The following is an 82,942-nucleotide window of genomic DNA, read 5'->3' as shown; positions in this document are numbered from 1 at the left end:
TAACGGGTTCAGTTGACCGGTACTAATAGGCCGAGGACTTGACTACTAAGCTGCTACGCGTCCACTGTGCAACTCTGAACAAGCGAACACCCGTGTTATGTGCCCGGGTTTGTTTGATATGTTCATAGAGTTACGGCGGTCATGGCGGAGGGGAAACGCCCGGTCACATTCCGAACCCGGAAGCTAAGCCCTCCAGCGCCGATGGTACTGCACTCGTGAGGGTGTGGGAGAGTAGGACACCGCCGGACAATCTTCCAGATAGGGCCACCCCTGAAGAGGGGTGGCCCTATCTGCATGTGCATTTCCCCCACACCCCCACCTGCCCAACCCCATCCCCTGTTGATCATGAAGTTATTGCCACCGTTGTCGGCGTGTCGCCGCAATAACTTCATGATCAACCATGAGGTGGTGGGGGTGGGAGCGGTTGGGGATTCGTGGCCGCCGCCGCGGTGTCGGGGGCGAGGTCATGGGGCCGTTCGAGGAGATGTGGCATCCCGCGGCGACCCGGTACCGGACCGAGATCCGTGTGCAGGAGGAGCGAATGACGCCCAGGCCGTCAGCCGACGACACCGACGAGCGCGCTCAGGACAGCTTGGGACCGCAGACGTAGCGGGGCTCAGCGTCATAGCGCCAGGTGAACTTCTCCCGCCTGACCACCGCGCCGCCCTTCTTGATGACCCGGAAGGCGTCCTGGGTGAAGCCGTTGATGCCGTTGCTGGGTATGCACTTCGGACCGGGTTCGAGGTGGATGCGCTTCGGCGTGGTGGTGTTGCGGCGCTGACCGTACTCCGTCTTCACGCTGTCGTAGATTTTCGTGCTCCAGATGGCGACGGTCACCGAACTCGACGTGTACGACGAGTCGATGAGCAGGCCGTACTCGGTGTTGTTGCGGAACTTCAAGTCCAGGCTCGGCCAGAAGATGGTCGACTCGATGACGGCCGGGTACCTGTCGAACCAGTACGAGTGAGGCTTGTGCTCGACGTCCTCCAGGCCCGCGTAGTAGGCGGCGTTGAAGAGCGTCGTCGTGAACTGTGAGGTGCCGCCCCCGACGCCCGGCACCAGCTTGCCGTCCAGGATGACCGGCGCGTCCCGGTAGCCCTGCGCGTAGCCGCGCTCGCCGGTGTGCCCGTTCAACGAGAACGTCCTGCCCGGCAGCACGACCGTACCGTCCACCTTCTTGGCGACGGTGGCGATGTTCTGGCTGCGCGGTGACGCCATCCCGCCGGTGAACCGTGTGGTGAAGGTGGAGACCCGTTCCTTGATGCCCAGACCTGCCAGCTTCTCCGCGGTCACCTCCGGCGGCGTCGTCTTCAGCTCTCCGGCCACCTCTCGTCTGTCGGTCCTGGGCAGCACCGCCAACAGTTCGCGTTCCAGGGTGGCGGTGTCGAGCTGCTGGCCGGGCCGCCCGTCGACGACCCTGGGACGGCCGCCGGCGATGGTCATCGTCGCGTCCTTCGGCGGCACCTCGATCGCGTTCAGATCGTCACCGAGGACTGCCCGGAGCCGCTTGACGTCGACGGCCGGGGTGAGCTTGCCGGCCTTGTCGGCGTTGAACCGGAGGCTCTTCGCGATGGCGGCCGGCGGCACCTGCACCGAGCCCCGGTCGGTGCGCAGGGTCACCGGTGCGGACACGGCGGGCTTGGCCAGTTCGGCGACCAGTCGGTCCAGCTCTTCGACGGTGGTCGCCGGCTCGCTCACCACGAGTGGCAGGGTGACCGGAGTGCCGGCCAGCCAGCCGGTCCGGACGGCGTCGGCCGAACGCTCCGGGTCGAACGCGAGGCCCGGCTGGGGGCGTACCACCTTGGGGGTGGTGCCCATGTAGGTGATGGCCGGCATCGTCATCGGACGGACCTGGTCGCCGAGTACCGTGCGCAGCGCCGCGTCCAGACGGTCCGCGTCGATGGTGACCACCGGATCGACGGTGCGGGAGCCGACCAGCCGACTGACCGGATGCGCCTCGGCCTCGGCTGCTGCCGCCACGGTGGCCGCCACGTCGACCGCGAGCCCCACGTCGGCGGGTTTGATCTCGGCGGTGCGCTCCCCGACCGTGATCCGCAGGGGCGCGGCGAGGGCTGCCGCCCGCCGATCCAGCTCCGCTCGCAACTCCCGGTCGGCCGCGCTGCGGCTTCTGCCACCCAGCTCGGCGCCGAGTACGTTGGTGCCCCGGGGCACATCCCCGGCGTACGCCCAGGCGCCAGCGCCCGCCACGGCGGCGAGGACACCGCCGGTGATGCTCGCGCCGATCAGCATCCGTGCGCGGTGTGGACGGCGGCCGCCGTTGTCCGGCTCGCTCGTGGCCGTGGCCGGTGTGACCGCCTCCGGCTCGTCGTCCGGCCAGGTGACCGCCGTGACCTGCACGGTGGGTCGGTCGTCGGCGGGTGGACGTTTGTCGCCGTACAGCGTCACTGCAACCTCGATCGCCAGGTGCCGCGGGGGTCCCTACTCCCGAAGACACCACGGTAACCAATGCCCGGCCGTCAACCGGTCTGCGCTCGCCCGGTGTCGCCACCGCGTGTCGCCCGGCGAGTCAGGGGAGAGTGGGGTCGGTGCCGGCGCTGGGCGGCGAGCGTGGCACGGTGGCGGGGTGGACGCTGCGGAGCGGGTGTTGGCGTACGGCGGCGGTTCGTTGGACCGGGCGGCCGGGCTGCGTACCGACCCGGCCCGACTGGACGAGTTGCTGGCCGACCCGACGACGGTGGTGCTGCCGCTGTGGCGGGACCGCTGCCTCGTCGACGGCGACGGTCCGGTCCGGTTGACGGCCGACCGCGCGTCCCTGGTGCGTTCGGCCGCTGGCGAGACCGTCTTCCTGGGGCTCGACGGAGACGTCGCGGTGTTCGCCGTGGACCTGTCCGGGCTCGGTGAGCACACCGCCGTCGAGATGTCGGGGGCAGCGCGGGCCGTCGACGTGCGGGCGCTGGTCGGGCGACTCGACCCGGCCGGCGCGGCGATCCAGGCGTACGCGCGAGGGTTGTTGCACTGGCACCGGCAGCAGCGTTACTGCGGCACCTGCGGTGCGGCGGCCGTCGCCGGCGGTGGCGGCCACGTGCGGACGTGTTCCGGCGCGGAGTGTGGTCGCCTGCTGTTCCCCCGCATCGAACCGGCGATCATCGTGTTGGTCGAGGCGCCCGGATCGCCGGAGCGTTGCCTGCTGGCTCGGCACGCGGGCGCGGCCGAGGACTCGTACTCGACGTTGGCGGGCTTCGTCGAGGTCGGCGAGAGTCTGGAGGACGCGGTCCGGCGGGAGATGGCCGAGGAGGCCGGGATCACCGTCACCGACGTGGCCTACCAGGGGTCGCAGGCTTGGCCGTTCCCCGCCGGGATGATGGTGGGCTTCCGGGCCACCGCGACCTCCGACGAGGTACGCGTGGACGGCGTGGAGCTGCTGGAGGCGCGCTGGTTCACCCGCGAGGAACTGCGGGCGCGGGTCGCGGCAGGTCGCCGGCTCGGTCGGGTGGACTCGATAGATCACCGCCTGCTGGACGATTGGCTCGCCGAGGCGCGGTGACGTTGCCGGCTCAGCCGTACGGATGAGCAACGCATCATCTTCAGTGGCTTTTCAGCCCGGCGTTACGTAACTGTAACAACGCTGTGCCGCCACTACGTGCGGTGAAAATCTTGCGGGCATTCTTCCCAATTTCGGTGGCTTGTGGCCCGGGGCGGAGCGGTCCAGGTCTGACTGACGGTGACGTTCGACGATCTTGACGTGGAGCTGGAGTTACCGGCCAGTAGCAGCGCCCTTGTGAGGTACGTCGCTTCGCGAGAACATCCAATCCGCACACTGCGCGATCCGTCGACCATCCCCCGGAGCGGGCCGCAGCGGCCACGTGCTTTCCCGTAGTCCCGAATCGCGACTGCGATCGGTGACCCCCGGTTCGAGGAGGACCCGTGAAGGATTCGGAAACCCGTCAGGCGCAGGGTGGCACCCGCTGGCGTCGCTTCGCCGCCATGATGGTTCCCGCTGCGGTCGCTGCCGGCGGCATCGTCTTCGGTATGGCCAACGGCGCCATCGCCGCCAACATCACCGTCGCCGGCAAGCCGTTCAAGATCTCCGCCTCCGAGCTCGACGGGGACGGCTTCAAGCAGTACGGCGGCGTGGTGACCACCAAGGACGGCAAGATCGTCCCGGTGGCCATGTCGGAGATCGGCGAGGCTCACCTGACCAAGCTGTGCCAGTCGGTCGACGCCTCCGTGCCCGGTCTGCCCAAGATCGTGCTGACCATCAACGCCGGCGACGGCGGCCCCGGCAAGGAGGCCGTCGCCAAGAACCTGCTGATCGCGATGGAGTCGCTCGAGGGCGACGCCGAGTTCACCAACATCAACATCGGTAAGGACGCCAGTGACCTCGGCCCGGCTCCGGCCGGCTCCTTCGGTCAGGACGCCACGCACGTGAACATCAAGGGCCTTGAGCAGGTTGCCCGCTACACCACCGCCGGCACCTTCACGCTTACCGGCCTCAAGTTGAAGGTCAACGTCGGCGCCGAGGCCAAGGAATGCTTCTGAGCTGACGCCGCCGAGGCTCGCGAGGGGCGCCTCTCGCGAGCCTCGGTCCTGCCCACCCCTTTCACCCCAGGAGGACGTACGTGTCGACCGCCACTCATCGCGCGCAGCCCGGCCGTGTCGGTCAGGCCTGGCGCGGTTTCCGCCGCTGGCGGCGGTCCCGGCCATTCTGGGGCGGCCTCTTCACCATCCTGGCCGGAGTGGAGATCCTCGGCACCACCAAGGTCAGCCTGGCCGGGCTGACCCTGCAGATGGGACCGACCGGCTTCCTGTCCTGGTTGATCCCCACCATCCTGGTCACCTGCGGCGTCCTGATGTGGCTCAGCCCCGCGCAGCGGATCTTCTATGCCATCGTCGGCGCCGTGACTGCGGTCTACTCGCTGATCGGAGTCAACCTCGGCGGGTTCTTCATCGGCATGTTGCTGGGCATGGTCGGTAGCGCGCTCGGCTTCGCCTGGGTGCCGGTCAAGAAGTCCGCGGCGGCGCCCCCTGCCGCCGAGGAGCCGGACGACCAACTGGCGGGAGATGGCGAGACCGTCGACGAACCGCCGCTCGTCGACGAACTCCTGCCGCCCCGGCAGCGGGAGGACGAGGTCACCGGGCCACTCACCGACATCCTGCCGGAGCCGCGGGCAGTGTTGCGCGAGTCGGCTCCGCCCCGGCAGGCGAGCGCGAGCGACACAACGGAGATGCCGCCCGTCGTCGAGCCGGAGGCGTCGCAGACCAGGTCGACGGTCGCCCGCGATCCGAAGACGTACGTGGTGACGCTGCTGCTCATGAGCCTCGCCAGCGCAGGCCTGACGACTGTCGACGGGGCGTCGCCGGTGCGAGCGGCCGGGCTCCCCTGCCCGACGCCCACCTCGTCTGCCGGGCCCAGCACGCCCGCCACCTCGCCGGCCAGCCCGAGCCCGAGTCCGAGCCCCACCGCCACGACGGAGAAGTCGGACGGGAATCTGCTCACCACAATTGTCGACGGCATCGGCGACCTGCTCACCGGCGGCGACGACGAGTCGGAATCCGCCGCCCCGCCCGAGCCCACCAGCAGCGCCGCGCGAGTCGGCCAGTCGGCCAGCCCGAGCGCCGCTCCCACCCGTAGCGGCGGCGCCACTCCCGGCTCCACCCCGACCGCGAGACCCGACGCCCCCTGTGCCAGCCCGAAGCCCACCAAGCCGACCAAGCCGACGCCCGTCGAGCCCGGTAAGCCGCTGCCGAAGCTGGCGGCGGACCCGGACATGCCCAAGGTCGCCGCCACTCCGGCGAAGCTGACCGGCTCCAAGGTGGTGATGACGAACCTGCGGTTTCGCGGGGTCGAGCCGTTGCGTACCGCCAACGGCGAGATGCGGGCGCTGAAGTTCACCATGAGCAAGGCGGTGACCAGCGACTTCGCGTTGCTGGTCGCGGGGCCTTCGGGCGGCTCGTTGTTGAGCGAGACCGACCAGCTCACCATCGACGGTGACGTGACCTTCTACGCGACCCGGTTCGTCGGCCGGTTCCTGGGCATCAAGGTCACCCTGACCCCGGACCTGCCTCTCCCGGACGGCATCCCGGTCACCTCGCCGCTGCCGCTCACCTTCACCGATCCGCAGATCGACCTGGCCTTCATCTCCTGCGACACGTTGAGTGGCCGACCCAGCCTCAAGCAGACGCTGCAGTGATCGCACCGTGGGGCGACGTCCGGACCCGGACGCCGCCCACGGGCTGAATACCGACGCGACGCGTACCGGTCAGAGCCGGTCCAGCGCCTTGCGCAGCGGGTCGAGGCCCAGCGCGCCCAGGTCCAACGCCTGCCGGTGGAACTCCCGCAGGTCGAAGTCGGCACCCTTGCGCGCCATGGCGTCCTCGCGGGCCTGCAACCAGATCCGCTCACCGACCTTGTACGACGGTGCCTGCCCCGGCCAGCCCAGGTAGCGGTTCAGCTCGAAGCGCAGGTTCTCGTCCGGCACCCGGCAGTGCGCCCGCATGAACTCCCAGCCCAGCTCTGGCGTCCACCGCTCGCCCGGGTGGAAGCCGAACGGATTGTCCTTGGGGATCTGCAGCTCCAGGTGCATGCCGATGTCGACGATCACCCGTGCGGCGCGCATCGCCTGACCGTCGAGCATGCCCAGCTTGTCGCCCGGGTCCTGGAGGTAACCCAGCTCGTCCATCAGCCGCTCCGCGTAGAGGGCCCAGCCCTCGCCGTGCCCGGAGACCCAGCAGAGCAGCCGCTGCCAGCGGTTGAGCAGGTCGGCCCGGACGGCCGTCTGCGCCACCTGGAGGTGGTGACCCGGCACGCCCTCGTGGTAGACCGTCGTCACCTCCCGCCAGGTGGAGAAGTCGGTGATGCCCTGCGGCACCGCCCACCACATCCGACCCGGCCGCGAGAAGTCCTCGCTCGGCCCGGTGTAGTAGATGGCGCCGTCGCTGGTCGGCGCGAGGCAGCACTCGATCCGGCGGACCTGCTCCGGGATGTCGAAGTGGGTGCCGTGCAACTCGGCGATGGCCTTGTCGGCGAGCGCCTGCATCCAGTCGCGGAACGCCTCCTTGCCCTGGATGGTCCGCGCCGGGTCGGCGTCGAGCGTGGCCACCGCCTCGTCGACCGTCGCGCCCGAGCCCGCGATGCGCCCGGCCACGACCCGCATCTCCGACTCCAGGCGGGCCAGCTCCGCGAAACCCCAGGCGTACGTCTCGTCCAGGTCGATCTTCGCGCCAAGGAAGTACTGCGAGGCGAGTTCGTAGCGTTCCCGGCCGGCGGCCTGCTTGTCCCGCCCGTGCGGGGCCAACTCGGTCCGGAGGAACTGGCCGAACTCCGCGGTCGCCGCGGTCGCCGCCGACGCGCCCCGGCGCAGCTCGGCGCCGAGGGTTCCGTCCGCGCCCAGCCGCTCGACCAGGCCGTGGAAGAAGTTGTCCCCGGTCGGGTCGGTCCAGATGTCGCACTGCTTGGCCACCTCGACGAGCTGCACCTTCGAGCTGACCTGCCCGTCGGCGAGCGCCTCGCGCAACGTGGTCTTGTAGCCCTCCAGCGCGCCGGCCAGGCCGTTGAGTCGGGTGGCGATGTTGGCCTGCTCGTCGGCGGTCGCGGTCGGCATCAGGTCGAACACCATGCGGATCTCGTGCAGCCCGCTGGTTATCACGCTGACTTCGCTCGTCGTCTCGCCGGCCTCGTAGCGGGCCAGGTCCAGACCGAGCCGTTCCTGCATGGCCTCCTTGGCGGTGCGCTCCGCCTCGGTCTCCGACTTGGCCGCCTCCAGCTCGGTGAGCGTCCGGCGGGTCAGGTCGGCGCGCGCCTCGTACCCGGCGGGTGAGAGGTCGTCGAGCTGGTCATCGTGGCCGGCGATGCCGACGTAGGTAGCGCCGGTCGGGCTCAGCGGAGCCCACTCGGCCACGTAGCGGTTGGCGATTTCATCAATTCGTCCCACGCTGCGACACTACGTGACCACCCGGCCCGGATGTCGACGTCGTTTGTCGTGTCCAAGCAGCGAAAAGTCCCGCGACTTCGTCGCACCCCTCGGGCAGAGTGTCAGGGGTGACAACCGATATCGCTCCTGACAGGTCCCCGCTGCGTGCCTGGCTGCCGGGTTTCTTCGCCCTCGCCGCCATCTGGGGTTCCAGCTTCCTGTTCATCAAGGTCGGCGTGGCCGAGCTGCACCCCGTGCAGCTGACCCTCTACCGCGTCGCGGCCGGCGCGCTGACCCTGCTGGTCGTCCTCGCGGTGCTGCGCGACCGGCTGCCCCGCGAGCCTCGGGTGTGGGCGCACCTGGCCGTCGTCGCCGCGTTCGGCGTGGCCGTGCCGTTCACCCTCTTCGGTTACGGCGAGCAGCGGGTCGAGTCGATGCTCGCCGGCATCTGGAACGCCACGACGCCGTTGATCGTGCTGCCGCTCGCGGTGCTGGTGTTCCGGACCGAACGGTTGACCGTGCGCCGCGCGATCGGTCTCGGACTGGGATTCGTCGGGGTGCTCGTCGTGCTGGGTGTCTGGGAGGGCATCGGCGGAGCACACTTCGTCGGGCAGCTGATGTGTTTCGGCGCGGCCGCCTGCTACGGCGTCGCCATCCCGTACCAGAAGCGGTTCGTCGCGGGGAGCACGCACTCCGGCCTGTCCCTTTCCACCGCGCAGTTGCTGCTCGCGACCGCGCAGCTTGCCATCGTCACCCCGTTCGTCGCGGGCGCGCCGCCGCTGCCCACCGAGCTGTCGGCGAAGGTCGTGTTCAGCGTCCTGGCCCTCGGGGCGCTCGGCACCGGGCTCGCCTTCGTCATCAACATGCGCAACATCAGGTTGGCCGGCGCGAGCACCGCGTCCACCGTCACGTACCTGATTCCGATCTTCGCGGTCTTGATCGGCGCTGTGGTGCTCGACGAGCGGCTCAACTGGCACCAGCCGGTCGGCGCGCTGATCGTGCTGCTGGGCGTCGCTGTCGCACAGGGTGTGTTCGGCCGCCGGACGTCCCGTCCGGTCGTCGGTGTCGGCGCGCCCGCGGCACCGGCCGCCGAGCCCGTCCGTCACTGACCCGCCCCACGCCCCTGACCAGCCCGGGCCGTCGGTCAGGCTCGGTCGCGCGTCCACTCCAGCAGTTGCTCGGCCGACCAGGTGTTGACCACCCGGTCGGCCGGGACGCCGCAGAGCGCCGCCCGCTCGCAGCCGAACCGCTGCCAGTCGAGCTGGCCGGGGGCGTGCGCGTCCGTGTCGATCGCGAAGCGGCAACCCGCCTCCAGGGCGCGGCGGATCAGCCGCTTCGGCGGGTCCTGCCGCTCCGGCCGTGAGTTGATCTCGACGGCGGTGTCGTGCTCCGCGCAGGCGGCGAAGACGGCGTCCGCGTCGAAGTCGCTCTCCGCGCGGGTACGCGCCCGGTGCCCCTTGTCACCCGGGCCGGTCACCCCCGCCGGTCGGGACGACACCATCCGGCCGGTGACGTGGCCGAGGATGTCCAGGTGCGGGTTGGCGACCGCCGTGAGCATCCGACGGGTCATCTTCGCCCGCTCGTCCTTCAGGCCGCTGTGCACCGAGCCCACCACCACGTCCAACCGCGCCAGCAACTCCTCGTCCTGGTCGAGCGAGCCGTCGGCGAGGATGTCCACCTCGATGCCGGTGAGGATGCGGAAACCCTCCGGCAGTGCCGCGTTGACCTGTGCCACGTGGTCGAGCTGACGCCGCAGCCGCGCGGCGGTCAGCCCTCGGGCCACGGTCAGACGCGGCGAGTGGTCGGTCAGCACCATGTACTCGTGACCCAACTCCACCGCGGCCAACGCCATCTCCTCGATGGGCGACCCGCCGTCGGACCAGTCCGAGTGGGTGTGGCAGTCGCCCTTGAGGGCGGCGCGCAGCGCCGTGGCCTCGGCATCCAGATCGCTGCCCTCGGTCGCCACCAGCCGGCGCAGATAGACCGGTTCCTCACCGGAGAGGGACTCCGCCACGCAGCGGGCCGTCACGTCCCCCACGCCAGCGAGGTCGGTCAGCGTGCCGTTGCCAGCCCGTTCGGCCACCTCGGCCGCCGGTAGGCCCGCCAGCGCCTTGGCCGCCGAACGGAAGGCCCGCACCCGGTAGGTGGCCTCGTTCGCCCGCTCCAGCAGGAACGCGATCCGGCGCAGGTCGGCGATGGGGTCCCGGGCGCCCACGTCAGGGCGCCTTCGGGCAGCCGTGTTCGCGCTGCCACGTGGTCACCTCGGCGGCCGGTTCCCGGTTGCCGTCGCGCCGCCACGAGTCGAGATAGCGCGCCGGCCAGATCACCCCCCGCCGGATCCACCACCCGTCCTTGCCCGCGCACGGCGGCGAGATTCCGAAGTGCACGTGACAGACGTTGTTGGCGTTGCCGGTCCGGCCCACCTTGCCGAGCTGCTGGCCGGCACGAACCCGCACCCCCGCGTCGACCCCGGATGAGACGACGCTCAGGTGCGAGCCGTAGTAGCGCACCCCGTCGTCGCCGAGCAGCGACACCGACAGGCCGCCGTTGTCCGGGCCCTGCGGCCCGCTCTTGGAGTATCTGTCGACGCGACTCACCTCCAGCACCTTGCCGTCGGTCACCGCCACGAAGGGCTCACCGCAGTTGGCGAACACGTCCGTCGCCGGGTACGCCCCGTGCGTCGTGTGGTAGTCCACGTTGCCGGCGCGTACCGGGAAGACATGCCGGACCCCGGCGCGGGGCGCGCTCGACGACGGCTTGGCCGGCGACGGAGTCGGGCTTGCCGGGCGGGTCGTGGTCGGCGCGACCGTCGGGGCCGCCGGCTGCTCACCGGTCGCCCAGACCGCCGACGGCGACGGCGCGGCGACGCCGTCCGGCGGCACCCCGGGCCGGGTCGTCGCGCAGCCGGCGGCCAGCATCGGGGCGAGCAGCAACAGGATCGGGTACGCCGGACGCACGCGGCGGCCGATCGTCGGCGAGGGCATTCGGTCATCCTGACAGACCGGTACCGTGGGTACGAGCGACGCGCGTGAGGGAGGGCAGCCGGTGAGCATCGCCCAACCCGACCCCTTCCCGGAGCCGGGCGCCGCGCGGCCGGTGTCGCGTACCCCGTCGGGGCTCTTCCCGGCCGGACCACCGACCAGGCCCACCTACCGCGAACCGCACCCGATCACCGGCGGCGGTGTCGCCTCCGGCGGCGGAGCGGCGGCCGCCTGGCTCCTGCTGTTCGGACTCCTCGGCACCGACGTGGTCAGCTACGCGTGGTGGACGGCGGTGGCCGGCCTGCTGGCCTGGCTGACCGCACTGGTGCTGGTCCGTTACGGCGATCGTGGAGTGGCCACCGGAGTCGCCATCGTCACCGCCGGTGGCTGGAGCATCGCCGCCGCCGTGGTGGCGGTGCGCTGGGCGACGAGCGGCGACTGGCCGCTCTGGTGAGCGGGTTCCGATCGGCCCGGATCGGCCGCCGACGACTGCGCCGCGTGCCCGGTTGACTGCGTTGCGAACGCCGTCTTGACGTGGCCGCCGAGACTCGGCACTCTCGGCACTATGGCCTGGACCACCCCGCGGCAGGACCCGGATCGCAACCGCCGCCGCCTCCAGCTGCTCGCCGAGTTGGCGGGCGCGCGGGCGGTACGCCAGCGCAGCCGGCCGCAGCGACAGCGCACCGAGCGTCTACGCCAACTCATCGCCACCCGCCGTCGAGTGGTCGGCTGATTCGACTTTGTCATGTTTGGCCGGCGTCTCGGGGCGTTGGCCGGTCGCCTGCCGACCCGACCGGCTAACGTGCACCCTTGACGAGTCGGCGCTGTGCCGAGGGCTTTTGGGGGAACCGTGTCGTACTTCGCTGCGGCCGTGGTGCGTGACGACAGTGGCTGGACTGCCGCCGAGGTCAACCTGCGGGGCGCCACCGACATCGACGAGGTCGCCGACCGGCTGCGCGACGTGGACCAGGAAGCCGCGGTGTCGCTGCTGTTCGTCGAGGCCGACGACGCGTACCTGGTGATCCTGCGTCTCGACGAGGGTGAGGACCTGCGGGTCTTCGGGTCGGACTCGGCGTACGCCGAGGAGTCCCGGCTCGGGCAACTGCTGGTCGGTGACCTGAAGACGTCCGTGACCGGGCTCGATGGCGACGACGAGCCGCGCCCCGCCACGAGCGGCGACGAGGAGAGCGAGCAGCCGGCCGTCGACCCGGAGGCCGACCCGGTGGGCGATGCCGATCTGCTCGCCAACCTGGGCATCTCCGCGCAGAAGCTGCTGACGCTCTGCGGCCACGACGGAATGCTGCCGGCGGACGTCACCGCCGAGATCTGCGAGGTGCTCGGCTGCGTCGACGAGGTCGAGGAGTTGCGTGAGGTCTGAGCCCGCCGATGCCACCGACCCCGCGCTGGAGATGATCCGGCCGGGACAGCCGACGCCCGGAGCGGTGCGGCGTGCCGGACCGGGGGCCCACGAGGGCCTGGCCGACCCCGGCGAGATCGGGCGACGGCAACGGCACGAGCTGTGGATGCGCCGGGCCCTGGAGGTCGCCGTCACCGATCCGGCGATCCCCAGCGGCGGCGTCGACGACATTCCCGTGGGTGCGGTCCTCTACGGCCCGGACGGCACCGAGTTGGCGATCGGTCGCAACGAGCGGGAGCTGACCGGCGACCCCACAGCCCACGCCGAGGTGCTGGCCCTGCGTCGGGGGGCCGAGCGGACCGGCGAGTGGCGGCTGGACGGCTGCACCCTGGTGGTCACGCTGGAACCGTGCACGATGTGCGCGGGCGCGCTGGTGCTGGCCCGGGTCTCCACCGTCGTCTTCGGCGCGTGGGAACCCAAGACGGGCGCGGCCGGCTCGCTCCGGGACGTGCTGCGCGACCGCCGGCTCAACCACCGTCCCGAGGTGTACGGCGGTGTGCTGGAAACCGAGACCGCCGCCGTGCTGCGCGCCTTCTTCCGCTGACGCGGCGCGCGTGCCGTGGCCGGGCCGCTCGCGGCGTGGTCGTACCGCGGTCCGGCGGGGTCCGCACCCGAATGAGCGTGATGACTCTGGGGCATCTTGATGCCTGTGAGTCATCACGCTCTCCGCGGCGCGCGGCCCCCGGTCGCGTCAGGCGATGATCGTGTCGAGGGCGATCTCGACCATCTGGCTGAAGGTCTGCTCCCGCTCCTCCGACGTGGTCTTCTCGCCGGTCTTGATGTGGTCGCTGACGGTCAGCACGGTCAGCGCCCGTGCCTTGAACCGGGCCGCGATCGTGTAGAGCGCCGCCGACTCCATCTCCACCGCCAGCACCCCGTAGTCGGCGAGCCTGTCGTAGAGGTCCGGCCGGTCGGTGTAGAAGGCGTCCGCCGCCAGGATCGGTCCGACGTGCATCGTGATGCCGCGCCGCTCGGCCACCTCGACCGAGGTACGCAGCAGCCCGAAGTCGGCCACCGGTGCGTAGTCGATCAGCCCGTCGAAGCGCATCCGGTTCATGTTCGAATCGGTCGACGACCCGATCGCCGCGACCACGTCGCGCAGTTGCAGGTCGGTGCTGAGGGCACCGCAGGAACCGACCCGGATCAGCGTCTTAACGCCGTACTCGTTGATCAACTCGTGGGCGTAGATGGAGGCCGACGGCATGCCCATGCCGGAGCCCTGGACGGAGACCTCGACACCGTTCCAACGGCCGGTGAAGCCCAGCATGCCCCGAACCGTCGAGTAGCAGGTCGCGCCCTCGAGGTAGGTCTCCGCGATCCACTTGGCCCGCAGGGGGTCGCCCGGCATCAGGACCCGCTCGGCGATCTCGCCCGGCTTCGCGCCGATGTGCGTACTCATGGCAAAGATCCTGCCAGGCCGGCTCGGGCGATACCGGTTCGGCGTCCGAACCGGTGGTCCTGTACCCTCGTCGGCGGTGGCGTGTCCGAGTGGCCTAAGGAGCACGCCTCGAAAGCGTGTGAGGGTTAACGCCCTCCGAGGGTTCAAATCCCTCCGCCACCGCTCGTGAGATGCGAGAACGCCCGGTCGATCCTTGCGGATCGGCCGGGCGTTCCTGCGTCAGAGCTGCGTTTCGCCGCCGTCGACGAACATCTCGCTGCCGGTCATGAAGCTGCTCTGGTCGGACGCGAGGAAGAGCGCCGCGTTTGCGATCTCGTCCGGGTGGGCCAGCCGGCCCATGGGCACGGTGGACGCGATGGTCTCGAGCAGGGCGGACGACTCCGCGGCGCTGGGTGCCAGGCCCGCGAGCCCGGGAGTCTCGGTGGAGCCGGGAACGAGGGTGTTGACCCGGATTTTCCGGTCCATCAGCTCGACGGCCCAGGTGCGGCCGAACGAGCGGATGGCGGCCTTGGAGGCGGCGTAGACGCCGAAGGCCGGGATGCCGCTGACTGCCGCCGTCGAGCCGGTCAGCACGACCGAGGCACCCTCGTTGAGCAGGGGCAGCGCCTTCTGCACAGTGAAGATGGTGCCGTAGACGTTGGTGTCGAAGGTGTTGGCGACGTGCTCGACCGTGATCGAGTCGAGCGGACGGAACTCGCCGCCGCCGGCGTTGGCGAACACCACGTCCAGCCCTGCGCCGCGCTCCTCGATGGCCCGCATCACCCGGTCCAGGTCGTCGAGGTTGCCGACGTCGCTGACGATGCCTGTCGCGTTGGCGCCGATGCTGCTCACCGCCTCGTCCAGCGGGCCCTTGCGGCGACCGGTGACGAAGACGTACGCGCCTTCGGCCGCGAAGCGGCGGGCGGTGGCCAGGCCGATGCCCGTGGTGCCGCCGGTGACGAGAGCGGTCCTGCCGTCGAGCTGTCCCACGATCGATCTCCTTCGCAGATTGTGTACCGAGCGGTACGGATACGACCGTAGCAACGTCCTGACCTGCTCCGCAAATTTCTGTACCGATCGGTTGCGTCGGTGGGTAGGATGGCCGTCGGAGGTGGTGGACAGTGCCAGTGCGAGGGCGTCCACGCGGCTTCGACGTCGACGAGGCGCTGGAGCGCGCGCTTGAGGTGTTCTGGCGTCAGGGGTACGAGGGCGCCTCGATGAGCGACCTCACCGCCGCCATGGGCATCAACAAACCGAGCCTCTACGCCGCCTTCGGGAGCAAGGAGGAGCTGTTCCGCAAGGCCGTGGCCCGCTATGCCGAACAGGACATGGGGTACGCGCGGCACGCGATCGCCCAATCCACCGCCTACGACGTGGTCGCCACGCTCCTGCGCGAGAACGTGCTCGCCGTGACCCGCCCTGACCGTCCGGCCGGCTGCCTGTCGATCCAGGGCGGCACCGCCTGCTCCAGCGAGAACGCCCCGGTGGCCGAGTTCCTCGCCGCGAGCCGCCTGGCCGGCGAGCGGGCACTCGCCGACCGGTTCGCCCGTGCCGTCGTCGAAGGTGATCTGCAAGCCGACGCCGACCCGGCCGCGCTCGCCCGATTCGTCATGAGCGTCACCGAGGGACAGGCGATCCACGCCGCCGCCGGGGTCCCTCGGGAGGAGCTGCGGCAGACGGCGGAGATCGCGCTCACCGGGTTCGCGGCCGTCTCCGGGGCGCGGCGCTCCGCGACGGCGGACAACCCGGCCTGAGCGCTCACGGTCGGACGAGCGCCGCCACCCCGTCGAGGAGCCGTTGCAGCCCGAACTCGAAGAGGCTGTCGGCGTTGAGGTCGATTGCCGACCGGGAGAGCCGGGCCAGATGCGGGAACTCGCCGGCCGCGAGCAGCCGGCCCAGCACGTCGGCCTGGGCCACCATCCATTCGTCGTCGGTCAGGCCGGTGTCCTGTTCCGCCTCGGCGCCCTGCTGGAGGTTCACCGCCGTGCCCCGGACGTGGTTGGCCAGGGCGACCACCAGGTGTAGCTGGGTGTGCTGATCCAGGCCGCACCCGGCGAGGGCGCGCAGGGCGCATTCCGTGTGCGCGACGGCGTGTGGTGCCATCAGCGGGCGGGTCAACGAGATGACGTGGGTCAGCCAGGGGTGTCGACAGTAGATCGACCACTGCAGCCGGCAGAGTAGCTCCAGTTGGGCCCGCCACCCGGGCGGGAGCGTGCCGGGCGGCCGGTGCGCGGCGAAGGCGGCGTCCGCCATGAGTAAGAGCAGGTGCTCCTTGCCGCGGACCTGCCGGTACAGCGACATTGTCGGCACGTCCAGCTCGGTCGCGATGCGCCGCATGCTCAGTCCCGCGAGCCCTTCGGAGTCGGCGATCCCGATGGCTGTCCGCACCACCTGGTCTCGGGTCACCCCGTGGACCGGGCCGCGCCGCACCTCGGCTCGTCCGCTCCGACCCGGCGCCGCAGGCTCCGAGCCGGAGACCGTCATGCCGACGCCGGGCACCGCCCGGATCACGTTCTCCTGCCGCAGCGCGGTCAGGGCGCGGCTCGCGGTCGCCATCGCGACGCCCCATTCCCGGACGATCTGGCGGGTGGACGGCACCCGGTCACCGGGGCCCAGCTCACCTGACGCGATGCGCCGCCGTAGCTCCGCGACGATGCGCAGGTACGGGGGTGTGGACCCGTCGATCTCCGTCACGGTCGTCCTTCCGCCGGCCGAAGCCTAGCGCACTAGAGCACTGGAGCCCGTCTGTCGACGTTCCCCGAGGGCTGCTCGTGGGTGCACTAGAGCTACCTGGCCGACGCGTCGCCGAATCGACATGCTCGCGGCAAATGGCCTGTACGGCGTACCAGATTCGACGATTGGGGACTTGATGACCAGCATCCCGTACCGCCGGTGGGCCGGCGCGATGGGCGCGGCCGCGCTCCTGATGACGACAGCGACGGCGGTCGGCCCGGCTGCCGAGGCGGCCGATCGCCAGGGCGCGGCCGTGGTGCGGACCGACCAGGGCGCCCTCCGCGGGACCGTCGCGGCGGACCAGCTGACGTTCGAGGGCATCCCGTACGCGCGTCCGCCGCTGGGCGCGCTGCGCTGGGCCCAGCCGCAACCCGGACCACAGTGGACGGGCGTGCGCGACGCGACCCGGCCCGGCCCCGCCTGCGCGCAGTTGAAGGGGCTGCCGATGGACGACGCGTCGGTGTCCGAGGACTGTCTCTACCTCAACGTCACCACGCCGCGCACCTCTGCCCGGACGCCGTGACCGGTGCTGGTGTGGCTGCACGGCGGCGACTTCCGGTTCGGCCGAGGAGACACCTACGGCGGGGAGCGACTGGCCGCCGATGGTGACGTCATCGTCGTCACGGTGAACTACCGGCTCGGTGCGCTCGGCTTCCTGGCGCATCCGGCGCTGGCCGGGCCGGACGGATCCACCGGCAACTACGGGTTGCAGGACCAGCAGGCGGCGCTGCGCTGGGTGCGGCGCAACGCGACGGCCTTCGGCGGGGACCCGGGCAACGTCACCCTGGCCGGCCAGTCGGCCGGCGCGACAAGTGTCTGCGCCCACCTCGCCGCGCCCGGCTCCGCCGGCCTGTTCCACCGCGCGATCATGCAGAGCAACTCGTGCGCCAACCCCGTTCAGACCCGGGCGGAGGCGGTCGAGGCCGCGCGGGAGGTCGTCCGGCGGGTGGGTTGCACCGACCCCGCAACGCTCGCCGCCTGCCTGCGGGGGCGGGACTCCGCCACGCTTGTCGACGCAGTCGGCTATCCGGGCGCGGGCGTCGACCTGGGCCCGGTGGTCGACGGTGGCACTCTGCCGGTGGATCCGGCGGACGCGCTGGTCAGTGGCCGGTTACACCCGGTGCCCGTGTTGACCGGGACGAACCGCGACGAGTCCACGCTCCAGGTGTGGGGGATGGAACGCAGCGGGATGAACTGCCCCGAGCCGCCCGCGCCCGGGCAGGCGCCCGAATCGTGCCCGCTCAGCGACGACCAGTACCGCGAGCAGGTACGGACGATGTTCGGCGACCGGGCGGAGGAGATCCTGACCCGCTATCCGAGCGACGACACGCGCTCCGCCAGCGAGGCGTTGGGGGCCGTGTGGACCGATCAGGCGTACGCGGAACCGATCTACTCGGCCGCGCTGGCGTTCGCCCGGACGGTACCGACGTACGTGTACGAGTTCGCCGACGAGGATGCGCCGTTCTTCGCCGAGGGGCCGACGCCTACCTTCCCGACCGGCGCGTACCACTGCGCCGAACTGCCGTACCTGTTCGACGTCGACTACGCCGAGGCGCTCACGCCCACCCAGCGGCGGCTCTCCGGCGAGATGGTCCGCGCCTGGAGCGACTTCGCCCGGACGGGTCGGCCCGGGTGGCCCCGGTTGCGCGACCGTGCCGGGTACGTGCGGGTCCTGGCCGGCGATGGCGGGTCGGGCACCACGGACTTCGCGGCAGAGCACTCGTACGACTTCTGGCGGTCGCTGCGCGGCTGACATCTGACCGGGCGGTCGTTCCACGTGGACCGGCCGCCCGGTCAGGCCGAGGCGGGTCAGCAGGGGCCGGCGCCCTCGTTGAAGAGGCGGCGCGCCCAGTCGGCGTACCCCGCGATCGTTTTTCGGACCGTGCGCCCGTCGTGCAGGAACAGGTACGCGCGGTCGTCGCTGCGGGCAAGGAGCCCGTCGAGCCGATGGGTCCCCTGTGGAGCGGGCAGCCGGGTCACCGACGGGTAGCGGGCCCAGACGTCCTCGACGGGCGAGCCGACCGTTATCCCCTCCGGTGTCCGCATCGGGTCACCGACCCACAGCAGCACCAGTTTGTCCTCGACGAAGACGGGGCTGACCGTGTCGTGGCCGGCGAGCACCGGTCCGCAGGCGTCCAGGTCGGTACGCAGGATGCCCCGGCGGGTCAGCTCGGCCTCGGTGTCGCCGAACTCGATGTTGCGCAGACCGTTGAGGTCGATGACCTCGACGTTGCCGGCGGGCCGGTGCGCCGGCATCGGGCCGGCTGACGGCGCGCCGCTGCCCGCGATCGAGGCAGCAGTCAGCAGCATGGCAATAAACGCGAATTGTCGCAATTTCATGGAATCCCCCAGTCCCCAACGGAACGGGGCCGCTCAGGTTGCTGCCCGACGACGGATTACTGATTTTCCCACTGTTCGACCAGCTCGTCCCAGTAGTCGGCGCTGAGTCGACGCCGCCCGTGGGCCAGCCAGCCCTCGGTGTTGCGCTCCAGATGCAACCCGACCTCGGCGAACGGATCGATCCACGCGCCCCGCTCGACGCCGAGCTGAAGCAGCGCCTCGTTGATCGGCCACTTGGTGCGGGGCGCGTCGAGGACATCGTCGAATCGCGGACCCCAGGACAGCGTGCCGCCCAGCCACACCGCCGCCGCCTGGCGGCCGATGCCTGCGCCGAACTCCGCCTCCAGGTACGCCAGAGGCCCCGACCGCGACCAGTGTGCCAGCCTGTCGGCCAGCGGCGGCGACAACACCAGCCCGAACGGTTGCGCGGCGCTGGGATCGTCCGCCGCGAAGTCCGGCAGTGACCCGGTCAGTTCCACCACCAACTGCGGGGTGACCGGCAGTAGCGCGAAGTCCTGGCGCAGTTCGCCGAGGACCGCGTGGTCCAGCTCGGCGGTCTGCTCGCGGAGCAGGTCGGCATCCGCGACGACGGCGCTGAGCTGGTAACCCATCGGACCCTCCGCCGTCCACAACCTGTGGATAGGACATGTGTACGACGGTTCTGGCTGCGCCGACGTCGATCTTCGAAGCGTACCCGCCGGGCGGCCGACCCTTGACGAGAGATCGATACATGCGGAAGTATCGCTGGAACACGGGGATGTACTTATGGTACTGGCGCCCTTGCCGTCCGTATCCCCGTGCAGCTGCACCGATGTTTCGGGGGCGCTCCATGAGTGAAGCGGCGGTCTTAGGCGTTCGAATTCTGGTGGCAGCGCTCTTTCTGCACGCGGGCGGCGCCAAATTGTTTGCCCCGCAGCAGTTCTCACGTACGCTGCGCGCCACCCTTCGCATCGACGACAACCACAGTCTCTGGACGGACCACTCCGCCCGGGCGATTGCCTTCGGCGAGATCGTGACGGCCTTACTCCTCGTCGGTATGCCGGACGACGCGTACGGCCTGGTCCTCTCCGCGCTCCTCGGTGCCGGGATCGCCGCCTTCGCGCTGACGGCCCGCCTGCGCCGCGTCACCATGGCCTGCGGGTGCTTCGGCGGCAGTCAGGGTCGCCCGCTCGGGATACGGCAGTTGTTGTTCGGCACGGTGCTGCTCGCGGTATCGGCGCTGCTGGCGTACGGGCAGACCGACACCCGTGCCGACAACGCGGCCCTGATCGTGGCGGCCTGTATCGGTGCCCTGGTGGCGAACCTGATCCGCTGGCGGGCCAACCTCGTCCGGCCGCTGCGACGGCACCTTCAGCCCTTCCCCCAGTAGGAGAGCCGATGTTCGAGCTGATCTTGTCGATTGCCCTGTTCGTTCTCACCGTTGCGGTCGTCGGGCTGTTCGCGATGATGGGCGAGCTGTCCTCCAGGGTCCCGCAGGAAGACGTGGTCGACGTGGCCACACCCATCGACAACGCCGCTCTCGGCACGGCACCGCAGATCTGGCCGGACGACATCACCCATCTCGCCACCCGCGAATTCGCGGCGTTGGTCGTGCTGAGCACCAGTTGCAGCAGTTGCCGACGCATCGCCGCCGGCGCCACCGGACAACTCTCTCTTCCGCCCGATGTCGCGGTCATCGTCCCGGCACCGTCGTTGGCCGACGGGCAGCAGTTCGTCGCGGAGAGCTCGGTGATCAGCGAATTTCCGCATTCGATCGACGTGGGCGGCGAATGGCTGACCAAGAACCTCGCGGTCGACATCAGTCCCAGCGTTCTGGTCTTCAACCGCGGCGCGCTGGTCACCGCGCACACGTTCAGCTCCGCCGCCGCGTTGAACGAGCTTCTCGACCGTCCGGTCGAGCGAGACAGAGAGGATTCACATGCGTAAGCACAGTGGTCACGAACAGCACGATCCGAAACGGGCGAGCGGGCCCAGGAGGCGTTTCCTGGGCACCATCGGGGCCAGCGCTCTCGCCACCTCGGCGGTCCTCTTCGGCTCACCGGAGCGGGCAAGCGCCACCTACAACATCGGGTGTTGCCACCTGTCCTTCGTTCCGTCCGTCTCGTACAGCACCTGCATCAACAGCCCCCGGTACTACACGTGGTACTGCTCGACCTCGACCCGGACCTGCGGATGCTGCGAGGTCAAGAACTCCAGCGGCACCGCCAACGTCAAGTCGGCGTACTACTGCGACAGCTCCCGGTCGGCCTGAGGCCGGGATTCGACGATGGCCATCTGGGTGTTGCTCGCGGGGGCGGGTGCCCTGTTGCAACTGCTCAGCCCTTGAGGCCGTTCCATGGTTGGGGTCTCCAACCCGATGATGAACAGCGATCGGAGGAGTGGACGCAGGTTCCTCTGGGGTTTCGCGGTGGGGATGATCGCCTCCGCGGTGACTGTCGCTCTCGCTCTGGCGGCGCTGTCATTTCTCAGCCTCCTGTTGCCGGAGGCGGTTCGGCTGGTGGCGCTGCTCGTCCTGCTGGTGTTCTTCGGCGTCGCTGACTTCCTCAACCGGACTCCCCACGTCTGGCGGCAGGTGCCGCAGCGGTTCGCCGGTCAGTTGGGACCCTGGCAGTTGGGTCTCGTCTGGGCGTACGACCTGGGGTTGTACGTCACCACGCAGAAGACGACGTCCCTTATCTGGATCGGGCTGGCCGGAGTCGTCCTCACCCAGCCCCCGGCAGCGGTGGCGGTGGCGGTGCTCGTGACGAACGCCCTCTTCGGTATCGGCGTCGCCCTTCTGACGTTCCACCGCAGCGGACTGGTGCTGACCCATCCGCGGTTCTTCGATCGCATCAACGGCAACCTGATCCGGCCGGCGCGGTTCATGTCCGGCCTGGTCGCGGTCGGACTGGCCCTCTACCTGGCGATGGGGTGGCAGTGACTGATCGAATTCATGAAAGGTATCGCCCGCCGGAAAAGCCGGGCGGGGCTGTGGTCGTCACGGCCTTCGCCTGCCGCACCTTCCCCAACATGCTGCTGATCTGGAGGCTCCACCGCCAGTTGAAGCGCAACGTGTACGCCAAGGCCGACGGCTTTCTCGGCGTACACCTGATTCTCAACTGGTGTGATCGCGTAGTGCAGAGCATCTCTCTCTGGTCGGACCTGCACGCCTTGTACGACATGGGAGAGGTCAAGGAGCACGTCCGGGCGGTCCGGGTGCCGGGAACCCGAGGTATCCAAACCTCCTGCGGAGTCTTCGGCTTCGACGGCGACTGGCTCAGCGTGCTGTTCGGTTCGGCGAAGGGAAGGCCTTCGCCACTATCGGATTGGCAGGACGGGCAGCGTCCGGCTGCCAACGGTGACAAGGAGAAGCATCGTGTCCCAACCGCCCACTGATCGAGGCTATGTCAAGATCACAGACAGTCCTGCTGGCGGCAAGCGAGTGGAGATCTACGCTCGCATGTCCCGCTCCGGGCTCCCCACCCACCTCTTCGCCGTCCACGACAGCGCCGACGTCGTCGTGGATTCGAAGGCGGTGTTCGAGCGCGCGGGCGCGGACAGTCTCTCCGCCGAGCCCATGGAGGTCAGCGTGGACACGGACGGCAAGCTGTACGTCCGCGAGCCGCTGCGGATGGAGTCCCTGCCGCAGTTCGGCATGCAACGACGCTGATCCCCGTCTTCCGTCGCTTCCCCTGCCCCGGTAGGGGAAGCGACGAGGAGCGCCCGAGGGGACGGCAGTACAGCGACGTGTGTGCGCAGTGCGGTCAGGCGTGTCGGGCGAGCTGGGCCACGAACGCCCGCCAGGCCACCGGCGCGAAGGCGAGCGCCGGGCCGGTCGGGTCCTTCGAATCCCGTACGCCGACCACACCGGGCAGGTTGTCGGCGACCTCGACACAGTTGCCGCCGTTGCCGCTGCTGCGGGTGCTCTTGCGCCACCGCGCGCCAATCAGCTCCATGATTCCGCCACTACTTCCGTCATCAGCTCGACCGACTGCCGGTGCGACAGCGCCTCGCCGCGCACGTTTTCCCATGCCGCCATCATGGCCGCGATGTCGTCAGGGTCGCCAGATCACGATGTCGACATCGCGTGGCCGCTCGGCGAAGAGACCGTGCCGTGTCGCTGCCGACAACAGCTCGCGCAGGTCCGCCTCGAACGCCGGGAGTCGATCGCCGAACAGGTGCGGCGCTGAGCTGGACAGGGAGAACACCGCCGCGACGACCTCGTCCACCGACCGTTGCACGACCATGCCCTGCTTCACGGTGAGTCGGGCGGGACCGGAGAATCCCGCCGCGAGCATGATCTCCCCCTCGCCGCCGGGGGTGCCGGAGGGCAGTGATCCCTGGCCAGCCCGACGGACCGGCCCCAGATAGCGCGCGACCAGCTCGTCGATCCCCGCCCAGGGCGGCCGCGGGTATGGCAAATCGTCGTCGCCGGCCACGCCCTGGTGCGTGTTGGCGCCGACGTGGACCCACGCCCCGTCGGGCGCGAGCATGTCGCGGACCCGCCGGGCCACCAGCGGTCGGTCCATCCAGTGGTACGACTGGGCGAAGGTGACCACCCGGAACGTACCCAGGTCGGCCGGCAACTCCTCGGCCCGCAGGTGCCGCCACTCGACGTTCGTGACACCGACCTCGCCGGCCCGGCGCTGTGCCTCGGTGAGCATGTCCCGGTCGGCGTCGACCCCGACCGCCGTCTCGAACAGGGGCGCGAGCAGCAGCGTCAACGAGCCGGGGCCGCAGCCCACATCCAGGAGCCGGCCGGTGCCGTTCAGGTCGAGTGCGGTGCCGATGGCCTCTGCGGTTGCGGGTGGGTACGGCCACCGGCCGACGCTGTAGTGCCGGGCGCTGCCGGCGTACAAGGTCTCGTCCCACTGCCAGGTCGAATCAGCCACGGCATCGATGACACCACAACGACGACGCCCGGCCGACCTGTTATCGGTCTGCCGGGCGTCGATCATGCTCCACGAGCGGAGGATACGAGATTCGAACTCGTGAGGGTGTAAACCCAACACGCTTTCCAAGCGTGCGCCCTAGGCCTCTAGGCGAATCCTCCGCGAGCCAGGATACAGGCCCCCGCCGACCGGGACACCCCACCACCCCCTGAAGATCGACGGGCCGTCGGGTAGGGTTGGCGTCACCTCCCGTGCGGCGGTATCTCGTGAACCTCCCCAGGGCCGGAAGGCAGCAAGGATAAGCGAGCTCTGCCGGGTGCACGGGAGGCCTTTTTGTCTCCGGGCCTCGATCCACACCGACATCCGTGCTGTCGGGGCATCCCGGGCATGCGGACACCCCGATTTCCAGGAAGCCGAGTCGATCAAGCCCGTGGGCCCAGACGTCCCGGCGGGGTGGGTGGTCACCCGCGCCAGACCGGCGCAGAATGGCTCGGTCGAGAGGAGGCGGGACGCGTGACGCTGGCGCTCTACCGCAAGTACCGACCGCGCACCTTCGCCGAGATGATCGGCCAGGAGCAGGTCACCGAGCCGTTGTCGCAGGCCCTGCGTAGCGGGCGGCTCAACCACGCCTACCTCTTCTCCGGCCCACGCGGCTGCGGCAAGACCTCCAGCGCCCGCATCCTGGCCCGTTCGCTCAACTGCGAGCAGGGCCCCACTCCCGAGCCGTGCGGCAAGTGTGAGTCCTGCCGCTCGCTGACCACCGACGGTGCCGGCTCGATCGACGTCATCGAGATCGACGCAGCCAGCCACGGTGGTGTCGACGACGCCCGCGAGCTGCGCGAGAAGGCGTTCTTCGCGCCGGCCCGCAGCCGCTTCAAGATCTACATCATCGACGAGGCGCACATGGTCTCGACGCAGGGCTTCAACGCCCTGCTCAAGCTGGTCGAGGAGCCGCCGGAGTACGTCAAGTTCATCTTCGCCACCACCGAGCCGGAGAAGGTCCTCGGCACGATCCGCTCGCGGACCCACCACTACCCGTTCCGGTTGTTCCCACCGAAGGTGCTGCGCCCGTACCTCGAACAGCTCACCCAGGCCGAGGGCGTCACCATCGAGCCGGCGGTCTTCCCCCTGGTGGTGCGCGCCGGTGGCGGCAGCATGCGGGACAGCCTCTCGGTGCTCGACCAGCTCATCGCCGGCGCCGGGCAGGAGGGGGTCACCTACGCCCGGGCCGCCGCGCTGCTCGGCGTCACCGACGCCGCGCTGATCGACGAGATGTGCGACGCGCTGGCCGCCGGGGACGGCGCCGCCGCGTACGCCACCGTCGACCGGGTCGCCGAGGCCGGGCACGACCTGCGCCGGTTCGCCTCCGACCTGCTGGAACGGCTGCGCGACCTCATCGTGATCCAGCAGGTGCCGGACGCCGCCACGAAGGGCCTCATCGACGGCCCCGCCGACCAGATCGAGCGGATGGCCGCCCAGGCCGCCCAGCTCGGCCCGGGCACGCTCTCCCGCTGCGCCGACATCGTCCACGACGGCCTGGTGGAGATGCGCGGCACCACCGCGCCCCGGCTGCTGCTGGAGCTGATCTGCGCCCGGATGCTGCTCCCCGGCGTGGACGATTCCACCGGTGGCCTCCTCCAGCGCCTCGAACGGATGGAACGCCGGCTCACCCTGGGCGGCACCGACGCGCCGTCGGCCGCCGCGCCAGCGACAACCCCAGGGGTACGCCCACAGCACGCCCCTCCGGTCCCGGCTGCCGCACACCCCGCACCCGCCGATGCCCCGACCTCCGCACCGCCGTGGGATGTCGACCCGACGGTGTCCCCGGCCCCGCGAACCGCACGTACTCCAGGCTCGGCCGCCTCGGATGCTGCCGGTGTTGCCGGCTCGGCTGCTGTCGGCACGACCGCCTCCGGTGCTGCCGGCCCGGACGCTGCCGCCTCGGGCGTCCGAGGCTCGCACGCGCCCTCGGGTGCGGACTCCCCGATCCCGGCGTCGCCCGGCGCGTCGACGGCGGCCCCCACTTCCGCTGACCGGACCGCGCCCGTCTCGCCCGCCGGACCGGGCACCGGCTCGGCGACCCCGCGTCGGGTGGTACCGCCGTCGGCCGTGCTGCCCGACCCGGCGACCCCCGCGCCACCACGCCCGGATGCGCCAGCCCCTGCGCTGGACGCGGTCGCGGTGCGCCGGGTCTGGCCCGACGTGGTCGGCAAGGTCAACCGGACCAACAAGCGGATCGCCGCCCTGATGCGTGACGCGGTGGTCCGCGAACTCGACGGCGACATGCTGGTGTTGACCGTGAAGTCGTCCGTGCTGGCCAAGATGATGGCCGATCACTCGGCGGTGCTGACCGACGCGCTCTACGAGGAGTTGGGCGGGCGTTGGCAGATCCGCTGCGAGGTGGCCGGCGAGCGGGGCGGCACGTCGCTGTCCGGCCCGCCGCGCTCCCAGCCCACCGCACCGGCCCGACCCGCCACGCCGCCGGCTGCCGCCCCGACGAGCGCGCCGCCAACTGGGCCCAGCTCGAACGCGCCCAGCTCGAACGCCGCTCCCAGCTCGAACGGGCCTGGCTCGAACCCCGCTCCCAGCTCGAATGCGCCCAGCTCGAATGCGCTCAGCTCGAACGCGCCCAGCTCGACCGCTGCTCCCAGCTCGAACGGGCCTGGCTCGACCGCTGCTCCCAGCTCGAACGCGCCTGGCTCGAACGCCGAGTTCGGCTCTAATCCCGCGTCGCGCTCGAACCCCGCGCCAAGCTCGAATCCCGCAGACCTCAGCGCAGAATCGGGGCCTGGCTCGAACGCCGTCGCTCCGGGGGGTGCGGCGGCCAACGCCTCGACCGCTGCTGCCGGTCCGACGACCGCGCTGTCCACCGCGGTGAACCCGACCGGCGCGTCCGGCTCGGCTTCGCCCGGCGGTGTCGGCGCGGGCTCCGGTGGTCACGGAGCGGGTGGGCAGGGTGCAGCGTCGTCCGCCACGTCGGCGGACGACGACGGTGACTGGCCGGAAGCGGCCCGCCCCGGCGGTGCCGCCCCGGTCTCCGAGGCTACCGACGACGAGGACTGGCCGGAGGCCGCCCGCCCCGGCGGCGCGTTGGCCGGAACCGAGTCGAACTCCCACTCCGTGCCGCCCTCGACCGGCGCGAACGGCAGCGGCAACACCGGGAGCGGCACCAACGGCACCGGCCCGAACAGCAGGGGCACCACCGGGAGCGGCACCAACGGCGCCGGCCCGAACGGCAGCGTCGCGAACGGCGGTGTCAGCACCAACGGCGCTGGGGCGAACGGTGCCGGGCCAGGCGGTTCGGGCGGTCCCGCGGCGGCCGGCGGCGGTAAGCCGGGCGGACGGGGTAACTCGACACCTGCGACACGGCAGCCGGCGACAGCCGGTGGCGCCCCGGTGAGCAGCGCCATCGCCGCGGCTCGCGCGGCGGCGGCGGGGCGCGGTGCGCGTACCGGAGCGGCAACCCGGCCTGTCGCGGACGCCGAATGGGCCGGCGAGCCGCCCTACGACCCGGACTTCGACGGCCCGGCGCGGGCCGGCCGACCCGGCGGCGCTGCACCGGCCCCGGCCCTTGAGGGGTTCGACCCGGGCGACGAGCCGCTCGACGAGATCATCGATGAGAAGACCGCCCGGGAGTCGAGCGAGGAGCAGGCGGTACGCCTACTGCGCGAGACCTTCGGCGCCGAGAAGATCAACGAGATCGACGCCCGCTAGCCCCCCACTCTCCTCGATCTTGCAGTTTCGGTTGCCCTTCTGCGTGGAATGCCCCTTATGCAGGCGCAGAAAGTGCAAGATCGCGGGGGTGGGGGGTTTCGGCGAGGAGGACTCCGAGGCAGCAGGCCCAGAGGGGGAAGGGCAGCACGGCTACTCGTTCCATGCCGCCCACCCCGATGCCGGTGCCCTGCTGGGCGACGAACAGCACGGTCCCGACCAGCGCGGTGAGCCCGGCGGCGAGGGAGAGCCGTCGCCACCGGCCGAGCACCGTGGAGTTCGGCGCGAAGCCGGCGAGGAGTAGGCCGACGTTACCCGTGCTCATGATCAGGAAAGCGCCGAGGACGTGCCGGTTCTCGTCGACGTCGGCGGGATTGAGAGCCACCAGCGCATAACCGCCGGTGGCCAGCAGCAGGAGGATCTGCGCCGAGCGCACCATGCCGCCCCGGCCGAGGAGCCGCCAGGTCAGCAGCAGCCCGGCGGCGAGCAGGACGGCGGTGGCCAGCATCGCGGCGTTCATGAGTGGATGCCAGGGCGAGCAGACGAACCGGGGTCGGGTGGTGTCCCAGGTCCCGCAGTGGACGTTGCCGAGGTCGCTGATGTTGTGGGTGGCCCAGCTGTAGGTCGGCTCGCGCCACCGCAGTCCGGTGATCAGACTTGCCACGAGGAAGATCGGTGCGGCCGCCGCCCAGCAGAGCGCGGCGACGCGGCCACTACGGGTGAGGTTCATACCGTCGAGCAGACCAGTACGAGGGTGCCCGGCGCACTACCGGCAGACCGCCGGTTCGGGGTAGTGGTAGCCGTACCTCGAAGGCGGTTCGACGGGGTGGACGGTGTCCCCGTGCGCTGTCAGGATGTGCGCCGTGAAGATCATCTCGACTGCCGAGGAAGCAGCCGACGGCAGCCGGTTCGGCCGTGACCACGCGAAGGCGGCGGTGCTGGCGATCGCTGGCCTGATCCTGTTGATCTCGGCGCGGTCGATGTCGTGGGTGACGGTGCGTCCCAACGGGTTCGCCGTGGACCGGCTGTTCGGCCGAGCGCCCTCGACCGAGGCGCGGACGTTCGGGCTGACCGACCTCGCGGGCTACTGGCAACCGCTGTACGTCGGGTGGGCGTTGCTGCTGGTGCTGCTGGTGGCGGCGTGGGTACGGCCGCACTGGCGGTTCGGTGTGCGGTTGGCCGCGATTCTGCTCGGTGTGGTGCTGGGAGTCGGCACCCTTCTGCCGGCCACGGCCGCCATCGACGTCAGCGGTTTCCCGGCACACGATCATCCCGACGCCGACCTCCTTGGTGGCGTCTGGTCCGCGCTGTTCGGGGTGCTGTTGCTGGTACGCGCCGTCACGGCCCTGCCGGAGCCGGCGACGCCTACCGCACCGGAACCGGCGACGCCGACCGCTGCCGCCGTATTCGTGGATGAGCCTGCCGCGACGGATTCGACCCCCTTCGTCTGGCAGGGTTCCCGCCCGAACACCCGACCGGAGGCGCCCTGGTGGCGACGCCCCGCGCCGATCGCCGGCGTGCTGGCGGTCCTCGGCGTGGCAGTCCTCCTCGTCACGGTCAGCTTTCGGGCGATCGACTCGGCCGACGACCAGACCCCCGACCTCGGTGCGCTGGTGGTGGCGGCTCCCGCCGGTTGGGCCCCTGCCACGCCGGCCGTGGCGGAAGACCAGGTCGACCTGGGTCGGGTTCTGCCGCTCTCCGAGGCGCGAGCGCACCTGCTCGCCGAGCAGACGGGCGGCGACCTGGTTCACGCGGCCGCCTCGGCCTGGACCCGCCCGGACGCCACCCTCGTGTCGATCACCCTGCTCCAGTTCGGATCGGCGGGGTCGGCGGACCAGTTCCAGCGTTCCTACGGCGACCTGCGGGGGGGCGACCCCCGGCGAGGTGACGCCGCTCGCCGAGGTGCCGGGGTCTGCGGCCTTCGTGAATGCCGAGCGGACCGGGGTGTGGGCCGTCGCCGGCCGGCACGAGATCGTCCTGATCGTCAGCGCGGTCGGCGGCCCGCCGGGCAGCGTGCCGGTCGTCGAGTACCTGGTCCGCGAGCAGTACGACCGGCTCTGAGTCTCGGCGTCCCCGACCCGCGATGAAGGAGCCCCGGGCCTCGGCGTGGGCGGACGCACCGGGCACGGCGACGTCGGTCCCAGCGGATAGGCTGGTCGGCGGCCGAGCAGACGAGTGCGAGAAGGAGCCATCCGTGCGCCCAGGTGGACAGCCGAACATGCAGCAGATGCTGAAGCAGGCGCAGAAGATGCAGCAGCAGATCGCCGCCGCCCAGGCCGAGCTGGCCGAGGCCGAGCTGACCGGCACGGCCGGCGGAGGGCTGGTCACCGCGACCGTCTCCGGCGGCGGCGAGCTGAAGGCCATCAAGATCGACCCGAAGGCCGTCGACCCGGACGACGTGGAGACGCTGGAAGACCTGGTGGTGGCGGCCGTGCACAACGCCGCCGAGGCGGCTCGTGAGTTGACCGAGCGCAAGATGGGCCCGGTCGCCGGCGGCATGGGCGGCCTCGGCCTGCCCGGTTTCTGAGCCGGCAGATGTACGAAGGTGCCATCCAGGATCTGATCGACGAGCTGGGGCGACTGCCGGGCGTGGGCCCGAAGAGCGCCCAGCGGATCGCGTTCCACGTCCTCTCGGCCGATCCGGCCGACGTCAACCGGCTGGCCGGCGCGCTGCGCAAGGTCAAGGAGCTGGTGCGCTTCTGCACGACCTGTTACAACGTGGCGGAGTCCGAGCAGTGCCGGATCTGCCGCGATCCGCGCCGCACCGACGAGGTGCTGTGCGTGGTGGAGGAACCCAAGGACGTGGTGGCCGTCGAGCGGACCGGTGAGTTCCGGGGCCGCTACCACGTGCTCGGCGGCGCGATCAATCCGCTGGAAGGCATCGGCCCGGACAATCTGCGTATCCGGGAGTTGATGACCCGGTTGAGCAGCGGCACGGTGCGGGAGCTGATCCTGGCGACCGACCCCAACACCGAGGGCGAGGCGACAGCCACCTACCTGGCGCTGATGGTGAAGCCGATGGGCCTCGCGGTGACCCGGCTGGCCAGCGGCCTACCGGTCGGCGGCGACCTCGAGTACGCCGACGAGATCACCCTGGGCAGGGCCTTCGAGGGCCGCCGGGCGGTCTGAGTTTCCAGATTCGACGATGGCCGACACCCGCACGGGTGCCGGCCATCGTCGCGTACGTGCCCGGAAATGATCTGACACCTCGGCCCCTATCGGGCCTGTTCGACGTAACAGTTTGGCATCGCGGGTGCAGAATCCACGGTCGCGGCCCGCTTTCACCTTCGAATCTTCTGTCAAGCGGCGGTTGAGGCACGATCCGATACCAACAGTCCATCCCACGGTTTCCGGCTGGACGCCCCGAGAGCTATGGTCACCGCCATCGGTGACCCCTGTCACCACGTTGTCCGTACCCCCAAGGACGAGGTGAAGCACACATGCGTGCACCCAGGCCGAAGGTCGCCATCGCGGCCGTCGCGGTCGCGGCCCTCGCGGTAGCAGGCTGCGCCGAGAGCAACCGCGACGACAATTCCAGCGGTAGCAAGAAGGACACCCTCGTCTTCGGCGTCGCCGGAGACCCGAAGGTGCTCGACCCGAGCTTCGCCAGCGACGGTGAGTCGCTGCGCGTGGCGCGTCAGGTCTTCGAGACCCTGGTCCGGCCCGAGGAGGGTGGCACCAAGGTCACCCCCGGCCTGGCCGAGTCCTGGACCCCGGACGCCGCCGGCACCACCTGGACGTTCAAGCTGCGGTCCGGCGTGAAGTTCCACGACGGCACCGACTTCAACGCCGAGGCGGTCTGCGCCAACTTCGACCGCTGGTACAACGCCAAGGGCCTCATGCAGAGCCCGGACGTGACGGCGTACTGGCAGGACGTCATGGGCGGCTTCGCCAAGAACGAGAACGCGGACCTCCCGCCGAGTCTCTTCAAGTCCTGCTCCGCCAAGGACGCGACCACCGTCGACCTGGCGTTCACCCGGGTGTCCAGCAAGATCCCGGCCGCGCTGATGCTTCCCTCGTTCTCCATCCACAGCCCGAAGGCGCTCCAGGAGTTCGACGCCAGCAACGTGGGTGGCACGGCGGACGACATCAAGTACCCGGCGTACGCGACGGCGCACCCGACCGGCACCGGCCCGTTCAAGTTCAAGTCCTGGGACGTCGCGAACAAGACGCTGACCCTGGAGCGCAACGACGACTACGCGGGCGCCAAGGCCAAGCTGAAGACGCTCATCTTCAAGACGATCTCCGACGAGAACGCCCGTAAGCAGGCGCTGCGCTCCGGCGACATCCAGGGCTACGACCTGGTCGGCCCGGCGGACGTCGAGCCGCTGAAGGGCGAGGGCTTCAACGTCCTCACCCGTCCGGCGTTCAACGTGCTCTACCTGGCGATCAACCAGAAGGGCAACCCGAAGCTCGCCGACGTCCGCGTCCGGCAGGCCATCGCGTACGCGCTGAACCGCCAGCAGCTGGTCGACTCGAAGCTGCCCCCGGGCGCGAAGGTCGCCGACAACTTCATGCCGGACACGGTCGAGGGCTGGAACGGTGACGTCACCAAGTACACCTACGACCCGGCGAAGGCGAAGGCTCTGCTGGCCGAGGCCGGCGCGTCGAACCTGACCCTGCGGTTCCACTACCCGACCGAGGTCACCCGGCCGTACATGCCGAACCCGAAGGACATCTTCGAGCTGCTGTCGGCGGACCTGAAGGCGGTCGGCATCACCGTCGAGGCGATCCCGCTGAAGTGGAGCCCGGACTACCTGAACGCCACCACGTCCGGCAGCAAGCACGACATCCACTTCCTGGGCTGGACCGGCGACTACGGCGACGCCTACAACTTCATCGGCACCTTCTTCGACCGGCCGAAGGACGAGTGGGGCTTCAACAACAAGGCCCTGTTCGACCAGTTCAAGGACGCGGACACCACCGCCGACATCGCGGCCCGGACCGAGAAGTACAAGGCCCTGAACAAGTCCATCATGGACTTCCTGCCGGGTGTGCCGATCTCGCACTCCCCGCCGGCGATCGTGTTCGGCAAGGACGTGACCGGCGTCAAGGCGAGCCCGCTGACTGACGAGCGGTACGCAACCGCCGAATTCAAGTAGGTTCTGCACCAAGGCAAGGAACGCGGGCGGGCGCTGGCACACAGCGTCCGCCCGTAACCCTCCGCAACCCCTTCGAGGCCGCCGTGTTCCGGTTCATCGTCAGACGCCTGCTCCAGCTGATACCCACGCTGTTCGGGCTCTCCCTCCTGCTCTTCATCTGGCTCCGGCGACTGCCCGGAGGCCCCGAGACCGCCATCCTCGGTGAGCGCGGCACGCCCGAGATGCGTGCGGCCATCCGGCACAACATGGGCCTCGACGAGCCCATCCTGGTGCAGTACGGCCGGTTCGTGCGGCGGATGGTCCAGCTCGACCTGGGCACCTCGACCTCCACCAAGCGACCGGTCACCACCGAGTTCATCGAGCGCTTCCCCGGCACCGTCGAGCTGACGATCACCGCGATGGTGATCGCGATCGGCGTGGGTATCCCGCTGGGCTACCTGGCGGCCCGTCGCCGCGGCCGGTTCCTCGACCACGCCTCGGTGGGCGGGTCGCTGATCGGCATCTGCATCCCGGTCTTCTTCCTGGGCTACGTGCTCAAGGCGATCTTCTCGGAGAACCTGCACTGGTTCCCCTCCAGCGGCCGGCAGGACCCGACGCTCGGGGCCACCCGGATCACCAACTTCTTCGTCCTCGACGGGCTCATGACCCGCGAGTGGGACGCCGCGGCCGACGCTCTCTGGCATCTCGTGCTGCCCAGCATCGCGTTGGCCAGCATCCCGCTGGCGATCATCGTCCGGATCACCCGGGCGAGCGTGCTCGAAGTGCTCAACGAGGACTTCGTGCGTACCGCCGAGGCCAAGGGGCTCACCGAGCAGACCGTCCGGCGTCGGCACGTGCTGCGCAACGCGATGCTGCCGGTGGCCACCTCGATCGGTCTGCTCGCCGGCGGTCTGCTCTCCGGCGCCGTGCTGACCGAGACCGTCTTCGCCTTCAGTGGCATCGGAGCCTTCGTCGCCGAGGCCATCGGCCAGCGCGACTATCCGGTGCTGATGGGCTTCATCCTGATCATCGCGGTGGTGTACGTGCTGGTGAACCTCCTGGTCGACCTCTCCTACAGCTTCATCGACCCGAGGGTGAGGGTGCGATGACACTCAGCCCGGGCAAGAAGCGCGAAAAGATCGACCGGCTCTCCGAGCTGGCCGCCCGCGACGACGAGCGGGGCGTCAGCCTCTGGCAGGAGGCGTTCCGCCGCCTGCGCGGCAACCCGGCCGCGATCGTCGGTGCCGTCATCCTGGCGCTCTTCGTGCTGGTCGCGGTCATCGGACCGTTCCTCGTGCCGTACGCGCCGACCGACACGATCGGCATCCGGGAGGGGCTGATCAAGCCGGGTGTCATCCCGGGGCCCGACGGTGACCACTGGTTCGGCTATGACCACCAGGGCCGCGACGAGTTCAGCCGGATGATCGTCGGTGCTCGGCAGACCCTGCTGGTCGGCGTGGTCTCCACCCTGATCGGTCTGGCGATCGGCGCGTTGATCGGTGGTGTCTCCGGTGCCGCGGCGGGCCTCGGTGGCCGCTGGGGACGCTGGATCGACACCACCCTGATGCGGTTCGTCGACATGCTGTTGGCGATGCCGAGCCTGCTGCTGGCGGTGAGCATCGCCGCTCTGCTCGGGGCCAGCCTGACCACTGTGATGATCGCGGTCGGCGTCGTCTCGGTGCCGGTCTTCGCCCGGCTGCTGCGCGGCTCGATGATCTCCCAGTCCAACAGCGACTACGTCCTCGCGGCCACCTCGCTCGGCGTGAAGAAGTCGAAGATCGCGCTGACCCACGTGGTGCCGAACTCGCTCGCCCCGGTGATCGTGCAGGCCACGCTCACCCTGGCCACCGCGATCATCGAGGCCGCTGCGCTGTCCTTCCTCGGTCTCGGCAACCCGGACACCGCCGTGCCGGAGTGGGGGGTGATGCTCGCCGACGCGCAGCAGTACCTCGGAATCCGGCCGTCGCTGGCGATCTACCCGGCGATCGCGATCATCATCACCGCGCTCGGCTTCACCCTGCTCGGTGAGGCGATGCGCGAGGCCCTCGACCCGAAGCTGCGGAAGTAGGCCCGGTATGTGTGAAGCGCGAGGAGTGAGCTTGCGAGCCCCGCAGTCGCGAACGGAAGGCCAGTAATGGCACTGCTCGAAGTTGATGATCTCTCCGTCACGTTCGCGCGACGCGGCCAGCGTGCCGTGCACGCCGTCGACGGTGTCTCCTTCTCGGTCGACGCCGGTCAGGTGGTCGGCCTGGTCGGTGAGTCCGGCTGCGGCAAGAGCGTCACCTCGCTGGCGATCATGGGTCTGCTGCCGAAACAGCCGGGCCTGCGGGTGGGTGGCAAGGCTGTCTTCGACGGCACCGACCTGCTCCAGCTCGACGACCGGTCGCGGCGTGACATCCGTGGTCGGGACATCGCGATGATCTTCCAGGACCCGCTCTCGTCACTGAACCCGGTGATCCCCATCGGTCTACAGGTCACCGAGGTGCTGGCGCGGCACCGGGGGATGAAGGGCGAGGCCGCTGCCAAGGAGGCGGCGGCGCTGCTGGACCGGGTCGGCATCCCCGACCCGAAGCGCCGGCTCAAGGAGTACCCGCACCAGCTCTCCGGCGGCATGCGGCAGCGGGCACTGATCGCCATGGCGGTGGCCTGCCAACCCCGGCTGCTGATCGCCGACGAGCCGACCACCGCGCTGGACGTCACCATCCAGGCGCAGATCCTGGAGCTGCTCAAGGAGCTGGTCCGGGACTCCGGCACCGCACTGTTGATGATCACGCACGATCTCGGTGTGGTGGCCGGCATGGTCGACACCGTCAACGTGCTCTATGGCGGTCGGGTGGTGGAGACGGCCCGCCGTCGTCCGCTGTTCCGCGAGCCACGGCACCCGTACACCGTGGGTCTGCTGGGGTCGGTGCCCCGACTCGACGCCGGACGGGGCGAGAGGCTCAACCCGATCCCCGGATCGGTCCGCGACCTGCTGCCCTGGCCGGACGGCTGCGCGTTCGCCCCGCGCTGCGCGCGGCGGACCGACGAATGCGTGGGTCAGCCGCCGGAGTTGGTGCTCACCCACGACGGTCGGAGCTACCGGTGCGTCAATCCGGAGCCGGTTCCCGGCACGGTGCCCGCCCCGCGCGAGGAGGAACAGGCGTGAGTGACAACGACACGCTCGTCGAGGTACGCGATCTGAAGGTGCACTTCCCGATCAAGCGGGGGGTGCTGTTCGACCGGGTGGTCGGCCACGTGCAGGCCGTCGACGGTGTGGACCTGACCATCGCGCGTGGCAAGACGTACGGCCTGGTCGGCGAGTCCGGCTGCGGCAAGTCCACGCTCGGCCGGGCGCTGCTGCAGCTCACTCCGCCCACCTCCGGGGAGGTCACCTTCGACGGCGTCGAGCTGACCACGCTGGCGCCGGGCAAGCTGCGGTCGATGCGTCGCCGGATGCAAATGATCTTCCAGGACCCGATGTCCAGCCTCGACCCGCGGCAGAACGTCGAGTCGATCCTGACCGAGGGCATGCAGACCCACGGGATCGGCGCCGACCGCGCCGAACGCCGGCGGCTCATCGGCGAGACGCTGGACGCGGTGGGGTTGCCCCGCTGGGCGCTGTCGCGCTACCCGCACGAGTTCTCCGGCGGGCAGCGGCAGCGCATCGGCATCGCCCGCGCGCTGGTGCTCGGGCCGGAGCTGATCGTCGCCGACGAGCCGGTCTCGGCGCTCGACGTCTCGATCCAGGCCCAGGTCGTGAACCTGCTCGACGAGTTGCAGGACAGTCTGGGGCTGACCTACCTGGTGATCGCACACGACCTCGCGGTGGTCCGGCACATCTCCGACACCGTCGGCGTCATGTACCTGGGCGCGCTCGTCGAGGAGGCACCGAGCGACCGCCTCTACACCGAGCCCATGCACCCGTACACGCGGGCGTTGATGTCCGCCGTTCCGGTGCCCGACCCGGACGTGGAGGACCGGCGGGAGCGCATCCTGCTCGCCGGTGACCTGCCGTCGCCGGCCAACCCGCCGTCCGGCTGCCGATTCCACACCCGCTGCCCGTGGGCGCAGCCCACCCGCTGCTCCGATGAGCGGCCGGCGCTGCGGGAGATCGGCGGCAGCCGGGTGGCGTGCCACTTCGCCGAGCAGATCGCCAGCGGCGAACTGCGCCCGCACGGGGTCAGCGCACAGCTTGTCCGCCCCGAGGGCGAGGGGGAGACGCCGGGTGTGGTCTCCGCCCCCACCGAACCCGGCTCGTACGTCTGACCGCGTTCGCGCTCGCCCCGGTCCGGTGACACCGGGGCGAGCGCGGCGGTTCAGCCCTCCGGGCGGTTCAGCAGCCCGACGGCGACGCTGTGCACCGCGTCCAGCCCCGCCGGATCGGCCAGCGCGGCCGACCCGCCGGTCACCGCGTACCACTCGTCCGCGTCCTTGTACTGCACCCGCAGGGTGACCTTGCCGTCCGCGTACTCGGTGCGCAGGGTCAACTCACCGGTGACGACGCCGACCTCGTCGGTCATCACCCCGCCCGGACCGGGCACGATGTCGGCGGTGCGGCTCTGCGGGGCACTCGCGCCGGTCGAGTCGGCGACCATGCCGGCCCCCGGCACCGCGGCCGGCGTGTCGCCGGTGCCGTCGGCCGTCATCCCGGCGGCGGACGGGGCGCTGTCCGCGTCCGTCTCGGCGTCTGTCGCCGCTTCCTCGCTCATCAACAGCCCTCCAACATGTCGGTCAGGGCGGCCTTCTCGGCAGCGGTCACCGTCAGCTTCCAGTAGTGCTTCACCGTCACCCAGTCCTTGGCGTACTGGCACCAGTACGACCGGTTCGCCGGCTTCCACTGGGACGGGTCCTGGTCACCCTTTGCCCGATTTGAGGACGCGGAAACCGCGATGAGCTGCGGACGTGTCGTGTCGTTGGCGAAGTCGCCGCGCTTGGCGTTGTCCCACTCGTCGGCGCCCGAGCGCCACGCGTTGGCCAACGGCACGGTGTGGTCGATGTCCACGTCGGAGGGATCGGTCGCGCTGCGACCGTCGTACACGCTCTCCCAGCGACCACCGACCACGTTGCAGCCGGAGAGCTTCACGTCCTTGCCGTCGCGTTGCAGGATGCTGTCCCGCACGTCGCAGTTCTTGCCGGTGTCCCGCCAGTGCGGGAAGCGTTCCCGGCTGTAACCCTTCATCGAGCTGGCGTTGGCGACGGTCAGCTGGCCCAGCTGCTCGACGGCATTACCGCCGCCGCCACCCGGCGCCGGCGTGGTCTCCGCCTCGTCGGGCGGGACGCAACCGGCCATGCCGAGCGCCAGCGCCGCGACGAGCGCGGCCACCGATGCACGCGGTCCTGATCTGGTACGCACAGACGACACCTCTCCAGCTTGCGGGCTCCCGGCGATTGCGCACAGTACCCGGGGATGGTTTCGGCGTTTCGTGGCGTCTCCCACAATCTGCAAGGCAGATTGTGGGGATGACCATCTCCGTACCGTCGCCCGCACTGCGGATGGGCACCGCCGCCGGCCGAGGAACCCTGCTCGCGGCGGTGCTTGCCTCCGGCATGGTCTTCCTGGACACCACAGTCGTCAACGTGGCACTGCCGAAACTTGGTCAGGATCTCGGTGCCAACGTGGCAGATCTTCAGTGGACCGTCAACGGGTACCTGCTGACGCTGGCGGCGTTCGTCCTGCTCGGCGGATCCCTCGGAGACCGCTTCGGCCGGCGGCGGGTCTTCCTGATCGGGGTGTTCTGGTTCACCATCGCGTCGGTGCTGTGCGGCCTGGCCCAGGGCACCGGCACTCTCATCGCGGCCCGCATCGTCCAGGGCGCGGGCGGGGCGCTCCTCACGCCCGGTTCGCTCGCGGTGCTCCAGGCCAGTTTCCACCCCGACGACCGGGGTCGGGCAATCGGCGCGTGGGCCGGACTGTCCGGAGTGTCCACGGCGTTGGGACCGTTCATCGGCGGCTGGCTGATCGACGCGCTCTCCTGGCGGTGGATCTTCTTCCTCAACCTGCCGATCGCCGTACCGGTCGTGCTGGCAGCGCTGCGCTGGGTGCCGGAGAGCCGCGACGAGAACGCCTCCCGCACGCACGGTCCGGGCCGTACGCGACGCCGCTTCGACGTGGCCGGGGCACTGCTCGGCGCACTCGCGCTCGCCGGCGTCACGTACGCCCTGATCGACGCGCCCGCGCGTGGCTTCGCCTCCGCCCCGGTCCTGGTCGCCGCGCTGGTCGGTGTGGTGGCCGCGGTGGCCTTCGTGCTGCTGGAACGGCGGCGGGGGGACACCGCGATGCTGCCCACCGGGCTGTTCAGCAGCCGACTGTTCTCCGTCCTGAACCTCTTCACCGTGGTGGTCTACGCGGCGCTGAGCGGTTTCACCTTCTTCTTCGCCGTCTACCTCCAGAACGTCGTCGAGTGGTCGGCGCTGCGCACCGGCATTTCCCTGCTGCCGATGACCCTGCTGCTGTTGGTCGGATCGGCCCGGGCCGGTGCACTGTCGGCGCGGATCGGCCCTCGACTGCCGCTGGCCGTCGGGCCGGTCGTGGCCGCCGGCGGTCTGCTGCTGCTGCGCGGCGTCGGGCCGGGCGCGTCCTACTGGACCGACGTGCTGCCCGGGGTGCTGCTCTTCGGCCTCGGGCTGACCCTGGTCGTGGCGCCGCTGACGGCGTCGGTGCTCGCGGCGGTGCAGGACCGGTTCTCCGGCGTCGCCAGTGGCTTCAACAACGCCGCGTCCCGGGCCGGAGGCCTGCTCGCGGTGGCCGCGCTACCGCTGCTGGTCGGCCTCTCCGGCGGCGGGTACGAGCAGAAGGCCGAGCTGACGGACGCGTTCCGCGGGGCGCTGGCCTGGTGCGCGGGGCTGCTGCTGGTCGGCGCGGTGCTGGCGCTCGTGCTGGTGCACCGGCCGCCGCGTGCGGCACCGCCGTCGCAGCCCTGCCACTCGATGCCCGCCGCCACGCCCCCGAAGTAGAACCGCACCTCCGGGGGCGTGGCGTCCGCGTCAGCGGCGGGCGCGGTTGACGGCGCTGGTGACCGCCTTGATCGAGGCCGTCACGATGTTGGCGTCGGTACCGACACCCCAGACCGTCCGACCGTCCACCTCGCACTCCACGTACGCGGCCGCCTGCGCGTCACCGCCGGAGGACAGCGCGTGCTCGTGGTAGTCGAGCACCCGTACGCCCACGCCGACCGCCTGGAGCGCGTTGACGTACGCGTCGATGGGGCCGTTGCCGACCGCGGCGAGCGAGTGCCGCTCGCCGCCGACACCGACCTGGACCTCGATCTCGACCTTGCCGTCGGCGGTGCCGATCGTGTAGCCGGCCAACCGGACCGCAGGGTCCGGCTGGTGGTCCAGCAGGTAGTGCGTCGCGAAGATCTCCCACATGGCGGTCGGGTCGACCTCGCCGCCGTCGTGGTCGGTGACCTGCTGCACGACCCCGGAGAACTCGATCTGGAGCCGGCGCGGCAGGTCGAGCTGGTGCTCGCTCTTCATGATGTACGCGACGCCGCCCTTGCCGGACTGCGAGTTGACCCGGATGACCGCCTCGTAGGTGCGGCCCAGGTCCTTCGGGTCGATCGGCAGGTACGGCACCGCCCAGGTGTGCTCGTCGACCGGTACGCCCGCGGCCTTCGCGTCCGCGATCAGGGCGTCGAAGCCCTTCTTGATCGCGTCCTGGTGGGAGCCGGAGAAGGCGGTGTAGACCAGGTCGCCCGCGTACGGGTGGCGCTCGTGTACCGGGAGCTGGTTGCAGTACTCGACGGCCCGCCGGATCTCGTCGATGTTCGAGAAGTCGATCATCGGGTCGATGCCCTGGGAGAAGATGTTGAGCCCCAGCGTCACCAGGTCGACGTTTCCGGTGCGCTCACCGTTGCCGAACAGGCAGCCCTCGATGCGGTCCGCGCCGGCCAGCAGGCCCAGCTCGGCGGCGGCGACCCCGGTGCCCCGGTCGTTGTGCGGGTGCAGGCTCAGCACGACGCTGTCGCGGCGCGGCAGACGCCGGTGCATCCACTCGATCGAGTCGGCGTACACGTTCGGCGTGGCCATCTCGACGGTGGCCGGCAGATTGATGATCAGCGGGCGGTCGGGCGTCGGGTCGATCACGTCGATGACCCGGGAGCAGACCTCCAGCGCGTACTCCAGCTCGGTGCCCGTGTACGACTCCGGCGAGTACTCGTAGAAGATCTCGGTGTCCGGGGTGTGGATCTCCGCGTACTTCTGGCAGAGCCGCGCCCCGGAGGTGGCGATGTCGGCGATGCCGTCCCGGTCCAGGCCGAAGACCACCCGCCGCTGGAGCGTGGAGGTCGAGTTGTAGAAGTGGACGATGGCCCGCTTCGCGCCGCGCAGCGACTCGAACGTCCGGTCGATCAGGTGCTCCCGGCACTGCGTGAGCACCTGGATGGTGACGTCGTCCGGGATCATGTCGTCTTCGATGAGCTGCCGGACGAAGTCGAAGTCGGTCTGGCTGGCCGACGGGAAGCCGACCTCGATCTCCTTGTAGCCCATCTGCACCAGCAGCTGGAACATCCGCCGCTTGCGCTCGGGCGACATCGGGTCGATCAGCGCCTGGTTGCCGTCGCGCAGATCCACCGCGCACCAGCGCGGCGCGGCCTCGACCGTGCGGGTGGGCCAGGTGCGGTCCGGCAGGTCGACCCGGAACTGCTCCTGGTACGGCTGGTAGCGGTGGTACGGCATCCGGCTGGGGCGTTGCCGGGCGATCGGATCGGTCTCGGCGTCGGTGACAGGTTGAGCCATCTCGGAATGCTCCCTGGAACATGTGGCGTCAGCAGATCGGAAGGTGTCGGCGAGCTGCCGGGCGACGGTGCGCGGCGGTGCCGAGAGGAAGATCAGATGTGCTGGACGGCGCGATGCAACTCCGCGACGAGGTGCCGGCCGGTCAGGCCTCGTCGCGGCGGCTAAGGAGGAGAAGCGCCTGCCACATGACCAGGTCACCCTACGTGATGGGACGAAGGGTGCAAAGGCTGGTCCGGACTATGGGATCGATGTCATCGTCGGCTCCGGGGCCTGGGCACCGAGCCTCGGCGTCCGTCCGGTCCAGGCCACGGCGGGCACGATCGCCACTGCGAGCAGCACGAAGATCGCTGCCGTCGGTAACCACCCCCACCCGCCGGTGCTGACGCCGAGCGCGGTCAACCCCGCCGGAGCGATCAGGTACTGCACCTGCTCGCCGAGCCGCAGCGCCCCCACATACGCGCCGCGTTGGTCGTCCGGTGGAAGGGTGGCGGTGAACCCCCAGGCGCCCGCCGACTGGATCAGCTCGGCCAGGATCAGCAGCGTCGCGGCGGCCACCAGCACCACGACGGTGAGCGCGCCCCGGGTGACCCCGGAGATCGGCAGGACCAGGCAGGACACGGCGATCAGCAGGCCACCACGGCGGGAGGCTCGCGCCGCCCCCGCGGCGGTGTCGGCGCCCCGGCTGACGCGTACCTGGAGCAGCACGATCAGGACCGTGTTGAGCAGCACCAGAGCGGCGATCACCGTCTTCGGGGCGTCGGTGTGGGTGAGGATCCACAGCGGCATGACCGTCAGGTAGAGCACCCCGTGCGCGGTGAGCAGCCCGGACAGCAGGGACACCGCCATGAACGGCCGGTCCCGCAGCACGGCGAGCCGCCCCATCGGCTCCGCCGGCCTCCGTACCTGCGGCAACCGGGGCAGCCGCCGCACGAACAGGGCCGTCACCAGGATCACCGTCGCGATGAACCAGACCATCGCCCGGTACGCCTCGATCGTGTCCACGGCCAGCACCAGGCCGCTGATCACCGCCCCCAGACCGAAGCCGACGTTCAACGAGGAACGCTGGTACGCCATCGCGGTGACCCGCTCGGCCGGGGGGAGCGCGTTGATCGAGTAGACCTGGCGGGCCACGCCCGTCGACGCGTCCACCGCCGCAAGCGCCACCACCACGGCGAGGAAGCTCGCGAAGCCGCCCACGAACGGGTACGACGCGAAGAGCGCCGCGTCCAGCACCAACCCCACCACCCAGACCCGCTGCGGCCCGTACCGGTCGGTGAGCCCGCCCAGCGGCACGGTGCCCAGTAACGACACCCCCGCCGCGATGGACAGGCCCAGCCCGACCTGAGCGGCGCTGAGCCCCAGCGCCCGGGTGAAGAAGACGGCACTGCCGGCGTGGAACAGGCCGCTGCCGACGGCGTAGACCATGGCCTGCACGGCCAGCGCGCGAGTCAGACCGGCCGGCGGTACGACGTTCGCGACAGCGGTACGAATGGTGTCTCTGGTCCCCATGGCAGGGGAGTGAACCGTGCCCCCACGAGGACGGTCGAGCCTTTTAGGCTGGACCGAATCCTGCTCCCGGGAGGGCGCGTGTCCGAGTTGCGGTTCAGCCTGGCCGACGTGGCGGGCGTGCGGCTCGCCGTGTCGCCGGTCAACGAGACGGTCATGAGCATGTGGGCGCTGGCCAGCCCGGTCCGTCATGCGGTGCACCTGCCCTGGATCGACCGCGCCCGGGTGACCCTGCGTCGCCCCGAGGTGGCCGCCCGGGTCCGGCCGCTTGTGGAGCTGACCTGGCGAGGTTGCCCGTTGCCCGACTTCATCACCCCGGCGGCCCGGCCGAACGTGGAGATGGCCGACCAACTCGACCAGATCGCCGCGACACCGCCGGCCGTGGTGGTCCAGGACCTGCTGTCGACCACCGGGCGTCGGCCGCTGAGTCCGTTCGGGCAGGCGCTGCTCGCCGACCCCCGCGGGCTGCTGCCGCAGCTCGTCGACGCGATGCGGGTCTGGTACGACGAGGCGATCGCCCCGGACTGGTCGCGGATGCGGGCGCTGCTCGATGCCGACGTGGCGTACCGCGCCGCCCAGCTCGCCGAGAACGGCGCCGGTCGGTTCTTCGAACAGCTCCATCCGAGCCTGTGCTGGCTCGGCGACCGGGTGGTCAGCGACGACCCGTTCGAGCGGGACTTCGACCTCCGGGACCGTGGATTGGCGCTGAACCCGACGGTGTTCAGCCAGCGGCGAGTGCTGTGGAATCTGCTGGAGGACTCGCTGCCGGCCGCCGCGTATCCGGTCCGGGCGGTCGGGACGCTCTGGGAGACGGCCGCGCCGCCGCCGGGTGACCCGCTGGCACGGGTGATCGGCTCCGGCCGGGCCGCGCTACTGCACCTGCTCGACACCGCGACCACCACCACCGACCTGGCCCGACGCACCGGGATGTCCGCCGGGAACGTCTCGGCCCACCTGACCGCGCTGCACGCCGCCGGCCTGGTCGATCGCGCTCGGCAGGGTCGGCACGTCCTCTACCGCAACACCGACGCGGCAGCGGTGCTGCTCCGGGCGAGCCGGGGCGGCTGAGGTCAGGCGAGCAGCAGGTCGGCGACCGGGCGGCGGTGCCGCAGACCGGTCTCGCTGGCCCGCAGCTCGGCCGGCAGGGCGAACGGGTCACCGAGTCGCCCGACGGCGGCGACCACCAGCGGTCGGACACCGCCCGGGAGGTCGAATTCGGTGGCGAGGCCGGCCCGGTCGAAGCGGGTGAGCTGGCGGACGTGCAGACCGAGGGCGGTGGCCTGGAGAGTCAGGTGGGCGATCGCCTGGCCGAGGTCGTACGCGGCCCGCTCGGCGTCGCCGCCGGTGTGCGCGCCGACCACCAGGGTCGCGGCGTGCCGGGCCCAGCCCTGGTCGTCGTCCGGAAGGTTGATCAGGATGCGCTTGTGGTTCTCGTCGTCCCGGTGCCCGAGGGCGAACCGCCAGGGCTGCCTGTTGTCCGTCGACGGCGCCCACCGCGCGGCCTCCAGCAGCGAGGCCGCCTCCTCGGTGGTCAGCGTGGCGCTCGGGTCGAAGGCCCGAGGGCTCCAGCGGAAGGCGAGGAGTGGGGTCAGGTCAGCCATGCCATGAATCGTCCCCTATGGGCGATTAGTGCCCTGGGTCGGGTTATCCAGATGTGGGCAAGAGCACCCGTAACGGTACGAAGATCACGACGTTCCCGCGTTCGGGCTGAGTGACGGGTCGGGAGTCGGCGGGGCCGCGGTGTCCAGTGGTTCCGCGTCCACCACCGGCCCGGCCAACTGCACGGTGGCGGGTGCCGCGCCCGGCGGGGCGGCCAGCCGCAGCGTCCCGGCCTCGGTCCGGACACCGGTCGGCGTGCCGTCCGGGTCGTAGCAGTAGATGCCCACGTCCAGCGGCGCGTTGAGCGAGGCCGAGGTGGAGTCCACCGAGTAGCAGGCGCCGGTGAGGCCCTTGGGCGTGGCGGCCTGCGCCACCGCGAGCGGCGCCCGCCGGTCGGTCAGCACGTCCAGCCAGTCGGTGAGCGGATGCTGGACGCGGGGGTCCAGCCGGCGCGGGATGGCGTCGTCGCGTTCGCCGAGGCGTACGCAGCGCGCCGGCTCCGGGTGACCCGTCGAGGGCAGGGCGCACTGGAACAGCCCGTCGGAGGTGGCGGCCAGCGAGACGTCGGCGGTGCCGCCGAGCGCCCCACCCGGGACGTCGACCCGCCAACTGCCGTCGTTCGCGCTGGTGAACACGATGGTGCGGTCCGGTTGGCCGCCCCGGCTGAACACGTACTGCGCCACCAGGTGACGATCCTGCGCGGCGGCGGCCAGCGCCGCCAGCTCGTCGCGCGTGCCCTCCACCTCGACGGGACCGGGGTCGGCCGGCGGCGGGGGTGGGGGCTGCGCGCTGTCGCAGGCGACCAGGACTGCCGGCAGGGCGAGCACGAGCGGCCCGAGCACGCGGCCGGCCGAGCGGAGGAGGGCGGACACCGGCTCATTCTGGTGGGTACGGGCGACCTGTGGGCAACGGCGCACAGGCGGCGCCTCCCGGCGTGTCGTGGCAGCTTGTCCGCGTACCCCCGGCCCCTCGCGGACCTGGCCACCCGCGTCGGCCGGACGGCCGCGCGGGCCGGATGGTGGGATCACCCGACCCGTCGCCGTGACCCGCCGGATACCCTCAAGGGGTCTGACACGCGCCGCCGGCCCCGGTTCCGGCGGCGTCGGCACGCTCAGGGTCGCTGGGAGGGAGTGCACCGTCGTGGCACTCGTGGTGCAGAAGTACGGCGGGTCCTCCGTCGCCAACGCCGAGCGGATCAAGCGGGTGGCCGAGCGCATCGTCGCCGCCCGCAAGGCCGGCGACGACGTGGTGGTGGTGGTCTCCGCGATGGGTGACACCACCGACGAGCTGCTCGACCTGGCCAACCAGGTCAGCCCGCTGCCGCCGGGCCGTGAGCTGGACATGCTGCTCACCGCCGGAGAGCGGATCTCCATGGCCCTGCTGGCCATGGCCATCCACAACCTGGGGTACGAGGCCCGCTCGTTCACCGGTTCGCAGGCCGGCGTGATCACCACGTCGGTGCACGGCCGGGCGCGCATCATCGACGTCACCCCGGGGCGGCTCAAGGGCGCGCTCGACGAGGGCTCGGTGGTCATCGTGGCCGGTTTCCAGGGCGTCTCGCAGGACACCAAGGACGTCACCACGCTGGGTCGCGGTGGTTCGGACACCACCGCCGTGGCACTCGCCGCCGCCCTGCACGCCGACGTGTGCGAGATCTACACCGACGTGGACGGCGTCTTCACCGCCGACCCGCGGATCGTGCCCAACGCCCGGCACATAAGGGACATCACCTACGAGGAGATGTTGGAGCTGGCGGCCTGCGGCGCGAAGGTGCTGCACCTGCGTAGCGTGGAATACGCCCGCCGGGCGGGGTTGCCGATCCACGTCCGTTCGTCATACTCGACCAACACCGGCACGATGGTCACCGGATCGATGGAGGACCTTTCCGTGGAGCAGGCATTGATCACCGGGGTCGCGCACGACCGCAGCGAGGCCAAGATCACGATTGTCGGCGTGCCCGACGAGCCGGGTGCCGCCGCGCGGATCTTCGACACCGTCGCCGAGGCCGAGATCAACATCGACATGATCGTGCAGAACGTCTCCACCGAGGGCACCGGCCGCACGGACATCTCGTTCACCCTGCCCAAGGCCGACGGCCCGACCGCGATGGCCGCCCTCAGCAAGATCCAGGAACCGGTCAAGTTCAAGGGCCTGCTCTACGACGACCACGTCGGCAAGGTCTCGCTGATCGGCGCCGGCATGCGCTCGCACCCCGGCGTCGCCGCCGGCTTCTTCGCCGCGCTCGGCGCTGCCGGGGTCAACATCGAGATGATCTCCACCTCCGAGATCCGGGTCTCCGTCGTCTGCCGGGACACCGACCTCGACGCCGCCGTACGCGCCATCCACGACGCGTTCGAGTTGGGCGGCGACACCGAAGCCGTGGTCTACGCCGGGACGGGTAGGTAGCGCCGATGACGGCGCTGCCCACCCTCGCCGTGGTCGGAGCGACCGGTGCCGTCGGCACCGTGATGTGCGAGCTGCTCACCGGGCGTCGCAACGTCTGGGGTGAGATCCGGCTCCTCGCCTCCGAACGGTCGGTCGGCAAGCGGGTGCGCTGCCGGGGCGAGGAGATGGTCGTCCAGGCGCTGACCCCGGAGGCGTTCGACGGGGTCCACGTGGCGATGTTCGACGTGCCCGACGAGGTCTCCGCCGAATGGGCCCCGATCGCGGTCGAGCGAGGCGCGATCGCGGTGGACAACTCCGGCGCGTTCCGGATGGACCGGGACGTCCCGCTGGTCGTCCCGGAGATCAACCCCGAGCAGGTCCGCAACCGTCCCCGGGGCATCATCGCCAACGCCAACTGCACCACCCTCGCGATGATCATCGCGGTCGCGCCGCTGCACCACGAGTACGGCCTGCGGGAACTGGTGCTCGCCTCCTACCAGGCGGTCTCCGGCGCCGGTCAGGCCGGCGTGGACATCCTGCACGACCAACTCGCCAAGGTCGCCGGCGATCGGGCGCTCGGCTCACGCACCGGTGACGTCCGTCAGGCGGTCGGCGACGACCTCGGCCCGTTCCCGGCACCGCTGGCGCTCAACGTGGTGCCCTGGGCGGGCTCGTCGGCCGACGGCGGCTGGTCCTCCGAAGAAATGAAGATCCGCAACGAGTCGCGGAAGATCCTCGGCCTGCCCGACCTCAAGGTCAGCTCCACCTGCGTCCGGGTACCGGTGGTCACCGCCCACTCGGTGGCCGTGCACGCGGTCTTCGCCACCGAGGTCGACGCCGAGGGCGCCCGCGAGGCGCTGCGCAACGCACCCGGTGTGATCGTGGTCGACGACCCCGCCGCAGGTGAGTTCCCGATGCCGATCGACGCGGTCGGCACCGACCCGAGCTGGGTCGGCCGCATCCGCCGCGCCCTGGACGACCCCCGCGCCCTCGACTTCTTCGTCACCGGCGACAACCTCCGCAAGGGCGCAGCCCTCAACACGGCCCAGATAGCCGAACTCCTGGCCAAAGAACTCCGCACCCCGTAACAACCCCCGCGCCGCCGCGCCCCGCCCTGCCCCGCCCTGCCCTGCCCCGCCCCGCCGCGCCTCGTCGATCTTGCACTTTCTGTCGCGGCATAAGGCGTGAAGGTGGGCAAAACGGCAACCGAAAGTGCAAGATCGACGCGGGCGCGGGCGCGGGCGTGGGGGCGGGCGCGGGCGGGGTTAGGCTGCGGAGAGGTGTACGCCGTCTCGGCCTTGGCGTTTGACCGCGTAGAGGGCCTGGTCGGCTCTCTTCAGGGTGCGGTCGGGGGTTTCGCCCGGTCTCGGTAGCGCGACGCCGACGCTGATCGTGCGACCCGTTCGGCGCGCGGCTTCGGCCAACCGTTCGGCGATGCGGACCGCTTCCTCCGGGCGGCTCACCTCGATCACCGCGACGAACTCGTCACCGCCGATCCGGTACAGCTCGTCCCCGTGCCGCAGCGCGCCCTCCAGCGCCCGGGCCAGCCCGACCAGCACCTGGTCGCCCGCCTGGTGACCGTACGTGTCGTTGACGGTCTTGAAGCCGTCCACGTCGATTGCCAGCAGAGCCGTACGCCCCGGGGTGGCCGCCGCGATCCGCTGCCCGAAGGGGCCGGTGTGCCGCAGTCCGGTCAGCGGGTCCGAGCTGGCCTGTTCCCGGAGTCGGGCGAGCGTACGCAGTCGATCCAGGCTGGTCCACGCCTGTCCGGCGAGCAACTCCATCAGGCTGACCGTGGTCGGGTCCGGGTGCAGCGCGCGTTCGTCGGCGACCAGTAGCACGCCACCGGCGTCCGCCGGCCCGACCGGCACGGCGACCAGCGTGCGTACCCCGGCACGGGTCAGCGGCTGGTAGTCCTCGGTCGGAGGGTGTCCGGTCTCGCCCAACGTGTATCCGGCGCCGTACCGGTGTGCCCGGTCGACCATCCTCTCCAGGGCCGCCGGGCCTGCCCCGGTCAGCTCGGCGCGGATACGGGTTTCCAGGTCACCCGGCGTCCCCGGGGACGGGCCGGGTTGGCCGTCGATCATCAACACCGCGGTGGAGAGGGTGGACACCTCCCGGGCCGCGTCGGTCGCCGCGCTGATCACGGCCGCCTCGGTCGGGGCGGCGGACAGTGCCGCGGCGTGCCGGAGCAACGTCTCGCTGCGGCTCTCCGACGGAGGGCCACCCAACGTGGCGATTCGAGCGCCGAGGCGGGCGGCCAGCCGTTGCGCGGTCTCCCGCCACGGCCGCAGGTCGACCGGGTCACTCCACTGCAGGTCGAGTACGCCGATCACCCGGCCGGCGGGGTCGCGTACCGGCACGCACAGTTCGGACGTCACGTCAGGGCGTACCGGGAGGTAGTCCGGGTCGACGGTGACGTCCGGGACGGCGGCGGCGGTGCCGGAGGCGTAGACCCGGCCGACGATCCCGGTGCGCGCCGGTACGGTCGCGAAGACCTGCCATGCGCCGGTCGCCGCCACGCAGCGCAGCCGGTCGTGGGCCTCTAGCAGCACCGAAATGGTGGCCGGGGTGTGGTGGGACAGTGCGCCCACCGTCCACCGACAGGCTTCCGGCGCGCTCGACGCCATCAAGAGGCGCACGGTGACGTCACGGATGATTCGCTGATGATCCACTCGCACGTCGTTCCAGGTAGGGGAGGGGTTCGATCAAGCGTACTCACTCCTGCGGAGCGCTCTCGTTGCTTCGTACACATGTGCTATCCACAGGTTGTGGACAGGGGCTGTGGAGGAAGGAGCCGGGCGATAGCGTGAGGGTTCCCCGTCGAGGAGGCCGGTGCCCGCATGCTCATCGCACAGATCAGCGACCCGCACCTGACCACTGGTCTGCTCGCCGCCGAGCCCGCCGCCGGGCTGCACCGGGCGCTCGGCCGGGTGCTCGCCCTACGTCCTCGACCGGACTGCGTGGTCATCACCGGCGACCTGGTCGACCACGGCAGACCCGACGAGTACGCGGCGCTGCGCGAACTGATCGGGAAGTTCCCGCTTCCGGTCTACCTGACCACCGGCAACCACGACGACCGCGAGTCGCTGCTCGACGCGTTCGGCGGTACTCCCTGGCTCGGGGGTGGATTCTCCGCCTACTACCACGTCGACCACGAGGCGGCGACCATCGTGGTGCTCGACTCGCTCGTCCCCGGCAGCGACGCCGGGCGGTTGGGCGAGGAGCAGCTCGGCTGGCTCGACGGGGTCCTCGCGGGTCGGCCGGAGGTGCCCGCCATCCTCTGCCTGCACCACCCGCCGGTCGCGGTCGGCATCCCCGCGGCGGACTCCATCCGGCTCGCCGACGGGCCCGCGCTGGCCGAGGTGATCGGCCGGCACCGGCACGTCGTGCGGGTCGCCGCCGGGCACCTGCACCGCACGGTCACCACGGGGTACGCGGGCACGGTGCTCACCGTGGCGCCCAGCACCTGGAAGCAGAGCACCCTCACCATGGCCACGGACGAGATGATCGGCTGGGTCGCCGAGCCGACCGCCTTCCTCCTGCACCGCATCGATCCGGACGGCTGCGTGACCCACAGCGTGCAGGTCAGCCACTCGGCCGGCCAGACCTGCGGCTTCTGACGGCGTCGCGGTGCTCGTCTGGTACGTCGCGTACGGCTCGAACATGCACGCCGCCCGGCTGGCCTGGTACCTCAACGGCGGCTGTCCGCCGGGCGGTCGGCGGACGTACCCGGGCTGCCGTGACCCCCGCCCACCCAGCCGGTCGGCGCCGGTGTGGATGCCCGGTGGGATCTACTTCGCCGGCGAGTCCGGTGCGTGGACCGGCGGCATGGCGTTCTACGACCCGGCGCTGCCCGGCGAGGCCGCCGCGAGGGCCTACCTGGTGACCATCGAACAGTTCACCGACATCGCCGCCCAGGAGATGTACCGCCTGACGGGCGACACCGCCGATCTGCTCCCGGCGACCGGCGCGGCCGTCGACGCGGCCGTCGCGAACGGGCGGGCGACCCTCGGTCCGGGACGTTACGAGACCCTTGTCTGCCCTGGTCGGCGCGACGGCATCCCGATGCTCACCTGCACCGCCCCCGAACCGGCGTCGGCCGTGCCGCACCGGCCACCGGCACCGGCCTACCTGGGCATGATCGCTCGAGGGCTGCACGAGTCACACGGCTGGCCGGTCGAGCGGATCGTCGACTACCTGACGCGGCGTCCCGGGGTCGCGGGCGGCTGGCAGCCTGACGACGTCACGGCCCTGGTCGCCGAGGCGCTCACGAGGCCCGGGTGACATCGTCCTCTCCGGACGTGCGGCCGGGCGATGTTCCGCCACCGGTCATCGACTGTTCGTCCTGCCGACTCGCTATACGGGCGAGCATCTGCGCAGCTCCGACGGGCTGCCCCACGCGTCGGCACCGATCCGCTGCTCGACTCGACCGACCGGCGTCCGGATGAGAGGCTGTCGAGGCGGGCGGCAACCCCGAACCCCCGCCAACTGCGACCGACCCTTCTCGACAGCGTCGGTCGACGGCCCGGTCGACCCACAGGCCGGGCGGCGTAACGTCGATTCTCACGAGGAGTTCCATGTCCAGACCCGGGATGCGTCGGGCCGCTGTCGGCCTGACCGCGCTCGCGGTGGCAGCGCTCGGCGCGGTCGCCACCACCCCCGAGCAGGCCGACGCCCGACCGAAGCCGGTCGACGTCACCCTGCTGGCTCTCAACGACTTCCACGGCAACCTCGAACCGCCGAGCGGAAGCAATGGCACCATCGCCGGGCAGACCGCGGGCGGCGTCGAATACCTGGCGACCCACCTGGCCGAGATGCGTGCCGCCGCCAAGAAGAAGAACACCATCACCGTCGCCGCCGGCGACCTGATCGGGGCGTCCCCGCTGCTCTCCGCGGCGTTCCACGACGAGCCGACCATCGAGGCGCTGAGCATGGCCGGTCTCGACTACGCCAGCGTCGGCAACCACGAGTTCGACGAGGGCGCCGCCGAGCTGCTGCGCATCCAGAACGGCGGCTGCCACCCGGTGGACGGCTGCGCCGACGGCACCCCGTACCGGGGCGCGGGCTTCCAGTACCTGTCCGCGAACGCCTTCAAGACCGCCACCGGCAAGCCGCTCATGGCGCCGTACGCCATCCACAAGGTGCAGGGCGTCAAGGTCGGCTTCATCGGGATGACCCTGGAGGGCACCCCGGAGATCGTCAGCCAGCAGGGCGTCGCCGGCCTCACCTTCGCCGACGAGGCGGAGACCGCCAACCGGTACGCCCGTGAGCTGCGCCGCAAGGGCGTGCAGACGATCGTCGTGCTGCTGCACGAGGGCGGCACCCAGGCCGCGACCGGCGGCATCAACGACTGCGTCGGCATGACCGGGCCGATCGTGGACATCGCCAACCGGATGGACCCGTCGATCGACGTCGTGGTCAGCGGCCATACCCACCAGGCGTACAACTGCAACATCAACGGCAAGCTGGTCACCAGTGCCAGCTCGTTCGGTCGCCTGGTCACCGACATCGACCTGAAGATCGACCGCCGCTCCGGGGACGTGCTCTCGGCCTCCGCGAACAACGTCGTGGTCACCCGCGACGTCGCCAAGGACCCGAAGCAGACCGCCCTGATCGACAGGTACAAGACGGTGCTCGGTCCGGTCGCCGGCCGCCAGGTCGGCGAGACCACCACCGCGATCACGAAGACGCAGGAGAACCTGCTCGACACCTGCTCCGCAGCGGTGCCGGCCTCGTGCGGCGAGTCGCCGCTGGGCAACCTGATTGCCGACGCGCAGCTCGCCGCCACCGACGACGAGCAGAACGCGGTCGCCGCCTTCATGAACCCGGGCGGGGTACGCGCCAACCTGGACGCTGGCCCGGTCACCTACGAGGAGGCGTTCACGGTGCAGCCGTTCGCCAACAACCTCGTGACGCTGGATCTGACCGGCGCGCAGCTCTACTGCGTACTGGAGCAGCAGTTCGTGACCGGTCGGGTCCTCTACCCGTCGTCGACCGTGGGCTACGTGGTCGACCTCAACGGTGCCACCGCCCCTGCGGCGGACCCGTGCGCCGGCACCCGGGTGGTCCGGGGCAGCCTCACCATCGGCGGTGCCACCGTCGACACCGCCGCCACCTACCGGGTGACGGTGAACAACTTCCTCGCCGGGGGCGGCGACGGCTTCAGCGCCCTCACCGGCGGCACCAACCAGGTCACCGGTCAGATCGACCTGGACGCGTTCGTGGCGTACCTGACCGCGCAGTCGCCGGTCTCCGCCCCGACGCTCGACCGCATCCGCACCACCGCCGAGGTCCCCGCCGCCTGACGGACGACGACCCCGCCACGATCGGGCCCCGGAGCACCCGCTCCGGGGCCCGACCCGTCCCCGCAGCTGCTCGGGCTCCTGGCGCTGCCACTACATCCGGGATCGAGCACGATCAAGCGGCGAGTGAGGTGCGGCGCCATCGGCGACCAACGAGCAAGATCCGGCAACATCAGGGATGTTGCTGTCTCCGGCGCTGCTGAGGCAGCAATATCGGGGAAGTTGCGCGAGGTGCGACGCGAGCACCCGCGACGGCCGGGGTCCCAGCGGAGTGTGGCTTTCCGCGGCGTTGGCGTGCGAAGCCGCGGGCGGGCGCCGGAACGTGGGTTCGGCGGGGTATGGGGTCCGGCGGCCGAGGGTGTCGGCGGGTTTGCCGGGGCGGGGCTCAGGCGGGGGTGGGTGCCGGCGTCGGTGTCGGCGGGGCTACCGTCGCGCGGCCGTCCTGGTCGACGCTGAGCAGTCGGCGCAGTGAGAGCGCGATGAGCGAGGCGGCCAGGCAGCCGCCGACGACCACCGCCACCCAGACCATGCCGTTCGCCGTGCCGATCAGCGGGCCGGCGGTCACCGGGCCGATCACACCGCTGATGCCGAAGATCATCGAACTCATGGCGTTGTACCTGCCGCGCAGCTCGTCGGTGGCGAGAGCGTTGGTCAGCGCCGGCATCACCGGCGACAGCAGCGTCTCGCCGAAACCGAAGATCGCCGAGCAGGCCACCACGCACAGGGCGGCCACCAGGGCGCTGCCCGTGCTGACCACACCGGCGACGCCGAGGACCAGCCAGGCGGCGGCGAACACCGCCCCGACCACGGCGAGCGCGCCGGTACGGCTGCGCCCCTCGATCCGGCGGATGACCAGCAACTGGGCGAGCACGATCATCACCGTGTTGGCCGCGAGCGCCCAGGCGACCACCCGCGGACTCACCTCGGCGACTCGGACGGCGTACGCGGCGAAGCCGACCTCGACCTGGGCGTACCCGCAGGTGGTCAGAACCAGGCCGAAGATCACGAGCCGGCGGAACGGCCGGTCCCGCAGCACGGTCAGGTAGCCGCCGCTCGACCGGTCGGTATCGGCTGAGCGGTGGCCGAGCCGGTGACCGACCCCCGGCAGGGTCAGCAGGATCAGGGCCGGCATCAGGTAGCTGACCGCGTCCAGCAGGTAGATCGTCTGGAAGCTGGCGGGTCGCGTGGTGTCGACGATCGCCCCGGAGGTCATACCGCCGATGCCGATACCGAGGTTGAGCAGCGCGAAGTTCAGCCCGAAGACCCTCTGCCGCTCGTCGTCGTCAGTGAGCGACGCGAGGATCGTGTTCTGCCCGGACCAGATGGCAGAACTACCGACCGCGATCACCGTCATCACGAGCAGGGCCGAACCGGTCGAGTGGACGAGCGCCAGCGAACCCGTCCCGATCGCCTCGATCACCAGGCACGGCACCACCACCCAGCGTGCGCCGAACCGGTCGATGAGCGTCCCACCCAGCGGCGACAGCGCCAGGGTCACGACGCCGTACCAGCCGATCACCAGACCGGCGCGGGTGTCGGTGAGCCCCCGGACGTCGGTCAGGTAGATGAACAGGAACGGCAGGGTCAGGCCTCGCCCGATCGCCGACAGCACGGTGCCGGCGAGCATCCGGCGGGCTTCTGGACGGCGAGGTAGGGCGCGGCGCAGCATGTCCGGCATTCTGTGCGGTGGGTGTGACGTCGCGCGAACCGTTTTGCAGAGAGCCCGGGTGCCCGGTGACCAACGCCACGACGAGCGTCGGTGTCGGCCCGGTCTGCGATGCTGGCCCGATGACCGGCACCTGGCGACACCTGCCCGCTTCCGCCCGCGCCATCGCGGTGACCGCCACGGCAGCCGTCGCCGCCGCCCAGGCCCGCGACGGTCAGGCGTACGAGGAGGCGGTGGCCGACCTGGCGGTCGACGAGCGGTCCGGCCTGGTGCTCGGGACGGTGGTCCGTCTCCTGCTGGAGGAGAGCCACCCGGACGGGTTGGCCGGCGACGACATCCGCCAGGTGTTGGCACGCTGCGTGCAGGACGCGACGCGCTGGCGTCGTGATGTCGATCCGCACGTGGTGCTCGTACTGTTGGCCGGCGCTCTGGGGGTGTACGACCCCGAGGCGGACGACGCACCTCCGGACGCGTCCGCCCTGGCCCGGCACGCCCCGCTGCTCGTCGCCGACCTGCTGGCGGTGACCGGCGCGCCGCTGGACGACTACCTGGCCGCCGCGTTCGCCGAGATCGAGCGGACCGAGCGGCACGACTGACGGGGGCGGCCACACCGTTGTGTGGCCGCCCCGGTTTCAGCAGGTCAGGAGGCGGAAGTCGCCACCTCGAACGAGTACCAGTTGGGGTAGTCGCTGATCGTGCCGTCGACACGGACGGCGTAGACGGTCAGGTCCACGTACCCGCTCTCGGTCGGCGTCCAGGTGATCGTGGCCCGGCCGTTCGCGTCGGCCGCCACCTCGGTCGGCTCGGCGCCGTTGAAGCTGTACTGGTACGCCCTGGTGTCCGTCCAGCCCGGCGGCGGGGAGAAGGTGAAGGAGCCCTCGACCCCCACGCCGCCGACGGCCGAACCGTCCGGGGAGTAGTAGACGTCGGACTTCACCCCGGGGCCGGGATCGAAGTACGCCGACCACTGCCCCGCCGCCGAAACGAACCCGTTGTCGCTGTGGCTGCGGACCGTGACGTTGGGTCCGTCCGTGCTGGTGGCGATGAAGCTGAAGTAGCCGGTTCCGTCCTCCTGGGCGGCCCGCATCTGCGGTTCCCCTCCGTCCAGGGTGATCTCGTACTCGCGGACGCCGGTGACCCCGGCCGCCGGCACGAACTTCAGCACCACCTCCTGGCCCCACTCGGGAACACCGCTCTCCACCCGCACCGTTGGCTCACTCGGCGCTACCAAGGTGCTGTACGTCACGGTGTCGGAGACGTTGCCCGCGAGGTCGACCGAGCGGACGCTCAGGCGCTGCGGCCCAGAACGAGGCGGGTTGAGCGTCACGGTCGCCGAGCCGCCCGGGGTGTTCGCCCGCACCGATCCGGGCAAGTCGAGAGGGTGGTGGCACTCCCACTGGCCGTAGTCACCGCTTGCCGAGCAGCCGTGGACGCCGAGACCGTTCCAGGAGTATTCGAAACCCGCGATGTCCTTGTTGCCGTTGCCGGAGAAGGTGAAGATCCCCGACACGCCCGGAGGCCCCCACTCGCCGGTGGTGTCGGACGGATAGTTGGCCGAGGTGACGGTGGGCTCGTCGGGGCTGGTGCGGTCGTAGGTGAAGAAGCACTTCTGCGACCAGGGCGAGTAGTCGGCGCCGTCGGTGACCCGGGCCTGCCAGACGTACGTCTTGCCGTCCATGAGGAAGTCGTCGGGCAGGGTCACCTTGTTGGCCCGACCGGTGAGGCCATGCTCACCGGTGAACACCTGACGAGCGTCCGAGTCGGCCTTCGGCCAGATGGCGACCTCGGTCTTCACCGCGCGTTCGTCGTCCTCGTCGGCGTCGGTGCCGACCGCCTCCAGGATCTTGGCGAAGCCGCCGATGCGCGGGTAGGGCGCGAGTTGGGTGCAGGGGAGACCACCGTTGTACAGGTGGGCTTTGTCGATCTGCGGGACCGAGTTGAACTGGACGCTCAGATCGACACTGCGGTACGGGTGCAGCCCCCGACCGTAGGACGCGTCGCTCTCGTACTGCTCCGGCACCCGGACCTCGAACGTGATGTGACGCTGCCGGTGCGCGACCGCGTCCTGCACGGCCGCGCCCACGTCGAACGTGATGCTCGCTCCCGGGCAGAACTGCACCGGAGTGAGGACCTCGCCGAGCTTGGCGAGTGGTTCGGGCGCCCGGTTCCAGGTGGGCGTCGCGGTGACCGGCTTCGTACGCCAGATCTCCACGGCGCGCTTGCTGCAGTCGGCGACGGTGCGCTCCTCGACGAACACCTTGCCGCCGTAGATCTTCTTGCCCTCGTAGGCGGAGAGGTCGAAGGTGGCGTACACCCGTGAGGTGTGGCTCCTGCCCGCGGCATCCTGCCAGGTGCCGAGCGGAAGATTCGTGTTGCCGTCCGCCGGGTACGCCTTCTTCGGCGTCGCTGAGTCGGTCCAACCGACCTGCACCGACGGCGGATCGTCGTAGTGCGGTGCCGCGACGGCGGCGCTCGCGGTGGCGATGAGACCGAGCCCGCTGAGGCTCATCGTCAGCGCGAGCGCCCCGACCAGGGCGCGGCGTGGCCTTGATCTGATCACAGTGGATGTTCCTCCCCGTGCGCCATCCGCTCCGCTGAGCCGATGATCATGCGCATCAAACCTTGGGAGGTCGAGGGGCGGCAACCTCCGTTCGGGCAGGCAGGAAGCCGTCCAAACGGATCGATGGTCTTCTGATGGGGCGCCCGGCGGCGGTCCGTCGCCCTGGCCCGCTAGGCCGAGAAAACCTCGGCAAATACCAAGAGGGCACACCCACCGAGTGGATGTGCCCTCTTACCTCTGGTCGGGGTGGCCGGATTCGAACCGACGACCTCTTCGTCCCGAACGAAGCGCGCTACCAAGCTGCGCCACACCCCGAGGCGTGCCGACAAATAGTAGCCCACCCGCTCCGATGGTCAAACTCGGTACCCCCGCCGCCCGAACCGCGCTTCCCGGTGCCAAGATCCGCGCAACTTCGAGGTTGTTGCTGCTTCCCGGCGCCGTAAAACAGCAACATCCCTGAAGTTGCGCGGATCTTGGTCGCCGGGAGCGCGCCGGGAGCGCGGCCCGAGCGCGCCGGGAGCGCGCCGCACGAGCGCGCCCGCCCCGGCCTAGCGGGGGATCAGGGTCAGGATGCTCGCCTCCGGCGGGCAGGCGAAGCGGATCGGGGCGGTCGGGTGGGTGCCGAGGCCGGCGGAGACGTGCAGCCACGAGTCCGAGCCCGGCCACCGGTGCAGTCCGCGCGCCATCGAACGCGGCAGACCGCAGTTGGTGACCAGCGCTCCGTACCCCGGGACGCAGACCTGCCCGCCGTGGGTGTGTCCGGCCAGCAGGAGGCCGAAGCCGTCGGCCGCCATCTGGTCGAGCACCCGCGGCTCGGGGGAGTGCGTCACGGCGATGGACAGGTCGGCGGAGGACGCCACCCGGCCCGACACGGCCGGGTAGTCGTCGCGGTCGATGTGGGGGTCGTCGACGCCGACGAGGTCCAGCTCCCGGCCGCCGGCCTTGAGGCTCGTGCGGGCGTTGTTCAGGTCGGCCCAGCCGGCGCCGGTGAAGACCTGGCGCAGTTCCTCGTAGGGCAGCTCGACGCCCTCGGCGTACTCCCGATCGGGCAGGAAGTAGGTGAAGGGGTTCTTGAGTACCGGCCCGGTGTAGTCGTTGGAGCCGAACACGAACGCGCCGGGATAGTCCAGCAGCGGTTGCAGCGCCCGCAGCACCCCCGGCACCGCCTCGGGGTGTGCCATGTTGTCGCCGGTCACCACCACCAGGTCGGGGTCCAGGGCGGCCAGCGACGCCACCCAACGCTGCTTGCGGGCCTGGTCGGGCATCATGTGCAGGTCCGACAGGTGCAGCACGCGCAGCGGCTCCGCGTCGGCCGGCAGCGTCGGCACGTCGTACCGCCGCAGGGTGAACATGTTGCGCTCGACGAGCGACGCGTACGCGAGGGTGGTCGCTCCGACCGCTGCGGTTCCGGCGGCGAGGCGGAATAGTGTGCGCTTTCGCATGACGTTCAGGGTAGTTTGACCGTCCATGAGCACGCTGAAGGACCGCCTCACCGCCGACATGCGTTCCGCGCTCAAGGCGCGCGACGAGCTGACCACCTCCACGCTGCGGATGGCCCTGGCCGCCGTCGGCACCGCCGAGGTGGCTGGCAAGGCCAAGCGCGAGCTCACCGACGACGAGGTGCTCGCGGTGTTGACCAAGGAGGCCAAGAAGCGCCGGGAGGCGGCCACCGCCTTCGCGGACGCGGGCCGCACCGAGCAGGCCGCCAAGGAGACCGCCGAGGGCGAGGTGCTGGACCGCTACCTGCCCAAGCAGCTCTCCGACGCCGAGCTGACCGACCTGGTCGCGGGGGCGCTCGCCGCGGGCGGCCTCACCGGCAAGGCCCAGATGGGCCCGGCCATGAAGGCGGCCCAGGCCGCGGTGGCCGGCCAGGCCGAGGGTGGTCGGGTGGCCGCCGAGGTACGCCGACAGCTCGGCCTCTGATCCGCCACGCGGCTCGGGTTCCACCAGACGAAACGGGCGGGCACCCCCACAGAGGGTGCCCGCCCGTTCGCGTGTGCCGTCGGTGCCTCAGCCGCCCGGACGGTTGCCAGGTTGGCCGGGCGGGAGGCCGGGCTGGCCCGGCTTTTTGCCCGGCGGGGTGCCGCCGGCGCCGGTGCTGACCTGGATGGTGACCACACCGCCCTTGATGGTGCGTCCGTCGGGGCTGGTGCCGGCGGCGGTGCCCGCCGGGCAGCTGGACGCCACCTTCGCCTCGGAGACGACCGGCTCGAAGCCAGCGCCCTTGATCCGGGACTTCGCGGTGTCCACCGGTTGGCACTTCACGTCGGGAATGTTGCGCTGGTCACCCTCGGAGATCTTCTGGCCCGGGGGTTCGAAGTTGATGCGCGGCTTGCCCTTCATGGCGTCCCGCAGCGTCTCGTACACCGGCGGGTTGATGCCGTCCTTCTCGGAGTGCTTCATCTTGACGTTCGTCTGCGGCCAGTCCGGGTCGGCCATGATGCCCGCCACCGAGTACTGCTTGGTCATCGTGACGATGGCGGCCGTCTTCTCCGAGTCGGTGGTGCCCGTCTTGCCGGCCACCGGCGCGTCGACGATGCCCTTCACCGCGGAGGCGGTACGGCTGCTGCCGCACTTGCTGGTCTTGGAGTTGTCGCCGACCGGGCAGCGGGCGGCGTCGACGGCGGCGCGGGCCACGTCGGTGCTGAACCGCTTCTCGCAGCGCGGGTTGGCGATGTCCAGCTTCTTGCCCTCGGGGTCGCGGATCTCCTGCACCGGGATCGGCTCGCAGTACTTGCCGTCCGCCGCGAGAGTCGCGTACGCGTTGGCCAGGTCCAGCGGCGTGGTGGCGGAGACGCCGAGGGTGAAGGCGCCCCACTGGTGGGCGGCGTCCTTGGTGGCGGCGAAGCTGGCGTCGTTGCTGGCCCGGAACTGGATGCCGGCCCGCTTGGCGACGTCGACCACGTTCTCCGCGCCGACCTGCTGCTGTAGCGGCACGAAGTAGGTGTTGACCGACTGGGCGAACGCGGTCCACATGTTCTGCACGCCGCCGGCCTTCTTGCCGGAGTTGGTCGGGCAGTAGAAGTGGGTGCCGGGGCAGGCCGCCGGGCTGCTGCTGTCGATGATGTACTCCGACTTGAACTGCTGCGGCGCGTTCATCGAGTAGCTGAGCGGGATGCCCTTCTCCAGCGCGGCCACGATCGTGAAGATCTTGAACGTCGAGCCGGCCTGGTAGCCGGCGATGCCGTCGCCGCCGGTGAGCAGGGGGTTGACCGTCGCCGGGTAGTTGCCCTTGATGCCCCTCTTGCTCTTCGCCGGATCGCTGGAGATCTTGTTCTTCGGATGTTTCGGGTCGTCGAGCTTGAACTGCCGGTTCACCGCGAGCGCCCGTACCCGGCCGGAGCCCGGCTCGACCACGGCGACCATGGCGGCTTCCTTGCTGTTCTCGCTCTTGGCCTTGCGGACCGCCTTGTCGGCGGCCTTCTGTGCCTGGATGTCGATCGACGTGATGACGGTGTAGCCACCGCTCTTGAGTCGCCGCTCACGGTCGTACGAGGTCGAGCCGAACGTCTCCTGCTGCATCCACCAGCGGTAGAAGTAGTCGCAGAAGAAGCCCCAGCTGTTGACGTTGGTCGCGACGCAGCCGTTGGGGGTGCGCTTGTCCTGCACCTTCAGCTTGACCGCCTTGGCGGCGTCCGCCTCCTGCTGGGTGATCGCCTTGGTGTCGACCATGTTCTGGATGACGTAGTTACGGCGGTCCAACGCCAACGGGTAACCGCTCTTGGTGGTCGGGTCGTTCGTCGTCGGGGCCTTGACCATGCCGGCCAGCAGCGCGGCTTCCTCGACCTTGAGCTTGCTCGGCGCCTTGCCGAAGTAGACCTGGCTGGCGGCGTAGATGCCGTACGCGCCGTTGCCGAACGAGGCGAGGTTGAGGTAGCGGGTCAGGATCTCGTCCTTGGAGAACTCCTTGTCGACCTGCAACGCCAGCCGCATCTCACGGAGCTTGCGGGCGCTGGTGTCCTCGGTCGCCGCGACCACGTCGGCCGGGTGGGTGGCCGAGTAGGCGATGGCCAGCCGGACGTACTGCATCGTCAGCGTCGAGGCGCCCTGACGACCGGAGCCCTCGCTCTGGTTGTTGACGAACGCGCGGGCGACGCCGTTGATGTCGACGCCGTTGTGCTTGTAGAAGTCGTGGTCCTCGGCCGCGATGATGGCCTTGATCATGTACGGCGAGATGTCGGCGAGTTTCACGTCGCGGCGGTTCTCGTCGTACATCGTCGCCAGCGGTGTCTTGCCGTCCGAAGCCAGCAGATAGCTGATCTGTGGCGCGCGGGCCACCGTCAGCTCGGTGGGCAGGTTGCCGAATGTCTCGGCACCGGCCTTCGCGGCCAGTCCGGACATCGCCACCGCGGGGAAGGCCGCCGCAGCGACCACCACGCCGGCCAGTAGGCCACATATGAGCAGCGATGCGGCGTTGGTCAGCACATTGTGGTCACGTTTCCGCATCCAGGTCACCTCGGCATGGTACGCGAGTAGGGAACGAGGGGCGCCTGGGCGTCTTTCCCCATTTCCTGCGCGCGCTGCCCTCGTTGTGCTAAACGCATGACCCCCGGTACGAGGTTGCGTGTGACTGGCGTGAGTCTCCTCCGTTCGGCGGAGACCTCGCAGCGTTTTCGCCGACCTCGGCGGGGTAACCGGCGGTCGAGAGCCCGGGAAGCCGGGAGTGTCCGGAATGATGGATTTCGCCGACAACGTTGCGTAATCGGTCGACTACAGAGCATGATGATGGCGGCGACAGCGCCACATGTCGTCCGCGCCGCCTTGGGGAAGGCGGGCCGGGCGATCGGGGGGAATTGCCGGCTGCCGTGCAACGAGGTCGGTAGGTACTGCAAGGGGGGACGAGTACACATGGGCATGATCACTGACTGGCCGTCGCTGGCGGCATGTCAGAACGGGGACCCGGACGCGTTGTTCGTACAGGGCGCCGAACAGAACGTGGCCAAGCGGATCTGCCGGAGCTGCCCAGTTCGGTACGAGTGCCTGGCCGACGCGCTGGACAACCGGATCGAGTTCGGTGTGTGGGGCGGTATGACCGAACGCGAACGCCGGGCGTTGCTGCGTCGTCACCCCCAGGTGACGAGCTGGCGCAAGATGTTCGAGGCGGCGATGAAGAAGAACAGCAAGGACAAGGCGGGCAAGGACAAGATCCTGGTCACCTCGGCAACCTGATGCCGATCACGACCGGCTGATCGCCGCGCCGATCGTCCGTAGCCCGTCGACGTCGTGCACGTCGGCGGGCTGCGCCGTCACCGACACCGCCGGCACCGCCGGGAACGCCTCGGTGAAGCGCGCGGCGACCTGCTGCTCGCGTACCGCCTGACGAGCCAGCGCGGCGTGCGCCCGCAGCACGTCGGCGGTGGCCTCGTGCCCACCCAGCTCGGCCAGCCGCTCCGCGGCGACCCGACTCCGCTCGGCGTCGAGCTGCGGAACCACCGGTCGGTGCACGCGGTTGAGCACCAGGCCGGCCAGCGGCATCTTCTCCTCGCGCAGCCGGCCCGCGAAGTAGGCGGCCTCCCGGACCGCGTCCGGCTCCGGCGTCGCGACCAGCACGAAGGCCGTCTCCCGCGCCTGCAGGATGCGGTACGTCTGCTCGGCCCGCTGCCGGAAGCCCCCGAACATCGAATCCAGCGCGGCCACGAAGCCGGACAGGTCGGTGAGCAGCTGCGCGCCGAGCACCTTCTGCACCACCTTCGAGAACATCCCGAACGACGCGGTCACCAGGCTGAACATGCTCCGCCCGCCACTGCGTGCCGGTGCCAGCAGCAGGCGCAGCATCCGACCGTCGAGGAAGCGGGAGAGCCGGGCCGGCGCGTCCAGGAAGTCCAGCGCCGAGCGGGACGGCGGAGTATCCACCACGATCAGGTCCCACTCGCCGCGCGCGTGCAACTGGCCCAGCTTCTCCATCGCCATGTATTCCTGCGTGCCGGCGAACGTCGAGCTCATGGCCTGGTAGAACGGGTTCGCGAAGATCTCCGCGGCCTTTGTCGGGTCGGTGTGCTGGAGCACCACGTCGTCGAAGGTGCGCTTCATGTCCAGCATCATGGCGTGCAGCTCTCCGCCGCTGGCCTCGACGTCGATGCCCTTGACCTGCCGGGGCGTGTTGTCCAGCTCGGTCAGGCCCAGCGACTGGGCGAGCCGGCGGGCCGGGTCGATGGTGAGCACCACCGTGCGGCGTCCGTGCTGTTCGGCGGCCCGCAGCGCCAGCGCCGCGGCGGTGGTCGTCTTTCCCACTCCGCCGGCACCGCAGCACACGACGATCCGCACGCCCGGGTCGGCGAGGATCTGGTCGACGTCCAGCTGCGGCGCCGCGTCTTCGGAAGGCACCATTCGAGCGTATCGGGCCGCGTCGGTCCACGCGCCCGTGCTGAGCTCAGGTGTGAGTCAATCGGCGCTGACGAGGGCCTGGGCCAGGGCCGCGAGACCCGCCCGATCCACCCCGTCGGGTAGCAACGGCAGCTCGACCATCGGCAGCCCCAGCTCCACCAGGTCGGCGCGGAGCGAATCTTCCAGTTCGCGCCGGATGAGCTGGTCCCGTGCCTCGTCGTGCAACCCGGCCACGATGTCCTGATCCGCCGGCAGTCCGGCGGCGACCAGGCCGCGCCGCAGCTCCGCGGCGGTGACCGCCGGGCCCGCCGACAGCGGGGGCCGGGCGCCGTTGACGATCACCTTCCCGATGCCGAAGCCGAGGGAGGTCAGGTCGGCGATGGCGTCCACCGTCTCCTGCACCGGCATCTCCTCCAGCAGCGTGACCACGTGGACGGCGGTCATGGGGGAGCGCAGCAGCGCGGAGACCCCCTCGCTCTGGGTCTTGATCGGGCCGACCTTGGCGAGCCGGGCCGTCTCGGCCGTGACGTTGAGGAAACGGCCGATCCGACCGGTCGGCGGCGCGTCCAGCACCACGGCGTCGTACGCGCGCCGCTGCCCCGAGGTGCGGGTGGTGGCCTCCTTCACCTTGCCGGTGAGCAGCACGTCCCGCAGCCCGGGAGCGATGGTGGTGGCGAAGTCGATGGCACCGAGCTTGCGCAGCGCCCGCCCCGCCGCCCCGAGCTTGTAGAACATGTCCAGGTACTCGAGCAGGGCCTCCTCGGCATCCACCGCGAGCGCGCGCACCTCACCGCCGCCCGGCGCGTCGGCGAGGTGCCGCTCCTCGTACGGCAGCGGGTCGAGACCGAAGAGCTGGGCGATGCCCTGCCGGCCCTCGACCTCCACCAGCAGGGTGCGCCGGCCACCGGCGGCCAGCGCCAGGGCCAGGGCCGCCGCCACGCTGGTCTTGCCGGTGCCGCCCTTGCCGGTCACGACGTGGAGGCGGGCCGACCATCCGGTACCGGCCGGGTCGGACGGCCGCTCAGGTGCACGCACCCGTCGAGCCTATCCAGGGCGACGGGTCAGGCGACCTCGCAGACCCACCAACCCGTCTTCTGCACCACAGTGAAGCGCAGGTCCTGGTCGGCCACCTTCTCGTCGGCCGTGGTCATGGTGATCCGCGTGGAGACGGTGGCCCGGTCGCCGGTCTGGTTGTCGACCTTCGGGGTGGTCCACTTGAACCGGGGGTTCTGGTACGCGGAGGCGTATTTCTGCACCTCGGCCACCTTGGCGGCGATCTTCTTGTCGTCGCGCGAGGCGGCGCAGACGTGCTCGGCGGCCTTGGTAGCGTCCCGGTCCTTGTAGACGGCCGTGAGGAACTCGTCCACGGCGACCGCCGGCTCCTTCGCACCCTTGCCGGACTCGGCGTTGCGCAGGGTCAGGAACGCCACCACCCCACCGCCCACGCAGAGCACCATGATCACGGCCAGCGCGATGAGCGCGATCAGCAGGCCGCGCTTCTTCTTCGGCTCGGCGGTGCCCGCGTACGGCGGGTAGCCGGGCGGTGGCGGCGGGATCGCGCCCGGGGAGACGGGGGCCGCAGACGTACCGGCCGGGTCCTCGGTCTGCGGGGCACCGCCGGGCGGGGCGGGCTGGGCCGGAATTCCGGGCTGCGCGGGAAGCGCCCCCGCCCCGGGCTGACCGGGAGGGGTGGGCTGACCGGACCCGGCGAGCTGCCCGGGGAAGGCCGGCTGGCCCTGGAAGGCGGGCTGCCCAGCGGGGGTCGGCGGGCCGGACTCGGCGGGCCGGCTGGGGAGGGCCGGCTGACTGGGGAGAGCCGGCTGGCCGGACCCGACGGGCTGACCGAGCTGGGTGGGCGGGCCGGGCTGGGCGGGAAGGGCCGGCTGACCTGGGGCGCTCGGCGCGGAGGATCGCTCCTGGCCGGTCGGCGCGCCGGATTCCTCGGTGGAGGCCGTCGGGTCGGACTGCCCTTCGATGGCCTGCGCCTCGGGCTGGCCGACGGCGTCGGGGTGTGCCGGCGGAAGAGCGCGCGGGCCGGCCTGGTCGCCGCTGGGCGGTTGGGTCATCTCGTTCCCCCGGGGGTGCGGCGCCCGGCCGCCACCCCTGGCGCCGAGCGAGATCGAGCGGGCGGCCGGGCGCTGCGCGACCGTCCGACCGGAAGGGTAGCGGCCAGCCGTGGGTTCGGTGTCGCCCCTACCGCGCCGTACGTCATCAATCGACCCGGAGAAGCGACCAGTGACATCACCGCAGTCGGGATTCCTGCCCACAGTCTGTCAAATATGTGACTCTGGGTGACTGATCGTGCGCGCCCTGTTGGCTTAACCGCACCCGCGGACCTACCTTCGTCCCGGTGCGGGGGACCGGAACGGTTGGTTGATCCCGACCGGAAGCGTGATCCGAGAGGTACGACCGGAGGCAGTTCATGCGCGACGCGGACAACATCCCTCGCACCCAGTTTCCGACGAACGACCGGCAGCGGCGGCTCGGGTCCGCGGGTGAGTTCACCGGTGGGCACCTCGGCAACCTGCCCATCAACGAGCGGTCGTACCGTCGGGTTCCGGAACCGCCGGACATGGCCCGGGCGTCGAACCGAATGCGGGACGACGACGAGCCTGGCTTCGTCATCCACCTGCCGATCCGGGTGCCCGACCTGGCGGCGGCGACCGTGCTGGCCAACCGGGTCGCCGTGTCGCTGGGCTTCCTGCCGGAGCTGGACGCCGGTGAGACGACCGTGTCCAACGCGGACGACCAGAACAACAGGCACCGGGTCTTCTGCGACCTGTTGCTGCCCGACCGTTCGCGCTGTCCCCAGGGGTACGGGCACGACGGGCCCTGTGGAGAGCTGCCGGCCACGCCGGAGCAGCGTCCCGCGCCTCGCCCGGCCAGCGGACCGTAGGCTGTGCCTCGACGAAGTCCGCACCATGAGGGAGCCCTCCAGCGATGCAGAAGTGGGAATACTCCACGGTCCCTCTGCTGGTCCACGCGACCAAGCAGATCCTCGACAACTGGGGTGAGGACGGGTGGGAACTCGTCGCCGTGGTCCCCGGCCCGAATCCGGATCAGCTGGTGGCGTACCTGAAGCGGCCCAAGGCGTGAGCGCGGGAAGTCCCTCGCTGCGACGTTCCGCGATCGCGAACGAAGAGGTGACGCGATGAGCAACGGTCCCCACGCCAAGCTCGCCGAGCTGGGCATCGAGCTGCCCGACGTGGTTCCTCCGGTGGCCAGCTACGTGCCGGCGGTGCAGTCCGGGCAGCACGTGTACGTCTCCGGCCAGTTGCCCATCGCCGAGGGCAAGCTCCTGGCGACCGGCAAGGTCGGTGCCGGGATCTCCGCCGAGCAGGCGAAGGATCTCGCCCAGCGGTGCGCGCTCAACGCGTTGGCGGCGGTCGACTCGCTGGTCGGCCTGGAGAACGTGGTCAAGGTGGTCAAGCTGACCGGGTTCGTGGCCTCGGCCCCCGGGTTCGTCGGCCAGCCCGCGGTTATCAACGGTGCCTCCGATCTCTTCGGGACCGTCTTCGGTGAGGCCGGCCGTCACGCGAGGAGCGCGGTAGGCGTGGCCGAACTCCCCCTGGACGCCCCGGTGGAGATCGAACTGATCGTCGAAGTCGCCTGACCCCGCCCGCGATCTTGCACTTTCTGTCCCGACGAATGCCGTGAAAAGGTACGAAGGAACAGCAGGAAGTGCAAGATCGCGGGGAGTGGGGGGCGGCGTCGTACGATCGCTGCCATGAGCGGGCACTCGACGGGGGCGGCAGCGGCGTTGGCCGAGGAGCTGCCGACCTGGGTTTCGCTGCTGCGCGCGCCCAACCCGGGGCCGATGACCCTCGACGGCACCAACACGTGGGTCCTGCGCGCACCACGGGCCGAGTACGCCGTGGTGGTCGACCCGGGGCCGGCCGACGAGGGGCACCTCAAGCGGATCGCGGAGCACGGCCCGATCGGGCTGATCCTGATCACCCACGGCCACGCGGACCACACCGAGGGCGCCCCGAGGCTCGGCGCAATGCTCGGCGGCATACCCGTGCTCGCCGCCGACCCGGCGCACACCACCGGCGGGACGCCGTTGAGCGCCGACACCGTGCTCGACGAGAGCCTCGGCATCCGGCTGCTGCCCACCCCCGGGCACACCGCCGACTCGGTCTGCCTCCTGGTCGAGCACGACGACGAGCAGGTGGTGCTCACCGGTGACACCATCCTCGGTCGGGGCACCACCGTGGTGGCCCACCCCGACGGGCACCTCGGCGACTACCTCCGCAGCCTGGAGTTGCTGTCCGCGTACTCCGGAATTCCCGCGCTGCCCGGACACGGCCCGGCGCTGGCCGACTGCGCCGCCGCCGCGTCGTTCTACCTCGCCCACCGCCGGGCCCGGCTCGACCAGGTCCGCGCGGCGGTCGCCGCCGGCGCGCGGACGCCCACCGACGTGGTCGCGGCCGTCTACGCGGACGTCGACCGCTCACTCTGGTGGGCGGCGGAATGGTCGGTACGTGCCCAGTTGGAGTATCTGGGTGTCGACACCGGGGAATCTGCGCCGGGGGTCAGTGGGTTGGAGCACATGTGACCTGCCCGGTGTGCGGAACAGTCGCTGTCCCCGGCGCACGGTTCTGCCACAACTGCGGTGCCGCGCTGCCGGCTGCCGCCACGTTGCCGGCGGCCGAGCGTCGGGTCGTCACCGTTCTCTTCGGTGACCTCTCCGAGTTCACCTCCTGGTCGGAGGACCTCGACCCGGAACGCGTCGGCGCGGTCACCGACCGCGTGCTCGCGGCCCTGGCCGGCGCGGTGAAGACCTTCGGCGGGCACGTCGACAAGTTGACCGGCGACGGGATCATGGCTGTCTTCGGCGCCCCGGTGGCGCACGAGGACGATGCCGAACGGGCCGTGCGGGCCGCCCTGTCGATGCAGCGGGCCGTGCGCCGGGTGCTCGACGACGAGCGCGGTGGCGGCGCGCCGCTCGGCCTGCGGGTCGGCCTGAACACCGGCGACGTCATCGCGGGCATCCAGGCCGCCATCGAGTACACGGTCATCGGCGACACGGTGAACACCGCCGCCCGGCTGGCCGACGCCGCCGCCGTGGGCGCGGTCTACGCCGGTGGACGCACCGCCGCCACCACCCGACACGTCGCCTCGTGGCGGGCGCTGCGCCCGCTGCGGCTCAAGGGGAAGCGCGAGCCGGTCGAGGCGTACGAGCTGCTGGGCCTGCTGGACGCGCCGGGCACCCGCTCGGGTCTCGGCGACGAGGCGCCCTACGTGGGTCGGGAGACCGAGATCGGGCGGGTCGCCGGCCGGCTCGCCGAGGTTATCGACCAGGGTGATCCCCGTGTGCTGCTGATGACCGCCGAGGCGGGCATCGGCAAGTCCCGGTTCGCCGCCGAGGTCGAGCGCCTCGCGGCCGGGTACGACGTGGGCGCCGGCCGGTACGCGGCGCACACCGGCGCCCGGGTGCTGTCGGTGCGCTGCGCCGCCTTCGGTGAGCGGCGTCGGCTCGCACCGTTGGCCGACCTGGTCCGCGCCGCGGTCGGTCTGCCCAGCGACGCGGCCACCGCGCTGACCCGGCCGGCCGTGGAGGAGCGGCTGCGACGACTCGGTCAGCGGCTCGCCCGCACCGGCGAGACGGCACCGATCGCCAACGACCAACTGCTCGCCCTGCTCGGCTACGCCGAACTGCCCGCGCACGGCGCCACCGACAACGGCGAGTGGGGCGCGCCCGCCGCCGACGCCGAGGCGGTGCCGAACGCGGTGGCCGACCTGCTCAGCGGGCTCGCCGCGGAAGCGCCGCTGGTGATCGTGGTGGACGACCTGCACGACGCGACCGCCGAGACCATCAGCGCCCTCGGGCTGACCCTGTCCCGACTGACCGGTCCGGTGCTCGTCCTGCTGCTCGGGCGCCCCGAACTGGTCCGTACCGCCGGTGCGTTGACCCGCGTCGCGGACGCCGAGGTGCACTCCCTGCCGCCGCTGCGGGGTGCCGACGCCGCCCGCCTGCTCACCAGCTACCTCGGCGGCGGGAAGTTGCCGCCGGCCGACGCGGACCGGCTGCTCGCCACCGCCCAGGGCAACCCGTTCTACCTGGCCGAGCTGGTCACCCTGTTGATCGAGCGCGGCGCGTTGACCACCGCCGCCGGCACGCGGGGCCAGGACTCGTCCGGCTGGCGGCTGGTACCCGGCTCGCTGGGCAGCCGGCTGCTCTCCCGGGACCTCGCGGCCGTCCTCGCCGCCCGGATCGACGCGCTGCCACCGGACGCCCGCTCCGTGCTGCGCGACGCCGCCGTCGTCGGCGACACCGTGCCGACCGGCTCGCTCGAAGCGCTTCGTGAGCAGCGGGCCGGCCGGGACGGCAGACCGTCGGCGGTGGTCGCCGTGGAGTTCGACCGCGCCGTCGAGGAGCTGCTGCAACGCCGCATGCTGCACCGCACCCGCGCCGGATACGCGTTCGCCACCCCGCTCATGCGCGAGGCCGCGTACGCCGGGGTGAGCAAGGCCGAACTGGCCGAGCGGCACGCCGTGCTGGCCCGCTGGGCCGCGCCGGTGGAGGGGACCGCGACGAGCGCGGTGGGTGGTTTCACCGAGGAGGCCCGCGACGACTTCGTCGCCGCCCACGTCCAGCGGGCCGCCGCGCTCGCCGACGCGGTGAAGCTGCGACCGGACGCGCCGGCCCGTGCGGTGGTCCCGCTCGGTCTTGCCGCGCTCGGCCGGGCCGCCCGCCGGTCGCTGTCCGCCGGGGAGCCCGCACTCGCCGTCGAGTACGCAGAACGCGCCAGCGAGCTGTCCCGCGACGGGGTGCCGGCGATCGACCGGGTGGTGCACGCTCGCGCGCTGCTACAGATCGGTCGGGTCGTCGACGCGCTCGCCTTCGCCGAGAAGATCGCCGCGAACGCGGGGGACGACGCCACCCGGGCCAGCGCGCTGCTGCTCGCCGGGCAGGCCCAGCAGACCCTCGGTGACCAGGGCCGGGCGGAGGCCGCCTGGCAGGAGGCGTTGCAGGTGGCGACCGCCGGAGGGCTGCCCACGCTGCGCGCGTCCGCCATGCGCCGGCTCGGCATGGGCGACTTCGTGGCCGGTCGACTGAGCCAGGCGAGCAGCAGGTTGGCCGCCGCGTACCAGGTCAGCCTCGGCGCGCAGGATCGGCGTGGGCAGGCCTGGTCGCTGCAGAACCTGGCGTGGGTGACCACCACCCGGGGTGACTTCGCCGGCACCGACGCGGTGCTCGGCCGGGCCGCCCGGCTCTTCGCCGAACTGAAGGACCCGTACGGTCGGGCGTGGCTGCGCGGCACCACCGCTTTCGCGCGGCTGCTCGCCGGCCGGCTGCAGGAGGCGTGCCGCCTGGCCCAGGTCTTCCTGCCCTTCGGCGAGCGCGTCGGCGAGGCGTGGGCGGTGGGCACGCTGCGCGCGGTCGCGGCATTCGCCACCGCCGAGCTGGGCGAGCTGGCCGAGGCGGACCGGGAAGCCCGCCGCGCGTACCGCGAGTTCGCCGTCGCCTCCGACGACTGGGGGCGCGGGTTCGCGCTGGTGGTCCGTGCCGTCGTGGCGCGTGGGCTGGGCGAGCCGGAGCACGCCGCCGACCTGCTCACCGACGCCCTGGCGTACGCCGATCAGACCTCACACCCGCTGCTCACCGGAATGGCCGGCACGCTGCGCGGCTCGGTGGCGCTGGACATGGGCGACCACGAGACCGCCGAGCAGGCCGCCCGGGCGGTGCTGACGGCCGTCGAACCGCACAACCCGCAGGCGCCGGCGCAGGTCGCGCCCCGGGTGCTGCTGGCCACCGCCCGACTGGCGGCCGGTGACCCGGCGACCGCGGTCGGACTGCTCGCGCCCGTGGCGACGGCCGCCGCCAACGCGCCCTCCCTGCTCCTGTCCCGCCGCCAGACCATGGCCCGGTACGCGTCGGCGCTGCTCGCCCACGGTCAGCGGGAGCAGGCGCTGGATTGGGCCCGACGGGCGGTCGCCGCACCTGCGGAGGACGTACGCAGTCAGGTGATCGCGGCGAGCGTGCTCGCCGAGGCGTTGGCGGCCTGCGGCTACCCGGCCGAGGCCCGTTCCTGCGCCGACGAGGCGGTCCGCCTGGCGTACGCCACCGAACAGCGCAGCGAACGACCGGCCGCCAAAGCCCTACAGGAACGCCTGACCCCCTGACCGGGCCTCTCGCACCGCAATGCGGGGTGGGTGGGTTTGGGAGTTGGGTGGGTTTTGGCGGTTCTGGGGATGTGGTTGGCCCGGGGAGCGGCTAGCGTGTCACCACCGCGCGGTGGTCCACAGTGGTGACCGTCGCCGTGCCTGGGGGAGGCTCACCTTGAAGCTGCCGCGTTCCGTCGCCGGCTGGACCATCGCGGTCTTCGGCGTTCTCGCGCTCGTGATGGGTGCCGTCGGGCTGCTCTGGCCGGAGGCGCAGTTGCGCATGCTCGGGCTGGAGGTGCCGGCGACGCGTTCCCCCGGTGACCACACCGGCACGTTCCTGCTGGCCTCGTCGATGGCCGCGTTCAACATGGGCGTCTACTACCTGCTCGCGACGGTCACCGAGTGGCGGCCGTTCTACCGCTTCACGGTGGTCTTCCGGTTGGTCACCTTCACCGTGTTCACGATCGCCGTGCTGGCCGACATCGCCCCCGACCGGTTCTTCGGCGTCGCCGCGTGGGAGGGGCTCGGTGCCGTGGCCACCGCGATCGGACTTCGCGTGGACGCCCGCCGGGCCACGCCGACCGCCCCCGTTGCCGAGTCGGCCGACCCCGCGCCGGCCGCCCCCGTCGGGTCCGCATCGGCTGGCGTCGACACGTCGACGGGAGCCGCTGCGGAGACCTCCGGTGCGACCGGTGCCGCTTCGGCGGATGCGGCGCGCTGAGCCACCGGCGGGGTTGGGTATTTTCGAGCGGTGACCGACACCTCGACCGGCGGCTTGCGGGTGCCGATCGTGCCCGGTCTGACCGATTTGCGGGTCTTTGCCCGAGGCGGTTACGCGACCGTCTACCAGGCCACCCAGATCTCGGTCGACCGTGAGGTCGCCGTCAAGGTCGAGAATCGCACGCTGGACAGCGAGCGCGACCAGGCCCGCTTCCTGCGCGAGGCGCGGGCGGCCGGGCGGATGTCGTCGCACCCGCACGTGGTGGACCTCTTCGACGTGGGTGTCACCGTCGACCAGCACCCGTACCTGATCATGGAACTGTGCGACGGGTCGTACGCCGAGCGGATGCGCAACTCGCCGCTCGGTCCGGTGGATGCCCGGGACCTCGGCATCAAGATTGCCGACGCGTTGGCCCACTCGCACGGCGCCGGGGTGCTCCACCGGGACGTGAAACCCGCCAACATCCTCTACTCGAACTTCAACTCGGCCGTGCTCGCCGACTTCGGCCTGGCCGTGCTGGCCGAGGCGCGGGACGCGTCGGTCACCCTGGAGGTGCTCACTCCGGCGTACGCGCCACCGGAGATGTTCAGCCACAGCCCGCCGTCGCCGGCTGTCGACGTGTACGCGCTCTGCGCCACCCTCTACGCGGTGATGCACGGCCGACCGCCACGGTGGCAGTCCGAGCGCAATCCCAGCCTGGTGACCGTGCTGGAGATGTTCAACCAGCCGATCCCCGGCCTGCCCGGCGTGCCGGACGAGCTGATCGACGTGCTGCGACTCGGCATGGCCAACGATCCTGGCGACCGGCCGTCCGCCCTCGAACTGCACGACCTGCTTGCCACACTGCCGTTCGGCGGGCCGGCCGCCCCGGTAAGCGGTGCCCCGGTCAGCGGTGGCCCGACCCGGCCCGGCCCCGGCCTGTACGGCACCGGCCAGCCCGGCCTTCGTCCCCCGGTCGAGGACTCCCGCCCCAGCGTTCCCGGTGGCCGCCGCTGGCGGCGGCGCTGGTTCCTCGGAGGCGCCGGAGTGCTGGCGCTCGCCGCCTCGGCCACCACCGGTGCCCTGATCGCCAGCACTGACGCGCCGCCCGACCCGTCTCCCTCGGTGACCAAGGTCGCGGCACCGGCGACCGGGCCGCTGCCCGGTTGCTCGACAGACGCGGGCGCGCCGACCGGGCTGCCCAGCGGCGCTCGGTGCCTGCCCGAGCTGGAGTGCTTCGGCCCGGTACGCATCCGCGGCACCCGCGCCGAGGCGGCCCGGGTCCCCTGCGACGGCCGGCACACCTGGGAGACGTACGCCGAGGGCATCCTGCCGGTGCCGCTCGTTGGCGCGGGTTACGACGAGGTGGTCGCCGCCGAGCAGGTACGGCAGGTGTGCAGCGCGACGACGTTCCGGCTGACCACCGAGATCACCCAGCTGACCGGCTGGCATCTGGAGGTCCTGCCACCCGTGGACGGCAACGTCGACCGGGTCTTCCGATGTCTGGCGGGTCGGGGCGTCGACGCGCTCACCGTCCCCACGCTCACCGGTCGCTGAACCCGCCGCGCGTCCGACCCCGGTCACGCACCGCACGCAACGCGTCCCGGCTGTCCAGCGCGTCCAGCGTGTCCGCGTCGATCCCGTACGGCATCAGATCCGGCGGTCCCGTCGGGCTCGGCTGGTCCGCCGGCTCCGGTTCGTTCCGCTGACGGGCGGCCGACACGGCGACCACGGTGACCATGGTCAGCAGCACGCACAGCAGCGCGAGAACCACCCCGACGAGGTCCTGCCGGCGCAGGACGACCAGCAGGACGAGCAGCGCGAGGGCTCCCGGCGCCGCGACCGCCGCCACCATCCGCGCATCGATCCTGGACAGTCGATTCACCCTTCCAGCATGTCGTGACCCGGGCTGCTGTCAACCGGAGAGGCGATACGCCACGCCGATCGGCATTGATCGAACGGACGAGCCGACGTGACCGAACGGCACGCACACGCACTGGACCGCTCTCGCTACTCTCGGTGTTCCGCAGGCTGGTCCGTCAGCGAGGTCGCCCATGAACGTACGCAGTCCCCAGTCCCGGCTCCGCTCGGTCGCGACGACGCTGGCGGTCGCCCTGACCCTCACCCTTGCCGCCGCCGCCGGATGCGACAGCCGCAAGGAACCGGACCTGTCCTCCGTGCAGGAGAAGATGCGCGAGTCGCACATCTACGGTCAGTCGAAGCTGCGCATCGGCGTCGCCACCAACGAGCCGCTGATGGGCGACCTCCAGAACGGCCAGCATGTCGGCTTCGACGTCGAGATCGGTCGGTTCATCGCCGCCTCTCTCGGCTACGAGGGCGAGCAGCAGTTGGAGTTCGTGGCGGTGGCCACCGAGGACCGGATTCCGTACCTGCAGGGCGGCACCGTCGACCTGGTGGTGTCCAGCTTCTCGATGACCGAGGAGCGCAAGGAGGTGGTCAGCTTCGCCGGGCCGTACTTCGTCACCACGCAGGAGGTGCTGGTGCCGGTCCGGCTGAAGGACAAGATCCGCACCATCGAGGACCTGCGGAACCCGGCCTACAAGATCTGCACCAGCGGTGGCTCCACCACCGAGACCGAGTTGGAGAAGCGCCAGGTCAAGGCGTTGGTGGTGAAGGACGTCTGGGACTGCGTGAACGGCATCCGCGCCGGTCGGTACGACGCGGTCAGCTCGGACGAGACGATCCTCGCGGGCTTCCTCGCCTCGTACCCGAAGGAGTTCGAGATCGTCGACCTGCCCTTCGGTACGAGCGAGCTGTTGGGCATCGGTGTGCCGATCGGTGACCCGGCACTGCGTGACCTGGTCGCGTTCTTCCTGCAGAAGAGCTACCTACAGGGGCGCAATGGGCAGGCCAGCCCGTGGCAGACGGCGTACAACCGGACCCTGGGCCCGTGGTTGCGCGTCGAGAAGAGCCAGCCGCAGCCGCTGGAGGTACCGGAGCTTGTCGACTTCGACGACAAGGCGCCCCGGCGGTGAGCGCGGCGCGGACCGCGACCGGTGACGCGAGCGCCGACGGCCCGGTGCCGACGCCTCGCGCGTCCGTGCCGCCGGACCACGTCGAGGCGGACGCCGACGAGGGCCCGAGCGCCGTAGCCGTCGGATCGGCCACGGACGCGGTGCCGGCGCGGTCGGACCCGACGGAGCGTCGGGCGCGCGCCAGCCAGTCGTTCTGGACCGCCGCCGTGGGCGTGCCGGCGATCTTCTCGGTGCTCCGGCTCGGCGTGGAGGCGGGCGGGGAGCTGCAGACCACGCTGTTGCTGGTCGCGAACGTCGGGACGGTCAACCTGCTCGCGGGGTTCCTGACCACCGCGGCCAGACTGCTCTCCACCGGGCTGGTCGCCGTCTTCGCGCTCGGCGCGGTGCTGGCCGTGAGCGTGGAGCGCCTGCCGCCGGGCACCCGACGCCGCCCGCTCTTCGCCCGCTGGGCGGACCTCACCCCGGCGTGGTTCGTGCTGGCGAGCTTCCTGCTGGCCCTGCTCACCTGGCCCCTGCTCTACCTGCCGCTGCTGCTGCCGGCGTTCGTGGCCGCGTTCCAGCTCCGGCCGGAGCGGTTGCACGAATGGGTCGTACCCCGGCTGTTGGCGATCGTCGCGCTGTTCGCCGGGTACGGGTGGCTGATGCTTCCCACGCTGCGCGACGCTGGCGCGCAGCGTGAACTGCTGGTGCTGGCCCTTCTGGTGTTTCCGCCGGTGCTGGCGCTGTTCATCGCCGGGCCGCTGCCCGGTGTGGTGATCCGTCCACTGGCGTCGGTGACCGAGGTGGCGGTGCTGGCCATGCTGGTCTGGGCCGCGCTGCCGGTGATCAGCACGCCGGTGTTGCCGCTCACCGTCACCACTGTGGGTGCCGAGAACGGCCCGACCGAGGACGTACGCGGGCACGTGGTGACCACCGACGACGTCAACATGGTGATCCTGCAGGAACGGGGTGGGGTCCGGTACGTGCCGGTCGGCCTCGTGCGGGCGCAGGTGCTCTGCCCCAGCGAGGAGGAGCTGCCCCGGCACCGGCTGCGCATCCACGACTTCCACGTCGAGGACTCGCTGCTGGAAGGGCTGGGCCGCCGTGTACGGCCGGTGCACCGCATCGACGCCGCCTGCCGCGCCCCCGGCTGAGCGCTGGCGACACCACGGGTTACCTGACCCGTACGCGCGAACTGGACCGCCTCGGTTGACCACCCGCCGGGGCGATTCGCCGTTGGATGACCAGCCCGGCCCTCATGACGTACACCTCGCGCTTGGCGGTGGCGTCGCCCCGCGCGTCGAGCACGTATCCGGTGACCCAGATCCAGTCGTGGTAGGGGTCGGGCTCGCCAACGGACACCACACGCAGCATCAGCGCCCGGTCCCCGCTGAACTGCGGCGAGCAGGCCGCCCCGATCAGCACGACGTCTCCGGGCTTCACGACAGCCAGCCGAGGAACCGGCGGTAGACGGCATCGGCGGGAGCCCAGGTCATGTCCTGCGTAGCTGCCGCCAGGTGCGAGCCTAGATAGATCCGGAGGGCTACCGGCGACGCGGCGTACTCCCCCAGCAGCTCCAGGCGGCTTGTGGCACAAGGCCAAGGCCGATCGCACGCCTCGCACAGCCAGAGCGGAAGCACCGGCCCGTGCGCGGCCATCAGCTCTCACCTGGCCAGTGACCCCGGTTGATCGGGATCTTGTGTCTGGCGCGGCAGGGCAGCTCGTTCCCGCACTTGCAGACGTTCCGCCACTTGATCCACGACCACACCGGCTTATGCCTGCGAGCCAAGGTCATCGCTACCGCCGTTAGGTACTCCCTGTACGTCACATGCCGACCCATCCGCACTCCCGCAAGATCAGAATGGTTCTCTAATTTGCAAGTCCAAAATAATCGTACGGATGGAGTCACGGTTTGGGAACACACCGTGAGGGTCTACGTCACGTGGCGTTAGGTCGGCCATACTCGGGCGATGGTCAATCCGACGATTCAGCGGCGGCGGCTCGGCAACGAGCTGCGCAGGGCGCGCGAGGCAGCGGGCAAGACGCAAGATGAAGCCGCCGACGTGATCGACTCTTCATCGAGCAAGATCAGCCGGTTGGAACTGGGCCAGTCCGGCATCCGCCTTACCGACCTCAAGCTGTTGCTCGACTTCTACGGGGTGGCCGGCGACGAAGCCGAGCCCTTGCGTGACCTCGCGCGAGCAGGTCGGCAGCGTGGGCGGTGGAGCGGCTACCGCAACGTCGTCCCGGACTGGTTCCGGCAGTACCTCGACCTTGAAGCCGATGCGGCAGAGATCCGGTGGTACCAGCCCGAAGTCATCCCCGGCATTCTTCAGGTCGAGTCCTACATCCGAGCGATGATCGACGGTGACGATGTAGATCGACAGATCGCAGTGCGGCTTGAACGACAGACGGTCATCGATCGCGAGGACGGGCCGGAGTTGAGCCTGATCCTGAGCGAGTCGGCGCTACGGCGAAACCTCGGTGACCGGGCGACCATGCGAGAGCAGTTGCTGCACATCGCAGAGGTCAGCCGCCGCAAGAACGTGACGGTGCAGGTGTTCCCACTCAACGCTGCGACCTACGTAGCCTCGTCATACAACTTCATCGTTCTGCGGTTCGGGGAGGCGTCGGACGTTATCTACGTCGAAACCTTCACCGACGCCGACTACCTTGACAGTCCCGAAGCCGTCCGGGCATACACTCGTTTATGGGATCGCCTCCAGGCGGCAGCCCTCGGGCCGGTAGAGTCCCGCAAGCTCATCCTGCGGATCGCAGACGAGATCAAATAGAGGTTGACCATGATGACCCCGGACCTCACTAACGCGGCGTGGCGGAAGTCCACACGGAGCGACAGCAACGGTGGCGCGTGCGTCGAGGTGGCAGGCAACCTGCCCGGCGTGGTCGGGGTCCGTGACAGCAAAGACCAGCAGGGACCGGTGCTGGCGTTCAACCCGGCCGCCTGGTCGTCGTTCGTCCAGGGGCTCAGGCGTCGGTGACTGGCCGAACGCCCCCGGTCCGCGTGGATGGGAGGCGCCTGGCTGAGTGGCGCTTCTTGGCCGTAGCCACCCATGGGCACACAAATGCCCGCGACGGCACAACACGATTGCGGGGATGGTCGCAGTTTGAGTGATCGATCTGAGGACTTTCCACCTCCGACGCCCGTTGTCGTGCCACACGACACCTCGGCCGCGCTCAACCGTCGCCCTCAGTAGGACTTCTCCTGACCGAGGACGTGCTGGGCGACGAAGTTGAGGATCATCTCCCGGCTGACCGGGGCGATCCGGCCGGCCCGTACCGCGCCGAGCAGCGTCGCCACCCCGTACTCGGTGGTCATGCCGGCTCCGCCGAGGGCCTGCACGGCGGTGTCCACGGCGAGCGCGGCGGCCTCCCCGGCCGCGTACTTGGCCATGTTGCCGGCCACCCCGGCCTCCAGGTCACGGCCGGCGTCGTAGAGGGTGGCCGCCTTCTGGATCATCAGTCGGGCCAGCTCCACCTGCACCGCCGCGTGGGCCAGCGGATGCGACACCCCCTGGTGCGAGCCGATGCTCCGACCACCCCAGACCTTGCGGGTGGCGGTGTACTCACTGGCGCGCTCGATGGCGTACCGGCCGGTGCCGGCGCCCATCGCGGCCACCGTGATCCGCTCGGGGTTGAGCCCGGCGAAGAGCGCCGGCAGCCCGGCGTCCAACGACTCACCGAGCAGCGCGTCGGCGGGCACCCGCACGTCGTCCAGGTAGAGCAGGAACTGGTTCTCCGGGGAGACGATCTCCATGTCCAGCTTGGACCGGGTCAGCCCGGCAGCGTCGGTCGGCACCAGGAACAGGGCGGGCTTGAGCTTTCCGGTGGAGGAGTCCTCGGTCCTCGCGACGACGAGCACGTGACCGGCCTCGTCGACGCCGGAGATGTAGCACTTGCGGCCGTTGAGCACCCAGTCGTCGCCGTCCCGGCGGGCGACCGTGCCGAGGCGGTGGAAGTTGGAGCCGGCCTCCGGCTCGGTGATCGCGAAGACGATCTTCGCCGAGCCGTCCGCGAGACCGGGCAGGTGCCGTTTGTGCTGCTCCTCGGTGCCGTGGCGGGTGATCACGGTGGCCGCGATGGCGGGGGAGACCACCAGCAGCAGCAACGGACACCCGGCCGCGGCCAGTTCCTCGCAGACGATGGCCAGCTCGGTGATGCCGCCGCCCCCGCCGCCGTACTCGGTGGGGATGTTGACCCCCAGGTAGCCGAGCCGGCCGGCCTCGGTCCACAGCTCGCTGGTGTGCTCACCGGCCTTCGCCTTCTCGACGAAGTAGCCGTGGCCGTACCGGCGGCCCAACGCCCGCACGGCGTCACGCAGCTGGTCCTGTTCGGGGGTGAGGTCGAAGGTCATCGGTGGTCCTCCTCGATAACGGCCAGCACGGCGCCCGTCCGCACCTGACCGCCGGCTGGCACCGGCAGTTCGGCGACCACGCCGTCGACGGGGGCGAGTACGGGATGTTCCAACTTCATCGCTTCCAGCGTGAGCAGTGGATCGCCGGCCGCGACCCGCTGGCCGACCTCGACGTGCACCCGGGTCACCGCGCCCGGCAGCGGCGCGAGCAGCGACCCGGCCGCCAGCTCCACCGTCGGCAGCGGGAGACGCGGCAGCTCGGCCAGGCTCGCCGCCCCGTCCGGGCCGTCCACGAAGACCTGCGACCCCACCCGGTGTACGCGGAACGCCTGCCGGACCCCGTCGACGTCGAGCACCGCCCGGTCAACGGTGGCCTCCACCAACTCCACGGTGGACGCCCCGGTGTCGCGGTCGTCGGTGTCGCGTTCCACCGACCACTCGGCGAGCCGGCCGGTGCGGTCGAGGCGGTAGCGCACCCCGATCTCGCCGTCCGGGCCGCCGAAACGGGTGACCTGTGGGACGGCCGGCACGTTACGCCAGCCGGAGGGGAGCCCGGCGAGGACCGGAGCGTCCTCCCGACGCCGCGCGGCACCGGTGAGCGCGGCGGCGAGCGCGGTGACCGGGAGTCGGTCGGCGGGGAGCAGCGGGGCGAAGACCTCCGGGTGCCGGTCCAGGAAACCGGTGTCGATCTCGCCGGCCGCGAACTCGGGGCTGCGTAGCACCCGGACCAGCAGGTCGCGGTTGGTCGCCACCCCGTGCAGCTCGGCCCGCGCCAGCGCGCCCGCCAGGGCGCGAACCGCCTCGCCACGGGTGGGTGCCCAGGCGATAACCTTCGCCAACATCGAGTCGTAGTGGACGCCGACCGCCGAACCGTTCACGACTCCCGAATCGAGACGCAGACCCGCCCGCTCGATCCAGCGGAACTCGCGGTCGACCCCGGGCACGTGAAAGCGGTGCAGCGTGCCGGTGGCGGGCCGCCAATTCTGCGCCGGCTCCTCGGCGCAGAGCCGCACCTCGATCGCGTGGCCGCGGGTGTCGGGGTCGTGGTGCTGCGCCGGCAGCGGCTCGCCCTCGGCGACCAGCAACTGCAAGCGGACCAGGTCCAGCCCGCCCGGCGTGACCAGCTCGGTGACGGGGTGCTCCACCTGGAGCCGGGTGTTCATCTCCAGGAAGTAGATCGCCCCGTCGGGCGTCAACAGGAACTCGACAGTGCCCGCGCCCACGTAGTCGACAGCTCGCCCGGCAGCCAAGGCCGCCTCGTGCAGACGCTCCCGCACCTCGGCCGCCACGAGACCGGGCGCCTCTTCGATGATCTTCTGGTGGCGGCGCTGGATCGAGCACTCCCGGACGCCGAGGACGTGCACGGTCCCGTGCGTGTCCCCGAAGATCTGCACCTCGACGTGCCGGCCACGCTCGACGTACCGCTCGATGAAGACCGTGCCGTCGCCGAACGCCGCAGCCGCCTCGCGGCGCGCGGAGGCGACCGCCTCGGCAAGCGCGGCGACGTCCCGGACGATCCGCATGCCCCGGCCACCGCCACCGGCGGACGCCTTCACCAACACCGGGAAGTCGGTGACCTCGTCGGCATCGGTCCAGCTCGGCAACATCGGCACGCCCGCCTCGGCGAGCAGTGCCTTCGCTGCCAGCTTGTCACCCATCGCGGCGATGACCTTGGCCGGTGGCCCGACCCAGGTCAGGCCCGCGTCGGTCACCGCCGCCGCGAAATCGGCGTTCTCTGCGAGGAACCCGTAGCCCGGATGGACGGCGTCCGCGCCGCTGCGCCGGGCCGCCGCCAGGATCAGGTCCACCCGCAGGTACGTCTCGGCGGGAGTGTCACCGGGTAGCCGGACCGCCTGGTCGGCCTCGGCGACGAACGGCGCGTCGGCGTCCGCGTCCGAGTGCACGGCGACGGTCTGCACGCCCATCGCCCGGCAGGTGGCGAAGACCCGGCGGGCGATCTCACCCCGGTTGGCCACGAGCAGTCTGGTGATCATCAGCGCTGCGCCTGCTTTCTGTTCGCGACTGCGGGACTCCGCTTCGCTGCATTCCTCGCGCTCAGGGGTCAATGCCGGAAGACGCCGAAGCCGTCGGCGCCCTTCACCGGTCCGTTGTGGATCGCCGAGAGACAGAGCCCGAGGACGGTACGCGTGTCCCGAGGGTCGATCACCCCGTCGTCGTAGAGTCGGCCGGAGAGGAACAGCGCACCCGACTGCGACTCGATCTGCTGCTCGACCATCATCCGCATCGCCGCGTCGGAGTCCTCGTCGTAATCCCGGCCACGGGCGGCGGCAGCCTGCCTAGCCACGATCGACAGCACACCGGCGAGCTGCGCCGGGCCCATCACCGCCGACTTGGCGTTCGGCCAGGTGAACAGGAACCTCGGCTCGTACGCCCGACCGCACATGCCGTAGTTGCCGGCCCCGTACGAGGCCCCGAGGTTCACCGTGAGGTGCGGCACCGTCGAGTTCGACACCGCGTTGATCATCAGGGCGCCGTGCTTGATGATGCCGCGCTGCTCGTACTCGGTGCCGACCATGTAGCCGGTGGTGTTCTGCAGGAAGATCAAGGGGGTGTCGGAGGCGTTGGCGAGCTGGATGAACTGGGCCGCCTTCTGCGCCTCCGCGCTGAACAGCACTCCGCGCGCGTTCGCCAGCACGCCCACCGGATAACCGTGCAGCTCGCCCCAACCGGTGACCAGCGAGTCCCCGTACGCCGGCTTGAACTCGTCGAAGTCGCTGCCGTCGAGGATGCGGGCCAGCACCTCACGCGGGTCGAACGGCACCTTCAGATCGGAGCTGACGATGCCGAGCAACTCCTCCGGGTCGTACTTCGGCGGCGTCGGCACGGTTGTCCGAGGAGGAGGGCCGTGCTTGTGCCAGTTCAGGCGGCGTACGCACTGTCGGGCCAGCCGGATGCCGTCCCGCTCGTCCTCGGCCAGGTAGTCGGCCAGCCCGGACGTGCCGGCGTGCATCGCCGCGCCGCCCAGCGACTCGTCGTCGGTGACCTCGCCGGTCGCCATCTTCACCAGCGGTGGCCCGGCCAGGTAGACCTGCGACCGGTCCCGAATCATGATCACGTGATCGGACATCCCCGGCACGTACGCCCCACCGGCCGTCGCGTTGCCGAACACCACGCTCACGGTGGGGATGCCTGCCGCCGACAGACGGGTCAGGTCACGGAACACCCGACCGCCGGGGATGAAGATCTCCGCCTGGCTCGGCAGGTCAGCCCCGGCTGACTCGACCAGGTTGACCATCGGCAGCCGGTTGGCCAGGGCGATCTCGCCAGCCCGCCGGGTCTTGGCGAGCGACCACGGGTTGACCGCGCCGCCGCGTAC

The 82,942-nt window shown here is 70.8% G+C and carries 74 protein-coding genes, 3 tRNA genes, 1 rRNA gene, 1 other RNA gene and 4 pseudogenes (1 of these 83 only partly in view); 49 read left to right on the top strand and 34 right to left on the bottom strand.

The window, feature by feature from the left end; genetic code table 11:
• Positions 1–131 precede the first annotated feature (131 nt).
• A 5S ribosomal RNA gene (gene rrf, locus ABZV06_RS14990) occupies positions 132–248 on the top strand.
• Positions 249–582: 334 nt separating this feature from the next.
• Here rrf and ABZV06_RS14985 read toward each other — a convergent pair.
• Positions 583–2,406, bottom strand: coding sequence for a VanW family protein (locus tag ABZV06_RS14985; protein WP_355621660.1), 1,824 nt, complete (start codon positions 2,404–2,406; stop codon positions 583–585).
• Between the two features lie 178 nt (positions 2,407–2,584).
• Between ABZV06_RS14985 and nudC the strand changes: the two genes are divergently transcribed.
• The 3 genes from nudC (at position 2,585) to ABZV06_RS14970 (ending at position 6,152) form a co-directional block, all read left to right on the top strand.
• Positions 2,585–3,505 carry an NAD(+) diphosphatase gene (nudC, locus tag ABZV06_RS14980; RefSeq protein WP_355621657.1) on the top strand — a complete coding sequence of 307 codons (921 nt, stop codon included), beginning with the start codon at positions 2,585–2,587 and terminating at the stop codon, positions 3,503–3,505.
• Between the two features lie 440 nt (positions 3,506–3,945).
• Positions 3,946–4,500, top strand: coding sequence for a DUF6230 family protein (locus ABZV06_RS14975; protein ID WP_355621681.1), 555 nt, complete (start codon positions 3,946–3,948; stop codon positions 4,498–4,500).
• 80 nt (positions 4,501–4,580) lie between these two features.
• Positions 4,581–6,152, top strand: a complete 1,572-nt coding sequence (locus tag ABZV06_RS14970; protein WP_355621654.1) for a DUF6114 domain-containing protein — start codon at positions 4,581–4,583, stop codon at positions 6,150–6,152.
• 69 nt (positions 6,153–6,221) lie between these two features.
• On the opposite strand, the gene ABZV06_RS14965 is transcribed toward ABZV06_RS14970, so the two are convergent.
• Complete coding sequence (locus ABZV06_RS14965; RefSeq protein ID WP_355238811.1) at positions 6,222–7,892, bottom strand: DUF885 domain-containing protein; 1,671 nt, start codon at positions 7,890–7,892, stop codon at positions 6,222–6,224.
• Positions 7,893–7,999: 107 nt separating this feature from the next.
• Here ABZV06_RS14965 and ABZV06_RS14960 point away from each other — a divergent pair.
• Positions 8,000–9,133: pseudogene (locus ABZV06_RS14960) on the top strand (DMT family transporter); the annotation flags it as partial.
• Here ABZV06_RS14960 and ABZV06_RS14955 read toward each other — a convergent pair.
• Both ABZV06_RS14955 and ABZV06_RS14950 read right to left on the bottom strand, forming a co-directional pair.
• Positions 9,016–10,086: a PHP domain-containing protein gene (locus tag ABZV06_RS14955; RefSeq protein WP_355238809.1), complete on the bottom strand. Its 1,071-nt coding sequence runs from the start codon at positions 10,084–10,086 to the stop codon at positions 9,016–9,018. The pseudogene ABZV06_RS14960 and the gene ABZV06_RS14955 sit on opposite strands and share 118 nt — an antisense overlap.
• A 1-nt stretch (position 10,087) precedes the next feature.
• The gene (locus tag ABZV06_RS14950; protein ID WP_355238805.1) at positions 10,088–10,855 is read right to left on the bottom strand and encodes a peptidoglycan DD-metalloendopeptidase family protein; all 768 of its coding nucleotides are present in this window, start codon (positions 10,853–10,855) and stop codon (positions 10,088–10,090) included.
• 67 nt (positions 10,856–10,922) lie between these two features.
• On the opposite strand from ABZV06_RS14950, the gene ABZV06_RS14945 reads away from it, so the two are divergent.
• From ABZV06_RS14945 to ABZV06_RS14930, 4 genes are all read left to right on the top strand, one after another.
• Positions 10,923–11,306 (top strand): hypothetical protein, encoded by a 384-nt coding sequence (locus tag ABZV06_RS14945; RefSeq protein WP_355621678.1) that lies wholly within the window; start codon positions 10,923–10,925, stop codon positions 11,304–11,306.
• A gap of 111 nt (positions 11,307–11,417) precedes the next feature.
• Entirely contained in the window at positions 11,418–11,585 is a 168-nt protein-coding gene (locus ABZV06_RS14940; protein ID WP_167362451.1) for a hypothetical protein, read from the top strand.
• 117 nt (positions 11,586–11,702) lie between these two features.
• Positions 11,703–12,230 carry a tRNA adenosine deaminase-associated protein gene (locus ABZV06_RS14935; RefSeq protein WP_355238801.1) on the top strand — a complete coding sequence of 176 codons (528 nt, stop codon included), beginning with the start codon at positions 11,703–11,705 and terminating at the stop codon, positions 12,228–12,230.
• A 31-nt stretch (positions 12,231–12,261) separates the two neighbouring features.
• Complete coding sequence (locus ABZV06_RS14930) at positions 12,262–12,813, top strand: nucleoside deaminase (RefSeq protein WP_355621675.1); 552 nt, start codon at positions 12,262–12,264, stop codon at positions 12,811–12,813.
• Positions 12,814–12,960: 147 nt separating this feature from the next.
• Here ABZV06_RS14930 and deoD read toward each other — a convergent pair whose 3' ends face one another.
• Entirely contained in the window at positions 12,961–13,668 is a 708-nt protein-coding gene (gene deoD, locus ABZV06_RS14925; RefSeq protein WP_355238798.1) for a purine-nucleoside phosphorylase, read from the bottom strand.
• 75 nt (positions 13,669–13,743) lie between these two features.
• On the opposite strand from deoD, the gene ABZV06_RS14920 reads away from it, so the two are divergent.
• Positions 13,744–13,830, top strand: a tRNA-Ser gene (locus ABZV06_RS14920).
• A 57-nt stretch (positions 13,831–13,887) separates the two neighbouring features.
• Here ABZV06_RS14920 and ABZV06_RS14915 read toward each other — a convergent pair.
• Positions 13,888–14,637 carry an SDR family oxidoreductase gene (locus ABZV06_RS14915; protein WP_355621651.1) on the bottom strand — a complete coding sequence of 250 codons (750 nt, stop codon included), beginning with the start codon at positions 14,635–14,637 and terminating at the stop codon, positions 13,888–13,890.
• A gap of 131 nt (positions 14,638–14,768) precedes the next feature.
• Here ABZV06_RS14915 and ABZV06_RS14910 point away from each other — a divergent pair, with 131 nt between their 5' ends.
• Positions 14,769–15,401, top strand: coding sequence for a TetR/AcrR family transcriptional regulator (locus ABZV06_RS14910; RefSeq protein ID WP_355238792.1), 633 nt, complete (start codon positions 14,769–14,771; stop codon positions 15,399–15,401).
• Between the two features lie 4 nt (positions 15,402–15,405).
• On the opposite strand, the gene ABZV06_RS14905 is transcribed toward ABZV06_RS14910, so the two are convergent.
• Positions 15,406–16,341: a TetR/AcrR family transcriptional regulator C-terminal domain-containing protein gene (locus tag ABZV06_RS14905; protein WP_355621648.1), complete on the bottom strand. Its 936-nt coding sequence runs from the start codon at positions 16,339–16,341 to the stop codon at positions 15,406–15,408.
• Between the two features lie 121 nt (positions 16,342–16,462).
• Between ABZV06_RS14905 and ABZV06_RS14900 the strand changes: the two are divergent.
• A pseudogene (locus ABZV06_RS14900) lies at positions 16,463–18,133 on the top strand (carboxylesterase/lipase family protein).
• A gap of 56 nt (positions 18,134–18,189) precedes the next feature.
• On the opposite strand, the gene ABZV06_RS14895 reads toward ABZV06_RS14900, so the two are convergent.
• Together ABZV06_RS14895 and ABZV06_RS14890 are read right to left on the bottom strand one after the other, a co-directional pair.
• The gene (locus tag ABZV06_RS14895; RefSeq protein ID WP_355621672.1) at positions 18,190–18,684 is read right to left on the bottom strand and encodes a hypothetical protein; all 495 of its coding nucleotides are present in this window, start codon (positions 18,682–18,684) and stop codon (positions 18,190–18,192) included.
• A 92-nt stretch (positions 18,685–18,776) separates the two neighbouring features.
• Entirely contained in the window at positions 18,777–19,331 is a 555-nt protein-coding gene (locus tag ABZV06_RS14890) for a hypothetical protein (protein WP_355621645.1), read from the bottom strand.
• A gap of 218 nt (positions 19,332–19,549) precedes the next feature.
• On the opposite strand from ABZV06_RS14890, the gene ABZV06_RS14885 reads away from it, so the two are divergent.
• The 6 genes from ABZV06_RS14885 to ABZV06_RS14860 all read left to right on the top strand — a co-directional run bounded on the left by ABZV06_RS14885 (position 19,550) and on the right by ABZV06_RS14860 (position 22,369).
• Positions 19,550–20,089, top strand: coding sequence for a MauE/DoxX family redox-associated membrane protein (locus ABZV06_RS14885; protein WP_355621642.1), 540 nt, complete (start codon positions 19,550–19,552; stop codon positions 20,087–20,089).
• Positions 20,090–20,097: 8 nt separating this feature from the next.
• Entirely contained in the window at positions 20,098–20,646 is a 549-nt protein-coding gene (locus ABZV06_RS14880; RefSeq protein WP_355238783.1) for a hypothetical protein, read from the top strand.
• Positions 20,639–20,971: a hypothetical protein gene (locus tag ABZV06_RS14875; RefSeq protein WP_355238780.1), complete on the top strand. Its 333-nt coding sequence runs from the start codon at positions 20,639–20,641 to the stop codon at positions 20,969–20,971. Before ABZV06_RS14880 ends, ABZV06_RS14875 begins: the two co-directional genes overlap by 8 nt.
• A gap of 156 nt (positions 20,972–21,127) precedes the next feature.
• Positions 21,128–21,640 carry a hypothetical protein gene (locus ABZV06_RS14870; protein WP_355621640.1) on the top strand — a complete coding sequence of 171 codons (513 nt, stop codon included), beginning with the start codon at positions 21,128–21,130 and terminating at the stop codon, positions 21,638–21,640.
• A complete protein-coding gene (locus ABZV06_RS14865) occupies positions 21,637–22,095 on the top strand; it encodes a hypothetical protein (protein WP_355621637.1) in 459 nt (152 codons plus the stop codon). Before ABZV06_RS14870 ends, ABZV06_RS14865 begins: the two co-directional genes overlap by 4 nt.
• Before the next feature lie 64 nt (positions 22,096–22,159).
• Positions 22,160–22,369, top strand: coding sequence for a hypothetical protein (locus ABZV06_RS14860; RefSeq protein ID WP_355238771.1), 210 nt, complete (start codon positions 22,160–22,162; stop codon positions 22,367–22,369).
• 94 nt (positions 22,370–22,463) lie between these two features.
• Here the strand turns inward: ABZV06_RS14860 and ABZV06_RS14855 are convergent, their stop codons facing one another.
• The 4 genes and pseudogenes from ABZV06_RS14855 to ABZV06_RS14840 all read right to left on the bottom strand — a co-directional run bounded on the left by ABZV06_RS14855 (position 22,464) and on the right by ABZV06_RS14840 (position 23,752).
• Positions 22,464–22,655, bottom strand: coding sequence for a DUF397 domain-containing protein (locus ABZV06_RS14855; RefSeq protein WP_355621635.1), 192 nt, complete (start codon positions 22,653–22,655; stop codon positions 22,464–22,466).
• A pseudogene (locus ABZV06_RS14850) lies at positions 22,646–22,759 on the bottom strand (XRE family transcriptional regulator); the annotation flags it as partial. The gene ABZV06_RS14855 and the pseudogene ABZV06_RS14850, both read right to left, overlap by 10 nt.
• Positions 22,755–23,591, bottom strand: a complete 837-nt coding sequence (locus tag ABZV06_RS14845) for a class I SAM-dependent methyltransferase (protein ID WP_355621632.1) — start codon at positions 23,589–23,591, stop codon at positions 22,755–22,757. The pseudogene ABZV06_RS14850 and the gene ABZV06_RS14845, both read right to left, overlap by 5 nt.
• A gap of 76 nt (positions 23,592–23,667) precedes the next feature.
• Positions 23,668–23,752, bottom strand: a tRNA-Ser gene (locus tag ABZV06_RS14840).
• Between the two features lie 82 nt (positions 23,753–23,834).
• On the opposite strand from ABZV06_RS14840, the gene ffs reads away from it, so the two are divergent.
• An RNA gene (ffs, locus tag ABZV06_RS14835) (signal recognition particle sRNA small type) lies at positions 23,835–23,924 on the top strand.
• 180 nt (positions 23,925–24,104) lie between these two features.
• The gene (locus tag ABZV06_RS14830) at positions 24,105–27,305 is read left to right on the top strand and encodes a DNA polymerase III subunit gamma and tau (protein ID WP_355621630.1); all 3,201 of its coding nucleotides are present in this window, start codon (positions 24,105–24,107) and stop codon (positions 27,303–27,305) included.
• A gap of 55 nt (positions 27,306–27,360) precedes the next feature.
• Here ABZV06_RS14830 and ABZV06_RS14825 read toward each other — a convergent pair whose 3' ends face one another.
• Positions 27,361–28,032 carry a DUF998 domain-containing protein gene (locus ABZV06_RS14825; protein WP_355621627.1) on the bottom strand — a complete coding sequence of 224 codons (672 nt, stop codon included), beginning with the start codon at positions 28,030–28,032 and terminating at the stop codon, positions 27,361–27,363.
• 133 nt (positions 28,033–28,165) lie between these two features.
• On the opposite strand from ABZV06_RS14825, the gene ABZV06_RS14820 reads away from it, so the two are divergent.
• From ABZV06_RS14820 to ABZV06_RS14785, 8 genes are all read left to right on the top strand, one after another.
• The gene (locus ABZV06_RS14820) at positions 28,166–29,389 is read left to right on the top strand and encodes a hypothetical protein (RefSeq protein ID WP_355621624.1); all 1,224 of its coding nucleotides are present in this window, start codon (positions 28,166–28,168) and stop codon (positions 29,387–29,389) included.
• Between the two features lie 131 nt (positions 29,390–29,520).
• The gene (locus tag ABZV06_RS14815; RefSeq protein WP_355238853.1) at positions 29,521–29,829 is read left to right on the top strand and encodes a YbaB/EbfC family nucleoid-associated protein; all 309 of its coding nucleotides are present in this window, start codon (positions 29,521–29,523) and stop codon (positions 29,827–29,829) included.
• Positions 29,830–29,837: 8 nt separating this feature from the next.
• The gene (gene recR / locus ABZV06_RS14810; protein ID WP_355238753.1) at positions 29,838–30,431 is read left to right on the top strand and encodes a recombination mediator RecR; all 594 of its coding nucleotides are present in this window, start codon (positions 29,838–29,840) and stop codon (positions 30,429–30,431) included.
• Positions 30,432–30,742: 311 nt separating this feature from the next.
• Positions 30,743–32,404, top strand: coding sequence for an ABC transporter substrate-binding protein (locus tag ABZV06_RS14805; RefSeq protein ID WP_355238750.1), 1,662 nt, complete (start codon positions 30,743–30,745; stop codon positions 32,402–32,404).
• 83 nt (positions 32,405–32,487) lie between these two features.
• Positions 32,488–33,492, top strand: coding sequence for an ABC transporter permease (locus ABZV06_RS14800; RefSeq protein WP_355238747.1), 1,005 nt, complete (start codon positions 32,488–32,490; stop codon positions 33,490–33,492).
• The gene (locus ABZV06_RS14795; protein ID WP_355238744.1) at positions 33,489–34,451 is read left to right on the top strand and encodes an ABC transporter permease; all 963 of its coding nucleotides are present in this window, start codon (positions 33,489–33,491) and stop codon (positions 34,449–34,451) included. The genes ABZV06_RS14800 and ABZV06_RS14795 overlap by 4 nt, the downstream gene beginning before the upstream one ends.
• Positions 34,452–34,517: 66 nt before the next feature.
• A complete protein-coding gene (locus ABZV06_RS14790) occupies positions 34,518–35,531 on the top strand; it encodes an ABC transporter ATP-binding protein (protein ID WP_355238741.1) in 1,014 nt (337 codons plus the stop codon).
• A complete protein-coding gene (locus ABZV06_RS14785; RefSeq protein WP_355621621.1) occupies positions 35,528–36,631 on the top strand; it encodes an oligopeptide/dipeptide ABC transporter ATP-binding protein in 1,104 nt (367 codons plus the stop codon). Before ABZV06_RS14790 ends, ABZV06_RS14785 begins: the two co-directional genes overlap by 4 nt.
• A gap of 50 nt (positions 36,632–36,681) precedes the next feature.
• Here the strand turns inward: ABZV06_RS14785 and ABZV06_RS14780 are convergent, their stop codons facing one another.
• Both ABZV06_RS14780 and ABZV06_RS14775 read right to left on the bottom strand, forming a co-directional pair.
• On the bottom strand, positions 36,682–37,074 hold the full coding sequence (locus tag ABZV06_RS14780; protein WP_355238735.1) for a hypothetical protein: 393 nt from the start codon (positions 37,072–37,074) through the stop codon (positions 36,682–36,684).
• Positions 37,074–37,718: an HNH endonuclease family protein gene (locus ABZV06_RS14775; protein ID WP_355238732.1), complete on the bottom strand. Its 645-nt coding sequence runs from the start codon at positions 37,716–37,718 to the stop codon at positions 37,074–37,076. Before ABZV06_RS14775 ends, ABZV06_RS14780 begins: the two co-directional genes overlap by 1 nt.
• A 107-nt stretch (positions 37,719–37,825) precedes the next feature.
• Here ABZV06_RS14775 and ABZV06_RS14770 point away from each other — a divergent pair, with 107 nt between their 5' ends.
• Positions 37,826–39,319, top strand: a complete 1,494-nt coding sequence (locus ABZV06_RS14770; protein WP_355238729.1) for an MFS transporter — start codon at positions 37,826–37,828, stop codon at positions 39,317–39,319.
• Positions 39,320–39,349: 30 nt separating this feature from the next.
• On the opposite strand, the gene leuA is transcribed toward ABZV06_RS14770, so the two are convergent.
• Both leuA and ABZV06_RS14760 read right to left on the bottom strand, forming a co-directional pair.
• Complete coding sequence (gene leuA / locus ABZV06_RS14765; protein WP_355621618.1) at positions 39,350–41,101, bottom strand: 2-isopropylmalate synthase; 1,752 nt, start codon at positions 41,099–41,101, stop codon at positions 39,350–39,352.
• Between the two features lie 237 nt (positions 41,102–41,338).
• On the bottom strand, positions 41,339–42,610 hold the full coding sequence (locus tag ABZV06_RS14760) for an MFS transporter (RefSeq protein ID WP_355238723.1): 1,272 nt from the start codon (positions 42,608–42,610) through the stop codon (positions 41,339–41,341).
• 78 nt (positions 42,611–42,688) lie between these two features.
• On the opposite strand from ABZV06_RS14760, the gene ABZV06_RS14755 reads away from it, so the two are divergent.
• Positions 42,689–43,675 (top strand): MarR family transcriptional regulator, encoded by a 987-nt coding sequence (locus ABZV06_RS14755; protein WP_355238720.1) that lies wholly within the window; start codon positions 42,689–42,691, stop codon positions 43,673–43,675.
• A 2-nt stretch (positions 43,676–43,677) separates the two neighbouring features.
• Here ABZV06_RS14755 and ABZV06_RS14750 read toward each other — a convergent pair whose 3' ends face one another.
• Positions 43,678–44,208 (bottom strand): nitroreductase family protein, encoded by a 531-nt coding sequence (locus ABZV06_RS14750; RefSeq protein WP_355238717.1) that lies wholly within the window; start codon positions 44,206–44,208, stop codon positions 43,678–43,680.
• A gap of 84 nt (positions 44,209–44,292) precedes the next feature.
• On the bottom strand, positions 44,293–45,078 hold the full coding sequence (locus ABZV06_RS14745; RefSeq protein ID WP_355621615.1) for a hypothetical protein: 786 nt from the start codon (positions 45,076–45,078) through the stop codon (positions 44,293–44,295).
• A 268-nt stretch (positions 45,079–45,346) separates the two neighbouring features.
• On the opposite strand from ABZV06_RS14745, the gene ABZV06_RS14740 reads away from it, so the two are divergent.
• Both ABZV06_RS14740 and ABZV06_RS14735 read left to right on the top strand, forming a co-directional pair.
• The gene (locus ABZV06_RS14740) at positions 45,347–46,612 is read left to right on the top strand and encodes an aspartate kinase (RefSeq protein WP_355238711.1); all 1,266 of its coding nucleotides are present in this window, start codon (positions 45,347–45,349) and stop codon (positions 46,610–46,612) included.
• 5 nt (positions 46,613–46,617) lie between these two features.
• Entirely contained in the window at positions 46,618–47,679 is a 1,062-nt protein-coding gene (locus ABZV06_RS14735) for an aspartate-semialdehyde dehydrogenase (protein ID WP_355238708.1), read from the top strand.
• A gap of 177 nt (positions 47,680–47,856) precedes the next feature.
• On the opposite strand, the gene ABZV06_RS14730 is transcribed toward ABZV06_RS14735, so the two are convergent.
• Positions 47,857–49,266, bottom strand: coding sequence for a sensor domain-containing diguanylate cyclase (locus ABZV06_RS14730; protein WP_355238705.1), 1,410 nt, complete (start codon positions 49,264–49,266; stop codon positions 47,857–47,859).
• Between the two features lie 168 nt (positions 49,267–49,434).
• On the opposite strand from ABZV06_RS14730, the gene ABZV06_RS14725 reads away from it, so the two are divergent.
• From ABZV06_RS14725 to ABZV06_RS14715, 3 genes are all read left to right on the top strand, one after another.
• Positions 49,435–50,214, top strand: coding sequence for a phosphodiesterase (locus tag ABZV06_RS14725; protein ID WP_355238702.1), 780 nt, complete (start codon positions 49,435–49,437; stop codon positions 50,212–50,214).
• Between the two features lie 10 nt (positions 50,215–50,224).
• Positions 50,225–50,878 (top strand): histone deacetylase, encoded by a 654-nt coding sequence (locus ABZV06_RS14720; RefSeq protein ID WP_355621612.1) that lies wholly within the window; start codon positions 50,225–50,227, stop codon positions 50,876–50,878.
• A gap of 293 nt (positions 50,879–51,171) precedes the next feature.
• Positions 51,172–52,899: a bifunctional metallophosphatase/5'-nucleotidase gene (locus ABZV06_RS14715; protein ID WP_355621609.1), complete on the top strand. Its 1,728-nt coding sequence runs from the start codon at positions 51,172–51,174 to the stop codon at positions 52,897–52,899.
• 382 nt (positions 52,900–53,281) lie between these two features.
• On the opposite strand, the gene ABZV06_RS14710 is transcribed toward ABZV06_RS14715, so the two are convergent.
• Positions 53,282–54,565, bottom strand: coding sequence for an MFS transporter (locus tag ABZV06_RS14710; RefSeq protein WP_355621606.1), 1,284 nt, complete (start codon positions 54,563–54,565; stop codon positions 53,282–53,284).
• Positions 54,566–54,684: 119 nt separating this feature from the next.
• Here ABZV06_RS14710 and ABZV06_RS14705 point away from each other — a divergent pair, with 119 nt between their 5' ends.
• The gene (locus ABZV06_RS14705; RefSeq protein ID WP_355238691.1) at positions 54,685–55,158 is read left to right on the top strand and encodes a hypothetical protein; all 474 of its coding nucleotides are present in this window, start codon (positions 54,685–54,687) and stop codon (positions 55,156–55,158) included.
• A gap of 44 nt (positions 55,159–55,202) precedes the next feature.
• Here the strand turns inward: ABZV06_RS14705 and ABZV06_RS14700 are convergent, their stop codons facing one another.
• The 3 genes from ABZV06_RS14700 to ABZV06_RS14690 all read right to left on the bottom strand — a co-directional run bounded on the left by ABZV06_RS14700 (position 55,203) and on the right by ABZV06_RS14690 (position 58,564).
• Positions 55,203–57,122, bottom strand: a complete 1,920-nt coding sequence (locus tag ABZV06_RS14700) for a hypothetical protein (RefSeq protein ID WP_355621599.1) — start codon at positions 57,120–57,122, stop codon at positions 55,203–55,205.
• 238 nt (positions 57,123–57,360) lie between these two features.
• Positions 57,361–57,437 (bottom strand) — tRNA-Pro (locus ABZV06_RS14695).
• Positions 57,438–57,670: 233 nt separating this feature from the next.
• A complete protein-coding gene (locus ABZV06_RS14690) occupies positions 57,671–58,564 on the bottom strand; it encodes a metallophosphoesterase (protein WP_355238685.1) in 894 nt (297 codons plus the stop codon).
• A 25-nt stretch (positions 58,565–58,589) separates the two neighbouring features.
• Here ABZV06_RS14690 and ABZV06_RS14685 point away from each other — a divergent pair, with 25 nt between their 5' ends.
• Positions 58,590–59,045 carry a GatB/YqeY domain-containing protein gene (locus ABZV06_RS14685; RefSeq protein WP_355238682.1) on the top strand — a complete coding sequence of 152 codons (456 nt, stop codon included), beginning with the start codon at positions 58,590–58,592 and terminating at the stop codon, positions 59,043–59,045.
• A gap of 87 nt (positions 59,046–59,132) precedes the next feature.
• On the opposite strand, the gene ABZV06_RS14680 is transcribed toward ABZV06_RS14685, so the two are convergent.
• Positions 59,133–61,568, bottom strand: a complete 2,436-nt coding sequence (locus tag ABZV06_RS14680; protein ID WP_355621596.1) for a transglycosylase domain-containing protein — start codon at positions 61,566–61,568, stop codon at positions 59,133–59,135.
• 402 nt (positions 61,569–61,970) lie between these two features.
• Here ABZV06_RS14680 and ABZV06_RS14675 point away from each other — a divergent pair, with 402 nt between their 5' ends.
• Positions 61,971–62,291, top strand: coding sequence for a WhiB family transcriptional regulator (locus ABZV06_RS14675; protein WP_355238676.1), 321 nt, complete (start codon positions 61,971–61,973; stop codon positions 62,289–62,291).
• A 6-nt stretch (positions 62,292–62,297) separates the two neighbouring features.
• On the opposite strand, the gene ABZV06_RS14670 is transcribed toward ABZV06_RS14675, so the two are convergent.
• The 3 genes from ABZV06_RS14670 to ABZV06_RS14660 are packed head-to-tail and all read right to left on the bottom strand — an operon-like array spanning position 62,298 to position 65,089.
• Positions 62,298–63,449 carry an ArsA-related P-loop ATPase gene (locus ABZV06_RS14670; RefSeq protein ID WP_355238673.1) on the bottom strand — a complete coding sequence of 384 codons (1,152 nt, stop codon included), beginning with the start codon at positions 63,447–63,449 and terminating at the stop codon, positions 62,298–62,300.
• 54 nt (positions 63,450–63,503) lie between these two features.
• Positions 63,504–64,481 carry an ArsA-related P-loop ATPase gene (locus tag ABZV06_RS14665; protein WP_355238670.1) on the bottom strand — a complete coding sequence of 326 codons (978 nt, stop codon included), beginning with the start codon at positions 64,479–64,481 and terminating at the stop codon, positions 63,504–63,506.
• Between the two features lie 26 nt (positions 64,482–64,507).
• A complete protein-coding gene (locus ABZV06_RS14660) occupies positions 64,508–65,089 on the bottom strand; it encodes a hypothetical protein (protein WP_355621669.1) in 582 nt (193 codons plus the stop codon).
• A gap of 779 nt (positions 65,090–65,868) precedes the next feature.
• Between ABZV06_RS14660 and ABZV06_RS14655 the strand changes: the two genes are divergently transcribed.
• The 7 genes and pseudogenes from ABZV06_RS14655 (at position 65,869) to ABZV06_RS14625 (ending at position 73,815) form a co-directional block, all read left to right on the top strand.
• Positions 65,869–66,342 carry a hypothetical protein gene (locus tag ABZV06_RS14655; RefSeq protein ID WP_355621593.1) on the top strand — a complete coding sequence of 158 codons (474 nt, stop codon included), beginning with the start codon at positions 65,869–65,871 and terminating at the stop codon, positions 66,340–66,342.
• 44 nt (positions 66,343–66,386) lie between these two features.
• Complete coding sequence (locus ABZV06_RS14650) at positions 66,387–66,542, top strand: DUF4177 domain-containing protein (RefSeq protein WP_007466198.1); 156 nt, start codon at positions 66,387–66,389, stop codon at positions 66,540–66,542.
• 55 nt (positions 66,543–66,597) lie between these two features.
• On the top strand, positions 66,598–67,059 hold the full coding sequence (locus ABZV06_RS14645; RefSeq protein ID WP_355621590.1) for a RidA family protein: 462 nt from the start codon (positions 66,598–66,600) through the stop codon (positions 67,057–67,059).
• Between the two features lie 114 nt (positions 67,060–67,173).
• Entirely contained in the window at positions 67,174–68,004 is an 831-nt protein-coding gene (locus ABZV06_RS14640) for an MBL fold metallo-hydrolase (protein WP_355238663.1), read from the top strand.
• On the top strand, positions 68,001–71,576 hold the full coding sequence (locus tag ABZV06_RS14635; RefSeq protein WP_355621588.1) for an adenylate/guanylate cyclase domain-containing protein: 3,576 nt from the start codon (positions 68,001–68,003) through the stop codon (positions 71,574–71,576). Before ABZV06_RS14640 ends, ABZV06_RS14635 begins: the two co-directional genes overlap by 4 nt.
• A 157-nt stretch (positions 71,577–71,733) precedes the next feature.
• Positions 71,734–72,132 (top strand): annotated as a pseudogene (locus tag ABZV06_RS14630) (hypothetical protein); the annotation flags it as partial.
• 177 nt (positions 72,133–72,309) lie between these two features.
• Positions 72,310–73,815 (top strand): protein kinase, encoded by a 1,506-nt coding sequence (locus ABZV06_RS14625; protein WP_355238656.1) that lies wholly within the window; start codon positions 72,310–72,312, stop codon positions 73,813–73,815.
• On the opposite strand, the gene ABZV06_RS14620 is transcribed toward ABZV06_RS14625, so the two are convergent.
• A complete protein-coding gene (locus ABZV06_RS14620; RefSeq protein WP_355238653.1) occupies positions 73,802–74,143 on the bottom strand; it encodes a hypothetical protein in 342 nt (113 codons plus the stop codon). The two genes, ABZV06_RS14625 and ABZV06_RS14620, sit on opposite strands and share 14 nt — an antisense overlap.
• 169 nt (positions 74,144–74,312) lie before the next feature.
• Here ABZV06_RS14620 and ABZV06_RS14615 point away from each other — a divergent pair, with 169 nt between their 5' ends.
• Complete coding sequence (locus ABZV06_RS14615) at positions 74,313–75,254, top strand: transporter substrate-binding domain-containing protein (RefSeq protein ID WP_355238650.1); 942 nt, start codon at positions 74,313–74,315, stop codon at positions 75,252–75,254.
• Positions 75,251–76,387 (top strand): hypothetical protein, encoded by a 1,137-nt coding sequence (locus ABZV06_RS14610; protein WP_355621585.1) that lies wholly within the window; start codon positions 75,251–75,253, stop codon positions 76,385–76,387. Before ABZV06_RS14615 ends, ABZV06_RS14610 begins: the two co-directional genes overlap by 4 nt.
• Positions 76,388–76,406: 19 nt before the next feature.
• Here ABZV06_RS14610 and ABZV06_RS14605 read toward each other — a convergent pair whose 3' ends face one another.
• Positions 76,407–76,676 carry a hypothetical protein gene (locus ABZV06_RS14605; RefSeq protein WP_355621582.1) on the bottom strand — a complete coding sequence of 90 codons (270 nt, stop codon included), beginning with the start codon at positions 76,674–76,676 and terminating at the stop codon, positions 76,407–76,409.
• A 527-nt stretch (positions 76,677–77,203) separates the two neighbouring features.
• Here ABZV06_RS14605 and ABZV06_RS14600 point away from each other — a divergent pair.
• Positions 77,204–78,025: a helix-turn-helix transcriptional regulator gene (locus tag ABZV06_RS14600; RefSeq protein ID WP_355621579.1), complete on the top strand. Its 822-nt coding sequence runs from the start codon at positions 77,204–77,206 to the stop codon at positions 78,023–78,025.
• Between the two features lie 12 nt (positions 78,026–78,037).
• On the top strand, positions 78,038–78,232 hold the full coding sequence (locus ABZV06_RS14595) for a DUF397 domain-containing protein (protein WP_355238844.1): 195 nt from the start codon (positions 78,038–78,040) through the stop codon (positions 78,230–78,232).
• Positions 78,233–78,441: 209 nt separating this feature from the next.
• On the opposite strand, the gene ABZV06_RS14590 is transcribed toward ABZV06_RS14595, so the two are convergent.
• From ABZV06_RS14590 to ABZV06_RS14580, 3 genes are all read right to left on the bottom strand, one after another.
• The gene (locus ABZV06_RS14590) at positions 78,442–79,605 is read right to left on the bottom strand and encodes an acyl-CoA dehydrogenase (protein ID WP_355621576.1); all 1,164 of its coding nucleotides are present in this window, start codon (positions 79,603–79,605) and stop codon (positions 78,442–78,444) included.
• Positions 79,602–81,599, bottom strand: a complete 1,998-nt coding sequence (locus ABZV06_RS14585) for a biotin carboxylase N-terminal domain-containing protein (protein WP_355621573.1) — start codon at positions 81,597–81,599, stop codon at positions 79,602–79,604. Before ABZV06_RS14585 ends, ABZV06_RS14590 begins: the two co-directional genes overlap by 4 nt.
• A gap of 68 nt (positions 81,600–81,667) precedes the next feature.
• Positions 81,668–82,942 carry the 3' portion of a carboxyl transferase domain-containing protein gene (locus ABZV06_RS14580; protein WP_355238635.1) on the bottom strand. It continues 327 nt past the right edge of the window, so the window shows 1,275 of its 1,602 coding nt (coding positions 328–1,602); the start codon falls outside the window, past its right edge; its stop codon occupies positions 81,668–81,670.

The sequence above is a fragment of the Micromonospora sp. NPDC005172 genome, from assembly GCF_040608555.1.
Classification (GTDB): domain Bacteria; phylum Actinomycetota; class Actinomycetes; order Mycobacteriales; family Micromonosporaceae; genus Micromonospora.
Note: the sequence above shows the minus strand (reverse complement) of the source record. Positions and strands in the feature narration are given on the sequence as shown.

Bases quoted from the DNA above. Each gene is read 5' to 3' on its own strand.
- ABZV06_RS14975 (WP_355621681.1), top strand. From the start codon at position 3,946: ATGATGGTTCCCGCTGCGGTCGCTGCCGGCGGCATCGTCTTCGGTATG.
- ABZV06_RS14950 (WP_355238805.1), bottom strand. From the start codon at position 10,855: ATGCCCTCGCCGACGATCGGCCGCCGCGTGCGTCCGGCGTACCCGATC.
- ABZV06_RS14940 (WP_167362451.1), top strand. From the start codon at position 11,418: ATGGCCTGGACCACCCCGCGGCAGGACCCGGATCGCAACCGCCGCCGC.
- ABZV06_RS14930 (WP_355621675.1), top strand. From the start codon at position 12,262: ATGATCCGGCCGGGACAGCCGACGCCCGGAGCGGTGCGGCGTGCCGGA.
- deoD (WP_355238798.1), bottom strand. From the start codon at position 13,668: ATGAGTACGCACATCGGCGCGAAGCCGGGCGAGATCGCCGAGCGGGTC.
- ABZV06_RS14890 (WP_355621645.1), bottom strand. From the start codon at position 19,331: ATGGGTTACCAGCTCAGCGCCGTCGTCGCGGATGCCGACCTGCTCCGC.
- ABZV06_RS14885 (WP_355621642.1), top strand. From the start codon at position 19,550: ATGAGTGAAGCGGCGGTCTTAGGCGTTCGAATTCTGGTGGCAGCGCTC.
- ABZV06_RS14880 (WP_355238783.1), top strand. From the start codon at position 20,098: ATGTTCGAGCTGATCTTGTCGATTGCCCTGTTCGTTCTCACCGTTGCG.
- ABZV06_RS14875 (WP_355238780.1), top strand. From the start codon at position 20,639: ATGCGTAAGCACAGTGGTCACGAACAGCACGATCCGAAACGGGCGAGC.
- ABZV06_RS14860 (WP_355238771.1), top strand. From the start codon at position 22,160: ATGTCCCGCTCCGGGCTCCCCACCCACCTCTTCGCCGTCCACGACAGC.
- ABZV06_RS14855 (WP_355621635.1), bottom strand. From the start codon at position 22,655: ATGGAGCTGATTGGCGCGCGGTGGCGCAAGAGCACCCGCAGCAGCGGC.
- ABZV06_RS14825 (WP_355621627.1), bottom strand. From the start codon at position 28,032: ATGAACCTCACCCGTAGTGGCCGCGTCGCCGCGCTCTGCTGGGCGGCG.
- ABZV06_RS14815 (WP_355238853.1), top strand. From the start codon at position 29,521: ATGCAGCAGATGCTGAAGCAGGCGCAGAAGATGCAGCAGCAGATCGCC.
- recR (WP_355238753.1), top strand. From the start codon at position 29,838: ATGTACGAAGGTGCCATCCAGGATCTGATCGACGAGCTGGGGCGACTG.
- ABZV06_RS14805 (WP_355238750.1), top strand. From the start codon at position 30,743: ATGCGTGCACCCAGGCCGAAGGTCGCCATCGCGGCCGTCGCGGTCGCG.
- ABZV06_RS14795 (WP_355238744.1), top strand. From the start codon at position 33,489: ATGACACTCAGCCCGGGCAAGAAGCGCGAAAAGATCGACCGGCTCTCC.
- ABZV06_RS14790 (WP_355238741.1), top strand. From the start codon at position 34,518: ATGGCACTGCTCGAAGTTGATGATCTCTCCGTCACGTTCGCGCGACGC.
- ABZV06_RS14780 (WP_355238735.1), bottom strand. From the start codon at position 37,074: ATGAGCGAGGAAGCGGCGACAGACGCCGAGACGGACGCGGACAGCGCC.
- ABZV06_RS14770 (WP_355238729.1), top strand. From the start codon at position 37,826: ATGACCATCTCCGTACCGTCGCCCGCACTGCGGATGGGCACCGCCGCC.
- leuA (WP_355621618.1), bottom strand. From the start codon at position 41,101: ATGGCTCAACCTGTCACCGACGCCGAGACCGATCCGATCGCCCGGCAA.
- ABZV06_RS14760 (WP_355238723.1), bottom strand. From the start codon at position 42,610: ATGGGGACCAGAGACACCATTCGTACCGCTGTCGCGAACGTCGTACCG.
- ABZV06_RS14750 (WP_355238717.1), bottom strand. From the start codon at position 44,208: ATGGCTGACCTGACCCCACTCCTCGCCTTCCGCTGGAGCCCTCGGGCC.
- ABZV06_RS14735 (WP_355238708.1), top strand. From the start codon at position 46,618: ATGACGGCGCTGCCCACCCTCGCCGTGGTCGGAGCGACCGGTGCCGTC.
- ABZV06_RS14725 (WP_355238702.1), top strand. From the start codon at position 49,435: ATGCTCATCGCACAGATCAGCGACCCGCACCTGACCACTGGTCTGCTC.
- ABZV06_RS14715 (WP_355621609.1), top strand. From the start codon at position 51,172: ATGTCCAGACCCGGGATGCGTCGGGCCGCTGTCGGCCTGACCGCGCTC.
- ABZV06_RS14710 (WP_355621606.1), bottom strand. From the start codon at position 54,565: ATGCTGCGCCGCGCCCTACCTCGCCGTCCAGAAGCCCGCCGGATGCTC.
- ABZV06_RS14705 (WP_355238691.1), top strand. From the start codon at position 54,685: ATGACCGGCACCTGGCGACACCTGCCCGCTTCCGCCCGCGCCATCGCG.
- ABZV06_RS14690 (WP_355238685.1), bottom strand. From the start codon at position 58,564: ATGCGAAAGCGCACACTATTCCGCCTCGCCGCCGGAACCGCAGCGGTC.
- ABZV06_RS14685 (WP_355238682.1), top strand. From the start codon at position 58,590: ATGAGCACGCTGAAGGACCGCCTCACCGCCGACATGCGTTCCGCGCTC.
- ABZV06_RS14680 (WP_355621596.1), bottom strand. From the start codon at position 61,568: ATGCGGAAACGTGACCACAATGTGCTGACCAACGCCGCATCGCTGCTC.
- ABZV06_RS14675 (WP_355238676.1), top strand. From the start codon at position 61,971: ATGGGCATGATCACTGACTGGCCGTCGCTGGCGGCATGTCAGAACGGG.
- ABZV06_RS14670 (WP_355238673.1), bottom strand. From the start codon at position 63,449: ATGGTGCCTTCCGAAGACGCGGCGCCGCAGCTGGACGTCGACCAGATC.
- ABZV06_RS14655 (WP_355621593.1), top strand. From the start codon at position 65,869: ATGCGCGACGCGGACAACATCCCTCGCACCCAGTTTCCGACGAACGAC.
- ABZV06_RS14650 (WP_007466198.1), top strand. From the start codon at position 66,387: ATGCAGAAGTGGGAATACTCCACGGTCCCTCTGCTGGTCCACGCGACC.
- ABZV06_RS14645 (WP_355621590.1), top strand. From the start codon at position 66,598: ATGAGCAACGGTCCCCACGCCAAGCTCGCCGAGCTGGGCATCGAGCTG.
- ABZV06_RS14640 (WP_355238663.1), top strand. From the start codon at position 67,174: ATGAGCGGGCACTCGACGGGGGCGGCAGCGGCGTTGGCCGAGGAGCTG.
- ABZV06_RS14615 (WP_355238650.1), top strand. From the start codon at position 74,313: ATGAACGTACGCAGTCCCCAGTCCCGGCTCCGCTCGGTCGCGACGACG.
- ABZV06_RS14600 (WP_355621579.1), top strand. From the start codon at position 77,204: ATGGTCAATCCGACGATTCAGCGGCGGCGGCTCGGCAACGAGCTGCGC.
- ABZV06_RS14595 (WP_355238844.1), top strand. From the start codon at position 78,038: ATGACCCCGGACCTCACTAACGCGGCGTGGCGGAAGTCCACACGGAGC.
- ABZV06_RS14590 (WP_355621576.1), bottom strand. From the start codon at position 79,605: ATGACCTTCGACCTCACCCCCGAACAGGACCAGCTGCGTGACGCCGTG.
- ABZV06_RS14585 (WP_355621573.1), bottom strand. From the start codon at position 81,599: ATGATCACCAGACTGCTCGTGGCCAACCGGGGTGAGATCGCCCGCCGG.